The organism is Fulvimarina thalattae (assembly GCF_040239565.1).
Classification (GTDB): domain Bacteria; phylum Pseudomonadota; class Alphaproteobacteria; order Rhizobiales; family Rhizobiaceae; genus Fulvimarina.
The window spans coordinates 1-110,956 of sequence record NZ_JBEHWS010000004.1 but is presented as its reverse complement, the minus strand read 5'-3'; the positions used below and the strand labels follow the sequence as shown (position 1 = coordinate 110,956).

General features: G+C 63.0%; 115 protein-coding genes and 1 tRNA gene (1 of these 116 cut by a window edge). 74 read left to right on the top strand and 42 right to left on the bottom strand.

Features of this window, described 5'->3' with window-relative positions:
- Window positions 1–81: the start of a pyrimidine 5'-nucleotidase gene (locus ABRA89_RS06925; RefSeq protein ID WP_349940724.1), read on the bottom strand. 639 nt of this gene lie to the left of the window's left edge; the window shows 81 of its 720 coding nt (coding positions 1–81); its start codon is at window positions 79–81; its stop codon lies off the left edge, out of view.
- A 69-nt stretch (window positions 82–150) separates the two neighbouring features.
- Here ABRA89_RS06925 and ABRA89_RS06920 point away from each other — a divergent pair, with 69 nt between their 5' ends.
- On the top strand, window positions 151–1,047 hold the full coding sequence (locus ABRA89_RS06920; RefSeq protein ID WP_349940723.1) for a DMT family transporter: 897 nt from the start codon (window positions 151–153) through the stop codon (window positions 1,045–1,047).
- 18 nt (window positions 1,048–1,065) lie between these two features.
- Here the strand turns inward: ABRA89_RS06920 and argB are convergent, their stop codons facing one another.
- Window positions 1,066–1,968, bottom strand: a complete 903-nt coding sequence (argB, locus tag ABRA89_RS06915) for an acetylglutamate kinase (protein ID WP_349940909.1) — start codon at window positions 1,966–1,968, stop codon at window positions 1,066–1,068.
- Window positions 1,969–2,173: 205 nt separating this feature from the next.
- Here argB and ABRA89_RS06910 point away from each other — a divergent pair, with 205 nt between their 5' ends.
- Window positions 2,174–2,773 carry a histidine phosphatase family protein gene (locus ABRA89_RS06910; RefSeq protein WP_349940722.1) on the top strand — a complete coding sequence of 200 codons (600 nt, stop codon included), beginning with the start codon at window positions 2,174–2,176 and terminating at the stop codon, window positions 2,771–2,773.
- 6 nt (window positions 2,774–2,779) lie between these two features.
- Here the strand turns inward: ABRA89_RS06910 and ABRA89_RS06905 are convergent, their stop codons facing one another.
- The gene (locus ABRA89_RS06905; protein ID WP_349940721.1) at window positions 2,780–4,681 is read right to left on the bottom strand and encodes a propionyl-CoA synthetase; all 1,902 of its coding nucleotides are present in this window, start codon (window positions 4,679–4,681) and stop codon (window positions 2,780–2,782) included.
- A gap of 252 nt (window positions 4,682–4,933) precedes the next feature.
- On the opposite strand from ABRA89_RS06905, the gene ABRA89_RS06900 reads away from it, so the two are divergent.
- A complete protein-coding gene (locus tag ABRA89_RS06900; RefSeq protein WP_349940720.1) occupies window positions 4,934–5,761 on the top strand; it encodes a hypothetical protein in 828 nt (275 codons plus the stop codon).
- 17 nt (window positions 5,762–5,778) lie between these two features.
- Here ABRA89_RS06900 and modC read toward each other — a convergent pair whose 3' ends face one another.
- The 5 genes from modC to ABRA89_RS06875 are packed head-to-tail and all read right to left on the bottom strand — an operon-like array spanning window position 5,779 to window position 9,746.
- Window positions 5,779–6,888 carry a molybdenum ABC transporter ATP-binding protein gene (gene modC / locus ABRA89_RS06895; protein WP_349940719.1) on the bottom strand — a complete coding sequence of 370 codons (1,110 nt, stop codon included), beginning with the start codon at window positions 6,886–6,888 and terminating at the stop codon, window positions 5,779–5,781.
- Window positions 6,885–7,556, bottom strand: coding sequence for a molybdate ABC transporter permease subunit (gene modB, locus ABRA89_RS06890; protein WP_349940718.1), 672 nt, complete (start codon window positions 7,554–7,556; stop codon window positions 6,885–6,887). The genes modC and modB overlap by 4 nt, the downstream gene beginning before the upstream one ends.
- A gap of 15 nt (window positions 7,557–7,571) precedes the next feature.
- Window positions 7,572–8,336, bottom strand: a complete 765-nt coding sequence (gene modA / locus ABRA89_RS06885) for a molybdate ABC transporter substrate-binding protein (RefSeq protein ID WP_349940717.1) — start codon at window positions 8,334–8,336, stop codon at window positions 7,572–7,574.
- 49 nt (window positions 8,337–8,385) lie between these two features.
- On the bottom strand, window positions 8,386–8,784 hold the full coding sequence (locus tag ABRA89_RS06880) for a winged helix-turn-helix domain-containing protein (protein WP_349940716.1): 399 nt from the start codon (window positions 8,782–8,784) through the stop codon (window positions 8,386–8,388).
- On the bottom strand, window positions 8,781–9,746 hold the full coding sequence (locus tag ABRA89_RS06875) for a ribokinase (protein WP_349940715.1): 966 nt from the start codon (window positions 9,744–9,746) through the stop codon (window positions 8,781–8,783). Before ABRA89_RS06875 ends, ABRA89_RS06880 begins: the two co-directional genes overlap by 4 nt.
- 238 nt (window positions 9,747–9,984) lie before the next feature.
- Between ABRA89_RS06875 and ABRA89_RS06870 the strand changes: the two genes are divergently transcribed.
- Window positions 9,985–10,689, top strand: a complete 705-nt coding sequence (locus ABRA89_RS06870; RefSeq protein ID WP_349940714.1) for a chromosome partitioning protein ParA — start codon at window positions 9,985–9,987, stop codon at window positions 10,687–10,689.
- 49 nt (window positions 10,690–10,738) lie between these two features.
- On the opposite strand, the gene ABRA89_RS06865 is transcribed toward ABRA89_RS06870, so the two are convergent.
- Both ABRA89_RS06865 and ABRA89_RS06860 read right to left on the bottom strand, forming a co-directional pair.
- Entirely contained in the window at window positions 10,739–12,757 is a 2,019-nt protein-coding gene (locus ABRA89_RS06865) for a TRAP transporter large permease subunit (RefSeq protein WP_349940713.1), read from the bottom strand.
- Window positions 12,754–13,395 (bottom strand): TRAP transporter small permease subunit, encoded by a 642-nt coding sequence (locus ABRA89_RS06860; protein WP_349940712.1) that lies wholly within the window; start codon window positions 13,393–13,395, stop codon window positions 12,754–12,756. Before ABRA89_RS06860 ends, ABRA89_RS06865 begins: the two co-directional genes overlap by 4 nt.
- A gap of 272 nt (window positions 13,396–13,667) precedes the next feature.
- On the opposite strand from ABRA89_RS06860, the gene ABRA89_RS06855 reads away from it, so the two are divergent.
- Window positions 13,668–14,180 (top strand): regulatory protein RecX, encoded by a 513-nt coding sequence (locus tag ABRA89_RS06855; RefSeq protein ID WP_349940711.1) that lies wholly within the window; start codon window positions 13,668–13,670, stop codon window positions 14,178–14,180.
- A 10-nt stretch (window positions 14,181–14,190) separates the two neighbouring features.
- Here the strand turns inward: ABRA89_RS06855 and ABRA89_RS06850 are convergent, their stop codons facing one another.
- The 5 genes from ABRA89_RS06850 to ABRA89_RS06830 all read right to left on the bottom strand — a co-directional run bounded on the left by ABRA89_RS06850 (window position 14,191) and on the right by ABRA89_RS06830 (window position 17,380).
- Window positions 14,191–14,550, bottom strand: coding sequence for a DUF2147 domain-containing protein (locus ABRA89_RS06850; protein WP_349940710.1), 360 nt, complete (start codon window positions 14,548–14,550; stop codon window positions 14,191–14,193).
- 127 nt (window positions 14,551–14,677) lie between these two features.
- Window positions 14,678–15,028, bottom strand: coding sequence for a DUF2147 domain-containing protein (locus tag ABRA89_RS06845; RefSeq protein ID WP_463671261.1), 351 nt, complete (start codon window positions 15,026–15,028; stop codon window positions 14,678–14,680).
- Window positions 15,029–15,159: 131 nt separating this feature from the next.
- A complete protein-coding gene (locus tag ABRA89_RS06840; protein WP_349940709.1) occupies window positions 15,160–15,558 on the bottom strand; it encodes a DUF2147 domain-containing protein in 399 nt (132 codons plus the stop codon).
- A 136-nt stretch (window positions 15,559–15,694) separates the two neighbouring features.
- Window positions 15,695–16,801, bottom strand: a complete 1,107-nt coding sequence (locus ABRA89_RS06835; RefSeq protein ID WP_349940708.1) for an aminotransferase class I/II-fold pyridoxal phosphate-dependent enzyme — start codon at window positions 16,799–16,801, stop codon at window positions 15,695–15,697.
- A 45-nt stretch (window positions 16,802–16,846) separates the two neighbouring features.
- Window positions 16,847–17,380: a gamma carbonic anhydrase family protein gene (locus ABRA89_RS06830; protein WP_349940707.1), complete on the bottom strand. Its 534-nt coding sequence runs from the start codon at window positions 17,378–17,380 to the stop codon at window positions 16,847–16,849.
- Between the two features lie 270 nt (window positions 17,381–17,650).
- On the opposite strand from ABRA89_RS06830, the gene ABRA89_RS06825 reads away from it, so the two are divergent.
- Entirely contained in the window at window positions 17,651–17,866 is a 216-nt protein-coding gene (locus tag ABRA89_RS06825; protein WP_349940706.1) for a hypothetical protein, read from the top strand.
- Between the two features lie 28 nt (window positions 17,867–17,894).
- Here ABRA89_RS06825 and ABRA89_RS06820 read toward each other — a convergent pair whose 3' ends face one another.
- From ABRA89_RS06820 to mtnK, 5 genes are all read right to left on the bottom strand, one after another.
- Window positions 17,895–18,635 carry an SDR family NAD(P)-dependent oxidoreductase gene (locus tag ABRA89_RS06820; protein ID WP_349940705.1) on the bottom strand — a complete coding sequence of 247 codons (741 nt, stop codon included), beginning with the start codon at window positions 18,633–18,635 and terminating at the stop codon, window positions 17,895–17,897.
- Between the two features lie 18 nt (window positions 18,636–18,653).
- Complete coding sequence (gene purF / locus ABRA89_RS06815) at window positions 18,654–20,105, bottom strand: amidophosphoribosyltransferase (RefSeq protein WP_349940704.1); 1,452 nt, start codon at window positions 20,103–20,105, stop codon at window positions 18,654–18,656.
- Between the two features lie 143 nt (window positions 20,106–20,248).
- Window positions 20,249–20,836: a CvpA family protein gene (locus ABRA89_RS06810; RefSeq protein WP_349940703.1), complete on the bottom strand. Its 588-nt coding sequence runs from the start codon at window positions 20,834–20,836 to the stop codon at window positions 20,249–20,251.
- 141 nt (window positions 20,837–20,977) lie between these two features.
- Window positions 20,978–22,366 (bottom strand): DNA repair protein RadA, encoded by a 1,389-nt coding sequence (radA, locus tag ABRA89_RS06805; protein ID WP_349940702.1) that lies wholly within the window; start codon window positions 22,364–22,366, stop codon window positions 20,978–20,980.
- A gap of 86 nt (window positions 22,367–22,452) precedes the next feature.
- Window positions 22,453–23,712 carry an S-methyl-5-thioribose kinase gene (gene mtnK, locus ABRA89_RS06800; RefSeq protein WP_349940701.1) on the bottom strand — a complete coding sequence of 420 codons (1,260 nt, stop codon included), beginning with the start codon at window positions 23,710–23,712 and terminating at the stop codon, window positions 22,453–22,455.
- A gap of 1,067 nt (window positions 23,713–24,779) precedes the next feature.
- Between mtnK and ABRA89_RS06795 the strand changes: the two genes are divergently transcribed.
- From ABRA89_RS06795 to ABRA89_RS06765, 7 genes are all read left to right on the top strand, one after another.
- Window positions 24,780–26,294 carry a Do family serine endopeptidase gene (locus ABRA89_RS06795; RefSeq protein ID WP_349940700.1) on the top strand — a complete coding sequence of 505 codons (1,515 nt, stop codon included), beginning with the start codon at window positions 24,780–24,782 and terminating at the stop codon, window positions 26,292–26,294.
- Window position 26,295: 1 nt separating this feature from the next.
- Window positions 26,296–27,651 carry a replication-associated recombination protein A gene (locus ABRA89_RS06790; RefSeq protein WP_349940699.1) on the top strand — a complete coding sequence of 452 codons (1,356 nt, stop codon included), beginning with the start codon at window positions 26,296–26,298 and terminating at the stop codon, window positions 27,649–27,651.
- Window positions 27,652–27,887: 236 nt separating this feature from the next.
- Window positions 27,888–29,525, top strand: coding sequence for a BCCT family transporter (locus tag ABRA89_RS06785; protein WP_349940698.1), 1,638 nt, complete (start codon window positions 27,888–27,890; stop codon window positions 29,523–29,525).
- Between the two features lie 95 nt (window positions 29,526–29,620).
- Window positions 29,621–29,998, top strand: a complete 378-nt coding sequence (gene crcB, locus ABRA89_RS06780; RefSeq protein WP_349940697.1) for a fluoride efflux transporter CrcB — start codon at window positions 29,621–29,623, stop codon at window positions 29,996–29,998.
- A gap of 125 nt (window positions 29,999–30,123) precedes the next feature.
- Window positions 30,124–31,110, top strand: a complete 987-nt coding sequence (locus ABRA89_RS06775) for an RluA family pseudouridine synthase (protein WP_349940696.1) — start codon at window positions 30,124–30,126, stop codon at window positions 31,108–31,110.
- A 7-nt stretch (window positions 31,111–31,117) separates the two neighbouring features.
- The gene (locus ABRA89_RS06770) at window positions 31,118–31,807 is read left to right on the top strand and encodes an HAD-IA family hydrolase (protein ID WP_463671260.1); all 690 of its coding nucleotides are present in this window, start codon (window positions 31,118–31,120) and stop codon (window positions 31,805–31,807) included.
- A gap of 45 nt (window positions 31,808–31,852) precedes the next feature.
- Window positions 31,853–32,608 (top strand): ATP12 family chaperone protein, encoded by a 756-nt coding sequence (locus tag ABRA89_RS06765; protein WP_349940695.1) that lies wholly within the window; start codon window positions 31,853–31,855, stop codon window positions 32,606–32,608.
- Window positions 32,609–32,947: 339 nt separating this feature from the next.
- On the opposite strand, the gene ABRA89_RS06760 is transcribed toward ABRA89_RS06765, so the two are convergent.
- Entirely contained in the window at window positions 32,948–33,337 is a 390-nt protein-coding gene (locus ABRA89_RS06760) for a hypothetical protein (RefSeq protein WP_349940694.1), read from the bottom strand.
- Window positions 33,338–33,397: 60 nt separating this feature from the next.
- Here ABRA89_RS06760 and gatB point away from each other — a divergent pair, with 60 nt between their 5' ends.
- The 5 genes from gatB to ABRA89_RS06735 all read left to right on the top strand — a co-directional run bounded on the left by gatB (window position 33,398) and on the right by ABRA89_RS06735 (window position 37,048).
- On the top strand, window positions 33,398–34,897 hold the full coding sequence (gatB, locus tag ABRA89_RS06755; RefSeq protein ID WP_349940693.1) for an Asp-tRNA(Asn)/Glu-tRNA(Gln) amidotransferase subunit GatB: 1,500 nt from the start codon (window positions 33,398–33,400) through the stop codon (window positions 34,895–34,897).
- A 3-nt stretch (window positions 34,898–34,900) separates the two neighbouring features.
- Complete coding sequence (locus ABRA89_RS06750; RefSeq protein WP_349940692.1) at window positions 34,901–35,398, top strand: GNAT family N-acetyltransferase; 498 nt, start codon at window positions 34,901–34,903, stop codon at window positions 35,396–35,398.
- Window positions 35,399–35,545: 147 nt separating this feature from the next.
- Entirely contained in the window at window positions 35,546–35,992 is a 447-nt protein-coding gene (locus ABRA89_RS06745) for a phosphate-starvation-inducible PsiE family protein (RefSeq protein WP_349940691.1), read from the top strand.
- A 95-nt stretch (window positions 35,993–36,087) separates the two neighbouring features.
- A complete protein-coding gene (locus ABRA89_RS06740; protein WP_349940690.1) occupies window positions 36,088–36,471 on the top strand; it encodes an NADH:ubiquinone oxidoreductase subunit NDUFA12 in 384 nt (127 codons plus the stop codon).
- Between the two features lie 169 nt (window positions 36,472–36,640).
- Window positions 36,641–37,048 carry a DUF2155 domain-containing protein gene (locus ABRA89_RS06735; protein ID WP_349940906.1) on the top strand — a complete coding sequence of 136 codons (408 nt, stop codon included), beginning with the start codon at window positions 36,641–36,643 and terminating at the stop codon, window positions 37,046–37,048.
- On the opposite strand, the gene aat is transcribed toward ABRA89_RS06735, so the two are convergent.
- From aat to ABRA89_RS06715, 4 genes are all read right to left on the bottom strand, one after another.
- Complete coding sequence (aat, locus tag ABRA89_RS06730; RefSeq protein ID WP_349940689.1) at window positions 36,988–37,656, bottom strand: leucyl/phenylalanyl-tRNA--protein transferase; 669 nt, start codon at window positions 37,654–37,656, stop codon at window positions 36,988–36,990. The genes ABRA89_RS06735 and aat overlap by 61 nt on opposite strands.
- A gap of 6 nt (window positions 37,657–37,662) precedes the next feature.
- A complete protein-coding gene (gene accC, locus ABRA89_RS06725) occupies window positions 37,663–39,009 on the bottom strand; it encodes an acetyl-CoA carboxylase biotin carboxylase subunit (protein ID WP_349940688.1) in 1,347 nt (448 codons plus the stop codon).
- Window positions 39,010–39,023: 14 nt separating this feature from the next.
- Complete coding sequence (gene accB, locus ABRA89_RS06720; protein WP_349940687.1) at window positions 39,024–39,500, bottom strand: acetyl-CoA carboxylase biotin carboxyl carrier protein; 477 nt, start codon at window positions 39,498–39,500, stop codon at window positions 39,024–39,026.
- A 225-nt stretch (window positions 39,501–39,725) separates the two neighbouring features.
- Window positions 39,726–40,499: a DsbA family protein gene (locus ABRA89_RS06715; RefSeq protein ID WP_349940686.1), complete on the bottom strand. Its 774-nt coding sequence runs from the start codon at window positions 40,497–40,499 to the stop codon at window positions 39,726–39,728.
- 263 nt (window positions 40,500–40,762) lie between these two features.
- Here ABRA89_RS06715 and ABRA89_RS06710 point away from each other — a divergent pair, with 263 nt between their 5' ends.
- Window positions 40,763–41,875 (top strand): pyridoxal phosphate-dependent aminotransferase, encoded by a 1,113-nt coding sequence (locus tag ABRA89_RS06710; RefSeq protein ID WP_349940685.1) that lies wholly within the window; start codon window positions 40,763–40,765, stop codon window positions 41,873–41,875.
- An 81-nt stretch (window positions 41,876–41,956) separates the two neighbouring features.
- Here ABRA89_RS06710 and ABRA89_RS06705 read toward each other — a convergent pair whose 3' ends face one another.
- Window positions 41,957–45,007 (bottom strand): Rne/Rng family ribonuclease, encoded by a 3,051-nt coding sequence (locus ABRA89_RS06705; protein WP_349940684.1) that lies wholly within the window; start codon window positions 45,005–45,007, stop codon window positions 41,957–41,959.
- Between the two features lie 678 nt (window positions 45,008–45,685).
- Here ABRA89_RS06705 and ABRA89_RS06700 point away from each other — a divergent pair.
- The 3 genes from ABRA89_RS06700 (at window position 45,686) to prfB (ending at window position 50,963) form a co-directional block, all read left to right on the top strand.
- Complete coding sequence (locus tag ABRA89_RS06700) at window positions 45,686–46,879, top strand: N-acetylmuramoyl-L-alanine amidase (protein ID WP_349940683.1); 1,194 nt, start codon at window positions 45,686–45,688, stop codon at window positions 46,877–46,879.
- 357 nt (window positions 46,880–47,236) lie between these two features.
- On the top strand, window positions 47,237–49,681 hold the full coding sequence (locus ABRA89_RS06695) for a penicillin-binding protein 1A (protein WP_349940682.1): 2,445 nt from the start codon (window positions 47,237–47,239) through the stop codon (window positions 49,679–49,681).
- A 153-nt stretch (window positions 49,682–49,834) separates the two neighbouring features.
- Window positions 49,835–50,963 (top strand): peptide chain release factor 2 gene (gene prfB / locus ABRA89_RS06690; RefSeq protein WP_349940905.1). Its coding sequence is split into 2 segments (ribosomal slippage): window positions 49,835–49,903 and window positions 49,905–50,963, totalling 1,128 coding nucleotides; the frame shifts between segments, so codons are not numbered across the junction.
- Window positions 50,964–51,013: 50 nt separating this feature from the next.
- Here the strand turns inward: prfB and ABRA89_RS06685 are convergent.
- The 4 genes from ABRA89_RS06685 to tyrS form a co-directional block, all read right to left on the bottom strand.
- Window positions 51,014–52,348 carry a M23 family metallopeptidase gene (locus ABRA89_RS06685; protein WP_349940681.1) on the bottom strand — a complete coding sequence of 445 codons (1,335 nt, stop codon included), beginning with the start codon at window positions 52,346–52,348 and terminating at the stop codon, window positions 51,014–51,016.
- Between the two features lie 242 nt (window positions 52,349–52,590).
- Entirely contained in the window at window positions 52,591–53,424 is an 834-nt protein-coding gene (locus ABRA89_RS06680; RefSeq protein ID WP_349940680.1) for a ferritin-like domain-containing protein, read from the bottom strand.
- Window positions 53,424–53,897, bottom strand: a complete 474-nt coding sequence (locus tag ABRA89_RS06675) for a peroxiredoxin (protein WP_349940679.1) — start codon at window positions 53,895–53,897, stop codon at window positions 53,424–53,426. The genes ABRA89_RS06680 and ABRA89_RS06675 overlap by 1 nt, the downstream gene beginning before the upstream one ends.
- A gap of 50 nt (window positions 53,898–53,947) precedes the next feature.
- Window positions 53,948–55,198: a tyrosine--tRNA ligase gene (gene tyrS, locus ABRA89_RS06670; RefSeq protein ID WP_349940678.1), complete on the bottom strand. Its 1,251-nt coding sequence runs from the start codon at window positions 55,196–55,198 to the stop codon at window positions 53,948–53,950.
- Window positions 55,199–55,301: 103 nt separating this feature from the next.
- Here tyrS and ABRA89_RS06665 point away from each other — a divergent pair, with 103 nt between their 5' ends.
- A complete protein-coding gene (locus ABRA89_RS06665; RefSeq protein WP_349940677.1) occupies window positions 55,302–56,453 on the top strand; it encodes an anhydro-N-acetylmuramic acid kinase in 1,152 nt (383 codons plus the stop codon).
- Here ABRA89_RS06665 and ABRA89_RS06660 read toward each other — a convergent pair.
- Window positions 56,450–57,124 carry an alpha/beta hydrolase gene (locus ABRA89_RS06660; RefSeq protein ID WP_349940676.1) on the bottom strand — a complete coding sequence of 225 codons (675 nt, stop codon included), beginning with the start codon at window positions 57,122–57,124 and terminating at the stop codon, window positions 56,450–56,452. The genes ABRA89_RS06665 and ABRA89_RS06660 overlap by 4 nt on opposite strands.
- 173 nt (window positions 57,125–57,297) lie before the next feature.
- Between ABRA89_RS06660 and ABRA89_RS06655 the strand changes: the two genes are divergently transcribed.
- The 9 genes from ABRA89_RS06655 (at window position 57,298) to ABRA89_RS06615 (ending at window position 65,938) form a co-directional block, all read left to right on the top strand.
- The gene (locus ABRA89_RS06655; protein WP_349940675.1) at window positions 57,298–58,518 is read left to right on the top strand and encodes a cysteine desulfurase family protein; all 1,221 of its coding nucleotides are present in this window, start codon (window positions 57,298–57,300) and stop codon (window positions 58,516–58,518) included.
- Window positions 58,519–58,672: 154 nt separating this feature from the next.
- Window positions 58,673–60,205 carry a Fe-S cluster assembly protein SufB gene (sufB, locus tag ABRA89_RS06650; RefSeq protein WP_349940674.1) on the top strand — a complete coding sequence of 511 codons (1,533 nt, stop codon included), beginning with the start codon at window positions 58,673–58,675 and terminating at the stop codon, window positions 60,203–60,205.
- Window positions 60,206–60,290: 85 nt separating this feature from the next.
- A complete protein-coding gene (locus tag ABRA89_RS06645; protein ID WP_349940673.1) occupies window positions 60,291–60,467 on the top strand; it encodes a hypothetical protein in 177 nt (58 codons plus the stop codon).
- Between the two features lie 86 nt (window positions 60,468–60,553).
- A complete protein-coding gene (gene sufC / locus ABRA89_RS06640) occupies window positions 60,554–61,309 on the top strand; it encodes a Fe-S cluster assembly ATPase SufC (RefSeq protein ID WP_349940672.1) in 756 nt (251 codons plus the stop codon).
- Window positions 61,310–61,311: 2 nt separating this feature from the next.
- Window positions 61,312–62,565: a Fe-S cluster assembly protein SufD gene (gene sufD, locus ABRA89_RS06635; protein ID WP_349940671.1), complete on the top strand. Its 1,254-nt coding sequence runs from the start codon at window positions 61,312–61,314 to the stop codon at window positions 62,563–62,565.
- 144 nt (window positions 62,566–62,709) lie between these two features.
- Window positions 62,710–63,972, top strand: coding sequence for a cysteine desulfurase (locus ABRA89_RS06630; protein WP_349940670.1), 1,263 nt, complete (start codon window positions 62,710–62,712; stop codon window positions 63,970–63,972).
- 9 nt (window positions 63,973–63,981) lie between these two features.
- Window positions 63,982–64,401 carry an SUF system Fe-S cluster assembly protein gene (locus ABRA89_RS06625; protein WP_349940669.1) on the top strand — a complete coding sequence of 140 codons (420 nt, stop codon included), beginning with the start codon at window positions 63,982–63,984 and terminating at the stop codon, window positions 64,399–64,401.
- 63 nt (window positions 64,402–64,464) lie between these two features.
- Complete coding sequence (sufA, locus tag ABRA89_RS06620) at window positions 64,465–64,848, top strand: Fe-S cluster assembly scaffold SufA (RefSeq protein WP_349940668.1); 384 nt, start codon at window positions 64,465–64,467, stop codon at window positions 64,846–64,848.
- A gap of 151 nt (window positions 64,849–64,999) precedes the next feature.
- A complete protein-coding gene (locus ABRA89_RS06615) occupies window positions 65,000–65,938 on the top strand; it encodes a 2-hydroxyacid dehydrogenase (protein WP_349940667.1) in 939 nt (312 codons plus the stop codon).
- A 224-nt stretch (window positions 65,939–66,162) separates the two neighbouring features.
- On the opposite strand, the gene ABRA89_RS06610 is transcribed toward ABRA89_RS06615, so the two are convergent.
- Window positions 66,163–67,845 carry a formate--tetrahydrofolate ligase gene (locus tag ABRA89_RS06610; protein WP_349940666.1) on the bottom strand — a complete coding sequence of 561 codons (1,683 nt, stop codon included), beginning with the start codon at window positions 67,843–67,845 and terminating at the stop codon, window positions 66,163–66,165.
- 499 nt (window positions 67,846–68,344) lie between these two features.
- On the opposite strand from ABRA89_RS06610, the gene ABRA89_RS06605 reads away from it, so the two are divergent.
- Window positions 68,345–68,435, top strand: a tRNA-Ser gene (locus ABRA89_RS06605).
- Between the two features lie 395 nt (window positions 68,436–68,830).
- Window positions 68,831–69,682, top strand: a complete 852-nt coding sequence (locus ABRA89_RS06600) for a hypothetical protein (protein WP_349940665.1) — start codon at window positions 68,831–68,833, stop codon at window positions 69,680–69,682.
- A 106-nt stretch (window positions 69,683–69,788) separates the two neighbouring features.
- On the opposite strand, the gene ABRA89_RS06595 is transcribed toward ABRA89_RS06600, so the two are convergent.
- The 6 genes from ABRA89_RS06595 to ABRA89_RS06570 form a co-directional block, all read right to left on the bottom strand.
- A complete protein-coding gene (locus tag ABRA89_RS06595; protein ID WP_349940664.1) occupies window positions 69,789–70,175 on the bottom strand; it encodes a hypothetical protein in 387 nt (128 codons plus the stop codon).
- On the bottom strand, window positions 70,172–71,509 hold the full coding sequence (locus ABRA89_RS06590) for a recombinase family protein (RefSeq protein ID WP_349940663.1): 1,338 nt from the start codon (window positions 71,507–71,509) through the stop codon (window positions 70,172–70,174). Before ABRA89_RS06590 ends, ABRA89_RS06595 begins: the two co-directional genes overlap by 4 nt.
- Window positions 71,506–72,018, bottom strand: coding sequence for a DUF2924 domain-containing protein (locus tag ABRA89_RS06585; RefSeq protein ID WP_349940662.1), 513 nt, complete (start codon window positions 72,016–72,018; stop codon window positions 71,506–71,508). Before ABRA89_RS06585 ends, ABRA89_RS06590 begins: the two co-directional genes overlap by 4 nt.
- A 339-nt stretch (window positions 72,019–72,357) precedes the next feature.
- A complete protein-coding gene (locus ABRA89_RS06580) occupies window positions 72,358–73,080 on the bottom strand; it encodes a hypothetical protein (protein WP_349940661.1) in 723 nt (240 codons plus the stop codon).
- 139 nt (window positions 73,081–73,219) lie between these two features.
- Window positions 73,220–74,077, bottom strand: coding sequence for an ImmA/IrrE family metallo-endopeptidase (locus ABRA89_RS06575; protein WP_349940660.1), 858 nt, complete (start codon window positions 74,075–74,077; stop codon window positions 73,220–73,222).
- Window positions 74,078–74,166: 89 nt separating this feature from the next.
- On the bottom strand, window positions 74,167–74,487 hold the full coding sequence (locus tag ABRA89_RS06570; protein ID WP_349940659.1) for a helix-turn-helix domain-containing protein: 321 nt from the start codon (window positions 74,485–74,487) through the stop codon (window positions 74,167–74,169).
- A 138-nt stretch (window positions 74,488–74,625) separates the two neighbouring features.
- On the opposite strand from ABRA89_RS06570, the gene ABRA89_RS06565 reads away from it, so the two are divergent.
- The 17 genes from ABRA89_RS06565 (at window position 74,626) to ABRA89_RS06485 (ending at window position 88,390) form a co-directional block, all read left to right on the top strand.
- A complete protein-coding gene (locus ABRA89_RS06565) occupies window positions 74,626–74,865 on the top strand; it encodes a DUF2188 domain-containing protein (RefSeq protein ID WP_349940658.1) in 240 nt (79 codons plus the stop codon).
- A gap of 12 nt (window positions 74,866–74,877) precedes the next feature.
- Window positions 74,878–76,065: a hypothetical protein gene (locus ABRA89_RS06560; RefSeq protein WP_349940657.1), complete on the top strand. Its 1,188-nt coding sequence runs from the start codon at window positions 74,878–74,880 to the stop codon at window positions 76,063–76,065.
- Window positions 76,066–76,093: 28 nt separating this feature from the next.
- Complete coding sequence (locus tag ABRA89_RS06555; RefSeq protein WP_349940904.1) at window positions 76,094–76,987, top strand: hypothetical protein; 894 nt, start codon at window positions 76,094–76,096, stop codon at window positions 76,985–76,987.
- Window positions 76,988–77,154: 167 nt separating this feature from the next.
- Window positions 77,155–77,364, top strand: coding sequence for a helix-turn-helix transcriptional regulator (locus ABRA89_RS06550; protein WP_349940656.1), 210 nt, complete (start codon window positions 77,155–77,157; stop codon window positions 77,362–77,364).
- A gap of 10 nt (window positions 77,365–77,374) precedes the next feature.
- On the top strand, window positions 77,375–77,863 hold the full coding sequence (locus tag ABRA89_RS06545) for a hypothetical protein (protein ID WP_349940655.1): 489 nt from the start codon (window positions 77,375–77,377) through the stop codon (window positions 77,861–77,863).
- Window positions 77,860–78,156 carry a hypothetical protein gene (locus ABRA89_RS06540; RefSeq protein ID WP_349940654.1) on the top strand — a complete coding sequence of 99 codons (297 nt, stop codon included), beginning with the start codon at window positions 77,860–77,862 and terminating at the stop codon, window positions 78,154–78,156. The genes ABRA89_RS06545 and ABRA89_RS06540 overlap by 4 nt, the downstream gene beginning before the upstream one ends.
- Window positions 78,156–79,043: an ATP-binding protein gene (locus ABRA89_RS06535; protein ID WP_349940653.1), complete on the top strand. Its 888-nt coding sequence runs from the start codon at window positions 78,156–78,158 to the stop codon at window positions 79,041–79,043. The genes ABRA89_RS06540 and ABRA89_RS06535 overlap by 1 nt, the downstream gene beginning before the upstream one ends.
- A 17-nt stretch (window positions 79,044–79,060) precedes the next feature.
- On the top strand, window positions 79,061–79,678 hold the full coding sequence (locus tag ABRA89_RS06530) for a hypothetical protein (RefSeq protein ID WP_349940652.1): 618 nt from the start codon (window positions 79,061–79,063) through the stop codon (window positions 79,676–79,678).
- A 13-nt stretch (window positions 79,679–79,691) separates the two neighbouring features.
- A complete protein-coding gene (locus ABRA89_RS06525) occupies window positions 79,692–81,380 on the top strand; it encodes a DEAD/DEAH box helicase (RefSeq protein ID WP_349940651.1) in 1,689 nt (562 codons plus the stop codon).
- Between the two features lie 3 nt (window positions 81,381–81,383).
- Window positions 81,384–81,839, top strand: a complete 456-nt coding sequence (locus ABRA89_RS06520; RefSeq protein ID WP_349940650.1) for a DUF6511 domain-containing protein — start codon at window positions 81,384–81,386, stop codon at window positions 81,837–81,839.
- Window positions 81,836–82,606: a PD-(D/E)XK nuclease family protein gene (locus tag ABRA89_RS06515; protein ID WP_349940649.1), complete on the top strand. Its 771-nt coding sequence runs from the start codon at window positions 81,836–81,838 to the stop codon at window positions 82,604–82,606. Before ABRA89_RS06520 ends, ABRA89_RS06515 begins: the two co-directional genes overlap by 4 nt.
- Window positions 82,603–84,924 carry an AAA family ATPase gene (locus ABRA89_RS06510; RefSeq protein WP_349940648.1) on the top strand — a complete coding sequence of 774 codons (2,322 nt, stop codon included), beginning with the start codon at window positions 82,603–82,605 and terminating at the stop codon, window positions 84,922–84,924. The genes ABRA89_RS06515 and ABRA89_RS06510 overlap by 4 nt, the downstream gene beginning before the upstream one ends.
- A gap of 392 nt (window positions 84,925–85,316) precedes the next feature.
- Window positions 85,317–85,805 (top strand): hypothetical protein, encoded by a 489-nt coding sequence (locus ABRA89_RS06505; protein WP_463671265.1) that lies wholly within the window; start codon window positions 85,317–85,319, stop codon window positions 85,803–85,805.
- On the top strand, window positions 85,802–86,002 hold the full coding sequence (locus ABRA89_RS06500; protein ID WP_028720215.1) for a hypothetical protein: 201 nt from the start codon (window positions 85,802–85,804) through the stop codon (window positions 86,000–86,002). Before ABRA89_RS06505 ends, ABRA89_RS06500 begins: the two co-directional genes overlap by 4 nt.
- On the top strand, window positions 85,995–86,375 hold the full coding sequence (locus ABRA89_RS06495) for a DUF6362 family protein (RefSeq protein WP_018303644.1): 381 nt from the start codon (window positions 85,995–85,997) through the stop codon (window positions 86,373–86,375). Before ABRA89_RS06500 ends, ABRA89_RS06495 begins: the two co-directional genes overlap by 8 nt.
- Before the next feature lie 417 nt (window positions 86,376–86,792).
- Complete coding sequence (locus tag ABRA89_RS06490) at window positions 86,793–88,169, top strand: site-specific DNA-methyltransferase (RefSeq protein WP_349940647.1); 1,377 nt, start codon at window positions 86,793–86,795, stop codon at window positions 88,167–88,169.
- A complete protein-coding gene (locus ABRA89_RS06485; RefSeq protein ID WP_349940646.1) occupies window positions 88,166–88,390 on the top strand; it encodes a DUF7220 family protein in 225 nt (74 codons plus the stop codon). The genes ABRA89_RS06490 and ABRA89_RS06485 overlap by 4 nt, the downstream gene beginning before the upstream one ends.
- A 53-nt stretch (window positions 88,391–88,443) precedes the next feature.
- Here the strand turns inward: ABRA89_RS06485 and ABRA89_RS06480 are convergent, their stop codons facing one another.
- The 3 genes from ABRA89_RS06480 to ABRA89_RS06470 form a co-directional block, all read right to left on the bottom strand.
- Window positions 88,444–88,617: a DUF3489 domain-containing protein gene (locus tag ABRA89_RS06480; protein WP_349940645.1), complete on the bottom strand. Its 174-nt coding sequence runs from the start codon at window positions 88,615–88,617 to the stop codon at window positions 88,444–88,446.
- Window positions 88,618–88,622: 5 nt separating this feature from the next.
- Complete coding sequence (locus tag ABRA89_RS06475) at window positions 88,623–89,018, bottom strand: hypothetical protein (protein WP_349940644.1); 396 nt, start codon at window positions 89,016–89,018, stop codon at window positions 88,623–88,625.
- 90 nt (window positions 89,019–89,108) lie between these two features.
- Window positions 89,109–89,333 (bottom strand): hypothetical protein, encoded by a 225-nt coding sequence (locus tag ABRA89_RS06470; protein ID WP_349940643.1) that lies wholly within the window; start codon window positions 89,331–89,333, stop codon window positions 89,109–89,111.
- A gap of 112 nt (window positions 89,334–89,445) precedes the next feature.
- Between ABRA89_RS06470 and ABRA89_RS06465 the strand changes: the two genes are divergently transcribed.
- The 8 genes from ABRA89_RS06465 (at window position 89,446) to ABRA89_RS06430 (ending at window position 97,176) form a co-directional block, all read left to right on the top strand.
- Window positions 89,446–90,042 carry a hypothetical protein gene (locus ABRA89_RS06465; protein ID WP_349940642.1) on the top strand — a complete coding sequence of 199 codons (597 nt, stop codon included), beginning with the start codon at window positions 89,446–89,448 and terminating at the stop codon, window positions 90,040–90,042.
- Window positions 89,990–91,996 (top strand): phage terminase large subunit family protein, encoded by a 2,007-nt coding sequence (locus ABRA89_RS06460; protein ID WP_349940640.1) that lies wholly within the window; start codon window positions 89,990–89,992, stop codon window positions 91,994–91,996. The genes ABRA89_RS06465 and ABRA89_RS06460 overlap by 53 nt, the downstream gene beginning before the upstream one ends.
- Window positions 91,997–91,998: 2 nt before the next feature.
- Window positions 91,999–92,208 (top strand): phage head-tail joining protein, encoded by a 210-nt coding sequence (locus ABRA89_RS06455; protein ID WP_349940639.1) that lies wholly within the window; start codon window positions 91,999–92,001, stop codon window positions 92,206–92,208.
- Window positions 92,208–93,749, top strand: a complete 1,542-nt coding sequence (locus ABRA89_RS06450; RefSeq protein ID WP_349940638.1) for a phage portal protein — start codon at window positions 92,208–92,210, stop codon at window positions 93,747–93,749. Before ABRA89_RS06455 ends, ABRA89_RS06450 begins: the two co-directional genes overlap by 1 nt.
- A gap of 4 nt (window positions 93,750–93,753) precedes the next feature.
- Window positions 93,754–95,811 carry a prohead protease/major capsid protein fusion protein gene (locus ABRA89_RS06445; protein WP_349940637.1) on the top strand — a complete coding sequence of 686 codons (2,058 nt, stop codon included), beginning with the start codon at window positions 93,754–93,756 and terminating at the stop codon, window positions 95,809–95,811.
- Window positions 95,812–95,888: 77 nt separating this feature from the next.
- Window positions 95,889–96,224, top strand: coding sequence for a DUF2190 family protein (locus ABRA89_RS06440; protein ID WP_349940636.1), 336 nt, complete (start codon window positions 95,889–95,891; stop codon window positions 96,222–96,224).
- A complete protein-coding gene (locus ABRA89_RS06435) occupies window positions 96,224–96,535 on the top strand; it encodes a head-tail joining protein (protein ID WP_349940635.1) in 312 nt (103 codons plus the stop codon). The genes ABRA89_RS06440 and ABRA89_RS06435 overlap by 1 nt, the downstream gene beginning before the upstream one ends.
- Window positions 96,535–97,176 carry a DUF6441 family protein gene (locus ABRA89_RS06430; protein ID WP_349940634.1) on the top strand — a complete coding sequence of 214 codons (642 nt, stop codon included), beginning with the start codon at window positions 96,535–96,537 and terminating at the stop codon, window positions 97,174–97,176. The genes ABRA89_RS06435 and ABRA89_RS06430 overlap by 1 nt, the downstream gene beginning before the upstream one ends.
- Before the next feature lie 22 nt (window positions 97,177–97,198).
- On the opposite strand, the gene ABRA89_RS06425 is transcribed toward ABRA89_RS06430, so the two are convergent.
- Window positions 97,199–98,200, bottom strand: coding sequence for a hypothetical protein (locus tag ABRA89_RS06425; protein WP_349940633.1), 1,002 nt, complete (start codon window positions 98,198–98,200; stop codon window positions 97,199–97,201).
- A gap of 109 nt (window positions 98,201–98,309) precedes the next feature.
- Between ABRA89_RS06425 and ABRA89_RS06420 the strand changes: the two genes are divergently transcribed.
- The 15 genes from ABRA89_RS06420 (at window position 98,310) to ABRA89_RS06350 (ending at window position 110,836) form a co-directional block, all read left to right on the top strand.
- A complete protein-coding gene (locus tag ABRA89_RS06420) occupies window positions 98,310–98,729 on the top strand; it encodes a hypothetical protein (protein WP_349940632.1) in 420 nt (139 codons plus the stop codon).
- A 24-nt stretch (window positions 98,730–98,753) separates the two neighbouring features.
- Complete coding sequence (locus ABRA89_RS06415; protein ID WP_349940631.1) at window positions 98,754–99,695, top strand: phage tail tube protein; 942 nt, start codon at window positions 98,754–98,756, stop codon at window positions 99,693–99,695.
- 196 nt (window positions 99,696–99,891) lie between these two features.
- Window positions 99,892–100,137 (top strand): hypothetical protein, encoded by a 246-nt coding sequence (locus ABRA89_RS06410; RefSeq protein WP_349940630.1) that lies wholly within the window; start codon window positions 99,892–99,894, stop codon window positions 100,135–100,137.
- Complete coding sequence (locus ABRA89_RS06405) at window positions 100,134–100,364, top strand: DUF7697 family protein (protein WP_349940629.1); 231 nt, start codon at window positions 100,134–100,136, stop codon at window positions 100,362–100,364. The genes ABRA89_RS06410 and ABRA89_RS06405 overlap by 4 nt, the downstream gene beginning before the upstream one ends.
- The gene (locus ABRA89_RS06400; protein ID WP_349940628.1) at window positions 100,357–100,824 is read left to right on the top strand and encodes a hypothetical protein; all 468 of its coding nucleotides are present in this window, start codon (window positions 100,357–100,359) and stop codon (window positions 100,822–100,824) included. The genes ABRA89_RS06405 and ABRA89_RS06400 overlap by 8 nt, the downstream gene beginning before the upstream one ends.
- 36 nt (window positions 100,825–100,860) lie before the next feature.
- Complete coding sequence (locus ABRA89_RS06395) at window positions 100,861–102,330, top strand: hypothetical protein (protein ID WP_349940627.1); 1,470 nt, start codon at window positions 100,861–100,863, stop codon at window positions 102,328–102,330.
- A complete protein-coding gene (locus ABRA89_RS06390; protein WP_349940902.1) occupies window positions 102,228–102,776 on the top strand; it encodes a phage tail tape measure C-terminal domain-containing protein in 549 nt (182 codons plus the stop codon). The genes ABRA89_RS06395 and ABRA89_RS06390 overlap by 103 nt, the downstream gene beginning before the upstream one ends.
- Window positions 102,776–103,402, top strand: coding sequence for a DUF2460 domain-containing protein (locus ABRA89_RS06385; RefSeq protein ID WP_349940626.1), 627 nt, complete (start codon window positions 102,776–102,778; stop codon window positions 103,400–103,402). Before ABRA89_RS06390 ends, ABRA89_RS06385 begins: the two co-directional genes overlap by 1 nt.
- Entirely contained in the window at window positions 103,399–104,283 is an 885-nt protein-coding gene (locus ABRA89_RS06380; RefSeq protein ID WP_349940625.1) for a DUF2163 domain-containing protein, read from the top strand. The genes ABRA89_RS06385 and ABRA89_RS06380 overlap by 4 nt, the downstream gene beginning before the upstream one ends.
- Window positions 104,280–104,726 (top strand): NlpC/P60 family protein, encoded by a 447-nt coding sequence (locus ABRA89_RS06375; protein WP_349940624.1) that lies wholly within the window; start codon window positions 104,280–104,282, stop codon window positions 104,724–104,726. The genes ABRA89_RS06380 and ABRA89_RS06375 overlap by 4 nt, the downstream gene beginning before the upstream one ends.
- A 9-nt stretch (window positions 104,727–104,735) precedes the next feature.
- Complete coding sequence (locus tag ABRA89_RS06370; RefSeq protein ID WP_349940623.1) at window positions 104,736–108,701, top strand: baseplate multidomain protein megatron; 3,966 nt, start codon at window positions 104,736–104,738, stop codon at window positions 108,699–108,701.
- A gap of 10 nt (window positions 108,702–108,711) precedes the next feature.
- Window positions 108,712–109,788 carry a DUF2793 domain-containing protein gene (locus ABRA89_RS06365; RefSeq protein ID WP_349940622.1) on the top strand — a complete coding sequence of 359 codons (1,077 nt, stop codon included), beginning with the start codon at window positions 108,712–108,714 and terminating at the stop codon, window positions 109,786–109,788.
- A 19-nt stretch (window positions 109,789–109,807) separates the two neighbouring features.
- On the top strand, window positions 109,808–110,095 hold the full coding sequence (locus ABRA89_RS06360; protein WP_075784372.1) for a DUF6127 family protein: 288 nt from the start codon (window positions 109,808–109,810) through the stop codon (window positions 110,093–110,095).
- 72 nt (window positions 110,096–110,167) lie between these two features.
- The gene (locus ABRA89_RS06355) at window positions 110,168–110,305 is read left to right on the top strand and encodes a hypothetical protein (protein WP_349940621.1); all 138 of its coding nucleotides are present in this window, start codon (window positions 110,168–110,170) and stop codon (window positions 110,303–110,305) included.
- Between the two features lie 3 nt (window positions 110,306–110,308).
- Entirely contained in the window at window positions 110,309–110,836 is a 528-nt protein-coding gene (locus ABRA89_RS06350; protein WP_349940901.1) for a YcbK family protein, read from the top strand.
- The last annotated feature ends 120 nt before the right edge of the window (window positions 110,837–110,956 follow it).

The following is a 110,956-nucleotide window of genomic DNA, read 5'->3' as shown; positions in this document are numbered from 1 at the left end:
ATCGAAGATCCAGTCGCGAACATGCGCAAACGCATCCCGGTCGGCTTCAGCGGTAACGGCCGTGTGTGTGGTTGTGCTCATTCGTCCTGTCGCCGGTTGGATGTCGCAAGACCCTGATTTTTGAGGGTCGCATGAAAAGGTTCATAAGGAATGTGGATTGAAATTACCGTCGCAGCCGCATTCTTCCAGAACGTTCGTTCAGCTCTGCAAAAGCGCCTCAAGGCACATCTTTCGACGACTGGAGCGACCTTCGTGCGGTTCGGTTTCGGTCTGCCCTTCGCGCTGATCTATCTCCTGACGCTGGAAAGCTTCGGATTTAAGACACCCGCACCCAATCTTGTCTTCGCAGGATATGTCGTCTTCGCCGCGATCGCCCAGATCGCGGGCACGGCGCTTTTGGTTCTGGCCTTCTCCTACCGCAATTTCATGGCGGCGACCGTTTATTCCAAGACCGAACCGATCATCGCGGCGATTTTTGGCTTCCTTATAATCGGTGATAGCTTGGGTCCGGTCGGAATACTGGCGATCGTCATTGGTCTTGCCGGGGTGCTCATCCTCTCGATCGGAGGGACGGGAAGCGTCCGGCAGATCGTCAAGCCATCGGCGGTACCCTCCGCCATGCTGGGCGTTGCCTCAGGTGTCGGTTTCGCGCTGGCGGCCATCGGCGTCCGTGGCGCCGCCCTTGCCCTCGAAAACCCTGATCCGGTCGTTTCGGCCGCAACGACGCTTGTCTGCGTGATTGCCCTCCAGACGGTGCTGATGGCCAGCTTCATGATGGCTTTCGAACGCCATACTCTCAGCGCCATCGCAAGGAACTGGAAAACCGCACTGCTGGCCGGCTTCTGCGGTGCGGCGGCCTCGATCGGCTGGTTCACCGCGATGGCGATGCAGCCTGTCGCTCTGGTCAAGACCGTCGGCCAGAGCGAGCTTCTCTTCGCCTATGCCGCCTCGATCTGGTGGTTCCGTGAAACCATCTCAAGTACGGAGCTCGCCGGCTGCGGTCTCGTCATTCTCGCGGTGCTCATCCTCATTCAGTTCGGCTCATGAGAATAGGCTTCGGGGAATTCAGGGAACGATCAGCGTTCCCGCACCGTGCTCGGTCAGGAGTTCGAGCAGCACCGCATGGCGTGTCTTGCCGTTGAGAATGACGACGCCCTCAACACCGCGTTCCAGTGCGTCGATGCAGGTTTCGACCTTCGGGATCATGCCGCCAGAGATCGTGCCGTTGCGGATCAGTCCCTTGGCCTCGCTGACGCTCAGCTCCTTGATCAATTCCCCGCTGTTATCGAGAACGCCGGGGACGTCAGTCAGGAAGAGAAGGCGCGAGGCGTTGAGCGACCCGGCGATGGCGCCGGCAAAGGTATCGGCGTTGATGTTGTAGGTCGCGCCGTCCCTGCCGGGAGCAACGGGTGCGATGACCGGGATCATTTCAGAGCGCGCGAGAAGATCGAGCAGCGTCCGGTCGACCTCAACAGGCTCGCCGACGAAACCGAGATCAAGAACCTTCTCGATATTGGAGTCCGGGTCGATTACCGTTTTCGTCGCCTTTTCGGCGAAGACCAGATTGCCGTCCTTGCCGCACAAGCCGATGGCCCATTCGCCCTCGGCATTGATCATCGCGACGATTTCCTTGTTGATCGAACCGGCAAGGACCATCTCAACGATCCGCACGGTCTCCGCATCGGTCACCCGCAGTCCGCCTTCGAAGCGCGACTCGATGCCCATCTGGTTGAGCATCCGCCCGATCTGCGGTCCGCCACCATGCACGACGATCGGGTTGACGCCGGACTGCTTGAGAAGCGCGATGTCACGGGCAAAGGCCCGACCGAGTTCGGTATCGCCCATTGCGTGCCCGCCGTATTTCACGACGACGTTCTTGTTCTCGTAAGCTTGCATGTAAGGCAAGGCTTCGGAGAGGAGACGCGCCTGAGTCTCGGCATTGTCCGTTACGGAAGGGGTATCGCTCATCATCGTCTCTCGCTCGTCATTGTCGGGCTACAATCTTGCGCTCTTCCATTGCGCGGCTCAGCCCGGTTCCGGCGTGGTTCTAGCGGGAAACCGGGGCCGACTGAACCCGTTGCCGTCCAACAGAACGGCGAGACGGAAAGCCGCGCTGGTTCGCCCGTCGCGCTGCGCCAGTTGCCTGAAATAACTCATAGACAGCGAGGGCAAGATGCGAAGCACGAATTGGGTCTTTTCAGCTGCGAAAAATGCGACGAGAGTAGCGGCAGCATCGGTAATCGCACTGACTTTATCCTCGCAGGCCTCGTCTGCTCAGGATGCTGGTCTGGAAAGCGCGAAGGCCGACGGCATCCAGCTTCTCATGCGCCACGCCATCGCGCCGGGGACGGGCGATCCGTCCGATTTCGAGATCGGGGACTGCTCCACGCAGCGCAATCTGTCAGACGAGGGACGCAAGCAGGCGAGGGCGATTGGCGAACGCATTCGGCAAGCGGGGATCGAGATCGACGTGGTGCTCACCAGCCAATGGTGCCGCTGCCGCGAGACTGCCGAACTCCTAGGCGTCGCACCCGTGGAGGATGCGCCGTTTCTCAACTCGTTCTTCGGCGATCGCTCGATCAGCGACACGCAGACCGAAGCCGCACGCAAGCGCATTCAGGAACTTGCCGAGGAAGGCCGGAAGGCGATGCTGGTGACCCATCAGGTCAACATCACGGCACTGACGGATATTTTCCCGGCCTCTGGAGAGATCATTCTGGTCGCCGCGGGAGCAGACGGTTCGATCGAAACGCGCGGCTCGATCGAACCCTGAGTACCCTTATCGGCGGACCGCGTTCTCGATGCCCTCGATTGCCGAGGCGTCCTCGATCGTCGCTGGCGTATCGAAGGCGCTTTCGTCGACGATTGCCTTCATCGTCCGCCGCAGCACCTTGCCGGACCGGGTCTTAGGTAGCTTGTCGACGATGATCACGCGTTTGAAGGCGGCGACGGGGCCGATTTCGTCTCGAACCCGTTTAATGACGTCCGCTTCGAGACTATCCTTGGTCGCCTGATCGGTTTCCTTCAGAACGACGAAGCCGCAGGGGATCTGGCCCTTCATCTCGTCTTCCATGCCGATCACGGCACACTCGACCACCGCCGGATGCTTGGCGACAACCTCTTCCATCTCGCCCGTCGACAGACGATGCCCGGCGACGTTGATGACGTCGTCAGTCCTGCCCATCACAAACAGATAGCCGTCTTCGTCCATGTAGCCGGCATCGGCCGTTGAGTAGTAACCAGGGAATTCTGCGAGATAGCTTTCCTTGAATCGTTCGTCGGCGTTCCAGAGCGTCGGCAGATTGCCGGGCGCCAAGGGGAGCTTGATCGCGATCGCGCCCATCTCCCCGCGCGGCACTTCGTTCGCGGCCTCGTCGAGGATCGCCAGTTCATAACCTGGCATCGCGACGCTCGGGCTGCCGCGCTTGATCGGCAGCAGTTCGATGCCGCGCGGATTGCCGGCGATCGTCCAGCTCGTCTCGGTTTGCCACCAGTGATCGATCACCGGACGCCCGAGCTTCTCCTCCGCCCACTTGACCGTTTCGGGATCGGCGCGCTCGCCGGCAAGATAGAGGGTCTCGAACTTAGAGAGATCGTACTGTCCGATGAGTTTTCCCTCCGGGTCTTCCTTGCGCACGCCGCGAATGGCGGTTGGCGCAGTAAAGAGCGTCTTGGCGCCGTGCTCGGAGATGATGCGCCAGAACGTGCCGGCATCGGGCGTTCCGACAGGCTTGCCTTCGAAGACGATGGTCGTCGCGCCTTTCAGCAGCGGCGCGTAGCAGATATAGGAATGGCCGACGATCCAGCCGAAGTCGGACGCCGTGAAGAAGACGTCACCTTCATCGATGCCGTAGATCGCACCCATGGACCAATGCATGGCGACCATGTGCCCGCCATTGTCACGGACGACCCCTTTCGGTTTTCCAGTCGTCCCGGAGGTGTAGAGGATATAGAGCGGATCGGTCGCCTTCATTCGCTCGCAAGGAACATGGCGTCCGCCGTCGACCTCGGCTCTGTAGCGGTCACGCAGGGAGTTCCAGTCGTAGTCGCGGCCGTCGACCAGATCGCAAGGGAGTTCAGGGCGCTGGAGTACGATGGTCGAGTCGGGCTTGGCCGTGGCCAGCTCGATCGCCTTGTCCATCAGCGGCTTGTATTCCACCTTCCGCGCAGGCTCGATACCGCAGGAGGCTGACAGGATCAGTTTCGGCTTGGCGTCGTCTATGCGCTTTGCAAGCTCACTTGCTGCAAAACCGCCGAAGACGACCGAGTGGATCGCGCCGATCCGCGCGCAGGCCAGCATGGATGTAAGCGTTTCGGGGATCATGGGCATATAGAGGACGACCCTGTCGCCTTTCTCGACGCCCAGATCGGTCATAGCGGCCGCAAGCGCTTTTACGTCTAACAGAAGCTCGGAATAGCTGATCTTCCGCTTCGTCCCGGTGACGGGCGAATCGTAGATGACCGACGTACGGTCACCGTTGCCGGAGGCGACATGGCGGTCGAGCGCGTTGTGGCAGGTGTTGCAGACACCGTCCGGAAACCAGCGTCCATAAACGCCGAGCGTTTCGTCAAAAGCCTTGGTGGGCTTCTCGAACCAGTCGATCGCTTCTGCCTGTTCGAGCCAGAATCCCTCGCGGTCGATGCGAGATCGTTCGTAGACGTCCTGGTAGCGTTGGGTCATGAAAAGCTGATCCTCCCAAACCATTCTCAATGACGCTTTCCGAAAGAGAATGCGCATGAGGTGGGTTGAAAGAATAGCACTGACGCCCGGCGCGGAAAGCATGGCCGTTGGTGGAAGATGTCAGCCCGTTTGAGCCAAGCCTGACACGAAATACGTTGAAGAGAGACCGTAGAGGAAGCGTTTATTTCTTCACGGTAGCATTTTGGAGGTTGAGTGTCGGATGCGGGTTGAAGTCCGACGGGGAGATTAAACATGGCGACCGCGATAGTAAGACCAGCAAAGCCTTATCGCGGTATCGGCGTCTTCTTCTCCCTTTTGGCGCTTGTTCTCCTTCATGTCCCCGTTTCCGCGCGAGCGGCAGCCTGGCTGCAGGACGAGGGCGATGGACAAGCGATTGTCACAGGCCTCTTTTCCCATGCGGATGAGGCATTCACCCAGCGATATGATGAGACCGAGCCGGTCGACTTCCAGAAAGGCGGGGGCTCACTTCTCCTCGACTACGGACTTTTCACTTGGCTGACGGTGACCGGCGGGCTCGAATTCAGCTCCGAGACATCAGATGACCTTCCCTATAAACGTCCGGGTCTTTCACGTGCTTCGCTCGGCCTGAGGACCCAGCTCTATCGCTCGGACACTTATGCGATGAGCGCCGAAGTCGGCGTGCTCACAGAAGATGTCTACGGTGAAGCCGACGCGTTGGTCGACACATATGGCTGGGATTCGCCGCTGCTCGAAGCCCGGTGGTCCGGCGGCGTCAATTTCGAACTCTGGGGCAAGCCCGGTTTCTCAGATGTCTCTTTCGGCTACCGGTATCGGCTGGGTGACGGACCTGACGAGATGGTCATCGACACGACCCTCGGTTATCGCGTCTTCGAGAAAATCATGATTCTCGCGCAGAGTTTTGCGACCGCTTCCGCATCGAGTGACGAAGCATCATACGGTCATCAAAAGGCGCAAGGCTCGCTCGTCTATGATCTGTCGGACCGATGGTCGGTGCAGGCCGGCGGCTTTGCGACCGTCGTCGGTCACAACGCGCTGAAGGAGCGCGGTGCGTTTTCCGCGTTGTGGTATCGCTTCTGACACCGTGACCGCTATGGCTATCTGGGGCGTCGATAGCTCGTCGCGAGTGACACCGACTTCACCTGTGCGATCAGTCGTTCGCCGACTTTCAGGTTCATGTGCGATGCTGACCGTTTGCTGACGCTGGCGACGAAGGCTGAATTCCCATCGTTGCCGAGGGCCAGCAGAACCGCGACATGGGCGCGCCCCGAACTCTCGATGCCGAGGATCGTCACGTCGAGCCGGTTGAGAATGGTCGAAGCCGCCGCCGCATCGCGTGTCAGGCTGACATCGCTCGCTTCGATGCGCAGGCGGCGGCGCGCGCCGATGACGGGTGCCTCTTCCATCGCCGCGAAGACGGTCTGCCCACCAAGATCGAGCTCCGCAATCCCATCACTCTCGTCATAGGCAGTCACTGTTCCGGACAGGACGGCGGCCGCGTCTCGCTCCGTCGCAAAGCCGAGATCGCGGTCGAGGAGTACCTGTCGCAACGGACCGGCACTTGCGACGCGTCCATTCTCAAGGACGACGATATCATCGGCCAACCGTTCGACTTCGCTCATCTCGTGGCTGACGAAGAGAACGGGTATGCCGAGGCCCGCATGAAGCGCTTCTACGAAGGGCAGGATCGCATTCTTCGCTGTCTGATCGAGGCCCGAGAGCGGCTCGTCCATCAGCAGGATTTTGGGATGGGAGAGAACCGCGCGGCCCATCGCGACCCGTTGCCGCTCGCCACCGGAGAGCTTCGTCGTGTCGCGATGAAGCAGCGTTTCGAGACCGAGGAGTTCGATCACGTGATCGAGGCTTGCCTTGTCCACGCCCGGCTTGGTTCGCCGCGCGCCGAATGCGAGGTTCTTGCGAACAGAAAGATGGGGGAAGAGGCTCGCCTCTTGGAAGACATAGCCGACCGCGCGCCTGTGTGGCGGTAGGAAAGTTTGTGCATCCTGCCAGATTTCACCGCCGACGGAGATTTTTCCCTCAAAGCGTTCGAGCCCTGCGATGGCGCGCAGAACGCTGGTCTTACCCGAACCGGAGCGCCCGAAAATTGCGGTAACGCCGGTTCCCGCAGCTTTGAAGGCAAGGTCGAGCGTGAAGTCTCCCAGCCGGCCTTTCAGCACGACCTCGACCGGATCAGGTGTCAGGCTCATGGCCGTGCGCCACCCAGATGCCGCGTAATCAGCGTGATCGAGAGCAGAATAAAGAAAGCGAAGACCAGGAGGCCCGCCGATAGGATGTGAGCCGCTTCGAAATTCAGCGTCTCCACAAAATCGTAAATCGCGACCGAGAGAACCCGTGTCTCGCCGGGAATATTGCCGCCAATCATCAGCACGACGCCGAACTCCCCGACCGTGTGCGCGAAGCCGAGAACGGCGCCGGTGAGGAAGCCGGGAACGGCAAGCGGCAGAGCGATAGACACGAACCGATCGATAGGTGAGGCTCGCAAGGTGGCGGCGACCTCGAAGGGTCGATCCCCGATCGCCTCGAACGCGTTGCGGATCGGCTGGACGACGAAGGGAAGCGAATAGATAACCGAGCCGAAAACCAGACCTTCGAAGGAGAATGCGAAGCTGCGGACGCCGAAGAGCCCACCCAAACCCTCGGGGCCTAGAGCGATAAGCAGATAGAAGCCCAAAACCGTGGGCGGGAGGACAAGGGGGAGGGCGACCAGCGTTCCCACGATCTCCTTGAGCCGATTTCTGGAACGCGCAAGCCACCAGGCGAGCGGCGTTCCGACGGCGAGCAGTATGAGCGTCGTCGCGCCGGCGAGCTTAAGGGTAAGAAATATCGGGTCGAGCAGCGCCGGAGACAGGTCCATCAAGCCGCCATACGCTCAGGTCCTTGGCTCTTGCGTATCGAGCTCGTAGCCATATCGTTGAATGATTGAACGCGCTGCTGGTCCTTGCAGGAATTCGACGAAGGCTTTCGCGGCTTCGTCCTCCTCGCCTTCTTTCAATAGCACGGCGTCCTGTCTGACGGCAGAGTAGAGGTCGGCCGGCACGAACCATTTCGACCCGGCTTTATCGACCACCTGCGAGCTGGCAACGAACCCGAGTTCCGCGTTGCCGGTTTCGACAAACTGATAGGCTTGGGCGATGTTGTTGCCGCGAACCAGTTTGGGCTGAAGAGCGTCAAAGACGCCGAGCTTCCGCATCGCCTCCACAGCTCCTGCGCCATAGGGAGCGGTCTGCGGATTGGCGATCGCAAGTCTGCTGAAATCACCGTCTTGCAAAGTCTCGGCACCGGCAACGAGATCGACGTCCGGGCTATAAAGCACGATCGCGCCGATAGCATAGGTGAAGGCACTGCCCTCGACGGCGAGACCCTCTTCAAGCGCGAGGGCTGGCCGATCGCTATCGGCTGCGAGGAAGACGTCGAATGGCGCGCCCTGCTCAATCTGCGTGTAGAGTTGCCCGGTCGAACCAAAACTGAGAACGGCAGTGTGGCCGGTCTGTTCTTCGAACTCAGAAGCAATCTCGCGCGCCGGTTCGGTAAAGTTCGCAGCCACGGCAATCATGGTCTCGGCAGCATGCGCACCTGCCGATGACAGGCCGACGAGTGAGAACGCGAAGATTCTTGCGGCGAGAGGGGTTCTCATAAAAAGCTCCGTTATATTCCATGAAACATAACGATCGGATTGGCGGCGTCTAGTCATCTTCTGAGTGATACGCCGGAGTCTTTCGCGCCGTATTAGCTGGAGGCGCCCCACGCAAAAGTCCGGTGAGCATCTCCACATCAGCGCCGATCGCGTTACTCGCCGCGCACTCCATCCGCCGATAGGCCTCGAAGAGCTGGCGACCGGTTTCCGTCAGCTGTGCTCCACCGCCCGATGTGCCTCCCCGCGCGGCAGTGACGACCGGCTCGGCAAAAGCCGAATTCATGTCTTCCGTCAGCGACCACGCCCGCTTGTAGCTCATCCTGAGACGCCGCGCCGCCGCCGAAATCGATCCGGTTTCTTCGATCGCGGCAAGAAGGTTGGCTTTGCCCGGACCGATGCTGACCGGCCCCAGCGACACGCGTAGGAGTGTGAGGCCCTTGCGGCTCACGGCAGCGGCTCGTTGAGGGCAGCTTCCAGTTCCACGAAACTCGGCATCGCCGTTTGTGCGCCCACGCGGCGGCAGGCGAGCGAGGCGGCGACGGTCGCGCGCCGGACGGCTGTACGAGCCTCTAGTCCTGCCGCCAGACTCGCCGCGAAGACGCCGCAGAAGGTATCGCCGGCGCCTGTCGTATCCTCGATTTCGACGCTGAGGGCCGGTTCCACGAAGGCCTCCCCATCCTTCAGGACCACGACGACGCCGTTGGCGCCCAGCGTCGCGACGACGTTCATATCAAGCGTCTTCCCGACGACCCCGGCAATATCGCTGATCGTCCCCGCATTTAAATCGAGAGCCTTCGCGGCGGCTTCGAGTTCGAGCTCGTTGACGATCAGCCAGTCCAGCGGCTCGCAGAGTTCGCGCAGTTTTGCGCCAGTCAGATCGACGGGAACCGGCGCAAGGTTGAGCACAGCCCGGCCGCCGGCCTCATCGATACGCCTTGCCGCGGAGGTGATGGCTTTTGACGGTGTCTCCATTTGGAGCAGCAGCACCGTCCTCTCGCTAATCTCAGAACCCTCGAGTGCATCCGCGCCAAGCATCCTGTTTGCACCGTTGGCGACGGTAATCGCGTTTTCACCGTCACTGTCGATCGAGATGAAGGCCGCACCGGTCGGTTCCGCCAAGCGCACGATTCCACCGGCATCGATTTGGTTGGCTTCGAGGTTGGCAACGATTGCAGTGCCGAAATCGTCCTTCCCGACAGCGCCGATCATCCGGACACTGGTACTGCCTGCCGCGGCGCGTGCGGCCGCTACCGCCTGGTTGGCGCCTTTGCCGCCGGGCAATTGTTCGTAGCTCGGTCCGAGAACGGTCTCACCGGGTCGGGCTATCTGCTCCACACGGCAGACGAGATCCATGTTCAGGGACCCGAAAACGAGAACGTTTCCCCGCACCTCCGTCGTATCTCTTTCCATCTCGACTCCCCCGATGTGCGTGTCTCTTCATCGCTATGGGGTCGGGCGAAACTGCAGAAAGGTCAAGCGGTTCGAAGCTGACTTTACGAAATGGCGGATGCGCAACAGCTCGTCCCCACGCGAGGCGACGGACCGCGATGTTAACCCTTTGTTAACCAAGACGAACGAAATCTAAACTCCGAAAATGGTCCGTTTCTCAAACGGCAAGTCTTTGAAAACCAAAGGATATCGGTCTCAGATGGTTCCTGTCATCGCAATCGGATCGCTGAAGTCGTCGGGCGCTACGACATTGGCGATGACACTCGCCGGGGTCGCCGCGGCTGCGAATATCCCTGTCACCGTCGTAGACGCGGCGAAGGATGCCGATCTCGCTGATTGGGCTGCCAAGCCGGGCTGCCCGGCGAAAATTCGGGTCATGCGCGAAACCGGCTTGACCGAGATCGAGTCGATCCTGCGCGGTGCGCGCCGGCGCGGAGACAGTGTGATCATCGATTGTGGGACCGATCCGGAGCTCTTGCGTTTTGCCGAGCGCATGGCCGACCGCACGTTGATCCCGGTCCGCTTCTCGCCGCTCTCCGCCTTTGCCGCTCTTTCGACGGATCGTCTCTTCGACGAGATGACGGATATCGGACGGCCGGGCCGGGAACGCGCCTTCGTTGCGAGTTCCATTACCCCGATCCACAGCCGGATCGCACGTGCTGTCGAGACGATGATCGAAAAGAGCACGACCCGCCGTCTGCCGGTCGGCCTTTCGATGCGGGCAGCCTACGAGGCGCCATTCCTGTCGGGCGGCACGCTCTTCACGCTCGATGATGCGGAAGCGCCGGGGCTCGACAGAGCCCGAGCCGAAGCGGCGATGCTTGCCTACGAAGTCGGCATCCTGCGGATGATGTCCGCGTCGACGGATCTGCCGCGCGGAACCGACACACAAATCGCCGCCTGACGGATCATTAAAGCGCCGTCTTTCCTGGGATGGTGTTCAGATCACCGCCTCAGTCGAATGATGGCGGCTGCGAGAGATCGGGTGTCGTAGAGCCGGTATCCGCCTCGGCGGTTCCGTTGTCCGGTGCAGGCTGATCGCCGAATGCCGGTTCGGCGCCGCCGTTACCACCGCTTTCCCGATCGAGTTCGAGCGGCGGCAGGCCGAGCGACGGTGCGTCGTTAGCAGGTACTCTGCTTTCTCCGGAATTTGGCGCATCGGAGCCAGTGCCGCCAAGTTCGCTTGGCGGTTGGCCGAGGCTCGGCTGGCCAAAAGAGGGTTCCACAGCCGGAGCCGTGTTGTCAGACGGCGCATTCGGCATTCCTAGCGGCGGGAGTCCGAACGGATTGTTTTCGTTTGAACCGTCTGACCCCGATCCCGGATTTAGCGGTGGCAGGCCGAGCCCGCCGTCGCCCCCGAAGGATGGAAACTGGATGCTTTCCTCGGAAGCCGCCGCAGGCGCCGGCTCGTTCTTGTAGCGCATCACCATCTCCGGGAAGATGATCGTCAGCGCCACCATCAGAAGCTGGATGCATAGGAACGGGATCGCGCCCCAGTAGATCTGGCCGGTGGTCACCGGCTGCATGCTTTTTCCGGTGACGCGGTCGAGATAGGGCACCTTGGCCGCAACCGAGCGGAGATAGAACAATGCGAACCCGAAAGGCGGGTGCATGAAGCTCGTCTGCATGTTGATGCCGAGCAGTACCCCGAACCAGATCAGATCGATGCCGAGATTTTCCGCCGCCGGCGCGAGCAGAGGCACGATGATGAAGGCGAGCTCGAAGAAGTCGAGGAAGAAGGCAAGAAAAAAGACCAGGATGTTGACCACGATCAGGAAGCCGGTCTCGCCGCCGGGCACCGAGGTCAGCAATTCTTCGACCCAGATGTGGCCGTTCACGCCGTAAAACGTCAGGGAGAAGACCCGCGCGCCGATGAGAATGAACAGCACGAAAGCCGAGAGTTTGGCCGTCGATTCCATCGCCTGGGTCATCAGGTTTATGGTCAGGCGACGCTTGCCAAAGGCGAGAATCAGCGCACCGACCGCACCCATCGCACCACCCTCTGTGGGGGTCGCGACGCCGAGAAAGATCGTGCCGAGAACGAGGAAGATCAGCGCCAGCGGCGGGATCAGGACGATGATGACCTGCTGCGCCAGATAGGACAGAATCTTGAGATCGAAGGCCTTATTGATCGTTGCGACGAGATAGACGACCACAACACCAATCGCCGCGCCCCAGATCACCGCGCCCTGCTGAACCTTATCTTCCAGATAGTGAGAGGCACCGTAGGCGAGCGCGGCAGCGACGATCAGCGCGACGATCAGCGAGGTGACCCCACGCCCGAGCGTCCGCGCTTCCGGTGGCAGGGCCGGCGCGGAACTCGCCCGAAACATCGTCATTCCGAACACGTAGAGAAAATAGAGGCCGGACAGGACAAGCGCAGGAACGAGAGCGCCGGAATACATGTCACCCACCGAGCGGCCGAGCTGGTCGGCGAGGACGATCAGGACGAGCGAGGGCGGTACGATCTGGGCCAATGTGCCCGAAGCGACAATGACGCCTGACGCGAGACGCCGGTCATAACCGTAGCGCAGCATGATCGGAAGGGAGATGAGGCCCATCGCGATGACGGAGGCCGCGACGACGCCGGTCGTCGCAGCGAGCAGCGCGCCGACGAAAATCACCGCATAGGCAAGCCCGCCGCGTAAGGGGCCGAAGAGCTGGCCGATTGTCTCCAGCAAGTCCTCGGCCATGCCGGAGCGTTCGAGGATCAGACCCATAAAGGTGAAGAAGGGAATGGCGAGCAGCGTGTCGTTCGACATGATGCCGCCGAAAAAGCGGTCGGGTAGGGCGCCCAGCAGCGGATAGAAGAGATTGATGTCAGGCGAGAGCGGCGCGAGCTCGACGCCGATGAAGAAGAACAGCAGGCCGTTCGCCGCAAGCGAGAATGCCACCGGATAGCCCAGCAGCAGGAAGATCACGAGCGAAACGAACATGATCGGTGCGAGATTGTGGGCGATGAATTCGATCATGACCGATCCTCCTCACGCCGCGCGGCCCGCGTCTTTGGATCAGGCCCGTCTGCGCTTGGCGGTGGATAGTCCGGCGCGAGCTGCTCCATCTCTTCGGCAAGCGGCAGGTGCTTTGCGAGCGGTGTCCTATCCGGCTCTCCTGCAAACAGGATCGCGCCGCGCTTGATCAGTTCGGAAACGCCCTGGAAGAGCAATAGGACGAAACCGGCGAGAAGCAGCGCCTTCGCCGGCCATATGATGAGACCGCCGGCATTGGGCGAATATTCCTGCCTTTCGAACGATCCGATGACATAGGGCACCAGTAGCCAGACCATCAGGATGGAGAAGGGCAAGAGAAAGAAGAGGTGTCCGAGAAAATCTATCCAGTCGCGGGTTCGCTTGGACAGATAATTCGAAACGATATCGACCCGGATGTGCTCGTTGCGCAGGAGTGTCCAGGCTGCCGCCAGCATGAAGATCGCGCCGAAGAGATACCACTGGACTTCGAGCCAGGCATTCGACGACATGTTGAAGGCCTTGCGCACGATCGCATTGCCTGCGCTCACGACAACCACGACGAGGACGAGCCAGGAGACGCCCCGACCGAAGAAGGTCGTTACGCGATCGATGCCCTGCGAAAAGGACAAAAGGGCCTGCATTCTTCGTTATCCTCCCGGAAGGGACTTCGATCCCTCACCATGCGCAGGTTCCGATGCGCATTCAGGGCGGAGATCGAGGGTATCGCGGCTGAAAATCGTCCGTTCGTTAAGGATTGAGCCGCCGTTTCGCAAGCCTTTGAAATGTGCGACCAATCCAAGCGGCTTTATGCGGTGCCAGCCGCAGGAGGACTGAACGACGCTGTAATGCAGGGGACTATCCGATCGCCGACAGACCCAAAAAGCAGCCCGGCCCGGTGACGCGGGAATGGCTCATGCGAGCGGGCGCTCACTATCTGGAGCGGTACGCAACTTCCACGGAGAATTTCCGCCGTGTGCTGACCCGCAAGGTGCGTCGGCGGATGATGCTGCGCGATGAAAACGAAGCGGATCACGCCCCGCTGATCGATGCCGTAACGGCGCGCTTTGCGGAACTGGGATTTCTCGATGATGTCAGCTTTGCCGAGGCGAAGGTGAGATCACTGCGTCGCAAGGGCGTTTCGAGCCGGATGGTCGAGGCCAAGCTCTCTGAAAAAGGCGTCGAACGAAGCGTGATAGAAGCTGTTACGGCAGAAGACGAAACGACGGAAAGTGAGGCGGCGCACTCATATGCGAAACGCCGCCGACTTGGACCGTGGAGACTGCGCAATCGCACCGAGCGGCGGGACCGGGATGTCGCCGCCATGATGCGCGCTGGATTTTCCTACGGCCTTGCAGCTGCGGTCATCGATCTTGAAACCGACGACCTCGCTTTGGCCGATGACGTCTCGCAAGTCGAGGCTGGATAGACTTTATGGGTCAGACCCGATTCCAGGTCTGGCTCTTGCAGAAGACCTTGAGCGCGCAGCCTTGCAGCTTCAGCGCATTGCCACCAGCCTCGATGGAAGCCGTGCCGTCATAGGTCTTGTCTTCGCGTGGATCGGTGACGGTGCCGGAATACGAGTCGCCCGCGCCGGACATCCGACCGACCGACTTGCCCTTGTGCTCGCCGCTGACGACAGTCGCGCAGAATTCGCCGCCGCAGGGCGCCACTTCGACGATGCCGCCACCAGGCGCGCGCCACTGGCCGACGATTGGTTCCGAGGCGAAGGCGCTCGTTGCAAGGCCGGAAAATGCGAGAAGCGCGCTCGCGGCGAGTGCGGATGTCCGCTTTCTCATGTGTTCACTCCCTCGTGTCAGGTGCGGTGCCGTCTCTTGAAAACAGATTACAGCTCTCGAGAGACGGGAATTGGGCAGCTCCTGTTCCTGCCCGACACGTGTTTGTGACGAGGATGCGAATCTCCGCCTAGATGCGCGACCAGGTCTGGCTCTTGCAGAAGATCTTGAGCGCACAGCCGGTCAGCTTGAGCGAAGCACCGCTCACCGTCGCCGATCCGTTGTAGGTCTTTCCGGAATTCGGGTCCGTCACGGTCCCGGTATAGCGTCCACCCGACCCGGATAGTTGGCCGATCAGTTTGCCCTTGTGCTGGCCGGTGACGATCGTTGCGCAATAACCACCTCCGCAGGGCGAGACCCTGACGACGTTTCCGGTTTCGGCGCGCCACTGGCCGACCAGAGGCTCGGACTGGGCGTGTGCACCGCTCAGGCCGGCGCCGAGCATTATTGTGGCGGCAAGCGCTGTCGCAATCGTTTTCATAATGGTCTCCTCCCCATCAGTCATTGGGCCGGTCATGAAAGAATGCCGGCTTGACTATTGCCGAATGATAGGGCCCGAAACTCTTGGAAAGCAAACAGAATTAGCGAACGGATTGCGCCGGAAAGCGATTCTCAGCCTGCGCGCTGCCAGTATTGGACAGTCTTGCAGAAGACTTCCATGATACAGCCCTTGAGCGCCACCCGACCACCATCGAGCGTGAGAGAGCCAGGATAGCTCTTTCCGTTCCGCGGGTCATGGACGCGGCCCTCGAATTCAGGGCCAGAGCCGGAAACACGGGCGACGGCCGCGCCTTGGTACTGGCCGCTGGCAACGGTGGCGCAGAGAGCTCCGCCGCACGGCTTGACCGCGATGATCTCGCCATCGGATGTGGTCCAGGAGCCGACGATGCCGGACTGTGCAGATGCCGGCCCGACGGAGAATGTGCCGAGAGCCAGCGCGGCACTCAGGACCAGGAAATAAGGTTGGTGTTTTCTGGAATGTGACATGATCGATGCCGCTTCGAAATTCATGAGATGTCCCTTAAAGCTTCATCATCCCGAAAATTGCTCTCAAGAAGACGGTGCCGTGGAGAGCGACATTTTCTCGCGAGAGGAAGGAGCGGTGGTCACAGTTGAGTACCAAGCCGCAGATCGCCCGTACGCCTCCTCAAGTGTCCACTTTTTCGATCGCACTCCGAAGTGCTTCGTCGAAGCGTTCGATATCGGACGGCGTTCCGGCGCTGACACGGAGGGTCCGGTTCAGGAATTCCGCGCCAGGGCGGCGGATGAAGACGCCCTGCCTCTCAATCTCTTTGGCGACCTTGCGGCAGTATTCGCGCCCCTGCCCAAGATCGATCGCAACGAAATTCGTCGCCGAGGGCAGGGCGGAAAAGCCTTGCTTTTCCGCCACAAGAGCGAGCTGGATGCGGCTCTTTGCGACCTCATCCACAGTCCAGTTCAGGTGATCTCTATCCGAAAGAGCAGCTTGCGCGCCGGCCAAGGCCATACGGCTGACGGAGAAATGGTCGCGAACCTTATCGAATTGTGAGATGGCATATGGATCGCCGAACACGTAGCCGACGCGAACCCCCGCCATTCCGTAAGCTTTCGAGAAAGTTCGGAAGCGCAGAAGGTTCGGTCGAATGAGATCATCTCGGGTGGTCGCCTCTTCGGGCGCGAAGTCGCAATAGGCTTCGTCGAGCGCGACGATCGTATCCTCCGGAACGACAGCAAGCAGAGATTCGAGCGCGGCTGCATCGTGCCAGCTTCCGGTCGGATTGTCCGGATTGGTGAGATAGAGAATCTTTGGGTGGAGCTCGCGGGCGCGCTCCGCAAGAGCCTCCCAGTTCTGGCAAAAATCGCTCGTATAGGGCACGGTCTCGATCACCGCGCCGGCGGCTGTCGCGAAATAACCGAAAGTCGGGTAGGCGCCGAGGCTGGTCAGCACAGTGCTCCCCGGCGAGCAGGCTGCCGTGATGAGATCGCGCAACAGGCCGTCGATGCCGACGCCGCAGATAATGTTCTCGACCGCAAGCCCGTGCTGTGCAGCAAGCGCTTCGCGCAATTCGAACTGCTCCGGGTCGCCGTACATCCAGCTTTCCGCCGCAACCCGCGCCATGGCCTCGATCGCCTTGGGCGAGGGGCCGAAAACGCTCTCATTGGCCCCGAGCCGAGCCGTGAACGGCCGGCCATGGCGACGTTCGAGCGTTTCGGGGCCGGTGAACGGCGATACGGATGCGAGGGCACGGATGCGCCCGTCGAAGAGGCCCGTCATAATGATGGATGTCCCGTGATGAAGGTATTGAGACCGGTTTTGCGCTCAGCCGACGATCTCGGTCAGGCCATCTGAAAAGCGTCTTGCGTTGCGCACGTAGTGCTGCGCCGACTCCTTCAGTTTAGCGGCGGCCGTGTCGTCGAGTTCGCGGACGGCCTTGGCCGGCGAGCCGACAATCAGGGAATTCGGCGGAAAGGTCTTTCCCTCGGTCACCAGAGCGTTGGCGCCGACGATCGAATTGTCGCCGATCTTGGCACCGTTGAGGATCGTCGCGCCCATGCCGATCAGGACATTGTCGCCCAGCGTGCAGCCATGGACGATCGCATTGTGGCCGATCGTGCAGCCTTTCCCGATCTTCAGCGGAAAGCCCATGTCGCTGTGAAGCGTGGCATTGTCCTGGATGTTGGTGTCGTCACCGATCTCCATCCATTCATTGTCGCCCCGGATGACGGCATTGAACCAGACCCCGACATTTTTCCCCAGCCGGACCCGACCGATGACATGCGCTCCGGGCGCGATGAAATGGGGCGTCTCATCTGAAATTTCGGGCTTGTCCCCATCCAGCTGATAAATCGGCATTGTCTCGGCTCTCCCTTTCATGATCGGCCTTTTCGCCGTTTCAGCCATCATGAAGCGCAGTTGCCGATAAAAGCAAAATCATTTCCAGACGCATTATCCCCGAGCGGAAGCTGCCGAAACGAGTTCCGATCTGATGTGGAAAAGCGCATCGTGTGCGCTGCGTACACTTGGCAGAAGCCCTGAGTGTCGGAAATTAACCTTCAGTCAACCAACCGGCACGATAATCCAGTGGCGATGCAGTCCCGACACGTTTTCCGCAAAGGCCATGAGATGTTCGAACGCGATCTTCCGAGAATGGACGACGAAGCCGTTATCCTCCAGGCGATCGAAGCGCTTTTGAAGGAAGGCCTGGACCGTCGCATGATCGAAAAGGCACTGGTTGAATACGCGCCTCTCGATCTCGATCTCTTCGCGGATTGTTTCGTGAAGGCCTTGGCCTCGGTCCGGCGCTCTTCCCGCCTTCAAGGACGGTCTATGGCGGCCTGAAACGCCATATACGGCGAGGCTTAAGGCTTTAGTCCGGGTCGTGATAGTCCAAAAAGCGCTCCTCCCGGACGTCGTAGAGTCGACCTGTTTCGGACATGTCAGCGAAGGCGAGAGGCAGGATCTTCGACGCGACTTCTCGTGCCGACGGCAAGGTTTCCGGATCTTCTCCCGGCATTGCCTGCGCCCGCATCTGAGTTCTCGTCGCGCCGGGATTGACGGAATTGACGCAAAGGGACGTTTTGCGGGTCTCGTTCGCCCAAGATTTCCCCAGAGCTTCGACCGCAGCTTTCGTTGCGGCATAAAGCGACCAGTAGGCCTTCGCGGAATGGGCCGCACCCGACGACATCAGTATCGCGCGCCCGGCATCTGATTTGCGCAGCAGCGGATCGAAGGATCGGATCTGACGCCACACCGAGGTGACGTTCGTCGCCATCGTCTTTTCGAACACCTTCGTCTCGATATGGCCGATCGGCGAGAGAACGCCGAGCATACCTGCGTTGGCGACGAAAACATCGAGCTTGCCGTGACGCTCGTAGATTGCGGCACCGAGCCGATCAATCCCCTCGAAATCCAAAAGGTCCAACGGGACGAGGGTCGCGGTTCCCCCGGCCGCCTTGATCCGATCATCGAGCTCTTCGAGTCCGCCGACGGTGCGCGCCACGCAATAGACATGCGCACCTTCCGCCGCGATGAGTTCGGCGAGTTCGCAGCCGATACCGCGCGATGCGCCGGTGACAAGCGCAATCCGTCCGTCCAGTCGTCCCGTCATGCCGTCCTTCGAGGTTGGTTAGCCGAAGCCGCCGAGCAGCGAGAGCTGGCGCACGTTTTCTGACGCGTCCAGGTCCGTCAGCGCCGTCGGATAATCGCCGGTGAAGCAGGCGTCGCAATATTGCGGCTGGTGACGGTCGCGCTGAGGTTCATCGCAGGCCCGGTAAAGGCCTTCAATCGAAATGAAGGCCAGGCTGTCGACCTTGATGAACTCTGCCATCTGCTCGACCGTCATGCGCGAGGCGAGCAGCTTACCGGTTTCCGGCGTGTCAACGCCGTAGAAGCAGGCGCCGGTCGTCGGCGGCGATGCGATGCGCATGTGCACTTCCGAAGCGCCGGCGTCGCGCATCATCTGCACGATCTTCTGGCTCGTCGTGCCGCGCACGATCGAGTCGTCCACGAGAACGATGCGCTTGCCCTCGATCATCGCGCGGTTCGCATTGTGCTTCAGCTTCACGCCCATGTGGCGGATCGCGTCGCTCGGCTGAATGAAGGTGCGGCCGACATAATGATTGCGGATTATGCCGAGTTCGAAGGCGAGATTGGCCTGCTGGGCGTAGCCGATCGCAGCCGGTACGCCGGAGTCTGGCACGGGCACCACGAGATCGACGTCCACATGGCTCTCGCGGGCGAGCTCCGCGCCGATATTCTTGCGGATCGTATAGACGTTTCGGCCTTCCACATTGGAATCCGGCCGCGCGAAATAGACGTATTCGAAGATGCAGAAGCGGCTTTTGCGCCTCTGAAAGGGGAAGAGTGACTCGATGCCGTCATCGGTGATGATGACCATCTCGCCCGGCTCGATGTCGCGCACGAAGTCGGCGCCGATGATGTCGAGCGCGCAGGTTTCCGAGGTGAGGATTGGCGAGCCTTCGAGGTCGCCGAGAACAAGAGGGCGGATGCCCAGCGGATCGCGCACCCCCACCAGTTTCTTCGAGGAAAGCCCAACCAGAGAGAACGCGCCTTCGAGACGCGAAAGCGCGTCGATCAGTTTGTCCCGGAAAAGCCGCGCGCCGGAGGTTGCGATCAGATGAAGGATCGTCTCGGTATCTGAGGTCGACGAGAAGATCGAACCGCGCCGCTGCAATTCGCGCTGGACAGTGAGGGCATTGGTGATGTTGCCGTTGTGAGCGACGGCGAAGCCGCCAGCAGCAAGTTCGGCAAAGAAGGGCTGCACGTTGCGTAGCCCACCGCCACCGGTGGTCGCATAGCGCGTATGGCCAATCGCTGAATCACCAGGGAGTCGTTCGAGAACGGCCTGCTTGGTAAAGGCGTCGCCGATCAGACCGGGATGGCGCTCGACGTGGAACTGGGTGCCGTCGTAAGCGACGATGCCCGCCGCTTCCTGCCCACGATGCTGCAAGGCGTGCAGGCCGAGGGTGACGAGAGCCGCCGCGTCCGTCCGATTGTAAATGCCGAAAACGCCGCATTCTTCATGCAGCGTGTCGTCGCCGAAAGGCGTTTCGTCCATGGCGTTTCTCATTGCCTGCCAGCGTCGGAGGAGCCGGTCATTGGCCAATAGATAGACAAATGCGCGACCGGTTAGAATTCGCTATTCATCGCTCACGCATTGCCATACGCCAGACCGGCTCTGCCATGCAACTGACAGTCCGGTTACTCTGCGTTTTCTTCGATGACGCCTTCGACGCTTTCTGCACCGCCCGCATCGGCTGCCGGCTCCTCTTCGCCGTTCATGCTGCCGATTCGCTGCATGATCGTCTGTTCGGGATCGTCGGGAAGCGCTGCGATAAGGTTCTGACCGAGATCATCCAGCATCGGCTTGGAGGCGGCGTTCGCCACCCATTGCGGCTGATTTTCCGGCGTCAGCCAGTTAAAGAACAGCATGGCGACAACGACGAGGAGAAGGCCCCGGGCGGCGCCGAAAACAAACCCCAACACCCGGTCGAAGGCGCCAACGCGGCTGTCGATAATGAAATCGGCGATCTTCAGTGTAATGAAGGAAACCACGATCAGCGAGACGAAGAAGACGATTGCTGCCGAAATCGCCATCGCCACCGTGTTCGAGTTCACATACTCGCTGACGAACGGTATAACGGGCTCGTAGAAAAAAAATGCGAGCACAGCTGCCGCGACCCATGCGACGATGGACAGAACCTCGCGGGAAAAGCCTCTCACCATTGCAAGAAGCGCCGAGACGAGCATGATCGCGACGAGGATCGCGTCGAGAATAGTCAGGGACATCGCAGTTTTCGGGTCCGTATTCGTTGGCGTACGAGGCTCTTCAGGCCGCCCGGGGACCAGATAAAGATCATACTCCGAGCCGCTCAGGCCTTTCACACCTTCCTTGCGTCAAGATCAAGACGGCAACGGGGCAGGGCAACGTCACCCGCTGTCATCTGCGCCGGAACCGGACGCGATCGTCGCGACGAGTTCGGCAAGGGTTTCGATCTCGCTCAATTGCATGGCGCCGCGAGCAAGATCGGGGATGTTGGCCGGGATCGTCGCGCTGGAAAACCCCAGTTTTTCGGCTTCGCGTAACCGTTGGCCTGAATGGGCAACGGGACGCGTCGCACCCGAAAGGCTCACCTCGCCAAAATAGACGGCCGCTGCCGGAAGCGTGACCCCGGAAAGCGAGGAGACGAGAGCGGCTGCGACTGCGAGGTCAGCGGCAGGCTCGGATATGCGAAACCCGCCTGCGACGTTCAGATAGACGTCGTGTTGCCCCAGGCGGACCCCGCATCTCGCTTCGAGTACCGCGAGCACCATCGCAAGGCGAGGGGCGTCCCATCCGAGAACTGCGCGGCGCGGCGTTCCGAGCGATGATGGGGCAACCAGTGCCTGGATTTCCACAAGCACCGGACGTGTGCCCTCCATTCCGGCGAAAACAGCTGCGCCAGGCGCCTTGTTGCTGCGCTCGCCGAGGAAGAGTTCCGACGGGTTCGGGACCTCCCGCAAGCCCTTGTCGCCCATCTCGAAGACGCCGATTTCGTCGGTCGGACCAAAGCGATTCTTTACGGTTCGAAGGATGCGATAGTGATGCCCGCCTTCTCCCTCGAAATAGAGGACTGCGTCGACCATGTGCTCGACGACGCGCGGACCGGCGATCTGCCCTTCCTTCGTTACGTGTCCCACGAGAATGACAGCCGCCCCCGAGGCCTTGGCGAAGCGGATGAGCGATTGTGCGCCGGTGCGCACCTGATTGACCGTACCCGGTGCCGACTCGGTGAGATCGCTCCAAAGGGTCTGGATCGAATCGATGATAACGAGATCGGGCCGCCCGCTCGCCGCCAATGTCGCCAGAATGTCTTCGACATTGGTCTCGGCCAACAGCTGGACGCTGGTGTCGGAGGCATCGAGCCGTTCGGCGCGCAGCCGAACTTGCGCTACTGCTTCCTCGCCGGACACATAAACGACGCTGGCGCCATGGCGTGCGAGTGCGGCCGAGGCCTGCATCAAAAGCGTCGATTTTCCGATTCCAGGATCGCCGCCGATCAGAATCGCGGAGCCTCGTACGATCCCACCACCCGTCGCACGGTCGAGTTCGGCAATGCCCGATGTGATGCGCGGCGCTTCTTCCTTCTCGCCTGCGAGCGGCAGAAGCTTGGAAGGCGTACCCCGGCGCCGCGAGCGCTGGGGGCCGCCCGCAACGCCGCCTGCGGAGGATTCCTCGACGATCGTATTCCACTCGCCGCAGGCTTCGCATTTGCCCTGCCAGCGCGCATAGGCAGCGCCGCAGGATTGGCAGATGAATGTGGTCTTCTGTTTGGCCATCGGGGATCAGTATTTCGGAGTTTGCCGAGACCGCAAACACATTCGGCGCAACGGCGCAATCTTCGCCGTTAGGCCCGGCTTTTCGCTTACTCCTCGGCTTCTTCGCGAAGGATCGCGATGGCCTGGGTGATCGACATCAGTTCGCGTCGTTCAATGAGCAGGCGCCGGGCCGTGCGAAGCGCGTGGCGTTCGAGCCGGGCACGAGCCGGAACATCCGCGATAGTCTCAAAATCCTCGACATGGGAAATGCCGATGATCCGCCGGATCATCTTGGCGCCAGCGAATCCGATCGCATCGGCAAGGACGGAGTTGAGGTGTCCGGCAATCACGACTCGCCGATCAGAGGTCGTCAGAATATCGGCTGGAAAGAATTGAGTGTCCTCTTCCTCGGCGAGACGATGGAAGCTGTTGGAAAAGTGTTCCCAGACGTCCGCGGCGGCCTGGAGCGCCCATTCGGCAAACTTGCTGCGATCATCATCCGGCGTCGCGTGCCCCGGTTGGCTGATCGCCGCCAGGAAGAGATTGCCGATCAGGGCGCCGAGATCAAAGCCCATGGGGCCGTGAAACGCCCATTCCGCATCAATGACCCTCGTATCGGTCTCGGTGACCATGATCGAGCCGGTGTGGAGGTCGCCGTGGATGAGTGCTTCGGACTTCGTTCGAAAGGCCAGCTTCATCTCGCTGGCAGCGCGCCTCAGATCAGGGTCGGTACGCAGTTTCGCTGCGATCGCTTCGTTTCCCGGCGTTACGCGATTGAGTTCCCGCTCTCCGTACGGACCGGTGAAGATGACGTCCTCGGTCGTCTGACAAAGATGCGCGTTGCCCGCAAATTTCGCCGCAAGCGTCTTTTTTTCAGGTGTCAAAAGATGGAAATCTGAGGTGAAATAAAGGGAACGGGCGAGAAATTCGCCCAGATGGCGCGGAAAATGCGGAAATGTCCGCCCGTCTACGAAGGCGTGGCGTGCCACCTTATGATGCCGTAGGTCCTCCATGACGAGGAGGCCGAGGGATTCATCGGTGTGCAGAATGGCCGGCACGAATTGCGGCGCAATTCGAAGATGAAGTGCGAGGGCCTCGGTCTCGAAAGTGATCCGGGAGACCGGAAAAGGCCAGCTTTCGCCGATGACGCGGATATAGGGAAGCGCCTGCTTGACGATGATCGAGCCGGTCCGTCCTTCGAGCCGGTAGACGGCGTTCATATTGCCGTCGCTGACTTCCGTCGCTCGCCAGTCCACTGGTTTGCCACCGAGGCGCCGAGCGAGATCGCTGACGGGCGCGACAACAGAAGCAATCTCCGCCGTGTGAAGAATGCGGTAGCCGGCGGGAACCGGAAAGAGTTCGGGCATATTGCTCAGAGGATCCAGTGGCACGTATAGGCAATGCGGTCAGATGGGTGGGAGGGGCTCGCATTGGCCGCATTCGTCCCACCCGAAGCTCCGGTCGATATGCTCTACGAGACTCTCAGCCTGAATGTTTCAGAAGTCTTCGGTGATGACGACTGTCTGAAAGGTCGTCTTAAAAACTGGCGGTTCGACATGGTCTATGGAAGCAGCGCTAATTCCGCCTCTTCGCATGCGGGCCGAAATCAAAAATTCGTTACATAAAGGTTAATATCAGCGCTCGTATTGCGATTTTTTACTGATTGTGGCGAAATCTGGACAATCTTCGTTGTGTTGTAGCTACAGCCAAGCGGTAATCGGCGCAGGATGAATCCGTTTCTCGCCATCAGGCGCAATGTGCGCGGCTGGTGTGTGTGAAAAGCGCTATTCGCCGACGTCTTCTAATGGCAGAGGAGCGGTGCGGTTCTTCGAGAATGTTTGTGATTTGAGATGCAACCATTTGATCGGTTGCGACTTACCACATCAAACGGAAGGGCCGCGCCACGTGAATGTGGCAAAATTTACGGGGAATAAACAAACCGCATGCAAAATGCCGAAATGTCTCAAGAACAGGTACGGTTTCCAGTGCGTCGCACAGCCATAACGCTTTTAGCTGCAACCGGTGCTTTCGCGGTTCTTACGGCGAGCTATGCCACTGCCGACCTGCCGGCACCTGTTACCAACACCGTTGCAACCGAGACGGCTGCCACGAACTAACGCCTGATATCAAAGCGGCGAGAATTTTCGAAAAGGGGTCTAAATGGCCCCTTTTTCGCGTTTGGTGACTGAAAGAACGGGCTTCTCGACGCTTCATCACGCGCGCAATTCTTCAAGCGCGTGGAACTCGACTGGCTGTTCATTCACGACAGCCAAAGAGCTGAGGTTGCGAAAGCCAGACAGGCATTTTCCTGATTGCCATTCCGACTCTTGAACCAGTCTGCCGAGAGCGGCTATTCCTCCGCTCACCGCTGCTACGGTCGGCAGAAGTCGGGCCGCCATAAGATTTTAGTGCGGCGCATATGGACATGGGCTGGATGGCTTCGATCAAGCGCTTCGCGTTCCTCATTACAACATTGGCATTTGCCTTCGTAGTCGCGTCTTCTTTGGCACATGCGGAAGGATGGTCGCTTCGCGGGCTTTTCGGCGGTGAGACCGAAACCGAGACGGCGGAACAGGGCGACCCGCCGCAAACGGCGCCCGCCGAAGCTCAGATCACCGATCCGTCGCGCCGCGTGCCGGAAAGCCAGTCGGAAATCACGCTGTCCTTTGCACCGCTTGTGCGAAAGAGCGCGCCGGCTGTCGTCAACGTCTATGCCGCGCGGGCTGTCCCAGAACGCCTTTCGCCTTTTGCCGGCGATCCGTTCTTCGGCCAATTCTTCGGCGCGCCATCGCGGCGGGAGCCCCGCATGGAAAGTTCGTTGGGATCGGGAGTTATCGTCGATCCGAGCGGGCTTGTCGTCACCAACAATCACGTAATCATCGACGCGGACGAAGTTCGCATCGCCTTTGCCGACGGCCGGGAGTTCGAAACGACCGTTCTTCTCAAGGACGAGAAGGTCGATCTCGCGGTTCTAAAAATCGAGGAGCCGGACGAAGAATTCCCGACGGTAGAGCTCGCCGACTCCGATGGGCTCGAGATCGGAGACCTCGTGCTGGCGATCGGCAATCCGTTCGGCATCGGCCAGACAGTGACCAACGGCATCGTATCGGCCCTCGCGCGGACCCACCTCTCGCCCGGCGACCCGGGTGTCTTCATTCAGACCGACGCCGCGATCAATCCGGGCAATTCCGGGGGCGCGCTGATCGACATGCGCGGCCGACTGATCGGCGTGAATACCGCGATTTTCTCCAAATCGGGTGGCTCGAACGGAATCGGCTTTGCCATTCCCTCCAACCTCGTTGGCAGTTTTGTTCGGGCCGCCAAGGCGGGAGGCGAGTTCAACCGACCCTATGTCGGAGCATCCTTCGGACCTGTGACACCTGATATCGCCGCGGCGGTGGGCCTGGGGCGTCCAACGGGCGCAATCGTGCACTCGGTTCTGGCGGATTCGCCGGCTGAAGAGGCCGGACTCGAAGAGGGCGACATCGTTCTGGAAGTCGGCTCGGTCGCGATCGCCAACCCCGACGCACTTGGCTACCGCCTTGCGACGGCCGGTATCGGCGCGACGACGACACTTACGGTGCTCCGCGGTGAGGAGCGCGAGACACTGACCCTTGCTCTCGCCGGCGCGCCGGAAAACCCACCCCGCGATGAACGCCTGCTCGAAGGACGCAATCCTTTTGCCGGTGCTACGGTCTGGAATATGTCGCCAAAGGTTGCCGAGGAACTCGATTTGCCGCTCGAAACCAACGGCGTCGTCATCGCCGAAGTAGCCCGCGGCTCACTCGCGGCACGCTTCGGACTGCGGCCACGCGATCTGGTCATTACCGTCAATGGCAACGAGGTGGATACCACCTCGTCGATCGAGGACATTCTCTCCGAGGATTGGGGCGGCTACGATTTCGAGATCGAGCGCGGCGGGCGCCGGCTCGTCCGGCGTGTGCGCTGAGATGGCGGATCTGTTCGGGGAAGCCGAGCCTGAGAAAGCATCGCGACGCGAAGACAACCCGAGCGGCAGGAGCGGGTCTCGACAAAGCCAGCGGCCGCTCGCCGATCGACTACGCCCCGAAACGTTGAGTGACGTCGTCGGCCAGGAACATCTAACGGGTGAGGGCGGTATCCTTTCCCGAATGCTCGCAGCGGGAAATCTTGGCTCCATGATCTTCTGGGGGCCGCCGGGCACAGGCAAGACAACGGTCGCACGGCTCCTTGCCAACGACAGCGATTATGCTTTCGAGCAGATATCCGCGATCTTTTCCGGTGTCGCAGACTTGAAGAAAGTTTTCGAAGCGGCGCGTATGCGGCGCTCGAACGGCCGACCGACGCTTCTTTTCGTCGATGAAATCCATCGGTTCAACCGCGCTCAGCAGGACAGTTTCCTGCCCGTCATGGAGGACGGGACAGTTGTGCTGGTCGGCGCGACGACCGAAAATCCGTCCTTCGAGCTCAACGCTGCGCTGCTGTCACGAGCGAGGGTCCTCACCTTCAAACCGCATGATTCGGATAGCCTGGGCTCGCTGCTCGAACGGGCCGAAGCGATAGAGGGCAGGGCGCTTCCTCTCGAGGAAGAGGCGAGACAGATTCTTCTGCGACTCGCCGATGGAGATGGCAGAGCGGTTCTGAGTCTTGCCGAAGAAGTCTGGCGGGCGGCAAGTGAGGGCGAGATCTTCGATTCGGCTGCCCTTCAAGCGATCGTCCAACGTCGCGCTCCGGTCTACGACAAGAGTCAGGACGGTCATTACAATCTTATCTCCGCCCTGCATAAGTCCGTGCGGGGCTCGGACCCGGACGCCGCGCTCTACTGGCTCTGTCGCATGCTCGACGCCGGAGAAGACCCGCTTTATCTCGGACGCCGACTCGTTCGTATGGCTTCCGAAGATATTGGTCTCGCTGATCCCAACGCCCTGCGCGTGACGCTCGCTGCGAAGGATGCCTACGATTATCTCGGTTCGCCTGAGGGCGAACTCGCGCTGGCGGAAGCGACCGTCTATCTCGCCGCTGCGCCGAAATCGAACGCGGTCTACAACGCCTATAAACAGGCGATGCGCTCCGCGAAGGCGAACGGTTCGCTGCTACCACCCGCTCATATCCTCAACGCGCCAACCAAGCTCATGAAAGAAGAGGGATACGGCGCCGGATACCGCTATGATCACGACGAACCGGACGCCTTTTCCGGGCAAGATTACTTCCCTGATGAAATGAGGCGGGAGATGTTCTACCGCCCCACGAATTATGGCGTTGAGCAGCGGATCGGCGAGCGTCTGACACGTCTTTCTGAGCTTCGAAAGCAGCGTGGTTCCAGCTAAATCATCGGCATGACAAGCGATTTTTCTGCGCTGCGGGAAAGATGAAGGATTCGTGATTTGGGCCGTTGAATTGCGGCAAACCGTGTTTTAGTGTCGCTTGAAACGATTAGTTCGCGCCCGTCGACCGATCGACCTGGCGGAACTTTTCCAAAAAGACACCAACGACCTTGCCGTGCTGGAAAGCTGGCGCGGTCGTTCCGATCAGCGCTTAATTTCCACAGACAAGGAGAACCGCGATGTCAGCGGATCAGGACATGATCCCCGAACAGTCGGTCACGAATTACGAAGTCGGACAAGACAACGTTCAGAAATTCGGGCTCGACATTCACAATCCGGTCTTTCCCATATCGGCCGGTATCATCATTCTCTTCGTGGCTTTCACGTTGATCTTCCCGGATGCTGCGGGCGGATTCTTCGGTTGGCTTCGCCCGTTGCTCACGTCGACATTCGACTGGCTGTTTATTATCGCCGGCAACATCTTCGTCCTGTTCTGCCTCGCGCTCATCGTCACGCCTCTCGGCGGTGTCCGGCTCGGTGGCAAGGATGCACGGCCCGATTACGGCTATTTTGGCTGGTTCGCGATGCTTTTCGCTGCCGGCATGGGCATCGGACTTGTGTTCTACGGCGTGTCGGAGCCAATCAGCCACTACTCGTCGTCGATCGGCGGCGTCACGATGGAAAACGGGGTTCGCACCGACTGGGCTCCGCTGGGAGCGGCCGCCGACGAGACCCTCGAAGCGCGCCGGCTTGGTATGGCCGCAACGCTCTATCACTGGGCTCTTCATCCATGGGCGATCTATGCGATCGTCGCGCTTTCGCTCGCCTTCTTCTCCTACAACTGGGGCCTTCCGCTGACGATGCGGTCGGCGTTCTACCCGCTCCTCGGCGACCGGGTCTGGGGCTGGCCTGGGCACCTTATCGATACGCTCGCGGTCTTCGCGACGATTTTCGGTCTCGCGACATCTCTCGGTTATGGTGCAGAGCAGGCGTCTTCAGGGTTGAACTTCCTGTTCGGTATTCCCGATAGCACCCTTACCAACATAATTCTGATCGCGATTATCACCGGCGTTGCATTGATTTCAGTGGTCGCGGGCCTCGACGGCGGCGTGAAGCGTCTCTCTGAGATCAATATGGTGCTGGCGCTCGTGCTTCTCCTGTTCGTCTTCTTTGTCGGTCCGACGATGGAACTGATCCAGGGCTTCTTCGGCAATGCCGTTGCTTATGCGAAGGAGATCGTTCCGCTGTCGATGCCGTTCGGCCGAGATGACGACAATTTCCGCCAGGGCTGGACGACGTTCTACTGGGCATGGTGGATGAGCTGGTCGCCATTCGTCGGCATGTTCATCGCCCGCGTCTCCCGTGGTCGTACGGTTCGCGAATTCGTCACCTGCGTTCTGATCGTTCCGACCGTCGTATCGATCGTCTGGATGACGGTGTTCGGTGGAACCGCGCTCACGGAGACGATTGGCGGATATACCGGTATCGTCGATGCCGAACTGCCGGTGAAGCTCTTCGAGATGCTGAATCAGCTCCCGCTCACTTCGATAACGTCCTTCATCGGCATCATCCTCGTCATCGTGTTCTTCGTGACCTCGTCGGACTCCGGTTCGCTGGTCATCGACACGATCACGGCGGGTGGCAAGCTCGATGCCCCGACGGCGCAGCGCGTCTTCTGGGCGACCTTCGAAGGTCTCATCGCCATTGCGCTTCTGCTCGGCGGTGGGTTGGCAGCGCTTCAGGCCGCTGCGATCGCGACAGGCTTCCCGTTCGTGATCCTGCTCCTGATTCTGACCTTCTCGGTCTGCAAGGGTCTGATCGCGGAACGCAAGAAGCCGTTCTTGCAGAACCAGGAAGCCTATCAAGCGGCCGAGTAAGCATTAGCTTGCTTGATGCAAAATCGGCCCCGGATGCTTCTCGCATCCGGGGCCGAACTCTTTTCTAGGCAGCGCATAAAGGCTACCGCAAATCTATGACCAACCTTCTGATCGTGATGGCTGGGGGCGGCTTGGGCGCAGGTGCGCGCCATCTTTCGGGCCTTGCGGCCATGCGCCTTCTCGGAACCGGGTTCCCGTGGGGCACGGCTTTCGTCAACGTCTTCGGATCGTTTCTGATGGGTGTCCTCGTGGAAGTGCTGGCCCGAAAATTTGGGATGAGCCAGCACTGGCGTCTCTTTCTCGCGACCGGTTTCCTCGGCGGCTTCACGACCTTCTCGTCTTTCTCGCTCGATACGGTGAACATGATCGATCGGGGAGCGACGGGCCTTGCCTTTGTCTACGTGGCCGGTTCGGTACTGCTCGGCGTGGCCGGGCTGTTTGCAGGTCTTTCGGCGGGGAAGCTCTTCACCTGAGCAACTCTCTGGCCTATCGCGTTGCTCCTTCCTGGTGGCGCGGCTAGAAGAATCACGACAGTGCGACGCTGCTCCTGATAGGCAGTCGCAGATTACCTCAATCGAATGGACGGAGCGTCCGGATCATGGCGGCAGTCGAACAACGGCGAGTGGACGATGACGAGGCAGGCCTGCGCCTCGATCGCTGGTTCAAGCTGCATTATCCCAGCCTTGGCTTCGGCCAGTTGCAGAAGCTGCTGCGATCTGGCCAGATCCGCATAGACGGTGGCCGCGCAAAATCTGATACGCGGGTCGAGCCGGGGCAGATGGTCCGCGTTCCACCGCTCGCGACGGACTCCAAGATCGCCTCGAACAAGCCGCTGACCGCAAATACCATGAAGGGCCAGCAGGACGGCGACGTCCTGTCTCAAATGGTGATCTACGAAGACGAGAAGGTGATCGTCTTCAACAAGCCGGCGGGGCTTGCCGTCCAGGGAGGTTCGGGCATTGCCCGCCATGTCGACGACATGCTGGAAGCCTGGCGCAACAAGAAGGGCGAGAAGCCCCGGCTGGTCCATCGTCTGGATCGCGATACCTCGGGCATCCTCGTAGTTGCCCGAACACGCGGCGCGGCGACAGCGCTGACCAAAGCGTTCCGCGAGCGCGATACGAAGAAGCTCTACTGGGCGGTGGTGAAGGGCGTTCCGGGCAAGAAGGAAGGCCGAATCTCGACCTATCTCAAGAAAGAGCAGACCCCAGACGGTGATCGCATGCGAATCGCCAAGCATGGGGAAGAGGGCGCCGATCACGCGCTCTCCAATTACCGGGTGGTCGACCATCTGGCACAGAACTTCGCCTGGCTGGAACTCGAACCCTACACCGGCCGCACCCATCAGCTGCGCGTCCATGCGGCTGAGATCGGCCATCCGATTCTAGGCGACCCGAAATACTTCGAGCACGATACGAACTGGGAGTTTCCGGGCGGCGTGCAGAAGCGCCTGCACCTTCACGCCAGGCGAATTGTGATCCCGCATCCCTCCGGCGGGACGATCGACCAGATCGCGCCGCTCCCGCAGCACATGCGCCAGACTTTCAACCTCTTCGGCTTCAACGAAGCCGAACTCGAAGACTGATCTGCCCGTGACCATCATCAAAGCCGTTCTGTTCGACTGCGATGGGACGATCGCCGATTCGGCTGGTCTGATCTGCGACATCATGGAGCGCTGCTTCATTGCGCATGGGCTTGAGCCGCCAGCGCGAGAGGCAACGCGCTCGATCATTGGTCTGTCGCTCGATACGGCGATCGCTGCCCTTCGCCCCAGCCTGACACGCTTCGAGGTGGAGCGTCTGGCCGATGCCTATCGCAACGAATACCGGCTCGAACGCACTCGTCCACACTTCGCCGACCATCTCTTCGATGGCATGGCCGATCTCGTTCGCGACCTAGCGTCACGCGAGTACGTCCTAGTTGGTATGGTGACAGGCAAATCGCGGCGTGGCGTAGCGGCTTTGACCGCCTCACACGGCCTGACTGAAGCTTTCTCGGTTGTTCGCACGGCCGACGACTGCCCCTCCAAGCCGCATCCGGCAATGGTTCTAGAATCTTGCGCCGAACTCGGCCTCGATCCACTTCATGCAGTCGTTGTCGGCGATACGAGTTTCGACATGGAAATGGCTCGCGCCGCCGGCAGCACTGCGATCGGCGTATCGTGGGGATCGCACACGCCGGATCATCTTGTGCGTAGCGGGTCACATCAGGTGACCGAGACCGTGCCCGATCTGGCCTCGGCTCTCGATCTCTGGCTGGCGTGTGAGCCCGCGAGAGCATAGCTACCGGCGATATCCACTCGAATCTGAAGGCCTTTCCTTACCTCCATGTCGAACGATCCCGATATCCTGCAACGCCTGTTCGAAAACCCGAATGCCATGCGCCGCGATTTGCCCAAGCGGTTTTACACCGAGGCAGATCTAGGTCCCGTCGGGGGCGGATATCAGGTGCTGCTGGATGGCCGGCCCGTAAAGACGCCGGCAAAGAAGCCGCTGGTCTTGCCGAACGATGCGATCGCGAGCGCCATCAAGGACGAATGGGCTGAACAGGGTGAACGTGTCGATCCGGGCACGATGCCGGCAACCCGGCTCGCCAACACCGTGGTCGATGCCGTCGCACTCCATCCGAGACCGGTTCTCGATGAAGTTCCGCGCTACGTGGAAACAGATCTGCTTTTTTATCGTGCCGGCCATCCTGACAGACTTGTCGAGCGCCAGCGCGAACGTTGGGATCCGATCGTGGCGTGGGCGTCGGAACTGCTCGGCGTGCGTTTCGTGCTCACTGAGGGTGTGATGCATGTCGAACAGCCGACCGAATCGCTTGAAGCATTCGCAACACGTGTGGCACCGCTCGAAGATCCATGGCTGATCGCCGGTCTTCAGCAGGTGACGACGATTTCCGGCTCGGGACTCCTGGCACTCGCGCTTCACGAAGGCCGTCTCGGAGTCGATGAAGCCTGGGCTCTGTCACGGCTCGACGAAGACTGGAATGCCGAGCGCTGGGGTGAAGACGAGGAAGCACAGCTCGTCAGCCGGCGACGCAAGGCTGATTTTGAAACGGCCGCGCTGTTTATGGGGCGGTAAGAGACCTGCAGAGCGCTCTCTGATCGAGAGACCTCATGAGGTCCTGCAATCATCATCGTGTTTCGAGAACGTTCCTGTAGATCTTGCTCATCGCAAGCTCGATTTTGAATTCGCAAATCGAGACGCTGCCTTCCGTGATGATGCGGCAATGCTCCGGCCACGCGTCTTCTTCCCGGATCCAAGCCCATACGCACGCCTTCTGTTGGTCGACGACCAGGTAAGACACGTAGGGGATCCAGACCAAGATATTCGAGACGCTTAGGGCCGAAATCGTTTGGCGTTGTCGTCTTCGAGAGGACCTCTACGATGAGGCGGGGGACTTTCGTCGTTCGGCCTTCGCTATTTGAACTTGCCTCCTCGACGAGAACGTCGGCATAGCGGATGGAGCGTCCCGGTCTGGATGGCGAAATCGCCCAGCGTGACCATGTAGCGATCAGGATAAAATGCCTGGTGGAACAGGCGGTCGATGTTGCTGACGATCCGAGCATGGGGCCGTTTCACGTAAGGCACCATGACCGGCACCCCGTCGACCAGCTCATATCGTTCCTCGCGAAATTCGATCCAGTCGAAGAATGCATCGACCGTCTGGAAGAAGGGCCGGGCGCCGGCATCCCATTCGGGCGTCTGTTCGATCTTCTTCCAAGCACTCCTGCGGCTACATCGGTTCGGTCGCGGGACGCTTCTCGGCGGCTGGCAAAAGACCGGCTCAGAGGGCTTCGGCTTGAACACTATCTCTCTTAGATATAGCCAAAGCAAACCAGAGATCACATCCAGCCTGCGGACCGAGCCATGACCATCGTCGACACCCGTGAACCTAACCCGAAGAGCTTCATTTCCGGGGCGACCGGGGATTGGGAGATCATCATTGGCATGGAGGTGCACGCCCAGGTGCTGTCCGATGCCAAGCTCTTCTCCGGCGCTTCGACGGATTTCGGCGCCGAGGCCAACTCTCATGTCAGCCTCGTCGATGCGGCGATGCCCGGAATGCTGCCGGTCATCAACGAGGAATGCGTGCGTCAGGCCGTGCGGACGGGCCTCGGCCTCAAGGCGCAGATCAACAAGCGCTCGGTGTTTGACCGCAAGAACTATTTCTATCCCGATCTGCCGCAGGGCTATCAGATCAGCCAGTTCAAGGATCCGATCGTCGGCGAGGGCACGGTGACGGTTTCGGTCGGACCGAACAAGCAGGGCGAGTTCGAGGATATCGAGGTTGGCATCGAGCGCCTGCATCTCGAACAGGATGCCGGCAAGTCGATGCACGACCAGCATCCATCCATGAGCTTCGTCGATCTCAACCGTTCGGGCGTCGCGTTGATGGAAATCGTCTCCAAGCCAGACATGCGCTCGGCAGACGAGGCCAAGGCCTATCTCACCAAACTTCGCACGATCCTGCGCTATCTCGGCACCTGCAACGGCAACATGGACGAGGGCTCCATGCGCGCCGATGTGAACGTTTCTGTCCGCCGTCCGGGCGGCGCCTTCGGCACGCGCTGCGAGATCAAGAACGTTAACTCGATCCGCTTCGTCGGTCAGTCGATCGAATCAGAGGCGCGGCGTCAGATTGCGCTGATCGAGGACGGCGGCATGGTGGAGCAGGAAACGCGTCTCTTCGACCCGACGAAGGGCGAGACCCGCGCCATGCGCAACAAGGAAGATGCGCACGACTATCGCTACTTCCCAGATCCGGACCTTCTGCCGCTGGAATTCGATCAGGCCTATATCGACGCGCTGCTCTCAGAGCTGCCCGAGCTTCCTGACGACAAGAAGAACCGGTTCATCGAGGAAGGCGGCCTTTCGACCTACGATGCCTCGATTCTCGTCTCGGAAAAGGCGATCGCCGATTTCTACGAGGAGGTCGCCAAGGGACGCGACGCCAAGCAGGCGGCGAACTGGGTGATCAACGATCTCCTCGGCGCGCTCAACAAGGACGGCAAGGGCATTGAGGAAACGCCGGTGTCGGCCGATCAGCTGGGTGCGATTCTCGATCTCATCCGCGAGGGTACGATTTCCGGCAAGATCGCCAAGGATCTCTTCGAGATCGTCTGGAACGAGGGCGGAGACCCGAAGCAGATCGTCGAAGACCGCGGCATGAAGCAGGTGACCGACACCGGTGCGATCGAGAAGGCGGTCGACGATGTAATCGCCGCGAACCCTGAGAAAGTCGAGCAGGCCAAGGCGAAACCTTCGATGGCTGGCTGGTTCGTCGGTCAGGTGATGAAGGCGACCGGCGGCAAGGCCAATCCGCAGGCCGTAAACGTGCTGGTCAAGGAAAAGCTTGGCGTCGAATAGGTAATGTTCTTCATCCGCACAGCCATGGAGCGCGATCTGCCGGCGGTGAGCCGGCTTCTCGCGGAAACTTGGCACGCGACATATGATCCCATCTACGGCTCGGCGCGCGTCACCGAAATAAGCGAGGCCTGGCATTCCGTCGCAGCGCTCAAGCCGCGGCTCGGTCGTCCTTCATCGGAGTTTATCGTCGGCGACAATGGCGAGAAGCTTGGAGGTATGGGATTTGCCGCATCCTCGGATGCCGATCGCACGCTTGTCGTGCTGCATCAGCTCTATGTCCTGCCGGATGAACAGCGGGAAGGCCTTGGGTCGGAGATGCTGCTGGAACTCATGGGCGCCTTTCCGGACGGGCGCAGGATTCGTTGCGAGGTCGAGCCCGCAAATGTGAGTGCGGTCGCGTTCTACGAGAAACACGGCTTCAGGCCGACCGGTACGGCGATTGCCCGTGGTGCGTCCAGTGATGGCGTCGAAGTCGCTGTCTTCGAGCGGCTGCTCGGCTGATACCGACCAATCGCTTTGACGCCACGTGGTGGACTCGCGATGATCAGGACCCGCACCGCGGATTGGACAACACGGCGCTGCGCGACACCTTTGTCGTGTGAGACGCGGTAACAAGACCGCGTTGAGCGGGATCGGGAGCCGTCGACAATGGCCTTGAAGATCTATCACGTGTTCGAACGCGGCATCGCCTATCTGCTTCTGCTCGGCATGGCCGTTGTCGTGGTTCTTGCCGTGTTCAGCTTTGCCCGCTCGCTGATCACGATCTTTACCGGGGCGGGCGATCCTCTCGAATACAACGCATTTCAGATGCTGTTCGATCGGGTGCTTGCCGTCGTCATTGCGCTGGAGCTTGCCCATTCGATCCAGCAGATGGCGACCGGCGACCATCGGCTTGCCCAGGTTCGCACCGTCATCGTCATCGGCGTTCTCGCCGTCGTTCGAAAGTTGATTCTGCTCGAAGTCGAAAGCACGTCCGGGACTTTCCTCATGGGCCTTGCGGCGACGGTGCTCGCACTCGGACTTGCGCTTTTCCTGATCAGCCTGATCGATCAAAGGGAGCATAAGGAACCGAAGTCGCAAGCCGATCAATCGTGATACTCATTTTCGCGGCGCCGGGATTGGCTGGACATCTATTCAATGCAGCCGCATAAGGGCGGTGAGTTTAGGCCGAGCATGTGGGCAAACGCGCGATGAAAGAATGGCTTCTGCAAATCTTCACCTGGTGGAATGGGCAGACCCTGAATACGCGGTTCTACACCTGGCGAACCGGCAAGAAGGTTGGCGAGGACCAGTACGGCAACATCTATTACACCAATAGCGATGGTACGCGCCGCTGGGTGATCTACAATGGCCCGGTCGAGGCGTCCGCCATTCCCACCGGATGGCATGGCTGGATGCATCACAGGGTCGATACGCCGCCATCGGAAGAGACGTACAATCCCCGCCATTGGGAAAAGTCGCACGAGAAGAACCACACCGGAACGCATGAAGCCTATCGTCCGTCCGGCTCTCTGCTACGCCCCGAAAAGGATCGCCCGCGTGTGACTGGCGAATACGACGCCTGGACGCCCTGACGCTCGCTGCCGATTTTCTGCCGGATTGCCTGACTATTCGCGGCTTTCAAGGGACGGTGCAACTCGCCTGCTTAGCCGCCGCGCGGCCTAGTGAATTATCGACACCGCGCTTCGGAACCGACCGGTGATGAGTTTGAGAATATTGGCGACTTTTTCCGAATTCCGCTCCATGGGCCGCGCGACGGCGTTTTCCGTGCTCGCCTTCCTGCCGGTCTGGTTCACGGCCACGACGGCTGACGCTCAGCAGCGGATCGAAAACCCCGTCGCCGTCTTTTCCGGCCTGGACAAGATTACCGGCCGTCTGACTGAATTCGACGTCTTCATCGACGAAACAGTGCAATTCGGCGCTCTTCAGGTAACGCCACGCGTCTGCAAGACCAGTGCCGAGGGCGAGGCCACCCAGACGGACGCCTTTGTCGAGGTCGACGAAATCACCCTCGACCGCGAAATCCGGCGCATATTTTCAGGCTGGATGTTTGCCGCATCGCCCGGCCTCAACGCGATCGAGCACCCGGTCTACGATGTGTGGCTGAAGAGCTGTAAGACCGAGTCGGACGTGCCGGCGCCGTCCGAATAGAAGGTCGCATCCGCCTCGACCGCCGTCGACAGAAGTGCCTGGTAATCTTCGCGGGGAATTTCGATAGCGCCAAATCGCTGCAGATGATCGGTCAGGAACTGAGTGTCCAGCAGCGAGTAACCGCCCCGGATCAGCCGTTCACACAAAAAGGCGAGGGCGACCTTCGAGGCGTCGGTTGTTCGCGAAAACATGCTTTCGCCGAAGAATGCGCCGCCCAGCGAGACACCGTAGAGACCGCCAACAAGTTCGCCGTCTTTCCAGGTCTCCACCGAATGCGCGAAGCCTTCTCGATAGAGTGAAATGTAGAGATCGCGGACCGTGCGATTGATCCAGGTTTCGGTCCGCTCCGGGGTCGGCTCGGCGCATCCGTCGAGGATCGCGGTGAAAGCCGTATCGAAGCGAACCTCGAAGATCTGTTTGCGGATCGTCTTTTTCAGGCTGCGAGGAATATGCACGGAACCGAGCGGCAAGATGCCGCGCTCCACCGGGTCGACCCAAAAGATGTTTGGGTCTTCGGCTGACTCAGCCATGGGAAAGATGCCGCAGGCATAGGCTTTCAGCAGAATGGCGGGAGTGATCCGATAATCTTGTCCGCCACTCTTCGCCATTGCGCGTCAGCCAGCCTCGCCTTCGAGGAAGTGTTCGAGCCAGTGAATATCGTATTCGCCGCGCCTGACGCTCTCGTTTGCCACGAGATCACGGAACAGGGGAAGCGTGGTGTTGATCCCGTCGAGCACGAACTCGTCGAGGGCTCGTTTCAGCCGCATCATGCATTCCTCGCGCGTCCGGCCGTGGACGATCAGCTTGCCGACGAGGCTGTCGTAGAAAGGCGGAATTCGATAGCCGCGATAGACCGCCGAATCGATGCGCACGCCGAGCCCGCCTGGAGCATGATAATGCGTGATCTCACCAGGCGAAGGCACGAAGGTGCGCGGGTCTTCCGCGTTGATGCGGCACTCGATGGCGTGGCCGAAGAACTTCACTTCGTCCTGCGTCAGAGAAAGCCCGTCCCCGTTGGCGACGCGAATCTGCTCATGCACGAGATCGAGGCCGGTCACCGCTTCCGTCACCGGATGCTCGACCTGAAGACGAGTGTTCATTTCGATGAAATAGAACTCGTCGTTCTCGTAGAGAAACTCGATCGTGCCGGCGCCGCGATATTTGAGGCCTTTCATGGCCTCCGCGCAGATGGTGCCGATTCGCTCACGCTGCTCCGGCGACAGGGCAGGCGAATTTGCCTCCTCCCATACCTTCTGATTCCGGCGCTGGAGTGAACAATCGCGCTCGCCGAGATGAATGGCATTGCCTTTACCGTCACCGAAAACCTGAACCTCGATATGGCGCGGCTTTTCGAGATATTTCTCGATGTAAACTGCGTCATCGCCGAAGGCGGCGCCGGCCTCGGAACGGGCGGTTGCGAGCGCGTTCGAAAGATCCTTTTCGGTGCGGGCGATCTTCATGCCACGTCCGCCGCCGCCGGCCGACGCTTTGACGATGACCGGGAAGCCGATTTCCTTGGCGATCTTCATCGCCTCGTCGTCCTCGGTCACCGCACCGGGAGAACCGGGAACGACCGGAATGCCGAGACGCTCGGCTGTCCGCTTGGCCTCGATCTTGTCACCCATGGTGCGGATGTGATCGGCCGTCGGGCCGATGAAAGTCAGCTGATGGGCTTCGAGAATGTCCGCGAAACGCGCATTCTCTGACAGGAAGCCATAACCTGGGTGGACCGCATCGGCGCCAGTGATCTCGCAGGCCGCTACGATCTGCGGAATGTTGAGATAACTGTCACGCGCCGGCGGCGGCCCGACGCAGACACTTTCGTCGGCCAGCCGCACATGCATGGCGGCATTGTCCGCCGTCGAGTGCACGGCCACGGTCGAGATCCCGAGTTCCTTGCAGGCGCGCAGAACACGAAGTGCGATCTCGCCGCGATTGGCGATGAGGACCTTGGAGACCATCGTCTTTAAGCCTCTCAGTCGATCACGAAGAGCGGTTCACCGAATTCCACCGGCTGGGCGTTGTCCACCAGGATTTCGCGGACCGTGCCGGAGCGGGGGGAGGGGATGTTGTTCATGGTCTTCATCGCCTCGATGATGCAGACCGTCTCGCCTTCCTTCACCGCTTGACCCACCTCTACGAACGGTTTCGAGCCCGGCGAAGCGGCGTGATAGACAGTTCCGACCATCGGCGATGTGACGGTGCCCTCGGCCGGTCCGGATTTTGCGGGCGCTGCCTGAGGCTGGGCTGCTGCGGGAGCCGGTTGCTGCTGCGGGGCTGGCGCATGAGACGCCATCTGCGGCTGCTGATAATAGACGGGAGCGGCCTCGATCTGGCGGGTCAGGCGGATACGCAACGAGTCCCGTTCGACCTCGATCTCCGTGAGATCGCTCTCCTTGAGGATCGCGGCCAACTCACGAACAATCTCGGGATCCAAGCTCTTATCGCTCATAGTATCCTATCCTGTCGCCCCGTCTTTCGGTGGTCTTACGATATGCAAGCCTGCGACGAACTTCATTCTCGTCAACAATGCTCTGGTCGAGCGGTTGCTTGCACGTTCGCGACAAGAATATCAACGTCCCGTCATGCGTTCGGGATGCATATCGCTTCATAATTCTCGCATGCGTGACGCTTTTCGAGCGACGTCCGTGTGCAAACCGCCCTAGTGGCAGGCGCCTCAGCTCGCGCCGCAATCGGCCTTGCCGCATTCGCGCATGGCCGCGACCGCGCTTTTCAGTCCCTCGACCCCGACACGGGCCTGAAGCACCTCGTCGCCGATGACATAGGACGGAGTGCCGTTGATTCGCAGATCGTTGGCGAGAACCTGAATGTCCTGAAGCGCCTTCATGTTGGTTGAGGCGGCGATGATCTCTTCGATCTTAGCGGTATCGACGCCCAAGTCTTCGGCGACCTGAAGCGCGGAGGCCTTGTCGGCGGTCGCACGCTTGGAAAGAAGAGTTTCGTGAAATTCGCGATATTTCTCGGGTGCGAGATCGCGGAAGGCCATCGATACCCGTGAGGCCTCGAGCGAACCCATGCCGAGGATCGGAAACTCCTTCAGGACGAAGCGGACATTGCCGTCCTCTTCAAGGAGGGCGGTCATATCGGCGAGAGCCTGACGGCAATAGCCGCAATTATAGTCGAAGAACTCGGTGATCGTAACGTCGCCGTCGGGATTACCAAGCACCATACCCTCGGGTGCCGTTACCAGCTGCTCGCGCGCCTGGCTGATCGTTTCTGCCTGGGCGGTTTTCTGTTCGGCATCCTGCTTTTCCTGCAGCGCGTTCATTGCTTCAACGAGGACTTCAGGATTGGCGATGAGATAGTCGCGGACGATCTTCTCGATGTCCTGCTTCTTCGTCGCATCGAAGCTGTCCTGCGCCAACGCGGGCGCAGACAAGGCGCTGCCCAAGAAGGTTGCTGCTATGGCGATAGTCTTGAGCGAACGCATGAAGCGGGTCCCTTGGTCGGATAAATGGCTGACGTGCACGAAGTTACGATCTGGCGCGAATTTTGAAGCAATAATAGGACATCACCGTGAATTTCGCGACCGGTTGCACGAGTTCTCGCCGCTTGGATGAGAGGTTTGAGATCGTCGGTCATTGTGCAAAGGCATGGCTGACTGCAATCATGATTGATCAAGAGGAAAACGAGCTTATGAACGATCGCGGATGGGAACCCTCGGAACGCTCGGGAGTCGAGCCTTTTCATGCGATGAGGTTTCTCGCGGAAGCCAATAGGCTCAAGGCTTCCGGTGCCGATGTTCTTTCGCTTGCGGTCGGACAGCCTGCATCACCCGCGCCGCGACCGGCCCGCGAAGCCGCGACGGCAATGATCGCACGAGGCTCTGTCGGCTACACCGATGCGATGGGCCGATCAGATCTGCGGTCGGCGCTCGCCGAGCACTATCGCGATGCATACGGCGTCGCCGTCGATCCAGCGCGGGTGATGGTAACCTCGGGAGCATCAGGTGGCTTCAACATCGCGTTTCTCGCGGCGTTCGAGGCCGGCGACAGGATTGCGATCGCGGCGCCTGGCTATCCCGCCTATCGCAACATCATGCGGGCTCTCGGCATCACGCCGGTCGAGATCGAGGTCGGCCCGGAAGACGACTATATCCTGACGCGCGATCATCTCGAAGGTCGTTTCGCTGCCGAGCCTTTTCAGGGCGTCCTCATCGCCAGTCCGGCGAACCCAACTGGGACCATGACGCCGCCCGAAGAGATGAAACGAATCGCCGAATTCTGTCGCAAGGCCGGCGTGTGGCTCATTTCCGACGAGATCTATCATCGGCTGAGCTTCGGTCAGGAGGAACGATCCGCTCTTCAGGATCTCGACGAGGCCATCGTCGTCAACTCGTTCTCGAAATATTACTGCATGACCGGTTGGCGTATCGGCTGGATGATCCTGCCGCCAAGCCTCACGGACGCGGCCGAGCGGTTGGGACAAAATCTCTACATATCTGCTTCCGACCTCTCACAGACAGCCGCACTCGGGGCGCTGGGCGCTGGCGAGGAGCTCGACCGCGTTCGCGAGAGCTATAGTCGCAATCGGCTGACCATGATGGAAAGGCTGCCGCAAATCGGCTTTCGCGCGATCGCGCCGATCGACGGCGCCTTCTACGCCTACGCGCAGATCCCTGAGGGCTTCTCTTCAGCGACGGCTTTCGCGAAAGCGCTCCTGAAGGAAGGCCACGTCGCCGTCACGCCCGGCACCGATTTCGATCTCAGGCGCGGCGATGGCTTCGTAAGGCTATCCTATGCGGGTGCGGAGGATGACATCGGCCAGGCACTGGACAGGATCGCCGATTTCGTCACGAAAGGCTGACGGTCGGACGAGAGGCTGAAGGAATGAAAAAGGGGCCGATCGAACTGGCCCCTTCGTTCTTATTTTTCATACATATGGCGCTCAGAAGAAACCGCGACTCCACCAGCCCGTGCGGCGGGGCTTGGGCTCTTCCTGCTTTTGCTCCGGAGCATTTTCACCGGATGTCACGACCGGCTCCGTGAGCGGCGGTTCAGCCGGTTGTTCCTCGGATTCGCCGGCACCATTGGCGTCGGAAGCCTCGACAGTCGCGCGCTCATTGTCGTTGGATGGCGCGTTGTCGTCATCGGTATCTGCGGGACTTGATGTATCGTCGTTCGAAGCGTCGGCGGACGCCTTTTCATCGCTTCCCGCTTCGGCTGCTTCCCCGATCAGGGTCGCGACAGGATCGTCGAAACGCTCATCGGCCGTCGAGGGCGCAGCCTCGTCCAGCGACGGTGCTGAAGCTTCGCCGGCACTGGCTTGATCTGCGGCAGCGCTCGGCTGCTCGACCGAGGCCTCGTCGGTGTCGCCAGAACTCTTTTCGACGTCGTTGGATTCGTCGTCCTGCTTCGAAGCCCAGTTCGACTGCTTTCGGCGGCCTCTATCGGACTTCCTGTCTTCCGCATCGCTGGCGTCGCCTGAGTCCTGGCTGTCGCTCTGATCGTCTTCGCTCTGGCTTTCGGCCTGCTTTTCGTTGCCGTCGCGATGACGGCGACCGCCCCGGCGACCCCGCCGTCTGCGACGACGGCCGGAATTGCTGTCGCCGTCCTGGTTCTCGTCGTCGGAACCGTCCGCATCGTCTGACGAGTCCGAACTATCCGAGGAGTCGGACGCCTGCTGCTCGTCACCGCTATTGTCGCTGTCGCCGTTATCGGAACCACCGCGCCGCCGGCGCCTGCGACGGCCTCGACCCTTGGAACGGCCCTCGCTGTTTTCGTCCGTCTCCCGGTTGTCGTCGCGTGCTTCGGCGGTGCCGGCCTCGTCCTCGCTTGTCTCCTCGTCCAAGTCGACGTCTTCATCCACCTCGTCCTCGGCGGCGACCGAGATCGGGCTGACGAAATCGCGAGCGATCGGACGGCTGGCGACACCGCCCTGTTCGATCGACAGATCGTTGTGGCCGACAGATGGATCAGCCTCGATGAATATCCTCAGATCGTGGTTCTGCTCGAGCTCGTCGATATGGTGACGCTTCTCGTTCAGGATGAAGAGCGCTGTCTCGGTCGGAACCTTGACGATGAGGTCGCGGCCCTTGTTCTTCTGGAGATAGTCCTCGATGTGGCGGATCGCGTGGAGCGCCAGCGAAGAGGTCGCCCGAACCATGCCGCCGCCTTCGCAGACCGGGCAGGGTCGCATGGTCGATTCCAGAACGCTGGCGCGGATGCGCTGGCGGCTCATCTCCATCAGGCCGAAATGCGAGATCTTGCCGACCTGGATGCGCGCCCGGTCGTTCTTCAGGCAGTCCTTCATCTTCTTTTCGACGGCGCGGTTGTTCCGCTTCTCGTCCATGTCGATGAAGTCGACCACGATGAGGCCCGCGAGGTCGCGCAGGCGCAATTGCCGGGCGATTTCCTCAGCGGCCTCCAGATTGGTCTGGTAGGCGGTGTTCTCGATCGACATTTCACGGGTCGAGCGCCCGGAGTTCACGTCGATCGCCACCAGCGCTTCGGTCTGGTTGATGATGATGTAACCGCCGGATTTCAGCGTCACATGCGGCTGCAGCATCTTGTCGAGCTGGGATTCGATGCCCTGGCGCGTAAAGATCGGCGTCGCGTCGCGATAAGGCTGAACGGCTTTCGCCTGGCTCGGCATCAGCATCCGCATGAAGTCTTTTGCTTCGCGGTAGCCAGCCTCGCCGGAGACGAGAATCTGGTCGATATCCTTGTTGAAGAGGTCGCGGATCGACCGCTTGATCAGGCTGCCTTCCTCGTAAACCAGAGACGGCGCGATCGACTGGAGCGTCAATGTCCGGACCGATTCCCAGAGCCGCATCAGATATTCGTAGTCGCGCTTGACCTCGGCCTTGGTGCGGTTGGCACCGGCCGTGCGCAGGATGATTCCCATGCCGCGCGGGACATCGAGTTCCTTGACGACGTCACGCAGCCGCTTGCGATCGGCCTGATTGGTGATCTTGCGCGAGATGCCGCCACCACGCGCCGTGTTCGGCATCAGCACCGAATAGCGGCCTGCGAGCGAGAGATAGGTTGTGAGAGCCGCGCCCTTGTTGCCGCGCTCTTCCTTGACGACCTGGACCAGCAGAATCTGGCGGCGCTTGATGACCTCCTGAATCTTGTAGTGCTTGCGCGGCCGGGCCTGCCGAACGGGAACTTCCTCCATAGCGTCTTCGGAGCCGATTTCGTCGACTTCGTCGCTATCTTCGTCGTCACTGTCGCCGTCTTTGTCGTCGTCGCGGCGCGAGCGGCCGCGCGTGTTGGAGCGTCGGCCTCGCTTGCGCCGGGCGCCGCGCTTCGACGGGCGGCCTTCGCCATCGGAAGACGGCTCGTCGTCGCCATTTTCGTGGTCGTCGGAATCCTCATCTTCGTCGTCGTCAGATGAATCCTCTTCACCGTCATCGTCCGAGTCATCGTCTTCGTCGGCGCTGGATGCGGTTTCGCGCGCATCTTCGGAACGGTCTTCTTCGTCATCGGAAGCGTCGTCTGATGACGTCGTCTCCGAAGCGTCGACGCTCTCCGCCTTCGGTGCATCGTCGGAGGACAGGCCATCGCCCTCGTCGTCCTCGTCCGACTCTTCACCCTCGACACGCTCCGAAACGCTGTCGTCTGACTTGTCCTCGCGGCGCGATGCCTTCGAGCGGGACTTGCGCTTGGCCTCGCGTTCTTCTTCTTCTGCCTCATCATCAGCCTGCCCGCGCGCCATCTCTTCGGCGAGAAGCGCTTCGCGGTCGGCCTTGGGGATCTGATAATAATCCGGATGGATTTCGCTGAAGGCGAGAAAACCGTGGCGTCCGCCACCATACTCGATGAAGGCGGCCTGGAGCGAAGGCTCCACGCGCGTCACCTTGGCGAGGTAGATGTTTCCCTTGAGCTGCTTCTTGTGCTCGGATTCGAAATCGAACTCTTCGACGCGATTACCGCGTACGACGACGACGCGCGTCTCCTCTGGATGGGAGGCGTCGATAAGCATTTTGTTGGCCATGGAATCTCTCCAAGGCCCGGCTTCTACGATTGGCTGATCTTCTGAACGATGATGAGTAGAATCGGATAGTTAACCGGGCGGCGGAGCACACCTTCGTCGACGTGGCCGGCTGCAGTCGCGCGGGCTGCGCGACCGGTAGGGCCGCACTCCTTGTCCGCTGCGTTGGCCGGATTGTCATCGTCACGACGGAACCCCGCAAAAAATAAGGATGACCGCTTCTTTCAAAGGGTCGATGATGTTTCTCTGCCCGCGGCGCGCAAGGCCCGGGGCTGTACTGATCGCAGGGCGACGCTTGATACTCGCATCGCGCACAGCGCAAATTCTGAAAGTCCGAAGAGCGGCCGGTGGCTTTGAATGCAATTCAGCACGGAGCCGCCACGCTCCTCGCCAATTCACCGGTCTTTCCTCGTCGAATGATCGGTTGCCGGCTCCAGGAGGCCGGCTTGGCGGGACTTCTTACCCCTCTTAGGCTTTGGTGCGCCAAGAAACAAGCCGTCTGGCTTGCGCGAATATCGCTAACTGGCAGGCAGAACCTACCGCCGAAGTTTTTTGATATGTGTTGCGGCAAGTTCGCTCCTTCATTCTGGCGCGAGGGTCGGCTGCCATAATCGTCACCTATCCGTGATCTATGCATCAGCCGCTCCTGAACGAAGACATCCCGCCAGAAGGCCCCCTATCATGCTGCGAATCGGCGCTTGCGCCTGTTTGACGATTCTGGTCGCGTTTGCATCCCTGCTTCGCGCCGCCGCTGCCGAAACAGCGATCGTCACGCGCGTCGAAATCAAGGCCGAGCAGAACGACAGGCAGAGCGCAGTTTTCGATTTCACCGCTGCACCCGATGCGCGGTTGTTCATCCTGCGCTCGCCGGATCGGATCGCTCTGGATCTTACCGACGCGCTGCCGGCGGTCGACCCTGTTCTGAACGACGAGCGCGGTCTGATCGAAAGCGTCAGGCACGGAGCGACTGGTCCAGATCGCTATCGTTACATCTTCCGGCCGAAGTCGGGTGTCGAAGCGCGGCTGCGGCGCTTGGACGAGAACGAGTCTCGTCCATCCTACGAAATCGTCTTTTCAAAAACCAATGGCGCGACGGTCGTTGCCGGCGAGGCACGCCTTTCTGCGCAGACCGACAAATCCATCGTCACCCACGACGACATTTCCGACAAGGCGATCAATCGGACGACCGGATTTACGATCGTAATCGATCCCGGCCATGGCGGCGACGACGACGGTGCTATCGCCAAGAGCGGGGTCATGGAAAAGGACATCAATCTCGCCGCCGCCAAGGTCCTGCGCGACGTACTTGAAAAAAATCCGAGTGTCCGTGTGGTGCTCACTCGCGAGAAGGACGAGTTTCTTGGCCTCGTCGAACGTACCGAGATCGCGCGGCGCGAGAAGGCGAACCTTTTCATCTCATTGCACGCCGATAGCATCCGCTACAAGGATCTGCGTGGGGCGACTATCTACACGCTCTCAGAGAAGGCCTCAGATAGCCTTTCGCTGGAGATTGCCGCAAACGAGAACGCGGCAGACCGTTTCGGAGGTGAGGAGTATGCCGAGGAAGCGCCTGAAGTCTTTGATATCCTCGCCGATCTGACACGGCGCGAGACGGTCAGCTATTCGGAGCATTTCGCGTCCTCACTGCTTGCCAAGATGCGGCAATCCAATATTCGCTTTATCAAGAACCCGAAGCGCTCCGCTGCTTTCATTGTCCTTAAGGCGCCCGATGTGCCCTCAGTGCTGATCGAGCTTGGCTTCATGTCCAACGTCCAGGACGCGAAACTGCTGGCCGATGAGAAATGGCGTAAGGAAGCGATGACCACGATCGCGGAGGCGATTACGACCTTTTATGGAATCGGAAATGGCGGGTGACTGCTCTGTTGGGCATTTGCCCGGGTAGTCGAGCAGGCGAGCAATTCGTAAGAAATCGGAGAGACATCATCGCTCTGCCGCATTTTACTAGCAAAACGTGAAGCTGCACGGAAATGTGACTCGTTTCTAGGGGAACCATATCTGCACCGCGTTCCAAGGTCGATGAGACCGTGAGATCGAGGCGCAGAATGGACGTCAGGGTCGGAACACGGCGCAGCGTTTCAGTGCGCGATCATATGTTTCGGTCTTCGAGTGCCTCGGGGCGAGGGGCGAAGCGAGTGGGATCGTTTCGCACCACGGGGTAAGAATCAGGGGTATCCGGGAACGCTCAGGCGCCGGAGAGTGGATGAATCACCGATGATCAGACTGATCGGCTATTTCTTTGGGATTGGCTCCGTTTTCTTCCTCATCGTGGCGGGCGGCCTTGCCTGGTACGTGGAAAAGATCGGTGAAGATCTCCCGGATTACCAAGTTCTGGCCGACTACAAGCCGCCTGTGACCACCCGCGTCCACGCCTCCGACGGACAGCTGATGGCCGAATATGCCCGTGAACGCAGGCTATTCCTGCCGATTCAAGCAATCCCGGCACGTGTAAAGAACGCGTTTCTCGCAGCCGAGGACAAGAATTTCTACTCCCATCCGGGCGTCGACATCGAAGGTATCGTCCGTGCCGTCAGCGTGATCGCACAGGGCGGGCGCATGCAGGGTGCTTCCACGATCACCCAACAGGTCGCGAAGAACTTCCTCCTGACGAACGAGCGCACCTTCGACCGTAAGGTCAAGGAAGCGATCCTCTCGATGCGTATCGAACAGGCCTATTCGAAGGAAAAGATCCTCGAACTCTATCTCAACGAAATCTACCTTGGCATGGGGTCTTACGGCATCGCTGCGGCGGCTCTGGCCTATTTCGACAAGGCGGTGAACGAGCTCACTGTTGAGGAAGCAGCCTATCTCGCGGCCCTTCCGAAGGCGCCGGAAAACTACAATCCGTTCCGCAACCCGGAACGTGCGATTGCGCGCCGCAACTGGGTGATCGCCCAGATGGACAACAACGGCTTCGTCACCACCGAGGAGGCGAATGTCGCGAAGAAGGAGCCTCTGGGCGTCAATCCGCGTCCGACCGGCACCTATCTGGCAACCGCCGAGTACTTCACCGAGGACGTTCGCCGCGAGATCGTTGATCGCTACGGTATCAACGCCCTTTATGAAGGCGGTCTTTCGGTTCGCACGACGCTCGATCCAGAAATGCAGAGCTTTGCCCGTGACGCGCTGCAAACCGCGCTCGTGAATTTCGACGAGGCCCGTGGCTTCCGCGGTCCGGTTTCGAATGTCGAGATCGGCAGCGATTGGGGCGAGGCCGTGGGCGAGATCGAGGCGTTCTCGGACGTGCCTCAATGGCGGCTCGCTATCGTTCTTTCGACCGACAGCGAGAGTGCGAGCATCGGTCTCCAGCCGGCCCGCGATGCCGGCGGCAAGCTCGGCTCCGAACGCGATGTCGCAACGCTCACGAAATCCAATATGAGCTGGGCCATGCGTCTCAATATGGAGGAGCGCAAGGGTTCGGTCGGCTCCGTTTCCGAGGTCCTCAATCGCGGCGACATCGTCTATGTGGAGAAGCTCGCGGAGGGTGAAGGCTGGAAGCTGCGCCAGCCGCCAGAGATTCAGGGCGGCCTCGTTGCCATGGAGCCGGAGACCGGCCGCGTCCGCGCCATGGTCGGCGGCTTCTCTTACGGTGAGTCCGAGTTCAACCGCGCCTCGCAGGCCTATCGCCAGCCGGGCTCCTCGTTCAAACCCTTCGTCTACGCGACGGCGCTCGACAACGGCTACACGCCTGCTTCGGTCATCCTCGATGCGCCGATCTCGATGCCTGACGGGAATGGCGGCTTCTGGACACCGTCGAACTACGGTGGCGGTTCGGCTGGTCCGTCGACGCTCCGTCTCGGCATCGAGAAGAGCCGTAACCTGATGACGGTCCGCCTTGCGCGGGACATGGGTATGAAGTTGGTCGCGGAATATGCCGAGCGCTTCGGTATCTACGATAAGCTCGCACCCTACCTGCCGATGGCACTCGGGGCTGGTGAGACGACTGTACTGCGCATGGTCGGCGCTTATTCGGTGCTCGCCAATGGCGGCCGCGCAATCGAGCCGACGCTGATCGACCGTGTGCAGGACCGCTATGGCCGCACGATTTTCAAGCACGATCAACGCTTCTGTGCCGAGTGCAATGTCGCGAGCTACAGCGGCCAGGGCGAGCCCGAGCTCGTCGACGAGCGTGATCAGGTGCTCGATCCAATGACCGCCTACCAGATCACATCGATGATGGAAGGCGTCGTCCAGCGCGGTACCGCGACCAAGGTCAAGGCGCTCGGCTTCCCGGTGGCTGGCAAGACCGGCACCACCAACGAGGAGAAGGACGTGTGGTTCGTCGGCTTCACGCCCGACCTCGTGGTCGGCGTCTATCTCGGCTACGACCAGCCGCGCCCGATGGGCCGTGGTGCGACAGGCGGCGGCCTCGCCGCGCCGGTCTTCATCGATTTCATGGAAGATGCGATGAAGGGCAAGCCGCCGGTCGAGTTCAAGGTGCCCGAAGGCATGGAGGTCATCGCCGTCAACCGCTCGAACGGCATGCGGTCGTCGGGCGGTGGCGACGGAACCATTATGGAAGCCTTCAAGCCCGGAACGGGTCCAGCCGACAGCTATAGCGTGATTGGCATGGATGCGATCGCATCGGACGTGCGCCGGGGTGTCGTCTCGGAGCAGACACGGCAGGCGATCAGCCAAGGCGCGGGCGGCCTCTTCTAAGCCTAGCCAAGGCGTTTTCGCCTCGCTATATCGAGCATTCGGACAAGGGGCGGCGCTTGCGACCGCCCTTTTCCTTGCAAGGCAGGCGGGATGCAGATGAGCCTTTCGGTTCTCGCAGCCCGCAACATGACAGAGCTTACGGAGGACAGCGCCGTGCGCGCCGAAATCGAACACATCGTCGACGAGACCAAGCAGACCATCGGGCTGCTGAGGAGGCATCTTTGACTGGGATCAAGCTCTCAGACGCCTCGACCATCTGAACAACAAAGCCGAAGATCCTTCGATCTGGGACGATCCGGCCGAGGCCCAGGCTCTGATGCGCGAGCGTCAGCATCTGGAGACCAACATCGCCGCGATCCGCGATCTAGAAAGCGCGGTCGAGGAGAATGTCGAACTCATCGCCATGGGCGAGGAGGAGGGCGACAGCGAGATCGTCTCCGAAGCCGAGGCGACGCTCAAGACGCTTCAGACCGACGCGGCCAAGCGCCAGATCGAGACGCTGCTTTCGGGCGAGGCGGACTCCAACGACACCTATATGGAAGTCCATTCCGGCGCCGGCGGCACGGAAAGCCAGGACTGGGCCTCGATGCTTCAGCGCATGTATATCCGCTGGGCGGAGCGCGCCAAGTTCAAGGTGGAAGTTCTGGAAGAGCAGGGCGGCGAAGAGGCTGGCATCAAGTCCACGACGCTTCTGATCAAGGGCCACAACGCCTATGGCTGGGCGAAGACGGAGTCGGGCGTACATCGCCTCGTCCGTATCTCGCCATACGACAGTCAGGCGCGGCGGCATACGTCCTTTGCCTCGGTATGGGTTTATCCGGTCGTCGATGACTCGATCGCTATCGAGGTCAACGAGTCGGATGTTCGGATCGACACCTACCGCGCGTCCGGTGCCGGCGGCCAGCACGTCAACACGACGGATTCGGCCGTTCGTATCACGCATATCGCGACCGGCATCGTCGTTGCCTGTCAGCAGGAGCGTTCGCAGCACAAGAACCGCGCAACGGCTTGGAACATGCTGAAAGCGCGTCTCTACGAGGCCGAACTCGAAAAGCGCGAAGCCGAAGCGAATGCGGAGGCTGCGTCCAAGACCGATATTGGCTGGGGCCACCAGATCCGCTCTTACGTCCTCCAGCCTTATCAGCTGGTGAAGGACTTGCGCACGGGCATTGAAAGCACGTCGCCTCAGGATGTGCTTGATGGCGAACTGGACGAGTTCATGGAAGCCGCTCTCGCGCACCGCGTCGAGGGCAAGAAGGCCGAAGTCGAGGACGTGCAATAAAGACGGGCAGGCGAGGGGCTTTCGATGGCCTCTCGCCGCTCCCGTTCTATTCAGCTCAAATCTTCGATTTGCCGACCTGCGCGGATAAAGCGCATCGGGTCGATCGCCTGTCCATTACGACGAACCTCGTAATGAAGATGAGGGCCTGTGCTGCGCCCGGTCGAGCCGACCGCGCCGAGCTGTGTGCCTGGCTCGATTTGGTCGCCCACCTTCACATCTATCCGCGACATATGCCCGAACCGGGTCTTGATACCGTTTCCATGGTCGATTTCGACGAGGTTTCCGTAACCACCGGCGCGGCCTGCGCGAACGACGGTGCCGGCTGCCGTCGCGCGGATCGGGGTACCCGAGCGTGCGGCATAGTCGATGCCAGCATGGAGCGCGCGGCGCTTGAGGAACGGATCAGAGCGGATGCCGAACCGCGAAGACATGAGGTTCTTTGCCATCGGCGCAGCGAAGGGAAGCCTTTCGGATACGCCGCGTAGTCCTTCGAGGCGGTCAAGCGCGTTTTCCAATTCGGCATAATGGGTGTCGAAGCCGGCGTTCTCCGGTACGGGCTCATAGGGTCCGCCGAGGGCAAGATCGATGTGCTCTTCGGGCTCGATACCGACCGAAGAGAGAACCGATGCGATTTGCGTCGATCGCTCGATCGCTTCGCTCGTCAACACCTTCATATTCGCGATTTGCTGGATTTCCGCATAGTCGATCGCCCGGCCGAAGCCGGAAAGTGCATCCTGGGAATGGTCGGATGTCGACTGGCGGAGCGAGGCCGTCTTGAAAGGATCTAGCAGATCGGGTTCGTCCGTTGCGCCGTCACTGTCTCCGCGAAGATTCAATGGCATGTTGGCTGGATCGGTTGCCTCTGCCGAAGCCCGGCGAATGCCGGAAATATCCGACGTGTCGCTCGCGAACTCGCCTTCCTCGAACGAAGGACGCGGGGTCGGAACAGGCGTGCTGTAGTTCGCGAAATCCGGCAGGATGCCGTTCTCGCGGGCTCGTTCGAAAATCGGTTCGAGTCGCTCGTATCGCTCGGCGATCATCTCCTGCTGGCTTAAAAGAACATCGACCTTCGACTCGACCATCTTCTGGGCGACGAACTGGCGGCTGGTCGCTTCGTCCAGTTTGGTGCGCAGATTGGCGAGGCGCGATTCGTAAGACTGGCGGAGAGCGCTTTCTGTCGGCACCGATGAGTGCGCAGAGTCCTGGAGGCCATAATAGGCCATACCGCCGAGAAGCATGGCGGCGAGGCCGCTGATGACGCTGCCACGCAGGAGATGGCGATGGTCAAGCGTTACATGCCGAACCTCTTCGCCACGCGCCATGACGAAGGTGATCGGCTGCTTCCTGCGTCCGAAACCTGCCCTTTGTCGTGGCGACGCATCCATCTGCGAAAAGCGCTCCCATGCTCTGCTCGGGGCGGGCGTCTCGAAGTCAGGAGAGATGCTATTCCGCCATGGCGCATAAGACGCGATTAACGTTAACGAAAGCTTTCATTCTGGGCATCGCGCAACGATCGAACCGAACCCAAGGCGTAGCATCCGCAGGGGTTTGGAGATTTGTAGCGTTGGGAATCAACCGCTTGCCATGAACGTTCGAAAGATAAGCAGAAGGCTTCTTTTTCGCGGTTTCATCGCGAAAGGGGCGAGAGCGAGCGGTAGAATGTGGGCGTCAGCCCTGCCTCGGCACGGGCCCGATCGTTGAAGGGCGCTTTGACCTCGCCGCGGAAGCACTCGCGCACGAGTTCCTGAAAGCGCCGTGCCGGATCGATCCGCTGACGCGCGCAGAGAAAGCGGAACCACTTCGCACCGATCGCGACGTGCTTCTTCTCGTCGCGATAGATGATTTCGAGGATGGCGGCGGTCTCTCGATCGTTCACTTCGTTCAGCTTGGTGATCATCGACGGCGTTACGTCGAGACCGCGTGCTTCAAGAATCAGTGGGACGATGGCGAGTCGGGCCGCGAGGTCGTGCGCCGTCGCCTCGACGGCTTGCCAGAGCCCGTCATGGGCGGGCATTGCGCCATAATGGGAGCCGAGCTCTTCCAGACGGCGGGACAGCAGGCCGAAATGCTTGGCCTCCTCCAGTGCGACCGTCATCCAGCCGTCGAAGAAGGTGCGGGGCACTGGCTGGTCGGCAAAGCGCGCCACGATATCGAGAGCGAGGTCGATGGCGTTGAGCTCGATATGGGCGAGAGCGTGGATCAGTGTGATCCGCCCTTCCTCACTATGTACCGAGCGACGCTTCACGAAGCGGGGATGGACGAGGTCTGGCTTCTCAGGCCGGCCCGGCCGCGTTGGCAGCTTCGGGTCGTCCGGCGCATGGAGGCCGATCCGCCGCCCAAACCAGAGCCGGCAGGCAAGATTGGTCGCCCGCACCTTCTCGCCAAGGTCGGTCGCGGCAAGGGCCTCGATCGCCGCCCGCCTCAGAGTTCCGGGATGATGATCTTCGCTTTGGTCCGCCATCAGGCCGAAGCGTGCGCCTTGGCAGCTTCCAGAACAGCCTCGGCATGGCCGGGCACCTTCACCTTCGGCCAGAGCTTGACGATCTTGCCTTCGGCATCGGCGAGCACGGTCGTGCGCTCGACGCCCATATATTTCTTGCCATACATGGATTTCTCGACCCAGACGCCGCAGGCTTCGAGGAACGTCTTCTCCTCATCCGCGAGAAGCCGCACGCTCAGATCGTGCTTTTCCTTGAACTTGACGTGCTTTTTCACCGGGTCCGGGGAGACGCCGAGCACAGGAACACCGAGCTTATCGAACTCGGATTTGAGCCCGGAAAATGCGATTGCTTCGTTGGTGCAGCCGGAGGTGTCGCCCTTCGGATAGAAGTAGATCACGAAGGGCTTGCCCTTCAGATCGGCAAGCGAGACCGTCGTGCCTGTCTCGTCCGGCAGGGCAAAATCGGGGAGGGCGGCACCTTCGGAAAGCGACATGGATTGCGTCCTTCGTTGTGTGGGTTTCAGATTGTTTCCGCAGCTCGCATCTAAATCGGCTTCACCAGCACATGCTTCTTGCGGCCGACGGAAAGCTTGATGGCCCCGTCGCGCGTCATGCTCGTATCGAGCTGCATGCGCTCGTCGGTGACGGCGTCGTCGTTTACTTTCACCGCGCCGCCCTTTACGTGCCGGCGCGCCTCACCGTTCGAGCCCGCAAGCCCTGCTGAGACGAGAACGCTGAGGAGGCCAGTGCCCGCTTCGAGTTCGGCGCTCGGCACGCCGATCGAGGGCAAGCTTTCGGACGCGATGCCTTCCTCGAAGGTCTGGCGCGCGGTCTCGGCGGCAGCATCCGCCGCCTCCCGGCCGTGCAGCATCGCGGTGATTTCGGTCGCCAGACGCTTCTTTGCGTCGTTGATCTCCGAGCCGCTTAAGGCTGCGAGCCGCGCGATCTCGTCCATGGATAGCACCGTGTAGAGCTTGAAGAAGCGTTCGACATCGGCGTCCTCGGTGTTTCGCCAGTACTGCCAGAAGTCGTAGGGGCTCTTCATGTCCGGGTTCAGCCAGACTGCGCCGTCGGCGGTCTTGCCCATCTTGGCACCCGAGGACGTCGTCAGGAGCGGCGATGTGAGCGCGAAGAGTTCGGCTCCCTCCATTCGGCGGCCGAGATCGATGCCGTTGACGATGTTGCCCCACTGATCCGAACCGCCCATCTGCAGCCGGCAGCCATATCGTTTGTTGAGTTCGACAAAGTCGTAGGCCTGCAGGATCATGTAGTTGAATTCGAGGAAGGAGAGCGACTGCTCCCGGTCGAGCCGCAGCTTCACCGAATCGAAGGACAGCATCCGATTGACCGAGAAGTGCCGGCCTACATCGCGGAGGAATTCGACATAGTTGATGTCGAGCAACCAGTCGGCATTGTTGGCCATCACCGCGTCGGTCGGCCCATCGCCCATGGTCAGGTAATTCTCGAAGCCGCGGCGGATACCGGCGAGGTTTTCCTCGATCATCTCGGTGGTTTGCAGCTTGCGCGCCTCGTCCTTGAAGGACGGATCGCCGATCATGCCTGTCCCGCCGCCCATCAGCGCGATCGGCTTGTGGCCGGTCTTCTGCATCCAGTGCAGCATCATGATCTGCATGAGCGAGCCGACATGGAGGCTCTTCGCCGTCGGATCGAACCCGATATAACCAGTCACGGTCTCCGTCCGGAACAGGTCGTCGAGCCTTGTGTCGTCCGACGTCTGGTGGATGAAGCCGCGCTCGCTCAGCGTATGGAGAAAATCTGACCGAAATCCGCTCATATCGTCATGCCTTGGATTGCTGTCCGGCCCTTGCAATGGATGCGCCGGTTGTTGAAGGCTCGTTTATCAGCCCTGCGGCTGAATTCCAGTGGCGGAGAGGATTTTGACGTCTGACGACAAAGATGAATACAGCGCGATCGGCCTGATGAGCGGGACATCGCTCGATGGGATCGACGTCGCGCTGATAGAGACGGACGGCGAGAATCGTTTGAAACGCGGTCCCGCACGAACCTACGAATACGAACATGCCATGCGCCTTCGCCTGGAAGAGGCGCTGGAGATCGGCAAGACGCTTGCGGACCGCACCGATCGACCGGATGGATTGTCGGGTATCGAGACCGCGCTGACAGCACGTCACGCCGAAGTCGTGCGCCGTTTTGCCTCTGAAATCGGCATCGATATCTCGGAGATCGATCTCGTCGGATTCCACGGACAGACAGTCCTCCACCGGCCCGAAAAGGCTCTCACCGTGCAGATCGGCGACGGTACAAAGCTTTCGGCCTCCCTCGGGATGACTGTCATTTGGGATATGCGCGCAGAGGACATGAAGGCAGGCGGGCAGGGCGCCCCGCTGGTGCCGGCCTATCACCGCGCGCTCGCGGCCAATCTGCCGCCGGAATTCGACGCGCGGCCCGTCGCCTTCGTGAATATCGGTGGGATTTCGAACATCACCTATATCGATGGCGATGACGATCCGATCGCTTTCGACTGCGGACCGGGCAATGCGTTGATCGACCAGTGGCTCCAGCGGGAAGCCGGCATACCGTTCGATCAGAACGGCCGGATCGCGAGCGAAGGGGGCGTCATCGACGATCTCGCGTTACGCTATCTCTCTTCAGATTTCTTCGTAAGAAAGACGCCGAAGTCGCTGGATCGGTTCGATTTTCCGGTTCCCCGAACCGAAGACGGCGAACTCTCAGACGTTGCCAGAACCCTCTGCCACGTGACGGCGGAGGCGATCGCCCTTTCACGCGACCATCTGCCCGAGCCGCCGAAGCTTTGGATCATTGCAGGAGGAGGCCGCCGCCATCCATTTATCATGTCGGATCTGGCCGAAGCTGTCGGTGACGAGGCGGATGTCGTCCTTGCCGAGGATTGCGGATTCGACGGTGACGCAATGGAGGCCGAAGCCTGGGCTTATCTGGCGGTACGTTCGCTGAGAGGCCTTCCGCTCACCTTCCCGACGACGACAGGATGTCGGGAAGCTGTGAGCGGCGGAATTGTATCAAGGCCGGATGACCGGCCCGAAGATTAGCGGAGCCGCTTCAGCTTGGGGTCCGACAATTCGCCCGCGAGTCGCTGGTCTAGATATTCCGAACAGTTGGTGATGAGGGCGTCCGTCTGGTCCTGAAAAAAGTGGTTCGCCCCTTCCATCGTCTTCTGCGTGATGACGATACCCTTCTGGGTCTTCAGCTTGTCGACGAGTACCTGAACATCCTTCGGCGGGGCCACGCGGTCCCGGTCGCCGTGGATGATGAGCCCGGACGACGGGCAGGGGGCAAGGAACGAGAAATCGTAGGTGTTCGGCTGCGGCGCGATCGAGAAGAAACCCTCGATCTCTGGACGGCGCATCAGAAGCTGCATGCCGATCCAGGCACCGAAGGAATAGCCGGCGACCCAAGTTTCCTTCGAATCGGGATGGATGCTCTGGATCCAGTCCAGCGCGGAGGCAGCGTCCGAAAGTTCACCGGAGCCGTGGTCGAACTCGCCCTGGCTCCGCCCGATGCCGCGGAAGTTGAAGCGCAGCGTCGTAAACCCACGCTCCACGAACATGTAGAACAGCTGATAGACGATCTGGTTGTTCATCGTCCCACCGAAACGCGGATGGGGGTGCAGGACGATCGCGATGGGCGCGTTCTTTTCCTTCGCCGGCTGATAGCGGCCTTCAAGGCGCCCGGCGGGTCCCGTGAAAATGACTTCGGGCATTCGTCTCCGTTCCGAGATCGTGTCGCAGCCCCTGTAAACGGGCGCGTGTCTTGACGCGCCGAGTGGGGCTTCATAGGTTCTAGTTTAGAACAATTCCAAACTGATGAATGGCTTCGGCTTATCTAGTCTGTTAGGGATCGGTTTTTCAAGGAATTTGCGCAGCGGACAGACATATGGCCGATGCGATGGACGATAGGGAGCCCATGGCCGGCGCGGCGAACCGCATCTATCTCGACCACAACGCCTCGGCGCCACTCCGCCCGGAGGCGCGCGAGGCGTTGGTCGCAGCGCTCGGCAGCGCCAATCCGTCCTCCGTCCATGCGGAAGGACGCGCCGCGCGTGCGCTCGTCGAAGATGCCCGTCGTGCCGTTGCCGATCTTGTCGGTTGTAATCCAGGCGAAGTCACCTTTACCAGCGGTGCCAGCGAAGCGGCGAATATGGCGCTTTCTCCGGAATGGCTGATCGAGGGCAAGCGGCAGGTGCATGAAGCGCTCGCCGTGCTGCGGACCGACCATTCGGCTTTCATAGAGGGCGGCCGGTTCGATGCGGAGAGTATCACTCTGATCGATGTCGATCGCGACGGGGTAATCCGAACTGATTCGCTTTCCGCCTGGCTAGAAGCCGTCGACGGAGTGCCTGCCGTTCTTGCCATCGGGCTCGCGAATTCCGAAAGCGGCGTCATTCAGGACATCGCCTGGCTTGCCGACAAGCTCGAAGGCCGGGATATCCGCCTTGCCGTCGATGCCAGTCAGTATGCGGGCCGTTTGCCGCTCGATTTCGACACCTGTCCTGCGGATGCGCTCATCCTGTCGAGCCACAAGCTCGGCGGACCAAAAGGTGTCGGCGCGATCGTGCTCAAGTCGACTTCGACACGGCCGTTTCCGCTGATCCGGGGCGGGGGCCAGGAAAAGGGGCGCCGCTCGGGTACCGAGCCGGTGGCCGAGATTGCAGGGTTCGGCGCCGCGGTTCGTGCCGCCAAGTTCGAACTTCGCAACGACGATGGTCGGATGGGTCGGCTGCGCGATATGATGGAGAATGCAGCCACGGAGCGCTCGCCGGAAACTACCGTGCTTGGACGGAACGCACACCGGTTGCCGAACACGAGCGCCTTCCTGACGCCCGGCCTCAAGAGCGAGACGGCCCAGATCGGGCTGGATCTTGCCGGCCTTGCCGTCTCGGCTGGATCTGCCTGTTCGTCGGGCAAGGTCGGCAAAAGCCATGTGGTGGCGGCGATGGCAGAGGCGGGCCTGGACGTTGATCCCGCCGATGGCGCTGTCCGCGTCAGCTTCGGCCGCCAGACGAACGAGGAAGACCTGATGCGCTTCGTCAACGAATATGTTCGGCTCGCGACGAAAGCCGCACCAAAGCCGCGGAGCATGAACCACGCGGCTTGACGTCGCGGTTGAGGATATTTCGAACGGAGCGGCGGGCCCCTCAATTCCGGGCCGGATCGTTCCTATCTTAATCGGTGTACCGGACATGTGTTTTTCGGTATGCGCCAGACATGACCGTCCCCGGGCTTTGACCCCGGAGAGTATGGAGAAGAATATGCCGGCCGTTCAGGAAACGATCGACAGTGTCCGCAAGATCGACGTGGACCAGTACAAATACGGGTTCGAGACTCTGATCGAGATGGACGTTGCGCCCAAGGGGTTCAACGAGGAGATCATCAAGCTGATCTCTGCCAAGAAGAACGAGCCGCAATGGATGCTCGACTGGCGCCTGAAGGCGTTCGAGCGCTGGAAGACAATGGAGACGCCTGACTGGGCGCGGCTCGATTATCCTCCGATCGACTTCCAGGACATCCACTATTATGCGGCTCCGAAGTCGATGTCCGGCCCTAACTCTCTCGACGAGGTCGATCCGGAGATTCTGAAGACCTATGAGAAGCTCGGCATTCCGCTGAAGGAGCAGGAAATACTCGCCGGTGTCCGCAAGATGGATGAACCGAGCGAGTTCGACGACGATTCCGGCACACCGCCGGCCGGCCAGAACGGCCAGTCGCGCGTGGCTGTCGATGCCGTGTTCGATTCGGTCTCCGTCGCGACGACCTTCAAGAAGGAACTTGAGAAGGCCGGCGTGATCTTCATGCCGATCTCCGAGGCAATCCGCGAGCATCCCGAACTCGTCCAGAAATATCTTGGCTCGGTCGTGCCGATCTCGGACAACTACTTTGCCACGATGAACTCGGCCGTCTTCACCGACGGCTCGTTCGTCTACGTGCCGAAGGGCGTTCGCTGTCCGATGGAGCTCTCCACCTATTTCCGCATCAATGAGCGGAACACGGGGCAGTTCGAGCGCACGCTCATCATCGCCGACGAAGGTGCCTACGTCTCATATCTGGAAGGCTGCACAGCGCCCCAGCGCGATGAGAACCAGCTCCACGCTGCGGTCGTTGAACTGGTCGCCCTCGGCGATGCCGAGATCAAGTATTCCACGGTCCAGAACTGGTATCCGGGCGACAAGGACGGCAAGGGCGGCATCTACAACTTCGTCACCAAGCGTGGCGATTGCCGGGGCGACAATTCGCGTATCTCGTGGACACAGGTCGAGACCGGCTCGGCGATTACGTGGAAATACCCGTCCTGCATCCTGCGTGGCGACAACACGCGCGGCGAGTTTTATTCCATCGCTGTTTCGAACGGTCGCCAGCAGATCGATTCCGGCACGAAGATGATCCATCTCGGCAAGAACACGTCGAGCCGCATCATCTCGAAGGGTATTTCCGCGGGCCATTCGAACAACACCTATCGCGGTCAGGTTTCGGCCCACCGCAAGGCGAAGAACGCCCGCAATTTCACCCAGTGCGATTCGCTGCTGATCGGTGAGGAATGCGGTGCTCACACCGTGCCCTATATCGAATCGAAGAATGCCACCGCGCAGTTCGAGCACGAGGCGACCACTTCGAAGATCTCCGACGACCAGCTCTTCTATTGCATGCAGCGCGGCATTCCTGAGGAAGAGGCTGTCGCCCTGATCGTCAACGGCTTCGTCAAGGACGTCATCCAGCAGCTGCCGATGGAATTCGCGGTCGAAGCCCAGAAGCTGATTGGGATTTCGCTGGAAGGAAGCGTGGGGTGATCTCGGCCACACGGACTGTAGCGCTCCGGATCACGCGGCGCTGTGGACGGCTTTGCTTCGTCACGTCTTCGCGGGATCGGCTGGAGTGTCGCGACTGATGACCGACGGAACCGTCATCGTCTGGTATGCGGCCATCTGCGGGATCCTCGGCGCCGTCGCGCCTCGCCTTGGCGGAACGGTGCTGCGGCTCGCGGTTGGCGCGCTCGTCGGGGGTGCCGCGGCCACGCTTCTCCCGGTCGCCCGCGCTAGCCTTGGCTTGTAACCGTTGGCGAGCCGGCTCGACGACGATGACCTCAACATGAAGAATTGCGCAATTTGCGCCTGATGAACGACACTGGACGGAACAACATGCTCGAAATCAAGAACCTTCACGCCCGCGTCGCCGACGAGGGAACCGAAATCCTTCGTGGCGTCGACCTGACCGTACAGGACGGCGAAGTCGCTGCCATTATGGGGCCAAACGGCTCCGGTAAGTCGACGCTTTCCTACATTCTCGCCGGCCGCGAGGACTATGAGGTCACCGACGGCGACATTCTCTACAATGGCGAGTCGATCCTCGAGATGGACCCGGCCGAGCGCGCCGCCTCCGGCGTCTTCCTCGCCTTCCAGTATCCGCTGGAAATCCCGGGTGTCGCGACGATGACCTTTCTCAAGACCGCGCTCAACGCCCAGCGAAAGGCGCGCGGTGAGGGAGAGCTAACCACGCCGGAATTCATGCGCCGGGTAAAGGCTTCCGCGGGCGATCTGAAGATCAATCCGGACATGCTGAAGCGTCCGCTGAACGTGGGCTTTTCGGGCGGTGAGAAGAAGCGCGCCGAAATTCTCCAGATGGCACTGCTAGAGCCCAAGCTCTGCGTCATGGACGAGACCGATTCCGGCCTCGACATCGATGCGCTGAAGATCGTTGCCGACGGCGTCAACGCGCTGCGTTCGCCGGAGCGCTCCTTCCTCGTCATCACGCACTATCAGCGTCTTCTCGACTATATCGTGCCGGACACCGTGCATGTCCTGTCGAAGGGCCGCATCGTGAAGACCGGCGACAAGGATCTCGCTTTGCAGCTCGAAAAGGAAGGCTACAGCCAGATCATCGAAGAGGCCGCGTAATCATGAGCGTTACCGAACTTCGACCCCGCACGCCCGCGGAAACGCGGCTGATCCAGCTCGCGGAAGCCCAGGGCGAGAACGAAAACGCTCGCCGTCCTGCGATCGAGGTACTGCGACGCGAAGGCTTGCCGACCCGCAAGGTCGAGGCCTGGCACTATACCGATCTGCGTCAGCTGATGGGTAAGCGGCTCGGCTCCGATGATGCCGTCGAAGCGCTGCGCGAGAGCGGCGAGACGATCCTGGAGCCCTTCCTCCACGGTTCATCCGTCATCGATCTCGATGCGCCTGAAACTGCCCACCTGCCTAGCGGCGTAACGGTCGGTGCTTTCGAAGGCCAAGCCGACTGGCAGGAGACGCCGAACCGGCTCGATCGGTCGATCGATACAGTTCGCGCATTAAACGCTGCCTTCGGTGCCGCGTCGAACAAGATCGAGATCGCGGCCGGTGCCAATCTCGACCAAGCTCTGGAGCTTCGTCCAGCGACCGGCTTGAAGAGCCATGCGTTCACGTCCGTTTCGATCGGCGACAAGGCCGAGGCGACCATCGTCGAGCGGCTCGATGGCGGATCGAACGGCGCACCCTCTACCGGTGTGAACACGCTTCATGTTGGTGCAGGCGCGAACGTGCTCTGGATCGTCGATCAGGAAAAGGGTCTCGAGGCAAGCCATCTCGGCCAGCTGTCGGTCCTTCTCGAAGCCGATGCGGTGTTCAGGCTTTTCGTCCTGAATGCCGGCGGCGGGCTCGTGCGCTACGAAGTCCACACCGATGTCGTAGGCGAAGGTGCGGACGTTCAGATCAAGGGCGTCAACCTTTTGCATGCCGGACAGCATGTCGACGTGACGACGACGCTGAACCACACGGTTGCCCACACCACGGCCACTGAGACCTTCCGCAATGTCGTCACCGGTGGTCACGGCGTTTTTCAGGGCATCATCAAGGTCGCGCGGGGTGCGCAGAAGACCGATGCGAAGATGGCCTGCAATTCGCTCCTTCTGTCGGACGAGGGCGATTTCTCGGCCAAGCCCGAGCTGGAAATCTTCGCCGACGACGTGCAGTGCGGCCACGGTGCTACGGCAGGAGAGATCGATGCCGATCACCTGTTCTACCTGATGTCGCGCGGCATCCCCGGCGATCAGGCCCGTGCGCTCCTGATCCAGGCCTTCGTCGCCGAAGTCGTCGAGGAGCTGGAGGTCGAGGAGATCGAAGAGGCTCTGAACACGCGCATCGAGAAATGGCTCGAGGCCAATATCAGCTAGCAGTCTGATCCTCGGCCAGACCTTTATGACAAGACGAGGCCGGCGAGAGTCCGGCCCGTCTGATGTTTGACGCTTCGACGGAAGATGAGCCGAAGCGCCCATGTCCGACCAGATGTCGGGCGGCATGCCATTGGAGTTCATTCCATGACCACTGAGACGATCCCAGACGTGAGAACCCGCGACGTAAAGCGTTACGACGTCGAGGCTGTGCGCCGGGACTTCCCGATTCTGGCGAAAGAGGTCTACGGCAAGCCGCTTGTCTATCTCGATAACGGGGCCTCGGCCCAGAAGCCGCGGCAGGTGATCGATCGGATCACTTACGCCTACGAGAACGAATACGCTAACGTCCATCGCGGCCTGCATTTTCTGTCGAACGCCGCGACGGATGCCTATGAGGCTTCGCGCGAGGCCGTGCGGAGCTTTCTGAACGCGCAATCGAGCGACGAAATCGTCTTCACGCGTTCAGCGACCGAGGCGATCAATCTCGTCGCCTATGGCTGGGCCATGCAGGAGATCGGTGAGGGCGACGAAATCGTCATCACTCAGGCTGAGCACCACTCCAATATTGTACCTTGGCATTTCCTGCGGGAGCGGAAGGGCGCCAAGCTCGTTTTCGTGCCTGTCGAGGACGACGGCTCGATCCCCGTCGAGGCCTTCGAGAAGGCGATCACGCCGCGCACCAAATTGGTCGCCACGACCCACATGTCGAACGTCCTCGGCACCGTCGTCGACGTGAAGGCGGTGACAGAACTCGCCCACTCGAAGGGCATCCCCGTCCTCGTCGATGGCAGCCAGGGTGCGGTGCATCTGCCCGTCGACGTCGCCGATATCGGCTGCGACTGGTATGCCTTTACCGGCCACAAGGTTTATGGGCCGTCGGGCATCGGCGTTCTCTACGGCAAGCGCGATATGCTTGAGCGCATGCAGCCCTTCAACGGCGGCGGCGAGATGATCGTCGAGGTGAGCGAGACCGGCGTCTCCTACAACGCACCGCCCCATCGCTTCGAGGCAGGCACGCCGCCCATCGTCCAGGCGATCGGTCTCGGCGCTGCTCTCAGCTACATGGACGGGATCGGCCGCGAGGCGATCGCCTTGCACGAGGCCGAAATTGGCGCCTACGCTCATCAGCGTCTCAAGCAGATCAATTCGCTGCGCATTTACGGTGAGGCGCCGGGCAAAGGGGCCATCGTCTCCTTCGACATCGAAGGAATTCATGCCCACGATATTTCCATGGTAATCGATCGCGAAGGAATTGCTGTGCGTGCCGGCACCCATTGCGCCCAGCCGCTCTTGAACCGGTTCGGCACCACGTCCACATGCCGTGCATCCTTCGGGATGTACAATACCATGGCGGAAGTGGATAAATTGGCCGAGGCGCTCGAAAAGGCGCGCCGGTTCTTCGCCTGAGGAGCTTTGATGACCGAAGAGAACGAGACCAGGCCGCAAGCCACCGAAGACAACACCGCAGCCGCCAATGTCGCGATGGCGCAGGGCGAGGCTGCCACCAAATCGGCGATCCCGCCGGAGGAGCTCACGCGGCTTACCGACGATATCATCGGCGCGCTGAAGACGGTCTATGACCCCGAAATCCCGGCCGACATCTACGAGCTCGGGCTGATCTACAAAGTCGATATCGACGACAGTCGCGATATCGATATCGAGATGACGCTGACCGCGCCCGGTTGTCCTGTGGCCGGTGAAATGCCCATATGGGTGGAGAATGCTGTCGCTTCCGTCGATGGTGTCGGTCAGGTGAAGGTGGAGATTGTCTTCGATCCGCCGTGGACGCCCGAGCGGATGAGCGAAGAGGCGCAGGTCGCTGTCGGCTGGTTCTGACCGTCAGACCAAAGACGCGATGCGAGATTGTCCGGCCGATCAGCCGGAGAAAGGACCGAAGCCATGGGCCGTTTCCAGGTACTTTCCATGACCGACGCTGCGGCAAGCCGCGTCCAGGCGATCCTCAAGAACGCGGACGCTGACGCCTTGGGCGTACGGGTCGGCGTCAAGAAGGGTGGCTGTGCGGGTATGGAATACACCGTCGAACTCGCCAAGGAGCATCGCGACAACGAAGACATCATCGAAAAGGACGGCGCGCGCGTGTATATCGCGCCGGAAGCCGTACTCTTTCTGCTCGGCACCGAGATGGACTACGAAGAGACCGTCCTGCGCTCCGGTTTTGTCTTCAACAATCCTAACCAGACATCGGCCTGCGGCTGCGGCGAGTCCGTGGAACTGAAGGCTGCCGATCTGAAGTCGCTTGCCGAACAAAGGGCAGATGCCTGAACCGGGCTCTTTTCGTCCTATATCCTGATCCACTTGCAGCCCATCGGCGGGCTTCACTGTTTACATCCGAGTTCTCCGCGTCATGTCTGCCGGGAGCGCCGCGCACTTCCTTGCGGCTCCGGAATATCATGGCAAGAGGGTAGGGGTACTCATGAGCAATGTGTTGGCAGTCGGCCGATATGACGCGATCAGCAATTCAGCGATCGAAGACGAGGGCTGGACTTTCCTGCCTTCGATGAAGGAAGGCGCCGAACTGGACGAGGCGGCGCGTAACGAAATCCGTGCGGTGGCTTATCTCGGTCATCACGCCTTCGGCGGCGATCTGATGGACAAGTTCCCGAACCTTGGATTGATCGCCAATTACGGCGTTGGTTACGATGCGATCGATGTCGAAGCGGCATCGGCACGCAATATCAAGGTCACCAACACGCCTGATGTCCTGTCGGACGAAGTGGCCGATCTCACGGTTGCGATGCTTCTCGCCCAGCTGCGATCCGTTCCGCAGGCCGATCGCCATGTGCGCTCGGGCGCCTGGGACAGGAAGGTGCCGTTTCCCCTTCAGCGCAAGATGAGCGGCCAGAAGGTCGGCGTTGTCGGTCTCGGGCGAATCGGACGCGAGATCGCCGACCGGTTCGCGGCCTTCAAGATGGAAATCCACTACTGGTCGCGGAAGCCCAAAGACGTGCCGAACGGCTGGGTCTTTCATGAGGACGCTCTCGGTTTGATGAGCGCGGTCGATTTCGCGGTCATCGCGCTGGTCGGCGGGCCGGACACTGAAGGTTTCGTGTCGAAGGAGCTGATCGAAGCGCTGGGACCAAAAGGTATTCTCGTCAACATCTCCCGCGGTTCGACGATCGACGAAGAAGCGATGATCGAAGCCCTTCAGGATGGCCGTCTCGGCGGCGCCTGCCTTGACGTCTTCCGCAACGAGCCCCATGCGGACAAGCGCTTCTACGACATGGAGAACGTCATTCTTCAGCCGCATCAGGCGTCCGCGACCGTGGAGACCCGGGCCGCCATGGGCAAGCTTCAGCGGGACAACATCAAGGCCTATATCTCGGGCGAGCAGCCACTGACCCCGGTGAACTGATCCGACTTCCAACGCTTCTGCGTGGGTCCGTTCGCGCAATCGATCGAGTTGCGTGAGAAGCCGGAGGCTTCGTTTTGCGGCGTGCAGGAGCGTCTGCACTTGATATCGGTTGAATGAAAAACGCCCGGGTCCGTCTGGACTTCGGGCGTTTTATGTCTTCTGGCTATGCCATCAACGCTTGAAGGCGCGGGGCGGTCCGAACGAAACGAACCGCATCCCAGACCTCAGAACAGACCTTCGATCTGGCCCTGATCGTTGAGCCGGATCGATTCGGCCGCCGGCGTCCTTGGCAGGCCCGGCATGGTCATCACCGCACCGCAGATTACCACCACGAAACCGGCGCCAGCCGACAGCCGCACTTCGCGGATCGGAATCTTGAATCCGGTCGGCGCGCCCCGCTTTGAGGGATCGGTCGAGAAGGAATACTGGGTCTTTGCCATACAGACCGGCAGATTGCCGTAGCCTTGATCCTCCCAGTCCTTCAGCTGAGCGAGGGTCTTGTCGTCGACGTCGATCCCGTCCGCACGGTAGACCTCTTTGGCAACGGTCTCGATCTTTTCCACGAGACCCATCTCGTCCGGATAGAGCGGCTTGTAATCGGATTTCCCGCTCTCGCAGACCTCGGCGACCTTCGTCGCGAGTTCGGTCACACCCTTTGAGCCTTCCGCCCAGTGCTTGGCGATAATCGCATCCTCGGCGCCAGTTTGCTTGGCAAAGTCGACGACCGCCTGCAGCTCGGCCTCCGTGTCCTTGATGAAGTGGTTGATCGCGACGATCACCGGAACGCCGAACTTCTTGAGATTCTCGATATGCCGGCCAAGATTGGCGCAGCCGTTTCTCACGGCTTCGACGTTCTCTGTGCCGAGATCGTCCTTCGCCACACCTCCGTTCATCTTGAGTGCGCGCACCGTCGCGACCAGCACCACCGCCTTCGGGCTGAGTCCCGCCTTGCGGCACTTGATGTTGAGGAACTTCTCCGCGCCGAGATCGGCCCCGAAGCCGGCTTCGGTGACCACGTAATCGGACAGCTTCAGCGCGGTCTTCGTCGCGATCACCGAATTGCAGCCATGGGCGATGTTGGCGAAGGGGCCGCCATGGACGAAGGCCGGGTTGTTCTCCAGCGTCTGCACGAGATTGGGCTGGATGGCATCCTTGAGGAGAACCGCCATCGCGCCTTCGGCCTTGATATCCTTCACGGTCACAGGTGTTTTATCGCGGCGCTGGCCGATGATGATGTTGCCGAGCCGCTCCTGCAGGTCGGCGAGATCGGTGGCGAGGCAGAGGATCGCCATCACTTCCGAGGCAACCGTGATGTCGAAGCGATCCTCTCGCGCGAACCCGTTGCTGACTCCGCCGAGCGAAATTGCGATGTGACGCAGGGAACGATCGTTCATGTCCATCACGCGCGGCCATGTCACGCGGCGCGAATCGATGCCCTGTTCATTGTCGTAATAGATGTGGTTGTCGATCATCGCCGACAGGAGATTGTGCGCGGTACCGATGGCGTGAATGTCGCCCGTGAAGTGGAGGTTCATGTCCTCCATGGGCACGATCTGGGCAAGCCCGCCTCCCGCGGCGCCCCCCTTGATGCCGAAGTTCGGGCCAAGCGAGGCTTCGCGGATGCAGATCGTTGCCTTCTTGCCGATGGCGTTGAGGCCGTCACCCAGGCCGACCGTCGTCGTCGTCTTGCCTTCGCCCGCAGGCGTCGGATTGACGGCGGTGACGAGGATCAGGTGGCCGTCTGGCCGGCCTTCCAGGCTCTTGATGAAATCCGCCGTGACCTTCGCCTTGTCGTGGCCGTATGGAAGGAGATGCTCTCCGGGAATTGCGAGCTTCTCTCCGATTTCCTGGATCGGCCTCTTCTTGGCCGCGCGCGCAATTTCGATATCGGACTTCACATCGCTCATTCATCACCTCCCTGGGCCATACGATATGGCAGTTCAGTAATGTTACGGGCAAAGCAGGAGTGAAGGAAACAGGTTTGAGACGAGAAAGCCCTTAGGGCAACCGAATTTCACCGAACGGGTAGGTGAGGGCCAGTATTCCGGCTGAAACCGTTTTGCCCTTTCAAACAACCTGAGCAATTGCACGTGGTGGTTTTGAGAGAACCGAGTCGCGGAATACGTTTCCCGCGCTCTCCGACTTGAGGAAACATGATCGAGAGCTGAACACGGTAGCCCAGCGAGCACTCGCGGGGTGAGGTTCGTCGACGAAAGCCGGACCACTCGGTCGAATTTTCGCGGCAAGGCGTTTGACCGCTTGTCATCTGGCCGCTCCTGTTGTTAAGGAGCCTGCGTGTGCCCAGCGATGGGAACAGCGACCATGGAGTTGCCTGCTTTCGCCCCGGATCGATCGATCCAGAGCAGTTGCAGGCAAAGCCGAACGTTTCCGACAGGAACGCCTCGCGGAGAGGTGGCAGAGTGGTCGAATGCACCGCACTCGAAATGCGGCATACGTTAATAGCGTATCGGGGGTTCGAATCCCCCCCTCTCCGCCATTATCCTGTAGCGAACCCGAGATGAGGCTCCCGTTGGGGGCCTTTTTATTTTTGTCTCAAAGGCGTTTAGCCGACACGCCCGAACCTCCGAGACTGGCGCCGGGTCTAATATCCGTCTCTGAACGGCCATCCGTCTCTGAGCGAGCGAACCTCGTTCGGCCCGGTTCGGCTTCGTAAAGACCAGCGTTTTCAGCGGCTTTCGCAGTTCTCTCAAGATTGCATTCAGCGGGAATTCTTCCGATTGGCGTCGCGAACGAGAGAACGCAAGGTAGTCGTTTCCAGGCGTAAAGCGACGAAGGTCGGAGAGGATCATGGGAGCTTGCCGTCAAGTGGATACGATTAGAATATCATCACCTTGCTCCAACCTGTTCCGACCTAACTCTGAAAGACCCACGATGCCCGAGAAAGCAAAACGACTTGCACCCAAAGGTGAAACCCTGCGGGAGCTCTTCCTGAAATCGGGCAATCTATGCGCATTCCCGGGCTGCGGGCAGCTGATGATGGACGCAGAAGGTACATTCATAGGTCAGGTCTGTCACATTGAGGCAGCCGAGGAGGATGGCGAACGTTTCAACTCAACCATGACTAATGAGGACCGGCGGGCTGCCTCGAACCTCATGCTCATGTGCTATCCGCACCACCAGAAGACGAATGACGTGACAGCCTATCCGGTCGAGAGGCTCAAGCAGATGAAGGACGATCACGAGCGCCGTTTCTCGCGTCCCGACCGCGCCATCCTCGAAACGTTGACCGACTGGACTGAGCTCGACGCCCCGACTGAGGTCCGGAATCTCAAGCGCCTGGACAAGGTGCTCGGCTGGAACAACGGGGCTACCGAACTCCATGAGGCCGCTGAAGAACTTAACGTCTATGTCGCCCGACTGAAAAACGTACCAATTGAGCTTCGCAGATTTCTTGGCGCCGTCATGAAGCGGGCGGCAAAGATGGACAGTAGTCGGGCTGTTCAAACCGGTATGGCCGGAACCCTGATCCTTATCAGCGACCTCAAAGGCGCATTCAATCTTGGTGAGCGCGCTATTGCCGAGCGCGCGAACCAACTTGATGCCTACGGTCTTGGCGACATTGACCAGATTGACACCGACATGGGTCCCAAGCCTGCGGTACGCATCCTGGACCTCAAGAGCGGCTGGCCCTTATGGAGAGACATCATAACGTTCTGCGAGGAGGCGAACGAGCCACTGGAGGCATTCACCGACGATCTGGATTTCGCGCGGCTTGACGGCTGACTGCCGAGAACCTGAAATTTGAGTTCGCAGCTGTTGGCCAGACGGATGCTCCAGCTTAGCACCCTCTGGCTTGAATGGGCGTTGGCGGCGAGAGGTCCTAATCTCATTATGAACCAAACGCGGCATTCATCTGCTCCGCCCACGGCCGATTGGCTACCGCAACGAGGTCGTTCAGCGAGAGCGCCGGCGGTACGCGCCTGATGACGAGGTGTTCGAGCACCTCCGGCGACAGATAGGCGAGCCGCATCATTCGGCTGACGAACCGGTCGGAGACCTTCTCGGCCGCGGCGATATCCTGAATGGTGGAAGCGGCGCCGGATTCCAACTGCCGCCGCCAGTTCCAGGCGCGGGCGATGGCGCGCAGCACATGAGGGTCTTGCGACCGGCCGTCCCGGATCGTCACCTCGTCGGGCGGGAAGATCTTCGGCCGCCCATTGCGTTTGCGGATCGTCAGGGGGATGACGACCCGGATGGTCTTCGTCGAGTCGGTCATGCACAGGCCTCCGTCTGGCGGGCGGCCATCATGTCCCGCAGGACCGAGCCCAGCCCCTCATGGCGCAGATCGACGGCGATGCCGTCTTCGCCGACGGTCACCCGCTCGACCAGAAGCTGGACGATGCGGGTCTGCTCCGCCGGATAGAGCGCCGCCCAGATCTGGTCGAACTCGCCGAAGGCCTGGACAACCGCCTTCTCATCGACGGCCGAGTTCACTTCGCGAAGGGCCTCAATCGTTCGAGCCGCGATCTCGGGCGCGCGGATCATGCGGCGGATTTCACCGACCACGGCGTCCTCGACCATGCCCGCCGGCAAGCGCAGCGGACCGGAGGCATCACCGGTCGGACGATTGCGGATCAGGTCCATCGAGGCGTAGTAGCGATAAAGGCGGCTGCCCTTCTTTGTCGCCGTCGGCGTCATCGCGGCGCCGGTCTCGGTGAAGATGATCCCTTTCAGCAGCGCCGGGGTCTGGCGGCGCGTGTTCTTCGCCCGCAGCCGCGGGCTTTCCTGCAGGATGCTGTGCACCTTGTCCCACAGGTCACGGTTGATGATGGCTTCGTGTTCACCGGGATAGGCGGTGCCCTTATGGACCGCTTCGCCAAGGTAGACCCGGTTATTGATCAGCTTGTAGAGGAAGCCCTTGTCGATAAGCTTGCCGCGCTTGTTCAGCACGCCTTCGGCCGCCAGCGCTTTCGCCAGCGTAGTCGCGGAACCCAGCTGCACGAACCGCTCGAAGATCATCCTGACCGTCGCGGCTTCAGCCTGATTGATCACCAGCTTGCGATCGCGCACGTCGTATCCCAGCGGGACGTAACCGCCCATCCACATGCCGCGCTTGCGCGAGGCCGCCACCTTGTCGCGGATGCGCTCCCCAATCACCTCTCGCTCGAACTGCGCGAAGCTCAGGAGGATGTTCAGCGTCAGACGGCCCATCGACGTCGTGGTGTTGAACGACTGCGTGACCGACACGAACGTCACCTGATTGCGGTCGAAGATCTCGACCAGCCTGGCGAAGTCCATCAGCGAGCGCGACAGCCGGTCGATCTTGTAGACCACGATCACATCGATCAGACCGGCCTCGACGTCCTGAATGATGCGCTTCAGGCCGGGGCGCTCCAGCGTGCCACCGGAGAAGCCACCATCGTCGTAGCGTTCGCGAATGGTGGCCCAGCCTTCCGCCTTCTGGCTCGTCACGAAGGCCTCGCAAGCCTCGCGCTGGGCGTCGAGGCTGTTGAACTCCATGTCGAGCCCTTCCTCGCTCGACTTGCGGGTATAGATGGCGCAGCGCTGGCGGCGCGGCATGATAGCGACGGCTTCCTGATGACGGCTCATCGGTCGTCCCTCCGCGCCTCGCGGAGGCCGAAGAAGCGGTAGCCGTTCCACTGCGTGCCGGTGATCGCCCGCGCCACCGCCGACAGCGACTTGAACTTGCGCCCCTGCCAGTCGAAGCTGTCCTTCATCACTGTGACGGTGTGCTCCACCCCGTCCCATTCACGCACGAGGCGGGTGCCGACCACCGGGTTGCGGGGATCCGCGATGATCGTCTTGCGCCCGACCCGGCCCTCGATTTCGTCCGCCAGCAGGTCCAGCGTACGCCGCGTCTCGCGCGAGAGCCCGCCGAGGGTCAGTTCCTGGATCCGGTAGCCGAGCCTCAGCTCGAGGTAGCTGCGGCTGTTGTTCGGTGCGGGCATGCCGAAGAGGCTTTCCCACTTCGCCTTCAACTCGATTACTGTCATTCGCTTCAGCGCTGCAAGCTGCGTGACCGCGCTCGCGTCCGCCGTATCGCGGTCGCCCGGTTGCCATGGCGCGGCGTCAGTCTTTCTCTTTGTTCCTGGCATCATTGCCCTCCAACTCGGTTGCTCGGTTTGCGACGACCAACACGGCGTTTGAGGGCGAGAATGTCGAATGAACTGTCTTCGCCAGGCGCAGATAAAGAACTGGACTGTTCCGGCAGAACACGCCTGAGCCCTGCGGCAAGAATCTGCGCGAGTTCATCAAGGCGTTCTTCCGCCGACAGACGGGCGGGAAATAGCGGGTTCGGACCGGATCGGGTGTCTTGCATGAGACCGTTCGCAACAGAGGATGACTGGCGAAACGGTAGTCACAAAACGATGATACGCAATCAGATTCAATGACTTATCGCGTTGCTGCGGAATCATTAGAAGTGGAGCGCAGTTTTATCAGTGACGCGTCCTTGGCCGTACCTTGTCGTCGGTGGCCAGACGCAATGCCGCCCGCCAGAGAGGCGTCTTCGTGAACACGCTGCGCTCGGTGCGAGACAACCCATCAGAACGATTTTCATGCAGAAGCCCCATCCAGCAGAGAGGCCGCAGCACCTGAACATAAAGGCTGCTCAGCGCTTCATCGAAGAGACGGTTGTCATCTGGCTCTCCATAGAGGGCGCGCCGGATCTCTCCGCCTGTTGCGCCGTCCTCTGCCTCGACGTTGAGCACGTTGCAGAAGATATCCCAGTTACCCAGCGGTCTTGCTTCGCGCCGTGAAAACCGCAGGTGATCGACCTCGAATAGATAGAATGGCGTGATGATGCCGAAAAGCCGGCCCGGATGACCGACAAGCGACCGGCCAGCCTTGGTCAGCTTGAACTCCCCCTTGTAGTGCCGCCCGATTTTCAATGCGATCATCAGGTCATGCAGATCCATCAGCGGGCCGAAGTCGATCTCGTTGAGCACCTTGTTGACGGCGAAGAGGTCGACCTCCGAGTATCCGGGCCATTCGAACTGGGCTGCGGCCCAATGGACGAAACTGCGCTTGAAGGCTTTGGACGGGGTCAACTCGATCCCTCCGTGCTCGGCGACGTAGGAGAATGTCTTTTCCACGGCGCGTAGCATCGGCGAATGCAAGAGTGCCGGATCGGCATCGTCGATTTCCCGGAACGCGATCACATCTGGTCTCCCGTCCGAACCAGCGGATCCGGCCGACGATCCTGATATCCTCGGCGGTGCGTTAGTTTTCCAGTACGCACTCGCCTTCGACATGCATGATGCGAAGACGACGCCTTCTTCTCGATATCATCGACTACGATCACCTTTGCGGCCACCGTGATTGGCTGACGCCAGCAAGAAACTGGTCATAGCTGTCCCACGGCTCATCCTCTTCGATGTCCGCTCCACCGAGTCCATCGAACTGGAGGAGCGAAACAGAAATGCCGAGGCGGTCAGAAAAAAAGGCGAGTTCACGGACGGGCTCCGATCCCCGACTGAACGTCCAGATGCCGTTGGGAAGAGCGGTGGGCCGCTGGGAGCTGCGGTGTTGTGATGCAGCGCCCATCGCCATCACAGAACCATCCGGGATCGGCATGCCGGAACGGATGAACACGCCGCTTTTGTAAGCGCTCGTACTGGCCCGGCCCCAAAGAGCGAAACCATCACGCGCCACCACCATGGCCGCCCGGGTGTTGGTGAACTCGATCCACTTGCGCGTGGCGGCAAGCAGTGAGACGCCATATCGATCCGTGACGTGGCCGAGGAGATCGCGCGTCATTTCCTGGCCGCCGATCTGGTTGCGGTAGTCGTCGATCGGCATCAACAGGAAGGAAGCGAAGGTGTCGGCCTCTTCCTCGCGCTCCCTCTCTGCGTCTTTCCAGTCGTTGGACTGGAGCGGAAGGCACTCGAAATCGTAATCCTCGGACAACTCGCCATCACGATAATGACTGGCGGTTAGCGGGCGCCGATGCAGCAGGTAATGCCCGAATTCGTGGGCCAGCGTGAAACGCTCGCGTCCCCGATAGCGTGGCTGCGTGTTGTATAGAATCTGCCAGCCAGGCTTTTTGCGCCGGGCGCGAAGCATGCCCTCGAAGCCGTCGATATCGACGCCTTTGACGGCCGTGATCGGATCTTCATGGTTGCGCGAGACCTCAAGCGCCAGCGCTTCGACGTCCACCGGGAATCGGTCCTCCCCCAGCACAGTGCGGAGGAGAACCGTCAGGTCGTTGGCAGCCCGCCGAGGCGTTTTTCGCGCCTTGTCCGTCATCAATCCTCATCGTCCAGGATCTTCAGCATCTCTCGAAGCCGCTCTTTGCTCTTGGGCTTCATCTGCTGGTACTTGCGGAAAAATGCCGTGTCGGCCGCATCGGCCTCGGTGACGGCTTCTGTGGCGAGCAGGTAGTCGGCGGTCGTTTCCAGAGCCAGGGCGATCTGCTGCAGCTTCTCCGCCGAGGGGCGCGCGACGTCCTTATTCTCGATTTCCCACATGTAGCTCTTGCTTGAACCGACCCGCTCGGCCAGCGCCTCCAGCGTCAGACCTCGCTTCAGTCTGAGCTCTCTGACGCGCTCTCCCAAGGGTGTTGGCACGGGTGTCCTCCTGTTTTTCGGCGAGTTCGTTATCGCGTTACATCTAGTCCTTGACACGCGATACACGCAACTCCTATCTTTCGCAGAAGTTCGCAAGAACGAACTAACATTAGCGCTTCTACGAGACAGGAGGCCGTCATGGCTAAGGAAAAAGGGTCAGGGACCCACCACGTAGTTCCCAGCTCTGGTGGCGGCTGGGACGTTCGCCGCGGCGGCGCCGGTCGCGCCAGCGGGCATTTCGACACCAAGCGGGAGGCGATCGACCGGGGGCGAGAGATGAGCCGCAACGCCGGGACGGAATTCAAGATCCACAACCGGGACGGCCGGATCGGCCAGTCCGATTCGCACGGGAACGACCCGCGCACCATCAAGGGCTAAGGAGAACCGATCATGGCCTCAGTGACGACTTTCATCCGCAACATGCCTGCTTCGTCGCTGCAGGCCTATTTCCACCATACCGGCATCGAGCTTCCGACCGAAGTCGATTGGCAGGGGCCGGAGCCCGAGGTGGTCCGCATCACGCTCCGCGCCGTCGACGAAATGGACGACGAAGCCCGAGCGCGCATCGTCAATGATGCCGAGCGTGTTGGCGCCCTCGCTGACGATGCCGGGCAAACCGCGCTTTACAGCGTAGTCGATGACCGCACGGTTCTCGACGATCTCGCCAATGGGCACGCGCGGGCGCTGTGGATGTTCCTGAACGAACCGGTTCGGTTCCGCCATGCCGAGGAAGTCCGCTACACCGACGAGCGCCGCCGTGGCCGGAGCTGGGACGGGTTCATCGGTGAGCCGAACCTTGACCTGCGTCGCGATGAGGCCTCCCTGGAAGCTTTCAAGGCGTCACTCCGCGAGCGGTTCGCTTCGAACAACATCCACATCGACATCTTCGGGCGCTACCGGCCGACCTTCGATGGCGAGGATTGCGAACTGGTTCAGATCGCGATTTACCGCGAGGGCCTGCTGGACGACTTCCTGGCGTTCGATGATGGCGGTGCGCTGGTCCGCCGCGCCCGCCGCCCGGTATTCGAGGCGGCCATGACCTATGAACCGGCGACCGGCGTCATCGAAGTCGTGGCCAACGATCGCGAGAGTCGCGAAGAGATGGTGCGCGTCATGGCGCGGGATTTGCTCGGCATCGAGTTCCAGAGTGAAAAGGTGCCGTTCCGCACCTATGATCTCGCCGTCCTGCTGCACCCCTTCAGCTTCCCGACGGACCCGGAAGACGGCATCGAGTCCGTTGAAGTCAAGCAGCTGCGCCTGATGCCAATCGACAATAACGCCGAACGCGTCACGCTCGAATGCCTGCGGAAGGCCGATCGCACCATCTGGAGCATGTCGGCAGAGCGGTTCGGGTCCAATGATCCACTGGCTGGCGGATGGGTGGCGACGCAGGCGAAGCTGACCATCAAGTTCCAACCCAAAGGCGACGCGAAGCGGGGCCGGACGCTGCCGCTGACGATCACCATGCCGCATGGCTGCAATCTCAAGGAACAGACCGAGGAGGAGCAGCTGATCGGCGAGAAGTACCTGCGCCGCTGGGGCATTCTTTCCGGGGCTGACGGTGCCGTCGTCGATTGATCGGAAGGCGGCAGACCTGTTGCTGTCTGTGATCGAGACGCCGGATGCGGTCATTAGCGGCTCGGTCCTCGACGGCTACTATGGGCGGGTCGCGCCGGCGCTGAAGGCGGCTGGGATAATTCAGCCTAAAGATCACTCACGGGCAGCCGTTTCACTCGTCGACCACGAGGATGAGCCCGTCAATCTGATCTGGTCATCCGAACATCGGGCATATGGGTATTTCAGCCCGACAGCGGGGTGGGTGAGCGTCCCCGGTGATCAGTTGGCGATGTTCCGCGTCAACTTCAGCAAGCTGATCGGCCAGTTGGTGGAGCGGCTGGATTTGTCGCCGCGAACCGCTTCTGTCGAACTCGTGCCTGACCTTCTTTGGGAGGTCGGCGACGCGCGCCTGCCAGGACGCAGCAAACGCACAGCTGTATGGATTGGCCGTCGGCTCGGCGATCCAGCCATATGGAGAACTTTCATCGATGCCGCCCGGAAGCGCCCGGCACCCGGCTTGCGAGTTGTCCTGAGCCTTACACCTCGAAATCGCCTGCCGACTGACGTGCACCTCGGTCATACGCTGATCGACGTCCGAGATGTCGCCGACCACAACGGTCTTACTGTCGTTCCCGACCTCTTGGCCGCCCGAATTGCGGCGGGCTCCCAGTTGAGCGACGACCTGATCACCATGGCCGCCGACGGCGCGTCACTTACGGTTCGCGGAACACGGCATGCGTTCTCTGGATCGAAGCAGCGCGCAATCATCCGGCAACTGTATGGCGCCTGGAAATCGGGCCATCCGGAACTTCTGACCGCTGAGGTTCTGGAGACCGCCGGATACAGTACGAGCGTCAACACGCTGGCGAAGGCTTTCTCCGGGAGACCCGAATGGCGCGATTTCATCCGCGAGGAGAATGGCCGCTGTTGGTTGTTTCTCTGATGTCCTGAATTTCTTCAACGACAGGCCGCCCGATGGGGCGGCTTTTTTTGTTTCTGACGCAGATTCAACGACTCCTACCTTGAGCCCTACCTGGCTCCTTCCCGGCTCCTACCCGCCCAGCAGCCATCCTCTCCGCAGGTTTTCGACCAAAACCCAAGGAGACACAGATGGCTACGAAACATCTCAACCAGATCGACCTGGCTGCGCGCTGGAACATTTCTCACCGCACGCTTGAGCGCTGGCGCTGGACGGGCGAAGGCCCGCGCTTCGTCAAGCTCGGTGGTCGCGTCGTGTACCGCCTCGAAGACGTCGAGGAGTACGAGCGCGAGCAGATCCGCGCGAGCACCGCCGATAGCCCCGCAAAGCCTGCGGCGTGAGGGGGCGGTGATGATGATCTACAACCGCATCTCCCTCGATGAGCTCCGGCGCATGGCTGTCGGCGACATCGCCGCTCTGCCCGCAGAGCAGCTCGCCCTCCTGCAGGACGAGGCCGCCGACGCCCTGCGCTGCGCCAAGACCATCTGCGACTGGCTCGATGGGGCCGTCGCGCTCAAGTACGGCGATCGTGCCCACACGACGCGCCAGGCCGCCGGCAAGGACTCCGGCACGGTCCGCTTCGACGACGGCGCGGTCACCGTGATCGCTGATCTGCCGAAGCGCGTCGACTGGGACCAGCACAAGCTCGCCGCTCTCGTTGAGCGCATCCGGGCCGAGGGCGACGACCCGACCGAATACGTCGACGTCGCCATCAAGGTGCCCGAGCGCAAGTTCGCGGCCTGGCCGAGCCACATCCGCTCCGCCTTCGAGGACGCGCGCACCGTCCGCACCGGCAAGCCCAGCTTCCGTCTTTCCCTGAACACTGAGGTGACGTCATGAGCATCACGAAGAAGCTCGCGTTGCTCCGCGAGCAGCATTACGGGCTGGACAAGCTGCCCGAGACCATCCGGGTGCCGGCCCTTGGCGAGCGTCGCGACGAGACCGTCAAGCCGGTCGGGGCGGCCTCGATCGACGAATTGGCCTTCGCCCTCATCGGCCTGAACGAGCGGGCATCGGCGCTCTACCGCGAGATCGACGCAGTGCGCACCCTCCACGACGAGGCCCGCAAGGCCGGCGCGCTAGGAGCCGACATCGCGATTGACGCCCTGATCGCGGCGAAGGGAGGCAAGTAATGGCTCTCCCGATCATCTCCGCCGATCAGCGGCTCGCCGAGCCGCGCGGCATCAAGGGCACGATCTTCGGCAAGTCCGGAATCGGCAAGACCTCGCTTCTCTGGACGCTCGACTCCGCCACTACATTGTTCATCGACCTGGAGGCGGGCGACCTCGCCATCGAGGGATGGTCCGGCGACAGCGTCCGGCCGCGCACATGGGCCGAATGCCGCGATTTCGCGGTCTTCATCGGCGGGCCCAATCCGGCGCTGCGGGACGACCAGGTCTACAGCGACGCCCATTTCGCGGCAGTGTGCGAGCGCTTCGGCGATCCGGCGACGCTCGACCGCTACCACACTGTCTTCATCGACTCGATCACTGTGGCCGGACGGCTCTGCTTCCAATGGTGCAAGGGTCAGCCAGAGGCTTTCTCGGACAAGACCGGCAAGCCCGATGTCCGAGGCGCCTATGGCATGCACGGCCGCGAGATGATCGCGTGGCTCACGCATCTCCAGCACACGCGGGCGAAGAACGTCTGGTTCGTCGGGATCCTCGACGAGAAGCTCGACGACTTCAACAGGCGCATCTTCCAGCCGCAGATCGACGGCTCGAAGACCGGCCTCGAGTTGCCGGGCATCGTCGATGAGGTCCTGACGATGGCCGAGATCAAGGACGACGCCGGCACGCCTTATCGTGCCTTCATCTGTCAGACGATCAATCAGTGGAACTTCCCCGCGAAGGACCGCTCCGGTCGCCTCGACTTGATCGAGGAGCCGCATCTCGGCCGCCTGATGGCCAAGATCCGCGGGCCCGTGAAGCCCGCCTCCGAGCGGCTGGCCTATCGCAGCCCGCCCCCGGCCGCGACCGCTGCGACCCCCGACGCCCCCACCCCTTCCGAAAACACCTGAACGAGGAGACCCCAGTCATGTCTGGATCCTGGAACGACTTCAACTCCGCCCAATCCAACACCAACGTCATCCCGAAAGGCACGCTCGCCAAGGTGCGCCTGACGCTCCGCCCGGGCGGCTTCGACGACCCCTCGCAGGGCTGGACCGGCGGCTGGGCGCGCCGCGCCGCCACCGGCGCCGTCTATCTCGACGCCGAATACACGGTGCTCGAGGGGCCCTATGCCCGGCGCAAGGTCTGGTCGCTGATCGGCCTCTACAGCCCGAAGGGCCCGGACTGGGCGAACATGGGGCGCGGCCTGATCCGCGGCATCCTCAACTCGGCGCGCGGCGTGTCGGACAAGGACAACTCGCCCGAAGCGCAGGCGCGCCGCCGCATCAACGGCTTCGGCGATCTCGACGGCGTCGAGTTCATCGCCCGCATCGACATCGGCACCAACGGCGAGGACAAGAACGAGATCCGCGCCGCGGTCACGCCCGATCACCGCGACTACGCCGCGCTGATGGGCACGGTCGCGCCTCAGTTCACCGCCGCCCCGGCGCAGGGCCACGCCCCGCAGCAGCCCACCACGGCCACCCAGCCCAGCCAGCCCGCGTCCGCCCCCGGCAACGCCGGTCGGCCGAGCTGGGCGCAGTAAGGGGAGACCGGCCATGCGCCTGCGCCCCCGCCAGAAGACCTTCGTCGAGCGCAGCGTGGCTGCGCTCGCCTCCCGCGGCAACACGCTGGGCGTGGCGCCCACCGGCGCGGGCAAGACCATAATGCTCTCGGCGGTCACCGGCGAGATGATCGGCGACGGGGCCAAGGCCTGCGTGCTGGCGCATCGCGACGAGCTGACGGCGCAGAACCGCGCCAAGTTCCAGCGGGTGGTGCCGGGCGTCGCCACATCGGTGATCGACGCCACCGAAAAATCTTGGGGCGGCCAGGTCGCCTTCGCCATGGTGCCGACGCTGGCGCGGGCCTCGAACCTCGCGGACATGCCGCGCCTCGACCTGCTGGTCGTGGACGAGGCGCACCATGCGGTCGCCGACAGCTATCGCCGCATCATCGACCGTGTGCGCGAGGCCAATCCCGACGCACGCATCTTCGGGGTCACGGCGACGCCGAACCGGGGTGACCGGAAAGGGCTGCGCGAGGTCTTCGACAATGTCGCAGATCAGGTGCGGCTGGGCGAGCTGATCGCCTCGGGCCACCTGGTGCCGCCGCGCACCTTCGTCATCGATGTGGGCGTGCAGGACGAGTTGCGCTCGGTCCGCAAAACCATGTCGGATTTCGACATGGCGGAGGTGGCGGGCATCATGGACCGCGCCCCCGTCACCGACGAGGTGATCCGGCACTGGAAGGAGAAGGCAGGCGACCGGCAGACCGTGGTGTTTTGCTCCACCGTCGCGCACGCCGAACACGTCACCGACGCCTTCAGGACGGCGGGCGTTTCCGCCGCGCTGATCCACGGCGATCTGGCGGCCGAGACGCGGAAGGCGATCCTCGCCGACTATGCGGCGGGCAGCATCCGCGTCGTGGTCAACGTGGCCGTGCTGACCGAGGGCTGGGATCATCCGCCCACCTCCTGCGTCGTGCTGCTGCGCCCCAGCTCCTACAAGTCCACCATGATCCAGATGGTCGGGCGCGGGCTGCGCACCGTCGATCCCGAGGAACACCCCGGCATCGTCAAGACCGACTGCGTCGTGCTGGATTTCGGGACGTCGAGCCTGATCCACGGCACGCTGGAACAGGATGTCGATCTCGACGGCAAGACCGAGACCGGCGAGGCGCCGACCAAGACCTGTCCGGCCTGCGAGGCGGAGATCCCGCTGGCCGCCACCGAATGCCCGCTCTGCGGTGAGGCGTTCCCGCACGAGGATCTGGATGCGGGCGAAAGCGGGGCCGCCGCGCCGCTGTCGGGCTTCATGATGACCGAGATCGACCTGCTGAAGCGGTCCAGCTTCGCCTGGGTCGACCTCTACGGCACGGACGACGCGCTGATGGCCACGGGCTTCGCAGCCTGGGGCGGCATCTTCTGGCTGGACGGGGTCTGGTACGCCATCGGCGGGGCGAAGGGCGAACGCCCGCATCTGCTGGGCGTGGGCGAACGGACCGTCTGCCTCGCGCAGGCAGACGATTGGCTGAACACGCACGAGACCGACGAGAGCGCCTTCAAGACCCGCTCCTGGCTGCGCCAGCCGCCCACGGAAAAGCAGCTGCAGTACCTGCCGCCCGAGTGCCGCCACGACTTCGGCCTGACGCGCTACCGCGCCTCCGCGCTGATGACCTTCGGCTTCAACAAGCGCGCCATCCGCCAGCTGATCGACACGGCGGCATCTCCCGAACGGAGGGCGGCATGACCCATGCCCAGATCCACCCCCATCACCGCCGAGGGCCGGCGGCGGCTCTGGCACCCACGTGGAACGCTCTGTGCTGTCTGCCGGCAACCCACCCGTGGTTTTGGCTGGTTCGATCCGCACCGCCCGGCGGCTTTGCCGCCAAAATCATCGAAACGTGCGCGTCCGCGCACGGGGCGGCCCCGGCCGTCGGTCTGGTTCTGCTCGATGCCCTGCCAGTCCTTCTGGGCGCGCTTGGCGCGGGAGCGTTTCGCCAAGGTTGACCTGACCGAGGAAGAGCGCGCCGCGATCACCGCCACCGTGAAGCGCGTGGCGCTGCTGATGGACGAGATCGGCTGGGCCACCCCGCTTGCGGATCTGACCGAGGCGCAGGTGCGCGCGCTGATCGAGGAAGCCGTCGAGGGCTTCCGCGAGGCCATGTCCGACATCGCCCGGGCGCAGACGCCGGAGGTGCCGTTTTGACCCTCGATTACAATCACCGGCCGACTTTCGCAGAGCGGGTCAACGCCGCGGTCGATCGGGCGCTCACCGTCGATCAGGCCACGCGGCCGCCCCGCGACTATCTCGGCGGCTCGCGCCTTGGCCATCCCTGCGAGCGTGCCCTGCAGTTCGAGTTCACGGCGACGCCGAAGGACGACGGCCAGGACTTCTCGGGCCAGTCGCTGCGGATCTTCGCCATCGGCCACGCGCTCGAGGATCTGGCCGTCGCCTGGCTGCGCGGCGCCGGGTTCGACCTCTACACGCGCAAGGGCAACCGGCCAGATGGCGGCCAGTTCGGCTTCTCGATCGCTGGCGGGCGCATCCGCGGTCATGTCGACGGCATCATCGCCGCGGGGCCGGAAGGCTTCGAGCTGGCCGTTCCCGCTCTCTGGGAATGCAAGACGATGAACGCGAAGAACTGGCGCGCCTGCGTCAAGGACGGCGTGGCGAAATCCAAGCCGGTCTACGCTGCCCAGATCGCGGTCTATCAGGCCTACATGGAAGCCAGCGTGCCCGGCATCAGCGCCGCGCCCGCGCTCTTCACCGCGATCAACAAGGACACCGCCGAGCTTCACCACGAGCAGGTCGCGTTCGACGCCGATCTCGCGCAGCGCATGTCCGACCGGGGCGTGCGGATCCTTCAGGCGACCGATGCGGGCGAGCTTCTGCCGCGCGTCGCCACCACGCCCGACTTCTTCGAATGCCGCTTCTGCCCGTGGTCCGAGCGCTGCTGGGGGCTGCCGACATGAGCGACGACGGCATCCTGCACTTCAACCCGTGGATGGACTTCAACGACGGGCCGCCGTCCGAGAACCCCTTCGGCTGTGACCCCGACCCCGAGCAGATCGCCGTGTTCCTCGACACCGTGTTCAGCTGGTGCGAGGGGCTGATCCCTCTCCGCGGCTTCGTCGACAAGGGTCAGGGTCGGGACGGCAAGCCACACAACATCTGGATCCCGGCCGACGACACCGCGCCCGAGAAACTCGCAACCTTCGCCGGATGGGCGAACCGCGAGGGCGCCGCTGTCTATGTCATCCCCGGCACGGTCGAGGAACAGGGCCAGGCCCGCGCCGCTGACGTGCTGCAGATGCAGGCCATAGTCGTCGATCTCGACGCGGGCGACATCCCGGCCAAACTGGACCATGTCACCCGCCACATCGGAACGCCGACGCTGATCATCGAAAGCGGCGGGCGCACGCCAGAGGGCGCCGCAAAGCTCCATGTCTGGTGGAAACTGACCGAACCGGCCGAGGGTGAGGACCTGGCCACCCTCTGCCGCCTGCGCGGCGAGATCGCCGTGAAGGTCGGCGGCGACACGCATTTCCGCTCGGCGCACCAGCCGATCCGGGTGCCCGGCACGGTCTATCACAAGCACGGTCATCAACGCCTCGTGCAGATCCGCGAACATCGCGACGTCGAGGTGGACCTTGCGGATTTCGCCGAGAAGGTCGCCGAGATGCCGCCGCTGCCCGGTGTGGGCTTCGCCAGCGACGTTGCCGCGCCGACCGCGAAGCCCGACATCGACGCGGTGCTCACCACGCCAGTGCGCGAAGGCGCGGTCGACGACTGGTCCCGGTTCCAGGGGGCCAGCGCCGCCATCGGCCATTACGTCCGCCTTGTGCACGAGGGCCGCCTCGATCCCTTCGCGGGCTGGGAGGCGATCTGCGGCTACAACGCCGCCATGCTGCGCCCGTCCTGGCCGCTCGATCGGCTGATGGCCGAGTCCGAAAGGCTCTGGGCGCTGCATATGAAGCGCAACGGTCCGCCGCTCCTGCGCACAGCCCACGCCGATGCCCCGGCCAGCCCATTGCCGACCTTCAGCCTTGGCGCGCTCCTCGACGACACGAGCCCGATGCCCGAGGACATCATCGGGCCGCGCGTGCTGACCCAGGGCGGGCTCCTGGTGCTGGGCGGCGCGCCCAAGGTCGGCAAGAGCGACTTCCTGATCTCCTGGCTCGTGCACATGGCCGCTGGCGTGCCGTTCCTCGGCTTCACGCCGCCCCGGCCGCTGCGCGTGTTCTATCTCCAGGCGGAAATCCAGTATCACTACCTGCGCGAGCGCATGCAGCAGATCGCGCTGCCCGCCACCGTGATCGCCGCCGCGCGCGACACCTTCATCGCCACCCCGAAGCTGAAGCTGCTGCTCGACGCGGAGGGCGTCGCCCGCGTGGCCGAGGCGATCCGGGCCGCATTCTCCGACGCGCCGCCCGACATCATCGTCATCGACCCGATCCGAAATCTCTTCGATGGCGGTTCCGAGGGCGGTGGCGAGAACGACAACACCGCCATGATGTTCTTCCTGAAGGACCTGGTGGAGCTTCTCCGCGAGGCCGTCAATCCGGACGCGGGCGTCATCCTCGCCCACCACACCCGCAAGGCCAGCAAGCATCAGGTCAAGGACGATCCCTTCCTCGCGCTCTCCGGCGCAAGCGCGCTGCGCGGCTTCTACACCTCGGGGCTGCTCATGCACCGGCCCGACGAGGACAGCACCGTCCGCAGGCTGGAGATCGAATTGCGGAACGGCCCTGCGCTGCCGGGCAAGCTGATCGACAAGGTGAAGGGCGAGTGGGTCGAGCTGAACCCGCTGAACGAGCGCCTGGTGCGCAAGGAGGTCGGGGCCAAACTTGATGCCGAGCGGCTGCGCAAGCACGACGTCATCCTCGGCATGCTGCTGGATGAGGCCGCGAGCGAGCGCCTCTACACCGCCATGCAGTTCGCCGAGACCTTCGAGAACCGGGGCGGTCTGGGCAGCAAGCACACGATCCGCGAGCGCCTCAGCGTGCTGGCGACCAAGGGCTTCGTGAAGTTCCTGCGCGACCCCTCGGGGTTCGGCTTCCCCGTCACCCGGTCCCGTTTTGGCTACCTCTGCGTGGAAGGCATGCAGTTCGGCGCCCCCGAGGAGCATGTCGATCCGGACACCGGCGAGGTCACCACGACCGCCCGTCCGGTCCTGCCCAGCCACTTCAAATGCCCCCAATCCGGGCTCTGCCTGCAGGTCGAAAACCCCGCCGTCTGGGTCTACCCGGAGGGGCTGGAGGAAGACCTCACTCATATGAGTGAGGCCTGACTCATATGACAGCGCCAACTGTGCACTCAATGAAATCAAGGGGTTACGGGCAAATAAGAGTCAGGTCCCTGACTCATGCCCGAAGACTTCCTGAAGTCTTATTCCCCAATGATTTCAGCCACTTGTTCTCCCCGGAACAGTTAGGTGTCAAACCCCCATACTACGTATGGGAGGGCCACCCCACAGGGTTGGCCACTCCTCCCATACGTCCGGGCCAGCCGCGCGTGCCGCCGTGACGCTCCCTTGTGCTTTCCGATCCGACGACGGCGGCCCCGTACCGCCAAGCACCAGTCCGCCGTCGTCTTCCACCACCACAGGCCACCGGCAAAGGAGACCCATCATGGCTCAGCCGACTCTGATCCCGAATTTGCGACGGCGCAAGGTTTGAATCGCTGCCGCTCGACACCCCCCACAACCGCTGCATCCTCGCGCTCGATCTCGGCACCTCGACCGGCTGGGCGATCCGCGGTCATGACGGCCTGATCACCAGCGGCACCGTCTCGCTGCGCCCCGGCCGCTTCGACGGCGGCGGCATGCGCTACCTGCGCTTCACCAACTGGTTGACCGAGATCGACCGGCTGTCGGGGCCCGTCGCCGCCATCTGGTTCGAAGAGGTCCGCCGCCACGCGGGCACCGACGCGAGCCACATCTACGGTGGGCTCATGGCCACGCTGACCGCATGGGCCGAGCTGCGCGGCGTGCCCTACGAGGGCGTCCCGGTCGGCACGATCAAGCGCCACGCCTCGGGCAAGGGCAACGCCGACAAGGCCGCCATGGTCGCCGCCGTCCGCGCCCGCGGCTTCAGCCCGGCCGACGACAACGAGGCCGACGCCATCGCCATCCTGCTCTGGGCGATCGAGACGAACGGAGGTGTCGCATGAGATGGCATCCCCACGGCTACGGCGGCCGGCGCCGGGATCCCGAACAGGTCAAGCGCGAGGGTTGGCAGGAACAGGGCGTCCTCGCGGTCTCCGCCGATGACGACCGCCTCACCTGGCCCGAGCGTGAACTGGTGCGCCAACTCGGCGAGAAGCTCTACGGCCCGCGCCCGTCCGACAGGGAGGCGCGCCATGGCTGATCGCGAATGGACCGCCGACTGCGTCGCCGATCATTTCGAGGAGGCGTTCCGCACCCTGCGCAAGCTGCCGCCGGTGAAGGCGCAGGGCTACTTCAACACCTGGCCGGACATCGTGCGCACCAGCCGCGAGATCGCGGCGATGGAGCCGCAGCCGATGCGGGTCTGGCCCTCGGCCGCCGCGATCACACGGCTCGAGCAAACCTTCGACTGGGTGCTCTGGATCGAGGAGGCGGAGCGCAAGCTGGTCTGGTCGCGCGCCGCCCGCGTGCCGTGGAAGCAGATCAGCGGCGAGCTTGGCTGCGACCGCACGACCGCATGGCGTCGCTGGCAGTTGGCGCTGACCAAGATCGCTGCGCGCCTGAATGCCCAGTGACTCCAATGTGTTGCAACACTTTTTCCTTCGACATCTGCAACATGATCGTGCTATTCCAAAGGCAAGATGGGGAGAGTGCGCTGGAAGGCTCGCTCTCCCCTTTGCGTTGACGGGGGCCTTCTGGACCCCGGTATCCAGCGAGGGTCCGGCCGGGGTCCAGCCCACGGCAGTTTCCGGTTCCTTCCTGGCGATATTCGTATGCTGGCGGGCGAAGCGCGGGACATCGCCAGCGACAGGGCCGGATTTTTGGGAAGCCACCCGGAAGCCAGAGCCGCCTGAACCCGCCTGAAACACTTCAAATTCAAACCCTTGATGCTGGACACCCCTGGTGGCCACTGGACCCCGCATGGAGTCCAGTCTGGACCCCGGAGTCCGGAAGCCAGGGGTATCCACCCTGATCCGAGGAATGACCCGCCGATGACGCTGAGCTTTGCCCCGGATCGGATCGAGATGTGGCCGCTGGCCAAGCTTCAGCCCTATGCCCGCAATGCGAAGGCGCATGGCGCGGATCAGGTCGCGAAGATCGCCGCCAGCATGGCCGAGTTCGGCTGGACCGTGCCCTGCCTCGTCGGCGAAGACGGCGAATTGATCGCGGGCCATGGCCGTGTGCTGGCCGCCACGCAGCTGGGGCTGACTGAGGCGCCGGTGATGGTGCTGGGCCATCTGACCGAGGCACAGCGGCGGGCCTACCGGATCGCGGACAACAAGCTGACGGAGCTCGGCACCTGGGACGAGGCGCTGCTGTCGGCGGAACTGAACGATCTGCTGGCCGAGGATTTCGAGCTGTCGCTGGTCGGCTTTTCCGACGGCGAACTGGACAAGCTTCTGGCCTTCGTGCCGGAGGGGGAGGGGGAAGAAGGTGGCGCCGGGGGCTCCGTGCCCCCGGTGACCATCCCCGAACCCCCGCGCAATCCGGCGTCGCGGACGGGCGATCTCTGGATCCTCGGCGATCACCGGCTGCTCTGCGGCGACAGCACCAGCCACGATGATGTCCGCCGCCTGATGAACGGCGAGCGGGCGATCCTGTTCGCGACCGACCCGCCATACCTCGTCGACTATGACGGCTCGAACCATCCGACCCGCAACAAGGATTGGTCGGCGTCCTACGGCACGACCTGGGACGACAGTTCGCAGGGGGCCGAACTCTACGACGGCTTCATCGCGGCGGCCGTAGCCGAGGCGATCACCGAGGATGCGGCCTGGTACTGTTGGCACGCCTCGCGCCGCCAGGCGATGCTGGAAGCGTGCTGGGAAAAGGCCGGAGCCTTCGTCCACCAGCAGATCATCTGGGTGAAGGACCGCGGTGTCTTGACCCGGTCCCACTACCTCTGGAAGCACGAACCCTGCTTCATGGGCTGGCGGCGTCCGAACCGGCCGCCGAAGATCGCCGAGCAGACGCTGCCATCGACCTGGGAGATGCCCAGCTTCGCCAAGGACGAGCGCCCGGACCACCCGACGCCGAAACCGCTCGACGCCTTCGGCATCCCGATGCGCCAGCACGTCGCCCGCGGCGGGCTCTGCTACGAGCCCTTCTCGGGCTCCGGCTCGCAAATCATGGCGGGCGAGGCCAATGGCCGCCGCGTCTTCGCGATGGAGATCAGCCCGGCCTATGTCGATGTCGCAGCGGAGCGCTGGCAGGCAGAGACCGGCCGCGACGCGATCCTCGACGGCGATGGCCGGACCTTCGCGCAGGTGAGAACCGCGCGGCTCGGCGACGATGCCGACGCCCCGGCCGATCCCCCGGCAACAGACACCGCCCCCGAACTTGCGCGAAAGCGCAAGACCGCCGCATGAAGCAGTCCCGCCTCATGTCGCTGGTCGAGTCCGTTGCCAACGTGATCGTCGGCTACGGAGTCGCGGTCGTGACGCAGATCCTGATCTTCCCTGTCTTCGGGCTGCACACGACGCTGGCGCAGAACCTGAAGATGGGCGCCATCTTCACCATCGTGTCGATCGCCCGTTCCTTCGCCTTGCGGCGGGTATTCGAGGCGATCCGGATGCGGAGCGCCAAATGATCGACCGCCGCCCCGGAGGGACGGCGGCCTTCAGCTTGTCGGGGTCCAGTGCGTCAGGCGGCGGGGAGTTTGTACACGCGCCCCCGATCCTCGACCTTCTCCGAGGTCACCTCGAGCCCGAGCTTCTTCTTCAGAGCCCCGGCCATCGCGCCGCGCACCGTGTGCGACTGCCAGCCCGTCGCGGCCATGATCTCCTCGATGGTCGCGCCGTCCGGCGCGCGCAGCATGGCGATCAGCGTGGCCTGTTTCGTGCCCTCGCGCGGCGTGCGCGCCTTGGGGGCGGCCTCGGTCTCGGTGGGGGTGTCCGGCGCGGGCTCCTCGGTCGGCGCGTCCGTCGCGCCCGCAGGCGCGGCGTTCGCGTCGTCGGGCTCGATCCCGATGGCGGCGCGAGGCCAGCGTTGGTGGCGACCAGCGTGACGCCGTGCCCGTCGCCGGTCTCGCGCCAGACGGGCTCGCCCTTGCGCAGGTCGGCGTCGACCTCTTCGAGGAAGCCCTTGGCGAGCATCGCGCCGACCACTTTGGCGGCGGCACCTCCGCGCAGGCTCTCGGGCAGCGGCAGGGCGATGTGCTCGGGCCGCTGGGCGGCTGCGCTCAGGATCAGGGCTTGGGTATCGGAAAGCTTGGTCATCGTCGTCTCCCGTATCGGGGCGCGCGGGATGCGGGCCCTTCTACGAGGTCGAGCCCGCCATTCGGCGGGCGGGACCGGGAGCGGGTCATCTTACTCGGCGTGATCGCCTTCGCTGAAGGCCATGTCGGTGATCTCGCGCAGCTTGGCGCGGTAGTGGTTCAGGGTGCCGATATGGCCCCAATTGATCTCGTCGGGGTGGGTCTCGAAATGGTCCGCGCTCAGGGTGGCGAGCCGCTCCAGCATCGCGTCGATCTCGGTTTTCGCGGCGATGAAGGCGTCGAGGGCTTTCGTGTTGTCGGTCGCGCGGCGGGTCATTGGGGTGGCTCCGTGGCTGAGTTGCATCGCTTCGTTGGGGTGACGTTCGCTCCGTCGCGGAGGCTTATCAACTCGATAAGCACATGATCTTGAATGATAATCGGAGCCGTCGATGCAGGGCATGAGTGAGCGCCAGTACGCCGCCCATGTCGGGCTGTCGCGCGGCGCGATCCAGAAGGCGAAGACGGCTGAGCGGCTGGTTCTCTATCCCGACGGCAGCATCAATGCGGCCGCCAGCGACGCACGCCGGGCGGAAACGACCGATCCGTCCAAGACGAGAAAGCCGCCTGCGCCAAAGCTGAAGCCTGTCCCCGAGGCGGCGGTGGCCGCCGTCGGCGACACGCTGCGCGAACAGGGGCTGGCGGTTCCGGCCGTCGGCGGTGGCACGACCTTCCTGCAGGCCAAGACCGCGAACGAGGTGCTGAAGGCGCAGGAGCGGCGCATCCGTCTGCAGAAGCTGAAGGGGGAGCTGATCGAGCGGGCCCGCGCGCTGGCGCTGGTGTTCCGGCTGGCGCGGGAGGAACGGGACACGTGGGTGAACTGGCCAGCGCGCGCGGCAGCGCTGATGGCGGCCGAGCTATCGGCCTCGCGCAGCGACGCAACGGGCCAGCAGATCACCGTGGAGCCAGCCGCGATGCAGAAGGTGCTGGAGAGACATGTACGCGCCCACCTCGACGAACTCGCCGAGGTCCGGCCCGACTTCCGGTGAGAGCGGCGATGGCCTGACGGACTTCGACGGCGCGGGCGAGATCCTGCGCGCCTGGGGCAACGGGCTGCGGCCTGACCCGGATCTGACCGTTTCGGAATGGGCGGACCGGCACCGGATGCTCTCGGGCCGCGCCTCGGCCGAACCGGGGCGATACCGCACGGTGCGCACGCCCTACATGCGCGAGATCATGGACCGGCTGAGCCCCGGCGATCCCACGCAGCGGATCGTGTTCATGAAGGCCGCGCAGGTCGGCGCGACCGAGGCGGGCAACAACTGGATCGGGTTCGCGATCCACCAGGCGCCGGGTCCGATGCTGGCGGTCCAGCCCACCGTGGAACTGGCCAAACGCAACTCGCGCCAGCGGATCGACCCGCTGATCGACGAGAGCCCGGAGCTGCGCGAGCAGGTGAAGCCCGCCCGGTCCCGCGACGCGGGCAACACCATGCTGTCGAAGGAGTTCGCGGGCGGCATCCTGATCATGACGGGCGCGAACTCGGCGGTCGGGCTGCGCTCGACCCCGGCGCGTTACATCTTCCTCGACGAGGTCGACGCCTATCCGGCCTCGGCCGACGAGGAAGGCGATCCGGTGACGCTGGCCGAGGCGCGCTCGCTGACCTTCGCCCACCGGCGCAAGGTGCTGCTTGTCTCGACGCCCACCATCCGGGGGCTGTCGCGCATCGAACGGGAGTTTGAGGCCTCCGACCAGCGCCGGTTCTTCGTGCCGTGCCCGCATTGCTGCGCGATGCAGTGGCTGAAGTTCGACCGGCTGCGCTGGCAGAAGGGCCGCCCGGAGACTGCCGAATATCACTGCGAGGGCTGCGACGCGGCAATCGCGGAACACCACAAGACGGCGATGCTGGAGGGCGGCGAATGGCGCGCGACCGCCACGGCGGCCGACCCGACCACGGTCGGATATCACCTCTCGGCGCTCTATTCGCCGATCGGCTGGCTGAGCTGGGAGCGGATCGTGCGGGCATGGGACGCGGCTCAGGGGTCGGACGAGGCGATCAAGGCGTTCCGTAACACGATCCTCGGCGAGACCTGGGTCGAGACCGGCGAAGCCCCGGACTGGCAGCGGCTCTACGACCGGCGCGAGCGCTGGACATCCGGCACGGTGCCAGCGGGCGGGCTGTTTCTGACCGCTGGGGCCGACGTACAGAAAGACCGGATCGAGGTCGACGTCTGGGCCTGGGGTCGGGGTCTGGAAAGTTGGCTGGTCGATCACGTCGTGATCGAGGGTGGGCCGGATCGGCACGACGCGTGGTCGGAACTGACGGCGCTGCTGGACCGGTCCTGGCCCCACGAACGCGGCGCACATCTGCGCATCGCGCGGCTCGCCATCGACACCGGCTACGAGGCCCCGGCGGTCTATTCCTGGTCGCGGGCGCAGGGGTTTGGGCAGGTGTCGCCGGTCAAGGGCGTCGAGGGGTTCAACCGCTCCAGTCCGGTCTCGGGCCCGACCTTCGTGGACGCGACCGAGGGCGGCAAACGCCTGCGGCGCGGGGCCCGGCTCTGGACCGTGGCGGTCTCGACCTTCAAGGCCGAGACCTACCGCTTCCTGCGGCTGGCGCGCCCAACCGAGGAGGAGATGACCGACGGTGCGGCATTCCCGCCCGGGTCGGTGCACTTGCCACACTGGGTCGAGAACGAATGGCTGAAGCAGTTCGTGGCCGAACAGCTGGTGACGGTGCGCACCAAGCGCGGCTTCGCCCGGCTCGAATGGCAGAAGCTGCGCGAGCGCAACGAGGCGCTGGACTGCCGGGTCTATGCCCGCGCCGCCGCCTGGATCGCGGGCGCGGATCGCTGGCCGGACGAGAAATGGCGCGACCTCGAGGATCAGCTCGGGGCCGCCCCCACCGACACCGATCCCGCCGGGCAGATCAACCGGCCGGGACAGGCCCCGCAGGGCAAGCGCCGCTCCGACTGGCTCGGGCGGCGCGAAGGATGGTTCTGAACATGACCGACTGGACGGAAACGGAGCTTTCGGCGCTGCGCCGGGCCTATGCCAGCGGCACGACGCGCGTCAGCTATGACGGCAAGTCCGTCGACTACGGCTCGGCCGAGGATCTGCTGGCGCGCATCCGCACCATCGAGCGCGCCATTGCGGGCGTCAGCCGACCGCTGCCGTTGGCCGGGCTGGCGGGCTTCAGCCGCGGGGATCGCTGATGTCGGCAAACTGGTTCGACAGGGCCATTGCCTCCGTCGCCCCTCGGGCCGCCGCCAAGCGCGTGCTGGCCCGTCAGGCCTTCGAGACCCTGACGCGCGGCTATGACGGGGCCGCGAAAGGGCGACGGACGGACGGCTGGCGCGCGCCGGGATCCTCGGCCGACACCGAGATCGGCGTGGCCGGGGCGCTGCTGCGCGACCGAATGCGCGATCTGGTGCGCAACAACCCGCATGCCGCCAAGGCCGTCGCGGTGCTGGTCAACAACATCATCGGCGCGGGCATCATGCCGCGCGCCGCCAGCGGCGACGACACGCTGGACCGGAAGGTCGATGCGCTGTTCGAGCGCTGGACGGCGGAGTGCGACGCCGACGGCCAGCTCGACTTCTACGGCCTGCAGACGCTGATCTGCCGCGAGATGGTCGAGGCGGGCGAGGTGCTGGTGCGCCGCCGGTTGCGGCGGTCGTCGGACGGTCTGCCGGTGCCGCTGCAATTGCAGGTGCTGGAAGCCGACTTCCTCGACGCCACGAAATCCGGCGCCATCGGGGCGGGGCGACTGGTGCAGGGGATCGAGTTCGACCCGGTCGGCAAGCGCCGGGCCTACTGGCTGCATGCCGAGCACCCGGGCGACGCGTGGGGTACGCTGAACGGTGGGCTCGGATCGCGCCAGGTCCCAGCGACCGAGATCGCCCATGTCTACGAGAAGCAGCGCACGCAGGCGCGCGGCGTGCCTTGGGGGGCGCCGGTGATCCGCAGCTTGCGCGATCTCGACGACTATGAGGTCGCGGAACTGGTCCGCAAGAAGACCGAGGCCTGCGTCACCGCCATCGTCTTCGGCGACGACGAGGCGCAGCAGGGCATCGCGCCCGCCGTGGTCGATGCCGATGGCAACCGGGTCGAGCAGTTCGAGCCGGGGCTGATCGCCTATGCCCGCGGCGGCAAGGACATCCGGTTCAACCAGCCCTCGGCCACCGGCGGCTACGGCGAATACAAGCGCGCGAGCCTGCACACGATCTCGGCGGGCTTCCGGGTGCCCTACGAGTTGCTGACCGGGGACCTGTCCCAAGTGAACTATTCCTCGATCCGGGCGGGGCTCGTGGAGTTCCGCCGCCAGATCGATGCCGTGCAGTGGCAGCTGTTCATTCCGATGTTCTGCGCGCCGGTCTGGCGCTGGTTCACCGAGGCCGCGTGGGCGGCGGGTCAGATCCCGTCGCCGACGGTGCCCGTCGAATGGTCGCCGCCGAAGTTCGAGGCGGTCGATCCGCAGAAGGACGCGATGGCGAACCTGCTGTCGATCCGCTCCGGCACCATGACGCTGGCTGAGGTGATCGCGAAACAGGGCCGCAACCCCGATGCCGTGCTGGCCGAGATCGCCGCGACCAACGCCAAGCTCGACGCGCTGGGGCTGGTGCTCGACAGCGATCCGCGCCGCGTCACCAAGACCGGCAGCGCGCAGACCAGTGACCCGGCGAGCGATCCGGCGAACGACGACCCTGCCGCCGACGCGGATACAGACCCGGCGCAGGCCGACCAACAGGACTGACCTCATGGACACGATGATCGAACTTCCGGCCATGCGCCGGTCGGCGGAGCTTGCGCCGAACACGGCCGATGCCGACAGCCGCACCATCGAGGTGGTCTGGTCAGCCGGGGCCCGCGTTCGTCGCGCCACTTTCTTCGGCGAGCCCTATGACGAGGAACTGAGCCTCGATCCCGCCCATGTGCGGCTCGACCGGCTGAACGCGGGCGCGCCGTTCCTGAAGGTGCATGAACTCGACACGCTCGACGCGGTCATCGGCTCGGTCGTGCCGGGCTCGGCACGGATCGAGAACGGCCGCGGCATCGCGTTGGTCCGGATCAGCGAGCGTGCCGATGTCGAGCCGATCTGGCGCGACATCCAGGCCGGGCATATCCGGGCGGTGTCCATCGGCTACCAGGTCCACCGCTTCGAGGTCTCGAAGCCCGAGGCCGCCCGAGAACTCTGGCGCGCGGTAGACTGGACACCCTTCGAGGTCTCCGCCGTCGCGGTCGGCGCCGATCCCGCCGCGGGCTTCCGCGCCCAGCATCCCCTTCACGACTGCGTCCTTCACCGCCGGGACGCCCCTTCAAGCACGAAAGGACTGATCCCGATGACGGACAAGACCAAGACCCCGGCGAGCGACGCCGCAACCCCCGCCACCACCCAGCCGACCGAGCCGAATGATACCGAGGACACCCCGATGACCGAGCCGAAAGCGGCTGCGCCCGACCCGAAGGCCGCCGCCAGCGAGACGCACAGCCAGCCGAAGACGCAGGCCACTCCCGCGCCCGACACGGAAGCGGTCGCGACGCGCGCCCGCGAGGCCGAGCGCGACCGCGTCTCCACCATCTACGATCTGGCCGGGCGGCTGAACCTCGAGCGCGGCTTTGCCGAGGATCTGGTGAAGCGCGGCGTCAGCGTCGACGAGTCCCGCCGCCTGATCCTCGACCAGGTCGCGGCGAAGTCGGACGAGACCCGGACCTTCCCGCACGTTTCCGTACCGCTCGGCGGCCGGGACGAGCACATCACCCGCCGCGACGCGGTGGCGAATGCGCTGCTGCACCGCTACAGCCCGACGCTGTTTCAGCTGGAGGACGCCGCCCGACAGTATCGCGGCATGACGCTGCTGGAGCTTGCCCGCGAAAGCCTCGGCAATGCGGGGGTGAACACCCGGGGCCTGTCGCGCGACGAGGTGGCGACGCGCGCCCTGCACTCGACCTCCGACTTCCCCGAGATCCTCTCGGCGGTCACCAACAAGACCCTGCGGCAGGCCTACGAGGCCTATCCTCGGACGTTCATGCTGTTCTGCCGCCAGGTGCTCGCCACCGACTTCAAGGCGATGCACCGGGTCCAGCTCGGCGAAGCGCCCCAGCTGCTGGAAGTCGGCGAGAGCGGCGAGTTCAAGCGTGGCACGCTCGGCGAAAGCAAGGAGAGCTACAAGGTCAAGACCTACGGCCGGGTGGTCGCGATCACCCGCCAGACGCTGATCAACGACGACCTCGACGCCTTCACCCGCATCCCGGCGATGTACGGCAACTCCATCGCGCAACTCGAGTCGGACGTGGTCTGGGGCATCATCACCGCCAACCCGGCGATGGCCGACGGCAACGCGCTGTTCCACACCACGCACAAGAACCTCGCGGGCACCGGCGCGGCGCTCGACGTCGGCAGCGTGGGCGCGGCTCGCGCGGCCATGGCCAAGCAGACAGGTCTCGACAAGAAGACTGTGCTGAACGTCCGCCCCGCCTTCCTGATCGTGCCCGCCTCGCTGGAACTGAAGGCCGAGCAGCTGGTCGCTCAGAACCTCGTGCCCGCCGCGACGTCCAGCGTGGTGCCGCAGTCGATCCGCACCCTCGCGCCGATCAGTGAGCCCCGTCTCGATGCCGCCAGCGAGACCGCCTGGTATCTGGCCGCGAGCCCGAACCAGATCGACACCATCGAGTACGCCTATCTCGAGGGTCAGCAGGGCGCCTACATCGAGACGCGCAACGGCTTCGATGTTGACGGTGTCGAGATAAAGTGCCGCCTCGACTTCGGCGCCAAGGCCATCGACTGGCGCGGTCTCTACAAGAACCCGGGCGCGTAATCCGCGCCCCATGCTGAACCGTGACACACGGGCGGTCCAATCGGGCCGCCCTTCGTCTTTCCACGAGGACCATCTCCATGAAAAACTACGTCCAGCCCGGCAACACCATCACCCTGACCGCGCCCTATGCCGTCGCCTCCGGCGATGGCCTGCTCGTCGGCTCCATCTTCGGCATCGCCGCTGGAGCGGCCGCGCTCGGCGAGCCCGTCGAGACCGCGCTCGTCGGCGAGTTCGACATCACCAAGGTCGGCTCGCAGGCCTGGACCGTCGGCGCCCAGGTTTATTGGGATGACACCAACAAGCGCTGCACTACGGTCGCGACCGACAACACCCTGATCGGCGTGGCCACCGAGGCTGTGGCGAGCGGCGCGGGCGACACCATCGGCCGCGTGCGCCTGAACGCGACCTTCTGATGAGCGCCTTCGCCGCCGCCGTGGGCGCGCTCTTCGCCGATCCGAACATCGGCCGGGACGCGGTCTACATCGCCGATGGCGGCGCGCCCGTTCTGGTGCGTGCCGTCGCCCGGCGCGCGGATGTCGTTTCCGACTTCGGCGATGCGCGCCTCTGGTCCGAGACCACCCGGATCGACCTGCGTGTGGCCGAGGTGGCGAACCCACGTCCCGGCGACCGCATCGAGATCGATGGCGACGCCTTCCTCATTCAAGGCGAGCCCGTCCGCGACCGCGAGCGGCTGGTCTGGACCGTCGATCTGAGGCCCACGTGATGGCCATGAAACTGAAGCTCGACATCGATCCCGACATTGTCGCGTTGATGGCGGCCGAGGTCGCGGCGGGCGAACGCGCGGTGACGGCCGCCATGCGCGAGGCCGGGACCGGGCTGAAGACGGCCTGGCGGTTGCAGATCACCGGCGCGGGGCTCGGCACACGGCTGGCCAACTCGATCCGCAGCCAGAACTTCCCGAAGTCGGGCGAGAGCCTGGATGCGGCGGCGCTGGTCTGGTCCAAGGCTCCGGTCATCGTCGGCGCGCACGACACGGGACCGCTGATCCGCTCGAAAAACGGGTTCTGGCTGGCGATCCCGCTGCCCGCCGCGGGCAAGTCCCTGCGCGGCGGCCGGATCACGCCCGGCGAATGGGAACGCCGCCGTGGCCTGCGCCTGCGCTTCGTCTATCGCCGGACGGGCCCAAGCCTGCTGGTCGCCGAGGGGCGGCTCAACACGAAAGGCCAGGCGGTGGTGTCGCGGTCGAAGACCGGCCGCGGCAAGGTCACCGCGCCGATCTTCCTGTTGGTCCCGCAGGTCAAGCTGCCGAAGCGGCTGGACTTGGCGCGGGAGGCAGACCGGGCGCTGGACAGCGTGCCGGGGCTGATCGTGGCGAATTGGGTGGATGGGAAGCTATCCACGTAGACTCGAAGTACACTTTCGAGGCCTATACTCCCATCCGGTATTTTACCCACAATGGACCTCTGTCCGTCAGCACTATATCAAAAATGTAGCCTTCCTCGACACCAGCAAGGCGACGTTCATGAAGCTCAATGCCTTGCTGCTCAAGGTATCTATAGAATGCCTGTATTGCCTCGTTGTGGGTGCGTGCCTTTTTGAAGAAGATCGCCGTATCTTTGGATTTTCCATCGCCCGAGTGACCCACCCGGACAGAAAACAATTGCGATAGCTTTGCTCCGTTTTCGCTAGCTATCGTTATCCAGTTGTCGATCTTCGAGAGATGGCGAATGCCGCTGACCACCAGATCCCAGTCGAGTGCGGCGCAACGCTCGATTGCTTCGCGTGCCAAGGACAACTCCTTGGTCAATGATTCTGATGGGATCCCGATGGACCCGGATGAGAGTTCGCCACTTGAGACTAGAAGGTTGCTTCCGTAGTTCGGATGTACAAACTCGCACAGGGTTGCATAGTCACTGGCTGCACGTTCATCTACCTTGGCCAGCGCTTCGAGCAAGTCGTTTGTGTGAAGCCGCTTGGCATCCTTTGGTCCACTTTCTCCTCCATAATACAACCGGTCTACGATCTTGCGATGTTTGCGAATAGTGCGATCAACCTGGTCAAAAACCTGCTTTGTCTCGATGTCGGAAACAGCCTTCTCGAGGGCTTGATTCTGGAACGCCAACGACGCTGTGTGCTCCATAAACGCGCGCGCTAGATTGAACAGAACAACAAGGTTGCTCTGAGTTTCCGCATCGAAAATTCCGCGCGCAATCTCCCGTGTTTTGAAGCGGAAAACCAGCGTCGAAAAAAAATGAGCATATGCTAGTTCGTGTAGGAGGTGTGCGACCTTAACCGTTTCGTTTCCGCCCTCGTCAAGTGGAAGCCGAGCCTTCGAGCGATCAAGAAGAGTGTCAAAATCCTTTACATGACGCCAGAGTTCGTCGTTCTCCATCAGCCGCGACAATTTTGGGTATTCTTCTGATTTCATCGGCTTCTATTCTAAATTCGGCGACGCTGATGGGGCTCGGTAGGTCGCTTTCGACATCAAGCTCACCATAGGGTGCGAAACAATTCTTGAGCAAGAGTAACGGAGCCCGATGCCCACCCCCCGCGAAACCATCCTCGCCGCGCTGCACGCGCGGCTCTCGGCGCTGCCCGCCACAGTCCTGCGCGGCGAGGTGCTGCCCGAGCGTGTGCCGGCCGAGGGCCTGCTGATCCTGCGCGACGGCGAGCCGGGCGAACCGGAGGTAACGCTGTCACCCCCGCGGTACCACTACCAGCATCGAGCCGAGATCGAGGCGGTCGTGCAGGGCGCCGACCGTGACGCCGTCTTCGACACTCTGACCGCCAGCATCGGCGCAGCGCTCGCCGCCGACCGCTCGTTGGGCGTGCTCTGCGACTGGGTTGAGGCGGAAGCGCCGCGCCCGGTCGATCTGCCGGTCGACGGCGCGGCCAGCCTGAAGGCGGCCGTGATCCCGGTGGTGCTGCACTATTCCACGGCCGATCCACTGGCCTGACCTAACCGACCACAGGAGACGACGATGGCACGAGCCCAGGGGGCGCGGGCGCTGATGGCGCTTGCGTTCGAGACGACCTATGGAACGCCGCCAACGAGCGGCTTCACCCGGATGCCCTTCACCAGCACCTCGCTCGGCGCGGAGCAGCCGCTGCTGAACTCGGAGCTGCTGGGCTACGGCCGCGATCCGCTTGCGCCGATCAAGGACGCGGTGACGGTCGATGGCGACGTCGTCGTGCCGCTCGACGCGGAGGCCTTCGGCTTCTGGCTGAAGGCGGCCTTCGGGACACCCACGACCACGGGTGTAGAGGCACCGTACAGCCACGAGTTCCAGTCGGGGTCCTGGACGCTGCCCTCGATGTCGATAGAGACCGGCATGCCGGAGGTGCCGCGCTATGCCATGTATTCCGGCTGCGTGCTCGACCAGATCACCTGGCAGATGCAGCGCTCCGGCCTGCTAACTGCAACCGCGCGGCTGGTGGCACAGGGCGAGACGGTCGGCACGACCACCAGCGCCGGGACGCCCGCCGCGCTGGAACTGAAGCGCTTCGGGCACTTCAACGGGGCGATCACCCGCAATGGCTCGGCCCTCGGCAACGTGGTCTCGGCCGAGATCACCTATGCCAACAACCTCGACCGGATCGAGACCATTCGCTCGGACGGGCGCATCGACGGGGCGGACCCGTCCATTGCCGCGCTGACCGGCCGGATCGAGGTGCGCTTCGCCGACCAGACGCTGGTGACGCAGGCGATCAACGGCGAGGCCTGCGAGATGGAATTCGCCTACGTCCTCCCATCGGGCGAAAGCCTCACCTTCACGGTGCACGCCGTCTACCTGCCGCGCCCGCGCATCGAGATCTCCGGGCCGCAGGGCGTTCAGGCCACCTTCGACTGGCAGGCCGCCCGCGACAGTGTCGTCGGCCGGATGTGCACGGCGACCCTGATCAACGACATCGAGGTGTACTGACGATGCTGACGCTCGACCTGACCAACGCGCCGCGCTGGCACGACCTCGCCCCTGGCGTCCGGGTGCAACTTCGCCCGCTGACCACCGCTCTGATGGTGGCGACGCGCAGCGATCCGGCCGTCGAGGCAGTTCCCCGGGGGACGCATCGGACGAGGAGCGCGCTGTCGCCTTCGCCAAGGCGCTGGCGCGCCGCGCTGTGCTCGCTTGGGAGGGCATCGGCGACGCGGACGGCACCCCAATCGACCCGAGCCCGGAGGCCATCGACGCGCTGCTCGACGTCTGGCCTATCTTCGAGGCGTTCCAGCTGACCTACGTCTCGAAGGGCCTGCTGCTGGAACAGGAAAAAAACGCCTCCGCGCTCTCGCCGAATGGTCCTTCGGCGGGGGCGAGCGGTACTGCGAAGCCTGCGCGCAAGCCTGCCCGGACTGCCCGGCGCGGTTGAACCGTCCGGAAACTCCGGAGGGTTGGCAGGTCTGGGACCTCGTCGGCCGCCTCGGAGGCCAGCTGCGGGTGCTGCCCGGCGCCGTGATCGGCTGGGACATGTCGGCGGCGCTGGCGCTCGGTGACGCTCTCGGCGTGCCGCCGCTCGCCATGGCTGAACTGCTGCCCGTCATCGAAGCGGTGATGGTCGCCAAACTCAACGAACAGATGGATCAGTCCCATGGCTGAGAAGAGGGTCAGCGTCCGCCTCGCAGCGGTGGGCGGACGGCAGGTGCGCGCCGAGCTGGAAGGTGTCGGTGAGGCCGGGTCGCGCGGCTTCGGACGGCTGAGCCGCGAGATGGAAGCGGCCAACTCCCGGCTGGTGGCCTTCTCGCGGCGGGTCCGGGTCGCGGCAGCTGCTGCCGTGGCAGCCGCCGCCGCCGCTGGTGTGGCGATGATCCGCTCCGGGCTGCAGACCGTCGATGCGCAGGCCAAGCTCGCGCAGTCCCTCGGGACCACCGTCGCCTCGATCCAGACCCTGGAGCGTGCGGGCGAACTGGCGGGCGTTTCCATGTCCGGCATCGAACAGGCCACGAAGGATCTGACGCGCCGTCTCAGCCAGGCCGCCGCCGGGACCGGCCCCGCCGCCGACGCGCTCGACCGGTTGGGGCTTTCGGCGGGCGAGCTGATCGCTTTGCCGCTGGATTAGCGGGTCAGCGCGATCAACGCCGCCATCGAGAGCTTCGTGCCCGCCGCCGAGCGCGCGGCTGTCGCGGGTCAGCTCTTCGGCGAGGAAGGCTCCATCGCGATGTCGCGGATCGATACCGCGACGCTGCGCCAGGCGACCGAGGACGTGCGCGCCTTCGGGGTCGTGGTCTCCGAGCAGGACGCCGATCAGATCGAGCGGACGAACGACGCCATCTCCCGGCTCGGCCTCATCTGGCGCGGGCTGTCGAACCAGCTGGCGGTCGTTGCGGCTCCGGCGCTGGAAGCCGTCGCCAACGCCATGGCGGCGGTCGCCAGCCGCACCGGCCCGCTCGGTATCGCGATCCGCGGCCTCTTCGACAACATCGGTCGCCTGACCTCCTATGCCGCCACCTTCGCGGCGTTCCTCGCAGGTCGTTGGGTGGCCGGCATGGCCGCTGCGGCGCTCTCGGTCCGCGGGCTCGCCACGGCGCTGGTCCTCCTGCGTGGGGCGCTGATCCGGACCGGCATCGGGGCGCTGATCGTCGGCGCGGGCGAGCTCGTCCACCAGTTCACCCGCCTCGTCTCCGGCGCGGGCGGCTTCGGCGAAGCCATGTCGCTTCTGAATGACCTCGCGGTCGAGGTCTGGGCGCGTATCATGATGGGCGCCGCAGCGGCGGGTGCCGCTGCCACGGCGATGTTCTTCGACCTGAAGGCCGATGCTGCCTCAGGAATGCAGAGCGCCGTCGAGAGCGTCGTCGGTTTCGGCAACACCGCCGCGAACACGTTCGAGGGCGCCTACGAGGCGATCAAGGCGATCTGGGGCCTGCTGCCCGCCGCCATCGGGGACCTGGCGTTCCAGGCGGCCAACAGCCTGGTCGACGGCGTCGAGGCGATGCTGAACGGCGTGGTCTCGCGCATCAACGGCTTCATCGGCGGCATCAACCAGGGGCTGGAAGCACTCGGCTCCGAGCGCCGCATTTCGCTGGTGCCCGACCTCGACCTCGGCGAGATCGAGAACCGCTTCGAAGGCGCGGCGACCGCCGCAACCACCGCAGCGCAGGCGGCTTTCGACCGGGCCTTCGAGGACAATCCGCTCGCCGCGCCCGATCTCGGGCTGACCGAGGCCGCCGCCCGCGCGCTCGAGTCAGCGAATGTATACCGTGGAGCCGCCCGCGATCTGGCCGAAGGGGCTCGCGCCCCGCTCGAAAGCTGGCAGGCGCTCCGCGACGCCGTGCGCGGCACCGATGAGGACGGAGCCGATGCGCTGACCGAGGCCACCAGCGCGGCCGAACGACTGGAGACGGCGCTCGGCGATGCCGGGCGCGCCGCGACGGGTGCCGCGGTGCGGCGGCAGGGGCTGCCGCCGCTGCGGCGGAGCCCGCGACCGAAGCTGCCGTCACCGGCTGGCAGGCGGTCACGGCAGCGCTGTCGGATTACGCAAGCCGCGCCCGCGACATCGGTGGCGATATCGGCCAGAGCCTCGTCGGCGCCTTCCAGTCCGCCGAGAACGCGGTGGGCCAGTTCGTGAAGACGGGCAAGCTGAACTTCCGCGACCTCGTCACCTCGCTGCTCGCCGATCTCGCCCAGCTCGTGGCGCGGCGGTTCATCCTCGGGCCGATCGCCAATGCGCTCTCCGGCGTGTTCTCCGGTGCTGGCGACATCTTCGCCAACGTCCTGCATGCGGGCGGGATGGTCGGATCGGCCGGACCCTCGCGGATGGTGCCTGCCATGGCCTTCGCCGCCGCGCCCCGGATGCATGGTGGCGGGATGGCCGGGCTTCGTCACGACGAGGTGCCTGCGATCCTGCAGCGAGGCGAGCGGGTGCTGTCGCGCCGCGAGGCGCAGAGCTACGGCGCGGGCGGCGGCGTCAACGTCACGATCATGGCGCGCGACGCCGAAAGCTTCCGTCAATCCCGCACGCAGGTCGCAGCAGACATCGCTCGGGCGGTGTCGCTCGGGCGGAGGGGCATGTGATGGCGTTTCACGAGGTCCGGTTTCCCGACAACATCAGTCGCGGCGCGCGCGGCGGGCCGGAACGGCGCACGCAGATCGTCGAGCTCGCCTCGGGCGACGAGGAGAGGAATGCCAGCTGGGCGAACTCGCGCCGCCGCTACGACGTCGCCTACGGCATCCGCCGCGCGGACGATCTGGCGGCGGTGGTCGCCTTCTTCGAAGCGCGCAACGGTCGGCTGCATGGCTTCCGCTTCAAGGACTGGGGCGATCACAAGTCCTGCCTGCCTTCGGGCACGCCGTCGCCCACCGATCAGTCGATCGGCACCGGCGACGGCGCGACGACCGCCTTCCTGCTGGTGAAACGCTACGCCTCCGGGGCGCAATCCTGGACGCGCGCCATCGCCAAGCCAGTGGCGGGCACCGTGCGCATCGCGCTCGGCGGGGTCGAGCAGCCTTCCGGCTGGTCGGTCGACACCGCCACCGGCGTCGTCACCTTCGCCGCCGCCCCGGGTTCCGGCGTCGCGATCACCGCAGGCTTCGAGTTCGACGTGCCCGTCCGCTTCGACACCGATGCGCTCGACGTAACGCTCGACCTCGAGCGGCTCGGCTCGATCACCTCCATTCCGCTTCTGGAACTGCGCCGATGAAGACCCTCGCTCCCGCCCTGCAGGCCCATCTCGACGACGGCACGACCACACTCGCCTGGTGCTGGCGGATTACGCGTGCCGACGCCGTGAGCTTCGGCTTCACCGACCACGACCGAACGCTCAGCTTCGACGCAACGGATTTCGAGCCCGAGAGCGGGCTGACAGCCTCCGAGGTGCGCTCGGGATCGGACCTGTCCGTCGATGCGCAGGACGCCGAGGGCGTGCTGACCTCGGACCGGATTACCGAGACCGACATCCTCGACGGCCGCTGGGACAACGCCGAGGTCGAGGTCTGGCGGGTGAACTGGGCGGACACGGGCCAGCGCGTGCTGATGCGGCGCGGCGCCATCGGCCAGATCCGGCGCGGGCGGCTCGCCTTCGTCGCCGAGGTTCGCTCGCTCGCCCATGTGCTGGGCCAGACGGTCGGGCGAACCTTCCAAGCGACCTGCGATGCCGCGCTCGGCGATGGGCGCTGCGGCGTCGATCTGGAGAACCCGGCGTTCAAGGGCACGGGCGCTGTGATCGATCTCCTGCGCGACCGGGCCTTCACCGCTTCTGGCCTTGGTGCCTTCTATTCCGGATGGTTCACCTTCGGCACGCTCGAATGGACGAGCGGCGCGAACACGGGGCGGCGCACCGAAGTGCTGGGCCATGACGTCACGGACGGCGTCGCGATCCTGACCCTGCTCGAAGCGCCGTTGCGGTCCATCGCCGAGGACGACGGCTTCACCATACGCGCGGGCTGCGACAAGCGCATGGAGACCTGTGGGGCGAAGTTCGCCAACACAGCCAACTTCCGCGGCTTCCCGCATATCCCCGGCCAGGACGCCGTTCTGCGCTACGCCACCAAGGATGGCGGGCACGAGGGCGGCGTGCTGTGACGCAACGCCTCTCATCAGCCGACCCAGCGCGCGTCATCGCCATCGCGCGGTCCTGGCTCGGCACGCCGTACCACGACCAGGCCAGCCTCCGGGGCATCGGCTGCGACTGCCTCGGGCTGGCCCGGGGCGTCTGGCGCGAGGTCGTGGGCCCCGAACCGTTCCCGATCCCACCTTACAGCCGGGACTGGGGCGAGACCGGACCGCGCGAGGTTCTGGCCGAGGGCGCGCGCGCCATGATGATCGAGATGGAACCGGCGGCGGCCGGACCCGGCGCGCTGGTGCTATTCCGCATGAAGCCCCGCGCCATCGCCAAGCATGTCGGGATCCTCACCGCGCCCGACAGCTTCCTCCACGCCTATGAGCGGCTCGGCGTGATCGAGGAGCCGCTTAGCCCATCCTGGCGGCGGCGCATCGCCTTCGCCTTCCTGTTTCCGCAACGCTGAGACCCGAACATGGCAACGCTTGTCCTCGGCGCGGCCGGCGCCGCCATTGGTGGCAGCATCGGCGGCGCGATCCTCGGCGTCAGCGCTGCGACAATCGGCGGTTTCATCGGCTCCAGCATCGGCTCTGTCGTCGACAGCTGGATCATCTCGTCGCTGGCGCCCACCCAGCGCATCGAAGGCGCGCGGCTCGACACGCTGCGCATCACCTCGGCCACCGAGGGCGCGGTCATCCCGCGGCTCTATGGCCGGATGCGGATGGGCGGCAACATCATCTGGGCGACCGATTTTCGCGAAGAGACGAAGACCACCACGCAGGGCGGTGGCAAGGGCGGCGGGGGCGGAAAGGTCAAGACCACCGAGTATCTGTACTATGCCAGCTTCGCGGTGGCCGTGTGCGAGGGCCCGATCACCGGGATCGGCCGCATCTGGGCCGACGGCAAGCCGATGGACCTCTCCGGCGTCACCTGGCGCTGGTATCCGGGCGACGAGGCCCAGACCGCCGACCCGTTCATCGCCGCGAGGATGGGCGCGGCCAGCACGCCTGCCTATCGCGGCACCGCCTATGTCGTCTTCGAGGAGCTGGCGCTCTCGACCTATGGCAACCGCCTGCCGCAGCTCTCGTTCGAGGTCTTCCGCCCGCTCGCCGATCCCGACACCGCCGAGGGGCTGACCCGCGCCGTCACCATGATCCCCGCCTCGGGCGAGTTCACCTACGCGAAGCAGGCCATCCGCAAGACCGATGGCGGCGCAACGGTGCCCGAGAACCTGAACGCGCTGGCCGACTCCACCGACATGGTGGAGGCGCTCGACCGGCTGCAAGCGATGGCGCCTGCGGTCGAGAGCGTCAGCCTCGTGGTGGCCTGGTTCGGCGACGACCTTCGGGCGGGATCCTGCAAGGTGCGGCCCGGCGTCGAGGTGTCGGCCAAGTCGACCACGCCCGCCAGCTGGTCGGTCAACGGCGTCAGCCGCGCCAGCGCCTTCCTCGTCAGCCGCGACGACCAGGACCGCCCCGTCTATGGCGGCACGCCATCCGACTTCGCCGTGGTGCAGGCGATCCAGGAGATGAAGGCCCGCGGGCTGCGGGTGACATTCTATCCCTTCATCCTGATGGACGTGCCGCCCGGCAACACGCTGCCGAACCCCTATTCCGACAACGCTGCGGAGGCTGGCCAGCCCACTTTCCCTTGGCGGGGCCGGATCACCTGCTCGCCTGCTTCGGGGTTCGCCGGGACCGTCGACAAGACCGCCACGGCCGCAAGCCAGGTCGCGGCGCTGTTCGGCGCGGCGACACCTGCGAGCTTCAGCGTCTCGGGCGAGAGCGTCACTTGGACCGGATCGCCGGGCGACTGGGGCCTGCGGCGCATGGTCCTGCACTACGCCCATCTCTGCGTGGCTGCTGGCGGGGTCGACGCCTTCCTGATTGGGACCGAGATGCCGGGGCTGACGACGATCCGCTCGGGCGCCAGCACCTATCCGGCGGTGCAGGCCTATCGGGACCTGCTCGCGGATGTGCGCTCGATCCTCGGGTCCGGGACGAAGATCGGCTACGCTGCGGACTGGAGCGAGTATTTCGGCCACCAACCGGGTGACGGATCGGGCGACGTGTTCTTCCACCTCGACCCGCTCTGGGCCGATCCGGAGACCGATTTCGTCGGGATCGACAACTACATGCCGCTCTCCGACTGGCGGGACGGGTTCGAGCATGCCGACGCGGCTGAGGGCTGGCCCGCGATCTACGACCGGGCCTACCTGCAGGGGAACATCGCGGGCGGGGAAGGCTTTGACTGGTTCTATGCCAGCGCGGCGGATCGCACCGCGCAGGTGCGCACGCCGATTACGGACGGCGCTGCCGCCAAGCCGTGGGTCTTCCGCTACAAGGATCTGCGCGCCTGGTGGTCGAACCCGCACTACGACCGCCCGGGCGGGGTGGAGAGCGGGACGCCGACGGCGTGGGCGCCACAATCCAGGCCGATCTGGTTTACCGAGCTGGGCTGTCCGGCCATCGACCGGGGGGGCAACCAGCCGAACGTCTTCTTCGACCCGAAGTCCTCGGAGAGCTTCACGCCGCATTTCTCGCGTGGCTGGCGCGACGACGCCATTCAGCGCGCCTATCTGGAGGCGACGTACCTCTGGTGGGGCGAGGCCGCGAACAACCCGGTGTCATCGGTCTACGGCGGCCGGATGGTGCATGTTCCGGAATGCGCCGCCTGGACCTGGGACGCGCGGCCCTATCCGTTCTTCCCGGCGCTCACCGACGTCTGGACGGACGGGGCGAACTGGCGGCTCGGCCACTGGCTGACGGGGCGGCTCGGCGCGGTGTCGCTGGCAGCCCTCGTCCGGCATCTCTACCTGCGCGCCGGGCTGCCCGAAGATCGCATCGACGTCTCCGGCCTCTGGGGCGCGGTCGAGGGCTACGCGATCACGGCACTCGAAAGCCCGCGCGCCTCGATCACCACGCTGTCGCGCCACTTCGGCTTCGACGCCGTCGAGACCGAGGGCGTGATCCGCTTCATCATGCGCGGCCGGGCCTCCGTCGCCACCCTCGCGCCCGACGATCTTGTGGCCCCTCGCGAGGGCGACATCCTCGAGCTCACGCGCGGCCAGGAGACCGAACTGCCGCAGGCGCTGAAGTGGCAGGTCGCCCGCGCCGACGAGGATTACGACGCGGCCCTCGTCGAGGCGCGGCGCATCACCGTAGACACGACCCGGATCGCCTCCGAGTCCTTCCCGATAGCCGTGCCGCCCGAGGAGGCCGAACGGCGCTGCCGCCGCGCGCTGATAGAGGCGTGGGTGGGGCGCGAGACGGCGGCGTTCCGTCTGCCGCCCTCGCGGCTCGCGCTCGATCCGGCCGACGCGATCCGGCTCCAGCACGATGGTCGGCTGGTCGATCTGCGGCTCGTCTCCATCGCCGACGCCGAGGCGCGCGGCATCGACGTGGTCCGACAGGACCGGGCGACCTACGATCTGCCACCCGGCGATCCCCGCGCGGCGTCGCTGACGCGGGCGGTCGTGTTCGGCGCGCCGGATGCGGTGCTGATGGACCTGCCGCAGCTCACCGAGGACCAGCCCGCGCATCGGCCGCTGGTCGCGGCGCATGCCATTCCCTGGCCCGGCGAGATGGCGGTGTTCCGCAGCCCTTCGACCGACGGCTTCGAACTGCTGACCACGTTCGGCAGCCGCGCCCGGATCGGCATGCTGGTCTCGGACTTCTATGCTGGCCCCACGTCGCGCTTCGATCTCGGAAACGCGCTGGTGGTCGATTTGCTGACTGGCACCCTCGAAAGCGTCACGGATCTGACGCTGTTCGGTGGGGCCAATGCGCTGGCCATCGAGAGCGCGCCCGGAGCTTGGGAGATCGTGCAGGCAGGCGCGGCCGAGTTGCTCGCGCCCGGCCGGTATCGGCTGACCCGGCTCTTACGCGGCCAGCGCGGGACCGAGGGCGCCATGGGCAACCCCGTGCCGGCGGGCGCGCGAGTCGTCGTGCTGGACACTGCGCTGGCGTCACTGCCCATCGCGGAGGCCGATCTCGGCATCCCGTGGAACTGGCGCATCGGCCCCGCAAGCCGCCCGGTCAACGACGAGACTTACGTGGCGCAGGCCTTTACGCCTGAGGGCATTGGACTGCGGCCGTTCTCGGTCGCCCATGTCGAGCAGCCGTGGCGCAAGGCGCGCAGTCCCGGCGATCTGACGATCCGCTGGACGCGACGATCCCGCGCGCTCGCGGCCGACAGCTGGGGCGGGCTTGAGGTGCCGCTTGGCGAAGAGACCGAGGCCTACGAAGTGGAGATCCTCGACGGCGCCGCCGTCATGCGGGTGCTGAGCGCGACCACCACCAGCGCGGTCTACACGGCAGTCCAGCAGACCGCCGACTGGGGCGCGCCCCTCGGCCCCGGCGACAGCCTCACCGTCCGCATTTTCCAGCTCTCCACCCTCGTCGGGCGGGGCGCGCCCGAGACCGTCACGCTCCTGTTCTGAAGGCGATCCCATGTCCGACGCAACGACCCATCTCCTGCTGCCCTACATCCTGGCGGCGCAGGCCCAGAAGCATGTCACCCACAACGATTCGCTGCGGCTGCTCGACGGGCTCGTTCAGCTCTCGGTTTTCGACCGGGATCTGACGGCCCCGCCCGGCAGCCCTGCCGATGGTGACCGTTACATCGTCGGCTCGGGCGCGACGGGCGATTGGGCCGGCTGGGATCTGAACGTCGCGCACTGGACCGATGGCGCCTGGTTGCGCCTGCCGCCACGAACGGGCTGGCGGGCATGGGTCGAGGACGAGGGCCTGCTGCTGGTCTACGATGGCGCGGGCTGGGTCGGGACCACGCCGGCCACGCTGCAGAACCTTGCGCTGCTTGGGCTCGGCACCACGGCCGATGCGTCGAACCCGTTCTCGGTCAAGTTGAACGCCGCGCTCTGGACGGCGAAGACGGTGGCCGAGGGTGGCACCGGCGATCTGTTCTACACGATGAATAAGGAGGCGGCAGGCGACGATCTCGGGCTGACCCTCCAGACCGGCTTCGTCACCAAGGCGCTGGTCGGGCTCTTCGGCTCGGACCGCTTCCGCCTCGCGGTCTCCGCCGACGGCAGTACCTTCTTCGACGGGCTGAGCGTCGACAACGCGACCGGCATCGTCGATCAGCCCCGGCTGCCGCGGTTCAAGGCGTACACGAACTACGACAACTACGTGGGCATCGGGACCTGGACGAAGATCGGCCTGAACAACACCGACTACAACGACCAGGGAGCCTTCGAGACCGCGAACAACCACTTCGTGGCGCCCGTCGACGGCGCCTACCTCTTCGGCGCGACGCTGCTCTACAAGATCAACGCCAGCGCCACGGCCCGCATGCGCGGGCGGCTCGTGCTGAACGGCACGACCGAAATCCGCGGCTCCCTCGGCGAAATCTCCGCCACCCATGTCTCGCTCGCCACCGCGATCTGGCTTCAGACCATGGTGCCGCTGACAGCGGGCGATACGGTCGAACTGCAGGGGTATTTCCGGGTCGCGGACGGCTACTTCGCCGCCGATCATACGTCCTTCTGGGGCTGCAAGGTCGGCTGAGCGGCGGAAGGAGGATCCGATGAACCCACCCCGATCCGAGGGCTTCGTGCGCATGCCCGACGCCGAGTTCGAGGCCATCCTGACCCGCGCGGCCGAGGAAGGCGCGAAACGCGCGCTGGCCGATGTCGGCCTCGACGGCGACGAGGCCGCGCTCGACATCCGCGATCTGCGCTCCCTCGTGGACTGCATTCGGCTGGTGCGGCGCACCGCGATGCAGACCGCCGTCCGCATGATCACCACCGGCGTCATGCTGGCGCTGCTCGCCGGTATCGCCATCAAGCTCAAGATCTTCGGCGGCGGCCCGTAGCCGCGCCCCATCCCCATTCATCACTCACCTGCACCCGCCCTCGAGGCGGTTTTTTCGTTTCTGGAGGACCCCATGACCACGACCTTCCACCGCCATTGGCGCGACGTGCCCGAGAGCGGCTGGCGCTGGCCAAATTTCAGCCCGGCGGAGATCGCCTGCCGGGGCACCGGCAAGCTGCTCGTCAACGAACCCGCGCTCGACAAGCTGTAGTCGCTGCGCAATCGGCTGGGCAAGCCGCTCATCGTCCGGTCCGCCTATCGCAGCCCCGAGCACAACCGTGCCGTCGGGGGTGCCACCCGGTCGAAGCATCTCGATGGCGCCGCCTTCGACATTGCAATGGCGAACCACGACCCGGTGGACTTCGAGGCGGCGGCGCGCGACGTCGGGTTCCTCGGCTTCGGGTTCTACCCCCGCTCGGGCTTCATCCATGTCGACCTTGGGCCCGCACGGCAGTGGGGCGAGCGGTTCCCAGTCCGGGAGTCAGCATTCGCAGCCGAGACGCCACCCGCGCGCGAGCTGCTGGCCGACAGCCGCACCATGAAGGGCGGCGGGGCGGCCGGTGTGGCGACGCTGGGCGCAGCCGGGGTCGAGGTCGCGCAGAACGTCCTGGCCGAAACCCAGACCGCCATCCTGCCGCTCGTGCCCTATCTCGACACGTTGCGCTGGGTGTTCATCGCTGTGGCGCTCGGTGGGATAGCGGTCACGATCTACGCGCGGCTCGATGACTGGAAACGGGGGTGACCTGCCACTGAATCTTCATCCAACAGCGATTAGAGTCTCGTCCGTTTCAGATACGCCGTTGGGCGCTGGTTGAGCAACCGGCGTAGGTGCGGAGCCATCCGATAGCGGAGCGCCGGAGCC

What these genes read in the sequence shown, in the direction of transcription:
- ABRA89_RS06920 (WP_349940723.1), top strand. Translation starts at nt 151, where the DNA reads ATGTGGATTGAAATTACCGTCGCAGCCGCATTCTTCCAGAACGTTCGT.
- argB (WP_349940909.1), bottom strand. Translation starts at nt 1,968, where the DNA reads ATGAGCGATACCCCTTCCGTAACGGACAATGCCGAGACTCAGGCGCGT.
- ABRA89_RS06910 (WP_349940722.1), top strand. Translation starts at nt 2,174, where the DNA reads ATGCGAAGCACGAATTGGGTCTTTTCAGCTGCGAAAAATGCGACGAGA.
- ABRA89_RS06905 (WP_349940721.1), bottom strand. Translation starts at nt 4,681, where the DNA reads ATGACCCAACGCTACCAGGACGTCTACGAACGATCTCGCATCGACCGC.
- ABRA89_RS06900 (WP_349940720.1), top strand. Translation starts at nt 4,934, where the DNA reads ATGGCGACCGCGATAGTAAGACCAGCAAAGCCTTATCGCGGTATCGGC.
- modC (WP_349940719.1), bottom strand. Translation starts at nt 6,888, where the DNA reads ATGAGCCTGACACCTGATCCGGTCGAGGTCGTGCTGAAAGGCCGGCTG.
- modB (WP_349940718.1), bottom strand. Translation starts at nt 7,556, where the DNA reads ATGGACCTGTCTCCGGCGCTGCTCGACCCGATATTTCTTACCCTTAAG.
- modA (WP_349940717.1), bottom strand. Translation starts at nt 8,336, where the DNA reads ATGAGAACCCCTCTCGCCGCAAGAATCTTCGCGTTCTCACTCGTCGGC.
- ABRA89_RS06875 (WP_349940715.1), bottom strand. Translation starts at nt 9,746, where the DNA reads ATGGAAAGAGATACGACGGAGGTGCGGGGAAACGTTCTCGTTTTCGGG.
- ABRA89_RS06870 (WP_349940714.1), top strand. Translation starts at nt 9,985, where the DNA reads ATGGTTCCTGTCATCGCAATCGGATCGCTGAAGTCGTCGGGCGCTACG.
- ABRA89_RS06865 (WP_349940713.1), bottom strand. Translation starts at nt 12,757, where the DNA reads ATGATCGAATTCATCGCCCACAATCTCGCACCGATCATGTTCGTTTCG.
- ABRA89_RS06860 (WP_349940712.1), bottom strand. Translation starts at nt 13,395, where the DNA reads ATGCAGGCCCTTTTGTCCTTTTCGCAGGGCATCGATCGCGTAACGACC.
- ABRA89_RS06855 (WP_349940711.1), top strand. Translation starts at nt 13,668, where the DNA reads ATGCGAGCGGGCGCTCACTATCTGGAGCGGTACGCAACTTCCACGGAG.
- ABRA89_RS06850 (WP_349940710.1), bottom strand. Translation starts at nt 14,550, where the DNA reads ATGAGAAAGCGGACATCCGCACTCGCCGCGAGCGCGCTTCTCGCATTT.
- ABRA89_RS06845 (WP_463671261.1), bottom strand. Translation starts at nt 15,028, where the DNA reads ATGAAAACGATTGCGACAGCGCTTGCCGCCACAATAATGCTCGGCGCC.
- ABRA89_RS06840 (WP_349940709.1), bottom strand. Translation starts at nt 15,558, where the DNA reads ATGAATTTCGAAGCGGCATCGATCATGTCACATTCCAGAAAACACCAA.
- ABRA89_RS06835 (WP_349940708.1), bottom strand. Translation starts at nt 16,801, where the DNA reads ATGACGGGCCTCTTCGACGGGCGCATCCGTGCCCTCGCATCCGTATCG.
- ABRA89_RS06830 (WP_349940707.1), bottom strand. Translation starts at nt 17,380, where the DNA reads ATGCCGATTTATCAGCTGGATGGGGACAAGCCCGAAATTTCAGATGAG.
- ABRA89_RS06825 (WP_349940706.1), top strand. Translation starts at nt 17,651, where the DNA reads ATGTTCGAACGCGATCTTCCGAGAATGGACGACGAAGCCGTTATCCTC.
- ABRA89_RS06820 (WP_349940705.1), bottom strand. Translation starts at nt 18,635, where the DNA reads ATGACGGGACGACTGGACGGACGGATTGCGCTTGTCACCGGCGCATCG.
- purF (WP_349940704.1), bottom strand. Translation starts at nt 20,105, where the DNA reads ATGGACGAAACGCCTTTCGGCGACGACACGCTGCATGAAGAATGCGGC.
- ABRA89_RS06810 (WP_349940703.1), bottom strand. Translation starts at nt 20,836, where the DNA reads ATGTCCCTGACTATTCTCGACGCGATCCTCGTCGCGATCATGCTCGTC.
- radA (WP_349940702.1), bottom strand. Translation starts at nt 22,366, where the DNA reads ATGGCCAAACAGAAGACCACATTCATCTGCCAATCCTGCGGCGCTGCC.
- mtnK (WP_349940701.1), bottom strand. Translation starts at nt 23,712, where the DNA reads ATGCCCGAACTCTTTCCGGTTCCCGCCGGCTACCGCATTCTTCACACG.
- ABRA89_RS06795 (WP_349940700.1), top strand. Translation starts at nt 24,780, where the DNA reads ATGGCTTCGATCAAGCGCTTCGCGTTCCTCATTACAACATTGGCATTT.
- ABRA89_RS06790 (WP_349940699.1), top strand. Translation starts at nt 26,296, where the DNA reads ATGGCGGATCTGTTCGGGGAAGCCGAGCCTGAGAAAGCATCGCGACGC.
- ABRA89_RS06785 (WP_349940698.1), top strand. Translation starts at nt 27,888, where the DNA reads ATGTCAGCGGATCAGGACATGATCCCCGAACAGTCGGTCACGAATTAC.
- crcB (WP_349940697.1), top strand. Translation starts at nt 29,621, where the DNA reads ATGACCAACCTTCTGATCGTGATGGCTGGGGGCGGCTTGGGCGCAGGT.
- ABRA89_RS06775 (WP_349940696.1), top strand. Translation starts at nt 30,124, where the DNA reads ATGGCGGCAGTCGAACAACGGCGAGTGGACGATGACGAGGCAGGCCTG.
- ABRA89_RS06765 (WP_349940695.1), top strand. Translation starts at nt 31,853, where the DNA reads ATGTCGAACGATCCCGATATCCTGCAACGCCTGTTCGAAAACCCGAAT.
- gatB (WP_349940693.1), top strand. Translation starts at nt 33,398, where the DNA reads ATGACCATCGTCGACACCCGTGAACCTAACCCGAAGAGCTTCATTTCC.
- ABRA89_RS06750 (WP_349940692.1), top strand. Translation starts at nt 34,901, where the DNA reads ATGTTCTTCATCCGCACAGCCATGGAGCGCGATCTGCCGGCGGTGAGC.
- ABRA89_RS06745 (WP_349940691.1), top strand. Translation starts at nt 35,546, where the DNA reads ATGGCCTTGAAGATCTATCACGTGTTCGAACGCGGCATCGCCTATCTG.
- ABRA89_RS06740 (WP_349940690.1), top strand. Translation starts at nt 36,088, where the DNA reads ATGAAAGAATGGCTTCTGCAAATCTTCACCTGGTGGAATGGGCAGACC.
- ABRA89_RS06735 (WP_349940906.1), top strand. Translation starts at nt 36,641, where the DNA reads ATGGGCCGCGCGACGGCGTTTTCCGTGCTCGCCTTCCTGCCGGTCTGG.
- aat (WP_349940689.1), bottom strand. Translation starts at nt 37,656, where the DNA reads ATGGCGAAGAGTGGCGGACAAGATTATCGGATCACTCCCGCCATTCTG.
- accC (WP_349940688.1), bottom strand. Translation starts at nt 39,009, where the DNA reads ATGGTCTCCAAGGTCCTCATCGCCAATCGCGGCGAGATCGCACTTCGT.
- accB (WP_349940687.1), bottom strand. Translation starts at nt 39,500, where the DNA reads ATGAGCGATAAGAGCTTGGATCCCGAGATTGTTCGTGAGTTGGCCGCG.
- ABRA89_RS06715 (WP_349940686.1), bottom strand. Translation starts at nt 40,499, where the DNA reads ATGCGTTCGCTCAAGACTATCGCCATAGCAGCAACCTTCTTGGGCAGC.
- ABRA89_RS06710 (WP_349940685.1), top strand. Translation starts at nt 40,763, where the DNA reads ATGAGGTTTCTCGCGGAAGCCAATAGGCTCAAGGCTTCCGGTGCCGAT.
- ABRA89_RS06705 (WP_349940684.1), bottom strand. Translation starts at nt 45,007, where the DNA reads ATGGCCAACAAAATGCTTATCGACGCCTCCCATCCAGAGGAGACGCGC.
- ABRA89_RS06700 (WP_349940683.1), top strand. Translation starts at nt 45,686, where the DNA reads ATGCTGCGAATCGGCGCTTGCGCCTGTTTGACGATTCTGGTCGCGTTT.
- ABRA89_RS06695 (WP_349940682.1), top strand. Translation starts at nt 47,237, where the DNA reads ATGATCAGACTGATCGGCTATTTCTTTGGGATTGGCTCCGTTTTCTTC.
- ABRA89_RS06685 (WP_349940681.1), bottom strand. Translation starts at nt 52,348, where the DNA reads ATGGATGCGTCGCCACGACAAAGGGCAGGTTTCGGACGCAGGAAGCAG.
- ABRA89_RS06680 (WP_349940680.1), bottom strand. Translation starts at nt 53,424, where the DNA reads ATGGCGGACCAAAGCGAAGATCATCATCCCGGAACTCTGAGGCGGGCG.
- ABRA89_RS06675 (WP_349940679.1), bottom strand. Translation starts at nt 53,897, where the DNA reads ATGTCGCTTTCCGAAGGTGCCGCCCTCCCCGATTTTGCCCTGCCGGAC.
- tyrS (WP_349940678.1), bottom strand. Translation starts at nt 55,198, where the DNA reads ATGAGCGGATTTCGGTCAGATTTTCTCCATACGCTGAGCGAGCGCGGC.
- ABRA89_RS06660 (WP_349940676.1), bottom strand. Translation starts at nt 57,124, where the DNA reads ATGCCCGAAGTCATTTTCACGGGACCCGCCGGGCGCCTTGAAGGCCGC.
- ABRA89_RS06655 (WP_349940675.1), top strand. Translation starts at nt 57,298, where the DNA reads ATGGCCGATGCGATGGACGATAGGGAGCCCATGGCCGGCGCGGCGAAC.
- sufB (WP_349940674.1), top strand. Translation starts at nt 58,673, where the DNA reads ATGCCGGCCGTTCAGGAAACGATCGACAGTGTCCGCAAGATCGACGTG.
- sufC (WP_349940672.1), top strand. Translation starts at nt 60,554, where the DNA reads ATGCTCGAAATCAAGAACCTTCACGCCCGCGTCGCCGACGAGGGAACC.
- sufD (WP_349940671.1), top strand. Translation starts at nt 61,312, where the DNA reads ATGAGCGTTACCGAACTTCGACCCCGCACGCCCGCGGAAACGCGGCTG.
- ABRA89_RS06630 (WP_349940670.1), top strand. Translation starts at nt 62,710, where the DNA reads ATGACCACTGAGACGATCCCAGACGTGAGAACCCGCGACGTAAAGCGT.
- ABRA89_RS06625 (WP_349940669.1), top strand. Translation starts at nt 63,982, where the DNA reads ATGACCGAAGAGAACGAGACCAGGCCGCAAGCCACCGAAGACAACACC.
- sufA (WP_349940668.1), top strand. Translation starts at nt 64,465, where the DNA reads ATGGGCCGTTTCCAGGTACTTTCCATGACCGACGCTGCGGCAAGCCGC.
- ABRA89_RS06615 (WP_349940667.1), top strand. Translation starts at nt 65,000, where the DNA reads ATGAGCAATGTGTTGGCAGTCGGCCGATATGACGCGATCAGCAATTCA.
- ABRA89_RS06610 (WP_349940666.1), bottom strand. Translation starts at nt 67,845, where the DNA reads ATGAGCGATGTGAAGTCCGATATCGAAATTGCGCGCGCGGCCAAGAAG.
- ABRA89_RS06600 (WP_349940665.1), top strand. Translation starts at nt 68,831, where the DNA reads ATGCCCGAGAAAGCAAAACGACTTGCACCCAAAGGTGAAACCCTGCGG.
- ABRA89_RS06595 (WP_349940664.1), bottom strand. Translation starts at nt 70,175, where the DNA reads ATGACCGACTCGACGAAGACCATCCGGGTCGTCATCCCCCTGACGATC.
- ABRA89_RS06590 (WP_349940663.1), bottom strand. Translation starts at nt 71,509, where the DNA reads ATGAGCCGTCATCAGGAAGCCGTCGCTATCATGCCGCGCCGCCAGCGC.
- ABRA89_RS06585 (WP_349940662.1), bottom strand. Translation starts at nt 72,018, where the DNA reads ATGATGCCAGGAACAAAGAGAAAGACTGACGCCGCGCCATGGCAACCG.
- ABRA89_RS06565 (WP_349940658.1), top strand. Translation starts at nt 74,626, where the DNA reads ATGGCTAAGGAAAAAGGGTCAGGGACCCACCACGTAGTTCCCAGCTCT.
- ABRA89_RS06560 (WP_349940657.1), top strand. Translation starts at nt 74,878, where the DNA reads ATGGCCTCAGTGACGACTTTCATCCGCAACATGCCTGCTTCGTCGCTG.
- ABRA89_RS06550 (WP_349940656.1), top strand. Translation starts at nt 77,155, where the DNA reads ATGGCTACGAAACATCTCAACCAGATCGACCTGGCTGCGCGCTGGAAC.
- ABRA89_RS06545 (WP_349940655.1), top strand. Translation starts at nt 77,375, where the DNA reads ATGATGATCTACAACCGCATCTCCCTCGATGAGCTCCGGCGCATGGCT.
- ABRA89_RS06540 (WP_349940654.1), top strand. Translation starts at nt 77,860, where the DNA reads ATGAGCATCACGAAGAAGCTCGCGTTGCTCCGCGAGCAGCATTACGGG.
- ABRA89_RS06535 (WP_349940653.1), top strand. Translation starts at nt 78,156, where the DNA reads ATGGCTCTCCCGATCATCTCCGCCGATCAGCGGCTCGCCGAGCCGCGC.
- ABRA89_RS06530 (WP_349940652.1), top strand. Translation starts at nt 79,061, where the DNA reads ATGTCTGGATCCTGGAACGACTTCAACTCCGCCCAATCCAACACCAAC.
- ABRA89_RS06525 (WP_349940651.1), top strand. Translation starts at nt 79,692, where the DNA reads ATGCGCCTGCGCCCCCGCCAGAAGACCTTCGTCGAGCGCAGCGTGGCT.
- ABRA89_RS06520 (WP_349940650.1), top strand. Translation starts at nt 81,384, where the DNA reads ATGCCCAGATCCACCCCCATCACCGCCGAGGGCCGGCGGCGGCTCTGG.
- ABRA89_RS06510 (WP_349940648.1), top strand. Translation starts at nt 82,603, where the DNA reads ATGAGCGACGACGGCATCCTGCACTTCAACCCGTGGATGGACTTCAAC.
- ABRA89_RS06500 (WP_028720215.1), top strand. Translation starts at nt 85,802, where the DNA reads ATGAGATGGCATCCCCACGGCTACGGCGGCCGGCGCCGGGATCCCGAA.
- ABRA89_RS06495 (WP_018303644.1), top strand. Translation starts at nt 85,995, where the DNA reads ATGGCTGATCGCGAATGGACCGCCGACTGCGTCGCCGATCATTTCGAG.
- ABRA89_RS06490 (WP_349940647.1), top strand. Translation starts at nt 86,793, where the DNA reads ATGACGCTGAGCTTTGCCCCGGATCGGATCGAGATGTGGCCGCTGGCC.
- ABRA89_RS06485 (WP_349940646.1), top strand. Translation starts at nt 88,166, where the DNA reads ATGAAGCAGTCCCGCCTCATGTCGCTGGTCGAGTCCGTTGCCAACGTG.
- ABRA89_RS06480 (WP_349940645.1), bottom strand. Translation starts at nt 88,617, where the DNA reads ATGCTGCGCGCGCCGGACGGCGCGACCATCGAGGAGATCATGGCCGCG.
- ABRA89_RS06475 (WP_349940644.1), bottom strand. Translation starts at nt 89,018, where the DNA reads ATGACCAAGCTTTCCGATACCCAAGCCCTGATCCTGAGCGCAGCCGCC.
- ABRA89_RS06470 (WP_349940643.1), bottom strand. Translation starts at nt 89,333, where the DNA reads ATGACCCGCCGCGCGACCGACAACACGAAAGCCCTCGACGCCTTCATC.
- ABRA89_RS06465 (WP_349940642.1), top strand. Translation starts at nt 89,446, where the DNA reads ATGCAGGGCATGAGTGAGCGCCAGTACGCCGCCCATGTCGGGCTGTCG.
- ABRA89_RS06460 (WP_349940640.1), top strand. Translation starts at nt 89,990, where the DNA reads ATGTACGCGCCCACCTCGACGAACTCGCCGAGGTCCGGCCCGACTTCC.
- ABRA89_RS06455 (WP_349940639.1), top strand. Translation starts at nt 91,999, where the DNA reads ATGACCGACTGGACGGAAACGGAGCTTTCGGCGCTGCGCCGGGCCTAT.
- ABRA89_RS06450 (WP_349940638.1), top strand. Translation starts at nt 92,208, where the DNA reads ATGTCGGCAAACTGGTTCGACAGGGCCATTGCCTCCGTCGCCCCTCGG.
- ABRA89_RS06445 (WP_349940637.1), top strand. Translation starts at nt 93,754, where the DNA reads ATGGACACGATGATCGAACTTCCGGCCATGCGCCGGTCGGCGGAGCTT.
- ABRA89_RS06440 (WP_349940636.1), top strand. Translation starts at nt 95,889, where the DNA reads ATGAAAAACTACGTCCAGCCCGGCAACACCATCACCCTGACCGCGCCC.
- ABRA89_RS06435 (WP_349940635.1), top strand. Translation starts at nt 96,224, where the DNA reads ATGAGCGCCTTCGCCGCCGCCGTGGGCGCGCTCTTCGCCGATCCGAAC.
- ABRA89_RS06430 (WP_349940634.1), top strand. Translation starts at nt 96,535, where the DNA reads ATGGCCATGAAACTGAAGCTCGACATCGATCCCGACATTGTCGCGTTG.
- ABRA89_RS06425 (WP_349940633.1), bottom strand. Translation starts at nt 98,200, where the DNA reads ATGAAATCAGAAGAATACCCAAAATTGTCGCGGCTGATGGAGAACGAC.
- ABRA89_RS06420 (WP_349940632.1), top strand. Translation starts at nt 98,310, where the DNA reads ATGCCCACCCCCCGCGAAACCATCCTCGCCGCGCTGCACGCGCGGCTC.
- ABRA89_RS06415 (WP_349940631.1), top strand. Translation starts at nt 98,754, where the DNA reads ATGGCACGAGCCCAGGGGGCGCGGGCGCTGATGGCGCTTGCGTTCGAG.
- ABRA89_RS06400 (WP_349940628.1), top strand. Translation starts at nt 100,357, where the DNA reads ATGGCTGAGAAGAGGGTCAGCGTCCGCCTCGCAGCGGTGGGCGGACGG.
- ABRA89_RS06385 (WP_349940626.1), top strand. Translation starts at nt 102,776, where the DNA reads ATGGCGTTTCACGAGGTCCGGTTTCCCGACAACATCAGTCGCGGCGCG.
- ABRA89_RS06380 (WP_349940625.1), top strand. Translation starts at nt 103,399, where the DNA reads ATGAAGACCCTCGCTCCCGCCCTGCAGGCCCATCTCGACGACGGCACG.
- ABRA89_RS06370 (WP_349940623.1), top strand. Translation starts at nt 104,736, where the DNA reads ATGGCAACGCTTGTCCTCGGCGCGGCCGGCGCCGCCATTGGTGGCAGC.
- ABRA89_RS06365 (WP_349940622.1), top strand. Translation starts at nt 108,712, where the DNA reads ATGTCCGACGCAACGACCCATCTCCTGCTGCCCTACATCCTGGCGGCG.
- ABRA89_RS06360 (WP_075784372.1), top strand. Translation starts at nt 109,808, where the DNA reads ATGAACCCACCCCGATCCGAGGGCTTCGTGCGCATGCCCGACGCCGAG.
- ABRA89_RS06355 (WP_349940621.1), top strand. Translation starts at nt 110,168, where the DNA reads ATGACCACGACCTTCCACCGCCATTGGCGCGACGTGCCCGAGAGCGGC.